The following is a 115343-nucleotide window of genomic DNA, read 5'->3' as shown; positions in this document are numbered from 1 at the left end:
TGCTGGGTGGCGGTGTAGTCCCAGGCGTCTCCCGGCGTGGTCTGGTAGTGCCAGGCGTACTCGCCCGTATCCGCGTTGACCGCGACGATCGAAGACAGGAACAGGTTGTCGCCCTTGGCCTGGCTGCGCCATTTCGGGTCCCACAACGAACCGTTGCCCACGCCGATGTACAGCAGGTTCAAATCCGGATCGAAAGCGAAGGAGTCCCAGGCCGTGCCACCACCGCCTTGGGCAACATAGGCATCGCCGTGCCAGGTCTTGGCGGCGATGGCCATGGCTTTGTCTTCCGGCGGCAATTTGGGATCGCCCGGCACCGTGAAGAAGCGCCAGGCTTGCTTGCCGGTTTCGGCGTCGTACGCGGTGACATAACCGCGTACGCCGAACTCGGCGCCGCCGTTGCCGATCACCACTTTGCCGTTGACCACGCGCGGGGCACCGGTGATGGTGTAGCTGCGCGTGTGATCGGCCCGGGTGTCCACCGACCAGGCGCGCTGGCCGGTCTTGGCGTCGATGGCTTCCAGGCGACCATCGAGCACGCCCACGTAAACCTTGCCCTTCCACACCGCGACGCCCCGGTTGACCGCATCGCAACAGGCCTCGCCGGCGCGGTTGCGGTCGGACTTGGGGTCGTACTTCCAGATCAACTTGCCATCGCGAGCATCCAACGCGTAGACCACCGAGAACGGGCCGGTGGTGTACATCACGCCGTCGACCACGATAGGCGTGGCCTCGACGCCGCGATCCAGGTCCAGCTTGTAGCTCCAGGCGAGCCCCAGCTGGCCGACGTTCTGGTCGCTGATTTTCTTCAATGGGCTGTAGCGCTGCTCGTCGTAGGTGCGGCCGGTGCTCATCCAGTTACCGGGCTCCTGATCGGCGGCGATGATGCGCTTGCCGTCGACATTCGCCGGCATGTCCTGGGCCCAGCCCGGCGCCGCATTGAGAGTAAGCGCCAGCACGACAAATAGCGTCTTGAGAGGAACGCGAAGGGGGGCGCTCCGAGAAGCAGTAGGCACGGCGAGACCAATCTGTGACATAGGGGACTCCTGGTTCTTATTAGTAGCGAAGCCATTGCGCTGCGCACCAAGAGAGGAGCAACCCCCATGCCACCGTCTGAAAAATCGTTGTAGGCCCCGTTGTACGCGGCTTTCACTCCAGCCTATGGGTTGCGCCGACGTGCGACAGTTGTCGCATTCACCGCGACAGCTGTGCCAGTCCTGACGCGCTTCGATTTGACCTGGCTTGGGTCCATAAGCCAGCGACACACGCTCGGATGACCCGCCCGAGCGCTCCCATGGCGCTGATCAAAGAAAGCTGATGGATTTGCTTCTACCCATAGCTAGTCGAACAAGTGCCCATCAAGCTAAAAAGCAGCGGCGGTTTCCCCCGGCTTCGTCATCCGGTGACCACTAGCCACGCTGTTTGCTACCCAATACCAACGCAATGCCGCCTAGCACAGCCACGGATGCTACGACCATCCTTACGCTCAGGCTTTCACCCAGAAAAACGATGCCAGCCAGCGAAGCCAGAATGGGCACGCTCAACTGCACCGTCGCTGCTTGAAACGAGGCAAGCTGACGCACGGCGATATACCAGACCGCGTATCCGACGCCTGAGGCCAGCGCTCCGGAAAGGACGGCATAAATCATCCCCAGCGGATCCCAACGCAGCCCTGATAGAAACGGCAAGCTTGCAATCAGGACCAGGGGAATCGCGCGGATGAAGTTGCTGGCAGTGGTCGCCAGAGGATCCATGACGGTTTTGCCGAGCAGTGAATAGATCCCCCACGCGAGTCCCGACAACAGCATCGTGAGTGCGCTAAAAAGGTCGGGGGCCGCCGCGCCTGGAAGCAGCAGGCTAAGCAGGCCGCCCATCGCCAACACAAATCCAACGATCGCCAGCCTGTGCATCCGCTCGCCTTTGAACAAGCCGTACAGAACCATGCTCAGCTGAACCGCCCCAAACAGCAGTAGCGCTCCCGTCCCGGTCTCCAGATGAAGATACGCGAAGGAAAAAGCGAAGACGTAAATGAACAAGGCTGCGGCGCCCTTCCAGCTTCCCTTGACCAAAGTGGGGGATCGTCTGAATGCACACATCAGCCATAGCACCAAGGCGCCACTGGCCAGCCGGACAACGCTGAAGCTCGCGGCATCGATATCGGTGTGTTTTAACGCAAGGCGGCACAGCAAGGAATTCGCGGCAAATGCGACCATGGCGAAACAGGTCAGAACGATCAATCCCGCCGAGGTTGACGGGGTGGAGGCCTGAGTGGAATGACTGTTCATCGTTGTCTATCGGTCCCAATGCCTTGGTATGGCTCTCAGAATTCTCGACGCTACCGCGCCATTTGGAACACGCTCGGCTACGGATGGCTTATAAACGCTTCTGTACCGATCGGTCAATACAACTACTTGGTTGCAACTATGGGATGCCCATCTCCCCTTTGTATCCTTCGACGCGCACGCATGGGTATGATTGGCGCTCAACCGGTTGGAATTGACTCATGGGAAAAAAGAACGCCGTCGTCGCTGCCGAACCTGCTGAAACAAGCACCAAGGAGCGGATACTGAAGATTGCTGCGCAGTTGTTTTCGACGCGCGGCTTTCACGCGACCGGCATGGCTGAGTTGGAAAAAGCCACTGGCCTGGCTCGAGGCGCGCTGTATTACCACATCGGCAGCAAGGAAGAGCTACTGTTTGAAATCACCAGCCGGTATTTGCGGGTGCTCATCGCAGAGGGCACGCCTCTTTGTGAGAGCGATCTGTCGGCGGAAGCTAAATTTCGCCAGTTCTCCGCCATCGTGATGCGTACGATAGTCACCCACCTGGCCGAAATGACGGTCTGTTTCCGTGAAGTGTATTCCGTCATTGGCGAGCGCCAGGCCGAATTGCTCGACCTGCACCGTCAGTACGAAAAACTCTGGTCGCAGATCCTCAAGGCGGGCGTGAGCGAGGGTACTTTCCGCACATCTGACTCGTTGGCCGTCAAGGCCATCCTTGGCATTCACCACTACAGCTATCTCTGGATCAAGCCCGGAGGCCCGCGTTCCCCGGAATCTATCGCGACGTTCTTCTGCGACACCCTCCTGCCCGGACTGAAGGTTGAGCCAAATCTGGCTTGACTGGCATAAGCGGCGCATCGAATGCGCCACCTCCCCAGCTCCACCCCCTCATTCAAGTTTCCGCCACATGGGTGTTCCTGCGACTAGACCACACGGGTTTTTCGTTCTAGGCTAAAGTACAGACCGACCGATCAGTCTACGACCAAGCCGTCAGGCCTGCCCTGACAAAAAGATCCAGAGGGAACAACAATGACAAAAAAATCCATGGTCCCCGCCCAGCAAGACACCTCTCAAATAGCCCGCAGAGATTTTCTGATTAAAAGCGGGGCAGTTATCGGCACTGCCGCATTGGCCCTGGGTGACAGCAAACTCGTTAACGCCGAGACGACCAACACCGCCTCCCTTGATCCGAACCTGCCCCTTGAAGTCCCGCAATGGACTCATAGCCTTGGCTCACCCACGGCAACCCCTTATGGCAAACCCTCAACATTCGAAACCAAAGCCATCAGGAATTTATATCCCGGCCTGAAGGACACGATGTCCGCCTACAGCACCTCACCACTTCAGGAGCTGGACGGCATCATTACACCGAACGGTCTGTTTTATGAGCGCCACCACGCGGGCGTCCCGCAAATCGATCCGGCGGAACATCGATTGGTGATCCACGGCCTTACCGAAACAGCCTTGATCTTTACGGTGGATGAGATACGCCAATTCCCTGCTGTGTCGCGGGTGCACTTCATGGAGTGTTCGGGCAACCCATCGTTTCTGCCACCCTGGGGTAAAACAGCCGCCGAAGTCAGTGGCCTGGTGAGTTGCGCTGAATGGACGGGCGTCACCCTGAAAACCCTGCTGGATGAAGCAGGGCTGAAGCCGCAAGCCAAGTGGATCGTCGCCGAAGGAGCTGATGGCGCGGCAATGACGCGCAGCATTCCCATCGAAAAATGTCTGGACGATGTGATGGTCGTCTACAGCCAGAACGGCGAGCGTCTAAGACCGGAACAGGGCTACCCGCTGCGCCTTTTTGTCCCCGGCTACGAGGGCAATACCCACATCAAATGGCTGCGCCGACTGCACGTCACCGACGCCCCCGCCTACAGCCGGGAAGAAACCGCCAAATACACCGACCTGATGGCGAACGGCAAAGCTCGGAAGTTTTCCTTTGTCATGGAATGCAAATCGCTGGTGACCTACCCTTCCGGCACTCAGAAACTGACGCGCAAGGGCCTTCACGAGATGCGAGGTATTGCCTGGAGCGGCCACGGCAAAATCACCCGTGTCGATGTTTCCGTCGACGGAGGCAACAACTGGACGCAAGCCAAGTTACAGGAGCCCATTCTGACCAAAGCGCTGACCGCCTTCAGAGCCCCTTTCGAGTGGAACGGCCAAGAGTTGATGATCATGAGTCGTGCCATCGACGAGACCGGATATGTCCAGCCGACGCTGGAACAACTGATCGATGAGCGTGGCAAGGTCTCGTTTTATCACAACAACTCAGTACAACCGTGGCGCGTGTCCAACAATGGGGAGGTGACCAATGGACGGGCTTAAAGGTGGTTCGTTTGTCATAGGCTTGCTTTGCGCCTGTGCGCTGACTCATGCCTCAGCGCAACCCAAGTACGGTTTGGGCACCAAGGCTACCGAAGCGCAGATCGCCAGCTGGAACATCGATGTAGCCCCCGACGGCAAGGCTTTGCCTCCAGGGCGCGCGACGGTGGCCGACGGCGAAAAGGTCTACATGAACAGCTGCGTCAGTTGCCATGGCATGAAGCTCGAAGGCGGCGTCGGTCCGGCGTTGGCAGGGGGAGAAGGAACGCTGACCACTGACAAGCCGCTAAAGACAGTCGGCAGCTATTGGCCCTATGCAACGACTCTTTTCGACTACATCCGCAGAGCCATGCCCTTCCAGGCGCCACAGTCACTGACCAACGAACAAGTCTATGCGGTGACCGGCTACGTCCTGCACATGAACAAGCTGCTTGAAGCCAACGCGACCGTTGATGCATCGGCCTTGGCAGCCGTGAAAATGCCGAATCGAGACGGTTTTTACACCGACGACAGGCCTGATAGTAAGGCTGTTGCCTGCATGTCTGACTGCCTGAAAACTCCCTAACGGATCACACAATGAAAAATCATACCTAGTTGAGTACTCCGGCGTGGTAGCGATCATTGAGCAAATAGACAGATAACTGAAGGTCTACACCGGAAATTCAGCCCTGATCAGCGTACCGCCCTGGGCGCGGTTGCTGGCGGTAATGGTTCCGCCATGGGCCTGGCAGATCGCACGGGCGATGGACAGGCCTAACCCGCTGCCGCCCGAATAGCGAGCCCTGGAGCGCTCCGCACGCCAGAAACGGTCAAATACGCTGTCCAGATGCTGTGCTTCGATGCCCGGTCCTCGGTCACCGATCTCAATGACGACCCGATCTTCGATCCGACGCGCCATGATGTTCAGTTCGCGACCGCTGACCGCGTAGCGTAATAGGTTATCGACAAGGATGTTCAGCACTTGGCCCAGGCGATCACGATCGGCATAAACACCCAATCCATCCGCGATATCGACTTGCGGCTGGACGCCGGCCTCCTCCAGTTGCGGCTGGAACCAGGCAAGCCGTTCGGCCACCAATGCCGCCAAGGAAAAAACGCTGCGCTCCAGCACCAGTTGGCCCGCCCTGGCCATCGACAACAGGTGCAAGTCATCCACCAGTTTTCTGAGTTGGTCGAGCTGACGCTTGACCATGCTCAACTGCACGGCGTCGCTGGGGAATACCTCATCGAGCATGCCCTGCACACGCCCCATGGCCGCATTCAAAGGCGTGCGCAGTTCGTGGGCGATGACCGCGCTGGACTCACGCACATCTCGCTCGTAGCGCTCCAACTGCGTGGTCATGCTGTTGAAGTCGCTGATCAAGTTTCGCAGTTCCTCCGGCGCTTGCTGGTGGGACGGCAGGCGAGTGAGAAAATCCCCTCCAGCAACTCGTCGCGCACCTTGTGCAATCGCCGAGAACTGGCTGGACAAAGGTCGCGAAAACCACAGGCCACAGATGATGATAATTGGAATAGCAGCCATCACCAGGCAGGCCAGAACCAGCCAGTCGCGATTCGCGATTTGCGGCTGGAAATACTCCACCGGGTAATAGTCGGCGATCAATTGCCTCAGGCGCGTCTCGTTGAGTTGCGGCTCGGCGCGCAGTTGCAGCAGTTCCTCCCGGGGCCCTGGCGGCAGATGCTGAAGAAAATACCAGTCCGACAGGTTGAAATTGATCCACATGCATAATGCGATCACCACCACGGCGCCGATCGCCAACAGACTCATGCGCATGCCGAGCCAGCGCCACAGGGGTTTGTCGTTAATGGGCGATTTATCAAGCATGGCGGTTACCTGAACCGATAGCCAATGGAGCGCACCGTCACCAGTACCCCGACAATGCCATGGGTTTCCAGCTTACGCCGCAGGTTGTGCACATGGGCGTCGACGACACGGGCCAGGGCTTCGCTTTCCGGCAGGCAGATTTCCAGCAGCTCCTCACGGGTGAAGGCTTTGGAGGGCGTCTTGAGCAAAGTGACCAGCAGCTTGAATTCAGTCGGAGTCAGGTCCAGCAACTGCGGTTGCGCATCGCGGTGTTCAATGGCCGCCGTAAAGGCGCCGAGGTCCACTCGCAGGTTCTCATGGCGCAGCAACTGTTCCACTGGTTGGCTGCCCGCGGTACGCCGCAACACTGCATGCACGCGCGCCACCACCTCGCGGGGGCTGTAGGGTTTGACCACATAGTCGTCCGCGCCATAGCGCAAGGCGCCGAGTTTTTCCGGTTCGTCGCCCATCGCCGTGACCATGATTACCGGCGTGTCACTGCTGCGGCGCACGGCAGACAGCACCTCGGTACCACTCAAGCGCGGCAGCATCACGTCGAGCAATATCAGATCTGGCTGCCAACTCTTGTGCAGGTCCAGACCGCGTTGGCCGTCTTCGGCCAAGGCCACCTCAAAGCCATCCCGGCACAAATAGGCTTCGAGAATATTGGCGCTGTCGGCGTCGTCTTCGACAATGAGGATACGTTTTCCTGACACAAAGAAGCCCCTTGATGAAACCTTGATAATTCACGAACGGTTTATTGAAAGTCCGCTGCCAGTATTGCCCTACGCCCGACTTTCGCGAACCGATCCTATGCCGACCACCGCACCGCTGTCCAAGCCTATCAAGCTGCCCAAACGCCTCGGCGCGGTTTTGCTGCTGGTCGGCATGCTGGCCGGTTGCTCACTGGCGCCGGCGTACCAGACGCCCGTGCCGCCGGTGCCGCAAACCCTGCAAGGCGAACCTACGACGGGCGCGCCCTCCTCCGCGACCAATGAGGTCGAGGGGCTTTCCGAGGAAGAGCAACAGCTGCTGGCCGGCCTGGATTCATCGGCGCAGTTGCTGCATCGGGTTGAACAAGCCCTGAACTACAATCGCGACCTGCGCCTGGCATTGCTGCGTGTCGAGCAAGCCCGCGCCCAGTACGGCATTTCCCGCGCCGATCGCATGCCCACCGTGGCCCTGGGCCTGCAACGCAACCGCCAACACCTGCACGACAAGACCACCGACGAACGTTATGGACAGGACATCGCGGTGGCGTCCGTGGGGGTATCGGACTTCGAGCTGGATTTTTTCGGCCGGGTCCGCAGCCTGTCCGAGGCGGCGCAACATGATTACCTCGCCACGCGCTACGGCGCCCTGGCCGCACGCAAGGCGCTGATCGTTGAAGTGGCGCGCCTGTATTTGCAGGAGCGCTTGCAGGCGGGCGTGCAGATCGACACCCAATCCATTCTTGACAATCAAAACCAGCTGCTGAGCGTACTCGACGGCCAGCAAAAAGAAGGCCTCGTCGCCCAGGACGCGGTCGACACCCAGCGCATGGAGGTTCGGCGTGCTGCCCTTCAATTGCAGGATGCAAGCGCCGAACACACCCGCGCACAGCAGGCGCTGGCGTGGGTCACCGGCTATCAGGTCGCACCTTCGACCGCCGCCACGAAAGATTCGGTCATCGACCTTGGTACCCCGCCATGGCTGGTCGAACTGCCGTCCCAGCGGCTGTTGCAGCGCTTTGATGTGCGCCAGTGCGAACAAGCCCTGCGCGCAGCGAATGCCAATATCGGCGCCGCGCGTGCGGCGTTCTTCCCTTCGATCACCTTGAGCACCGGTGCCGGCATCGCCAGCCCGCGTTTGAGCAACTTGTTTTCATCCGGCAGCGGCGCGTGGCTGTTCACCCCCCAACTGAACCTGCCGCTGTTCGACGGTGGCCGCAACAGGGCCAACCTGGACTTGGCCACCGCCCGCCAACAGTCAGCCGTCGCCCAGTACGAAAAGACCGTGCAGGACGCCTTTCGCGAAATTTCCGACCTGTTGAGCCAACGCCAGCAAGCGTTGGCCGACGCCACCACGCAAATGGATCTGACGGCGTTGACGGCGCTGAAGTCCAAGCGTCTCGACCAGCAAATTGCCGCCGGTGCGGCTGCGCGTTCGGAGCACCCGGTGGTTTCCATTCGCCTGGCTGAATCCGCCATCGAATTACGTAAGGCGACCTATCAATTGTTGTTCAACCGCCTGGCGCTGTATCGCGCGCTGTCCGGCGCACCGCTGTTTTCCTCCGCAGAAAGGGTTTCACCATGAACTTGACCACTCCCCTCAACCGCGCCGCGCTCTGGGGCGCCGCCGCTTTGATGTCCTGCACGCTCGCGAGCCCGGCGCAGGCGGCCGACGCCAGCCCGACGGCCGACAAAACCACCGCGACCCTGGGCCTTGGCATGGGTGTCACGCCTCGCTACATGGGCGCCGACCGCTACCGCGCGCTCGTGCTGCCGATGTTCAGCATCCAGCGCGGCGTGTTGTTTGCCGACACCACCCGCGGCCTCGGTGTGCAGTTTCAATCCGACAGCGGTTTCGGCGCCAGCGCGGCGATCAACTACGACCTGGGCCGCAAGGAAAAAGACAGCACCACGCGCCCGGGCGGCCGCGAGTTGGACGGCATGGGCGATATCAACGGCGCAACCGTCGCCGACTTCACCCTCAGCCAGCAACTGTTTGACTGGCTGTCGGTCAGCGGCGAAGCCGAACTGCGCGTGGCCGGCGAGCACCGTGGCAACCGTTATCGATTTGGCCTGGAAGGCATCCTGTTCCATTCCGACAGCGACACGCTTGCCCTGGACATCGACGCCCATGCTGGCGATGGCCGCTACAACCAGACCTTCTTCGGGGTCACCCAGGAACAGAGCCAGCGTTCCCTCTACGGGCGATACAGCGCCGATGCCGGGATCTATGCCTATTCCGCGGCCTTGAACTGGCAGCACACGCTGGATGCGCATTGGTCGACGCTGGCCAGCCTGACGCTGTCCCGTTACACCGACCAGGCCAGCAACAGCCCGCTGGTCGCGCGTGAAAACGCAGGCCTGGGCATGTTCGCGATCAACTACACCTTCTGATACCGAGGTCCCAGGCATGCGTCGTTGTCCTCAGCTGTTTCGTCCTTGGGCTCTTCACCTGATGCTCGGTCTTGCCTGCCTCATGATGGCCGCCTGCTCACGCGAGAATCCCGTGCAGGAGCAGGCCGTAAGGTCCATCAAGGTCACCGCCGTGCGCACGGCAGAGGCCTATGCGACGCCCTTGACCGGCGTTGTACGCCAACGCCAACGCGCAGAGCTGGCCTTCGAAGGTGCGGGCCGCTTGGTGGCGTTGAACGTCGACGTCGGCGATGCGGTGAAACAAGGCCAGGTACTGGCGAGCGTTGACACAGCAGTCGTCCGGCTGCGCCTGAAACAGGCGCAGGCCACCTTCTTCGCCAGCACGGCACAGACGGGCGAACGCAAACGCAACAAGGTCCGCCAGCAACAGCTCTATGCCCAAGGCAGCGTCGCGGCCAGCGCCGTGGAGCAAGCCGAAGCGGCGTGGCAGGCGGCCGTCGCGCAGCAGGCAACTGATGAAGCGGCGCTGGAGCTGGTGCGACGTGATCAGCGCCAGGGCCAACTGATTGCGCCATTTAACGGTGTCATCGTGGCCCGACGTGCGCAGTTATACAGCGAACTGTCTCCCGGCCAGGTGGTGATGGAGCTGGAGGCCAGCGGCGCGTTGCAGGTCATCGTGCAAGTCCCGGTGGAGCAGGCCGCCGGCCTCAAACCCGGAGACCGTGCATTGGCGGCCGACCCGGCCGCGCCCGCTTCTGTCATGCCGATGGTGCTCGAAGGCCTGTCGATGCGGGCGCAGAACGGCTTGCTGCAAAGCGCACGCTTTCGCCTGATCGCCAGCGACCTCACGCTACCCAGCGGGGTGAACCTCAACGTCAGGTTGGCGTCCCCTGCCCCGCTTCCTCTGTCCATTCCAACCCAGGCACTGCGAATGGGTGGTGACGCCAGCCAGGTACAGGTATTCGTCTATGACCCGGTCCAGGGCAAAGTCGCACTGCGTGATATTACGATTGGCCTGATCGAGCAAGGTCGCGTAGCCATCGACAAAGGCCTCAAGGACGGCGAACTAGTGGTCGTCACCGGCGTCGCGTTTCTCAATGACGGCCAATCCGTCAATCTGCTTCAGTCCTCCAGCCGTTTGAGCACAACCGAATGATCAACCTGACCCGTCATGCGCTGGGTGCGAGCCGCCTGACGTTATTCACCGCCCTGTTGATACTGGTCGCAGGCGTGGCGACGTTTCTGAGCTTCCCGACCCAGGAAGAGCCCTCGGTGACCATTCGCGATGCCCTGGTGAGTATCCAATTTCCCGGACTTCCCAGCGAACGCGCCGAAGAATTGCTGGCCCGGCCTACGGAAGAAAAGCTGCGTGAACTGTCGCAGATCAAAAATATCGTGACCACGATCCACCCCGGCAGCGTGGTCATCCAAGTGACTGCGCGCGATGAAATCAAGGACCTGGGGGTGCTGTGGCAACAGGTACGCAATAAAGTCGCCGAAGCCGGCGCCAGCTTTCCACCCGGCACCCAAGGGCCGTTTGTCGAAGACAATTTCGGGCGTGTCGCTGTCGCCTCCATCGCTGTCACCGCGCCCGGCTACAGCATGAGCGAGATGCGTGGGCCGTTGAAGCGCCTGCGCGATCAATTGGGCGGATTGCCCGGCATCGGCCAGGTCACTTTGCACGGCGTGCAGGAGCAACAGCTGTCGATCGATTTCAACCCGCAGCGCCTGGCAGGGCTGGGCTTGTCTCCACAGCAACTGTTCCAGCAATTGCAGCAGCAGAATGTGCTGGCGCCCGGTGGCATTGCCGACATTGGCGGGCAGATCACCACCCTCACCGTGACCGGCGAAGTCCTCAGCGTGGAGCAACTGCGCGAGTTGCCCATCCAGCTGCCTGGCTCGACCAGCGCCGCGCAATCGGTACCGCTGGGCGCCATTGCGCACATTTCGGTGATGGCCACCGACCCGCCACAGACCGCCGCGGTGTACCAGGGCCAGGACGCGGTGGTGCTTGCCGTGTCCATGGCTGCGGGGCAGAACATTCATCAGTTCGGCGCAGCACTGCGCGATCGCTTGGCGCAGCTGGAGCAGCAGCTCCCGTTGGGCTTTGCCGCGCATGTGGTGACGTTCCAGGCCGATGTGGTCGATCAGCAGATGGCCAAGATGAAGCATGTGATGATCGAGACAGTGGTCATCGTCATGGCCGTGGTGATGCTGTTCCTGGGGTGGCGTACCGGGCTGGTGGTGGGTGCCATTGTACCGCTGACCATCTTGGGTACGTTGATCGCCATGCGCATGCTCGGGGTCGAGCTGCAAACCGTGTCGATCGCCGCGATCATCCTCGCGCTCGGCTTGCTGGTGGACAATGGCATCGTGATCGCCGAGGACATCGAGCGCAGGCTGCACGCCGGCGAGCCGCGACGCCAGGCCTGCGAAGAGGCTGGACGCACCCTGGCCATTCCGTTGTTGACCTCATCGCTGGTGATTGTGCTGGCGTTCTCGCCGTTCTTTCTCGGCCAGACCAGCACCAATGAATACCTGCGCTCATTGGCCGTCGTACTGGCCCTCACTCTGCTCGGCTCGTGGTTATTGAGCATCACCGTTACGCCGCTGCTGTGCCTGTATTTCGCCAAGGCCGCGCGCGACGAGGCGTCCGGTGAAACGTATGACACCGGTTTTTACCGAGGCTATCGAGCCATCATCCGCCGGGTGCTACGGCACAAAGTCTTGTTTCTGATTGCCATGCTGGTGTTGCTGGCCGCCGCCGTTTTCGAATTGATGCGCGTACCCTATGACTTTTTGCCCCAGTCGGATCGGTTGCAGTTTCAGGTGCCCATCACCCTGGAACCCGGCAGCGGCTCGCGCAAGACCCTGCAAAGTGTGCGCGAGATCAGCCTGTGGCTGAGCAAGGAACCCCAGGTGGTCGACAGCATCGGCTACGTCGCCGATGGCGGGCCACGTATCGTGCTTGGTCTCAACCCGCCTTTGCCGGCTGCGGAAACCGCTTACTTCACCGTCAGCGTCAAGGTCGGTACGGATATCGATGCGGTCATCGCCAATATGCGGCGCTATCTGCTCAAACAGCACCCTGAATTGCGAGCCGAACCCAAACGGTTTTCCCTGGGCACCACAGAGGCCGGTGTCGCCATCTATCGAGTAGTGGGGTCGGACGAGCACGTGTTGCGAACGCTGGCCGGCCAGATCGAGACAGCGCTGCGCACCTTGCCGGGCACACTGGATGTGCGCGATGACTGGAGCACGCGCTTGACCCGTTATACCGTCGAGGTTGACCAGCAAAGTGTCCGACGCGCCGGTGTGGATACCCAAGCCATCGCCCAGGCCCTGCAGCTGCACTTCGGCGGTATTCAAGTCTCGTCATTGCAGGACAACGAAACCCGTGTGCCGCTGGTGGTACGCGAGCTCGCGACGGCGAACAGTGCCTCTCCCGACCTGCGCGGGATCCTGGTCTACCCAGCCGACGGCTCGACACCCTTGCCGCTGTCGGCCCTTGCCCACATCGTCGCGTCCAGCGAACCGTCCACACTGATACGCCGCAATCAGGAGCGAGTCATCACCGTGGTCGGGCACAACCCGTCGCTGACGGCGACATCCATTGTCGAACAGCTGGCGCCCCAGGTGGCTGCACTGGCCTTACCGCCGGGCTACCGCATTGAGCTGGGCGGCGAAATCGAAGACTCGGCAGACGCCAACCAGGCGCTGTTGCAGTACCTGCCACACGCGCTGATCGCCATGCTGTTGCTGTTCGTCTGGCAATTCAATTCGTTGCGCAAGCTGCTGATTGTGGTCTCCGCGATCCCCTTCGTATTGATCGGCGTTGCCGTCGCGCTGCTGATCACCGGTTACCCGTTCGGCTTCATGGCCACGTTCGGCCTGTTGTCGCTGGCGGGAATTATCGTGAACAACGCCGTGCTGCTGCTGGAACGTATCGAGGCGGAAATCCATGAAGGCCTGCCGGTGTACGAGGCAGTGGTGAATGCCGCCGTGAAACGCCTGCGCCCCATCGTCATGACCAAACTGACCTGCATTATCGGGCTGATCCCCCTGATGCTCTTCGCCGGGCCACTGTGGGAAGGCATGGCGATCACGCTAATGGGAGGCCTGGCGCTGGGGACATTGGTGACACTGGGTTTGATCCCTGTGCTCTACGTACTGCTGTTCACGCCGCGCACCTGGGGCATGGTGTCCCGGCAACAAAAACCTTGAACACTGGGCGTTTCACGCAGCGCAGACGGACGGGGCCGTGAAGGTCCATCGATGAACGTTCACGGCCGCGATTCAGAACGGTAGCCTGCCGGTCAGCATGTCCCACCACATTTTCCAGTCTCCCCTGAAACTGCTCAGGGGATGCCGTAAGGTTGCAGGCCGGTTGTGTTCATAGAAAAAATGCCCCACCCAGGCGAAGGCATAGGCTTGTACGAACGCCAGAAGCAACCAGCCCCAAGATTGCGTCGCCAGCGCCGTAGCAGCCAATACCAGCGCCAGGGTAGACCCTGCAAAATGCAGGCGCCGTGATGTCCGCTTTGAGTGTTGGCTCAAATAGAACGGGTAAAACTCTGCAAAGTTCTTATAGTGTGTCGTGCGCATCGTCTTGGCTCACTGTCGGTTGGGATAACGGTCATTGATTGGCCAGGAGAGCAGCGACGGCTTTGAGGGTCAACACGTCGCCAATCAACTCGAACTGATGCGCCGGATTCAGATCGTTTTATTCAACGACATCGCCTGCTCGCTTGGTCTGTCTGGTTGCGATCCTGGCAGCTCCTTTCGCAAGACCCACAACGTGACTGATTTGGGCAGGACCCTTGCCAACCGGATCAGCCATCTCATGGGCCAGGGAAACAGGTAATCCCAGCGCTGGCTGCGCATGGCGTAAAGCATGTGGTTGACGGCGGCCGCTTCTGAGATTTCCAAGGGTGCCGGCATACCATCGTTTGCGGTTTGCGCTGTAGCGACAAAACCCGGGTAGAGCGATAGAAACCGAATCCCCCGGCCGCCGAACTCGATGCGACAAGTGTCGATCAACAAGCGCAGTGCGCCCTTGGCGGCGCTATAAGGGCCTTGCAACGTCACACCCAGAAAGCCCGCGAGAGAATTGGTTTGCACCACCAGTCCATGCCCCTGCCGACTCATCTGTTCCAAGGCCGGGAATAGGTAGTTGACCACCACATCGTAGTTCGAACGCATGTACGCGGTGACATCCGCGGCTTTCATTTCGCGCATATCCAACGCGGGGGCTCCGCCTGCGTTGAGCACGACCACATCAAGGCGACCGTACAGTTCGACGATCTCCTCCACGAGGCCGGCCGCCGCCTGCTCATCCAGCGCATCCGCGGCCAGGGCCACGCACTTTCCACCTTGAAGCGTGATTTCCAGTTGCAGGGCATTCAACAGCTCCTTGCGCCTGGCCGTGGCCACTACCCAGGCGCCTTCCTGCGCCAGACGCACTGCCAGGCCGCGCCCCATGCCTGAAGACGCCCCGACTACCAGGACCACTTTGCGGGCAAAACTGACGCGCTTGCTCGTCGGGCACTGTCGAAGCAAGCCAACCAGGATCAGCGCAATCAGCGAGAACACAGCACTGACCAGCAAGACGTACTCGGCGTTCTCACCCACTACCCACTGCGACGCTATCAAGGGCCCGAAAGCGCACCCCAGCAATTGCATGCCTGGCACCAGCGCAGCGATTCGTCCCGAGGGATCTATCTGAAGCGCGATACGGACTTGGAAAGGCGTCAGCATCAGCCAAACCAATCCAAACGATCCGCACAGCACCAGGAATACGCTGACGCCCATATCGACAGAAAAATACATGCCCAACGCAATGCCGCCCAACAAGAGCGCAGCGCCCGCCAACAACGAAAAGTCCGAGATACGGCGCACCAGGAGGATACCCAGGCACCCACCCAATACCTGCATCAGTAGCGTGCCGGAAATGAGTAATTGTGCGTTTTGTGCGTCAAGCCCCACGTATTTGCTTAACGGCTCGAGATAGGCCCAAAGCCCGCCGATGGCGGAAAGCTGCATAAAGACCAGTCCCAGCAATAACAAGTGTTTGAGACTCCAACCAAAACCGGAATCATTAGCTCGCTGTTCTTGCTGGTTTGCCAGGCGGCTGGGCTGCCACCGGACCAATACCAAGGAAGCCGCCGTCAGTACACCTAAAAAGACAAAGCCATAAGACGCGCTATGCATGGGCAGTATCCAATACGCCAACACCGCCGCTACCAGCGCCTGGCCCAGTGTCTGCACGACCATGAATACGCCCGCCACACGGTCTGGTGCAGGACCCTGAACAATCAGATTCACGGTTCCCCATAACAGCAGGCCCTCAGCCAACCCGGCCAACGCCCGTATCAGCGCCAATGCGCCGTCCCCGGTGGTACTGGCTGTAACCAGATCCATAACCGATGCGCCCAGGATCGCGACAATCGTGATCAGACGCAGACTAAACACCGAACGCAGTAAATCGCCCAGGACAACGCCCAATCCCAGCGAGAGGATTTCTCCCATTGCGACCAAACCGACACCTTCGAGCGAAAGTCGGTTTTGCGCCAGCAACTCTCCCAGCAGCAAGGGTTGCAGGCCTACCATCAATACGGCGATTGAGCCCAACGTCAAGGCTGCACTCAAGTGTTTACGGGAAACAGCGGACAACACATGCATGGCGCTACACCTCTTGAAGGGTTTTCAGTAACCACGGTTTTCCGGCGGAATTTCGCCTCGGGCGAAACATTGCGTCGCGCGCTGTTCATCTTTCATCAATCGGCTGTTGGCAACCCGAACCACCCACCAGGGCAGCAGCGTCATCTTGATGCCAGACGCCTTGGCAAGGGTGAATGCCTTGGCGCACTTTTCAAACAGCTGCGCGTTGAGTGCCATGCGGGTGCCGGTGGTACCCAGGGTCGCCGGCACGCCCTTGATCAACACTGCATTGCCGCCACGCTGCAGTGCGGTGGCGATCTCCTGGTCTGAAGCCGCCGGTGCGCCCATATGACCAATATGCCGAGCTTGCTCATCGAACAGGATCGGCATGACCCCACCAAAATCCCCCAGACTCCTGGTGTAGTCGCCCCCACCCAGAAGAACGGCGCCCACATCGGCCCGTGCGCGGTAGATCGCCTGGTGGGTCTGGCTGTCACCCTGCACATGCACCGGCCAGTCGATGCAAGTGGGGACCGGATCATCCAGCTGTCCCCACCACATGCGTTCCTTGCCTGGGATGCGCAAGGAAAAGCTGCTCCCTGCCTCCACCAGGCTGACCAGCCGTTGCTGAAGTTCCAGCCATTGTTGTCGCAGTACTTCTTGCATCGCGCTCACCTCACACCAATTGAAAAACGGCGTCGAATCGCTCGAGCGCGTCGTCGATGACTTCGTCGGTATCGGCCAGGCTGGTATAGATCCGACTGCCGGCCAGCGTGATCAACCCGTGCGCGGTATAAGCGGCGCCCATCTCTTCCATCATGTGCTTCCGCGACTTGGCTTCATTGCGCGCGCGCAGCAGCTTGAGAGGGTTGCTGGTGTCAAGCAGTAGCACGCCCGAGGTTTGCAGGTGCACGATCGAGCCCATGTTATAGGCCACGTAAGGCAGGCCACGACGGTTGATGATCTCGTCGAGTCCCTTGCGCATGCGGTCGCCGGCGCGTCCCGCCAAGGCAGGCGCATCCAGTTTGCGCGCCTCAAGCAAGGCGTAATAACCGGCCACGCAGGACAGCGGGTTGGCCGACAGCGTGCCACCGACAAAGGCCCGTCGTGCAGAGGTGCCGATGCCGCCCGCAAGCAGCTGCATGACATCCCGGCGCCCGCCGATCGCACCCGCCATGGGGTAGCCACCGGTCAGGCATTTGCCTAGCACGGTGATGTCCGGCATCACGTTGAAATAACCTTGAGCACCGCCCAAGCCGGCACGGAAACCGGTGACCACCTCATCGAAAATCAGCAGCGTATCGAACTCGTCGCACAGCTTGCGCAGCTGACGGTTAAAGTCCGGGTGTACAGGCCGCGTACCGCTTTCCGGACCAAAAGGTTCCACCATGATCGCCGCCGTGCCACCGCGCAGGCGATTGATCTGCAAGCGACGGCGCAACGCATCGAGGTTATTCGGCGGGCTCTCCTGGGTGTGCGCCGTGGCGCCGCGTGGAATACCGACGGCCTCCATACGACCGGTGCCCGGCAATCGCATGCCATACACCAATTGGTCGCTCCAGCCGTGATACGCACCGCCGATCTTGATCACCCATTTCTTGCGGGTATAAGCACGCGCCAGACGCACCGCCGCCATGACTGCTTCAGTGCCAGAGCCCAGCAGACGCACCATATCGACGCCAGGCATTACCTCACAGACCAACTGCGCCAGCTTCACCTCATACTCATGCAGCAGACCGGTGACCGGACCGCATTCATCGAGAATCCGATTGACCTGCTCACGAATGGCCGGATGGTTGGAGCCCAGCAGGGTCGGTCCACCCGCCTGCAGAAAATCGATATAGCGGTTGCCGTCCACGTCGGTTAGGTGCGCACCCTTGGCCTGGGCGATGGCGAGCGCAAATGGATGGTTGAACGCGAGGTTGTGCTGCACCCCCCCCGGTATGAATTTTTTCGCCTCCTCAGCGAGCCGCCTGGAACCCTGGCAGCGTTCGTCGAAGTAGCCCATGACCTTGCTCAGCGCTTCACGCTTCAGGGGGCGAATCGGTTGCTTGACCAACGCATCGAAACGTCGATACAGCGAGTCGACATCCGGCCATTGCGAAACCGCTGAATTTGTCACCGCAGGCAATGTGATGGGATCAAGAGGCTTGTTCATAATGGGGTCTCGGAAGAAGGGTGAGCATCGACAGCGCTGGAACGCATCAGGGCGTCGACCAGGCGTGCCACGGCGGCAGGTGACTGCGCCTGATGACGGGACTGTTCGTTGATATGACGTAGCAGGTAGTCGCGGCAGAAGGTCTCGAGATCCTCGAGGCGCGACAGGGTCGTCTCGATATCCGGACCACAGCACAGCACGCCGTGGTTGCGCATCAGGTAGGCGTTGTAATCCCAGCGAATGGTCCTGCCGAACTTGCCGGCCAACCAACTTGAGCCTGAGGGTGCGTACCCTACCAAGGGTATGTGTTTGCCCAGGGACGCCCACAGCTCCGGGTTCGGTACATCCAGCGGCTCACCGAGCAAGGTGCAGGCACTGGCCACGGGCTGATGGGTGTGGATACTGCACTGCACGTCCGGGCGCGCCCGCAGAATTTTTGCATGCAGCCCGCTTTCGACCGTGGGCGCGCGGTCACCGGAGAGCTGTGCCAGATCCTTGAGACGCAGCACACAGACATCCTCCGCACGCATGGTGAAATAGTCGGTAGCCGACGGCGTGACGGCGATGTGCTGCGCATCGATGCGCAAAGCGAGATTACCGCCAGTCGCCGCAAAAAAGCCGCGGTGACACAGATGCTGCGATAGCTCGACGATTTGTTGTTGGACATGACTCATGAGGCAGTCTCCTGTGTGGGGTTCAGGCGCCGATAAAGCGGCGCGAGACGCTTGCGTACCTCTTGGAACGTGGCGAATTGATCGTCGTACAGCGCACGGGTGGCGCCGGACGGTTCAAACAGGCGATGCGGACGTTTCAGGCTCGGAAGGTCGTGAAACTGCAGCTTGCCCAACGCCACCGCCGCTATGAACGCAGCCCCGCGGGCATTGGTCTGGATCGCGTTCTGCGGCTGCTGGATAACGCGCCCGCAGACGTCGGCCATGATCTGGCACCACACCTCCGATTGGGCGCCGCCACCGGTGGCCACGATCACGTCGCTGGGCTGGCCGAGAAAGCGCGAGAATGGTTCGAACATCCAGCGCGTGTTGAGCGCGACCCCTTCCATGAAGGCGCGAATGATGTCTTCCCGTGAGTGCTCCAGCTTCAGGTTGAACAAGCCGGCTCGCAGGCTGGGATCACTGATCGGCGAGCGTTCGCCGCACAGCCAGGGCGTGTAGATCAACCCCCTGGAACCTGGCGGCACCCGCGCGGCGATGCGATCAAGCAAGGCGTAGACGTCTGGTTGCTGTTCATCACTCAACAGCTCGTCGGGGTGGTAAAGCACCTTGTCGCGCAGGAATGAAAGGTTCGCGCCCGCCGCCGACTGCATGGCCATCGCCAGGTAGCGGCCGTTGACCGCGCTGGGCACCGCGGCGATGTGGTGACGCACGCTGGTTTTCTTGAACGGGACGTGTGCGCCCACCCATGACGAGGTGCCCAGATAAAGGTGCGGGGCAAAGTCGCTGACGGTGGCACCGACAGCCACTGCCGAGGTGTCGACGGCGCCTGCCACAACTTGCGTGGTAGGCGACAATCCGAGGGTCTCGGCAAGCTCCGGGCGTAACGTGCCAATAACATCAGTGGACCTGACAAGATCGGGCAGTTTGTCGACCTCGACCCCCAAGGCCTTGACCAGGCCGCCGTCGTAGCGAATGTGGTGAGGGTCACGGTTGTCGGTGATCCATGCCGTCAACATCGAGTCGCTGGTGGCGCAATAGCGGCCCGAAAGGCGCAGGTTCATGTAGTCGAGCACGTTGAGGAATTTGTAGGTTCGCTCATAGCGCTCCGGCTCGTGATCAAGGATGTAGGCCATGTGCCCGGCGGCGTCCATGCCGGACAACGAGGCCACGCCACCCGTCAGACGCAGTGAACGCCAGAGCTTGAGCGGCCCGTACCCGGCCAGGCTGAACCGCCCTCCTCCCATGCGTTTTTTGACCGCCCCGGCCCCCCGCTTGTCCAGCCACAACATCGCACGCCCAATGGCCACGCCGTCCCGATCCACGCACACCGTGCCTTCGCCCTGCGTGGAGCAACATACGGCGATCACCTGGCGCCGCCTGACGGGATCAGCGCTCAGCAATTCGTTGGCTCCTCGCAAAAAAGCATTCCACCAATCTTGCGGTTCCTGCTCGACGCTCAACCCGTTCACATGCAGCGGCACACTGTGAAACGCCCAGGCCCGGATATCACCCTCAAGTGAAACCAGGGCGCACTTGCAACCGGAGGTGCCGAGGTCCACCGCCAGGATGAGTTGCTCCAGACCGGTGGCCGCCTGAGGCGTCCGGGATAAGAAAAGCGAAGTCATAAAGGTCTACTCAGAAAGTACGCGAAATCGATGCGACCCAGCGGTTGTCATCCGTGGAGCGCACATGGCCGTCGTCTTCAACCATATATAGCTCGCGCGCCCGCGTTTTGGCGGTCACCCAGTCAAGCCCCCAATCGAAGCCCCACAAGTGATGGACCAGGCCAATGTCGTAGTCAGCGACGTTCGCTTCGGAAAAGTTAACGATTTGCTGATAACCCGCATGCAATTTCAGCGTGGTATTCATCCCGAGCGCGTATCTGTAGTCCAGGTCATACAACATGCTGCCGCGGGAGTTGCGATCCCCTTTGGCATAACACTCCAAGCCTTTGGTGGGATCGTCGCGAAATTGCAATTGGGCCCCGCATACACCGCCGGTGTTGGCGCCACGGTAGGTTTTGGACAAGACTCGGGCGACTCGACCTTCAAGGGCGCCGTAGCCAATTTCCAATACCGCGAACTGGCCGTTGAAATTAGTGGTGCGTTCGTCTGCCAGCGTAAAGGTTTCAAAGTCGAATCGGTTCGGTGCCTTGAACTGCGCACCGGGGAACATCTCTGCCGCCAGGCCAACCCCGTAATGCCAGGCTTCTGGATCGCCGAAGCGATAACCGCCAGCGAGCAAGACGCCGAGGCCATCCCCTTCAGGAAATTGCTTCTTGTTGACGGTCGTAAACTCGGCAAGTGCCACTAATCCTGATTCATGGGCGACTTGGATGGTGATTTTGGCACCCGGTCGGTTCAACGAATCAGACACGCCTCGAGTTCTGACATCGGACACGGCCTTGGCCGTGATGTCGACCGCATAACTGGCCATCTCGTCGGCGAATGCCAAGGATGGGCTAACGATAGGCCACAGCAAAACGGCCATTACATAACGGTGTGTCGTTGCACGCATGAGGCTCTCCCACAAGAAGGGTCGGATTTACAATGTGCAAACCGGTGCAGGAGGCAGTGAGGCAATGCGTTCGAATTGCTCTGTCTTACCGAGGACCTCGGTGCCGACAAAAGCCCGGACATTGAGGTAACCCCCTTTGACCCGAACGACGCCTTTGTATTTTTTATGGTCGCGGGGATCAAACACCCAACCATCACGCCACGCTTCCTGGTCATAACGATCCAGTTGCATGATCTGTACGCCGCAATCGCTGGTGATTGAGGCCACGTCCTTGACCCAGACGACCTTTCCACACAACGCGCCGGGTTTGTCGGCGCAATCGTCAACCTTGACCACCGCATCCTTTTCCGAGGTGAGCCACAGACCCTTGGCCTCCTGTGGACCCGCCGCCGCATAACCGCTGGAAGAGCAAACCACTGCCAGTGAAAGGAAAAGCCATTGCCGCGCTTTCATAGTCGCCACCTGTATTTTTTGTTTTAAGAGACCGTCACACTAACGACGCATCAGTTATGATAGTCATCGCTACACGATAGTTATAACTATCATTAACAGCCTCAGCAACATTTTTTTTCATTTTGATAAGCTGACTCCTCAACCTTTTTTTGCTAGGTACCTATGGTCAAGCCCAACACTGCCAGCGTCCGCGCCGCTACCGCCGGAAAAAGCCAGGAACACAAGAAACAGCCTGCACAGCAGCGCAGCACTGAAACCTACGAGCGGATATTGGTCGCGACCGCACAGACGCTGTGCGATGTGGGAATCGAGCGTCTGTCCACCAATCTGGTCTGCGAATGTGCAGGACTCACCCCGCCAGCGCTGTACCGCTACTTCCCGAATAAATACGCGCTACTGACCGTATTGGGCGAACGCTTGCTGGAAAAACAGAACGGCCTGATCGACCACTGGATCACACCCGAATTGTTGTCAGGCCCGCCCGAGGCATTGGAGTCAGCGCTCGCCGAGCTGATCCTGGAGACCTATCGGATCACCGACGCAACCCTGGGCGGCATGTGGATTCTCAAGGGACTGCGGGCGGTACCGGCGCTGGAACACGTGAGGATCGACTCCCACCGACGGGTATCCGGTGCACAGGCGAAGATCCTGGCGGCTGTTTTTCCCCAGGCGGATCCGCAACAGCTCGCTACCGCCGCCAGGTTGGCAGTAGAAATGATCCACGCAACGATCGAGTTGCTGTTCGACGAATCCCTTGATCCCAAAAGCGTCTGCGCCATGGTGGCGTCAATGATTGTCAGCCACCTGGATCGACTGGCCCCTGCTCCAACGATGTGACTGGCAGCGCGTGAAGAGGGGCGAACTTGGCCGTTCCGGCCCCGTTGACCGGCCGGATCGGACCTTCACCGGCCCTCACGCGCCCCTTTACCCTCTTAACAGCGAGACCACGCGTCACCTCATTTACCGCTGAACTCATTGGGTCCCTCATGCACCGCGTAGAAACTCCCCCACCGCTACCTGCTCGCGATTACGCCTATTACCATCAGGTGCTGGCCGGGGTGCAGCTACCGGCCGCGTTCATTGACTTGGATGCACTGATGGTCAATCTCCAGCGCCTCGGCAAACGCGCCGGGAACCTGCCGGTGCGGCTGGTGACCAAATCCATCCGTTCGGTGGAGATGATTCGCACGATCATGGCCGCGGGGTCGTTCATACAAGGCCTGCTGTGCTACTCCGCCGCCGAGGCCGCCTGGCTGGCAGGCCTGGGTTTTGACGATATCGTTGTGGCTTACCCGTCGGTCGATGAGCGCAGCCTGGTAAAAATCGCCTGCCAATTGCGCCGAGGACGCTCGATTACGTTGATGGTCGACAACCGGGCCCAAGTGCAGGCGATCAATGAGATAGCCGTGAGCGAAGGTGTGGTCATTCCATTGGCAATCGATCTGGATATGTCATCGGATTTCCCAGGGCTGTATTTTGGCGTGCACCGCTCGCCGATCAATGACGTGGCGAGTGCACTCGCACTGGCTGCCGCTATCGCGGCTCAGCAGGGCGTCGTGTTACACGGCCTGATGGGTTATGAAGGGCAAATTGCCGGGTTGATGGATTCTGTTCCGGGCCAAGCCGTCAAGAATGGGATCATCCGTTTTCTCAAACGCCGCTCCATTGCCGAAGTCAATGCGCGCCGTGAGCAGGTCGTCCAGGCATTGCGCCAAGCCGGTCACACCCTGCGTTTCGTGAACGGCGGCGGTACGGGCAGTTTTGAAAGCACGCGCCTCGATCCTTCGGTCACCGAGCTGGCGGCTGGCTCCGGCCTGTATGCACCGACCTTGTTCGACCACTACCGGACCTTCGAGCTGGAGCCCGCCGCCGGATTTGCCTTGCCCGTGACGCGCACCCAGGCGCCGAGCGTGATGGTGTGTTCAGGCGGTGGCTACATCGCCTCCGGACCTGCTGGCAAGGATCGACTGCCCCGCCCCTGGCTGCCCGCCGGCTGCCGTTTGATCGACAACGAAGCCGCCGGCGAAGTACAGACTCCACTGCGACATACTCTGGACCGGGCGTTGAGCATCGGTGACCCGGTACTGTTTCGTCACGCCAAGGCCGGTGAATTGTGTGAGCGTTTCGATGAACTGTTGGTGATCAGCAATGGGCGCGTGGTGGACCGCGTGCCGACCTATCGCGGCGAGGGCAAAAACTTCTTTTGACGGCCCGCGCCTTCTCACAGCTCCTCTTCCGGCATCTTGCCCAAGGATTATCGTCATGAATCAGCCCATCAGCTCCGTGCCCTCTTCACTTGAGCCCGTGCCGTTACTCAATGAACTGTTCACCGCCCAAAAAGACGCCATGTATGCCCAGGGCGCCCCGACCTACGAACAGCGCATCGCTGCCCTGGACGCCGTGCTACGCCTGGTCAGAGATCACCATGACCAACTGCTGGATGCCGTATGTGCGGACTTCGGCAACCGCTCGTTTGCTGAAACCCAACTCAGCGAACTGATGCCCATCGTCAATGGCATCAAGCATATCCGCTCGCACCTCAAGGCCTGGATGCGCCCCAGCAAACGTAAAGTGGGCATTGCCTTCAAGCCCGCCTCTGCCAAGGTAATCTATCAACCGCTGGGCGTGGTGGGCATTCTGGCGCCCTGGAACTACCCGTTGACGCTGACCCTAGCACCGTTGGTGGAAGCGCTGGCGGCGGGCAATCGAGTGATGATCAAGCCGTCGGAGCTAACCCCGCGTACGGCGGCGCTGCTGCAACACTTACTGGCCCAGACCTTCCCCGCCGACCAGGTCACCGTGGTCATTGGCGACGCGCAATTGGCCAGTCGCTTCAGCGAACTGCCGTTTGATCACCTGCTATTTACCGGCTCTACTCAGGTCGGGCGTCTGGTGATGGCGGCCGCAGCGCGCAACCTGACGCCGGTCACCCTGGAATTGGGAGGCAAGTCGCCGGTCGTGCTGACTGCGGATTTTCCGCTGAAGAAAGCGGCGCGGATGATCGCCATCGGCAAGCTGTTCAACGCTGGCCAAACCTGTGTTGCTCCCGATTACGTATTGGTGCCGCGCCAACTGGTCGACAGTTTTGCCACCGAATGGCTGGCGGCGGCCAGGCAGCTGTACCCGACCATCGATGGCAACAAAGACTACACCTCGATTATTTCGCGACGTCATTATGAGCGCTTGTTGAACCTGGTGGATCAGGCGATCGTGGCCGGGGCCAAGGTCTGGCAGGACAAAAATTTCGACCAGACCAACGAACGCAAAGTCCCACCGACCCTGCTGACTAACGTGCCATTGAACACCGATATCATGCGCGAGGAAATTTTTGGCCCGCTGTTGCCGGTGGTCGCCTATGACACACTCAACGAGGCGCTCGCATTCATCAATGCTCGGCCTAAACCCTTGGCGCTGTATTGCTTCTCCAATGATCGAACCTGCATTGAACAAGTGGTGCAGCAAACCCGTTCTGGCGGTGTGACCATCAATGGCACCATGTTGCATGCCACTCAAGACGATTTGCCCTTCGGCGGGGTCGGTGAGAGCGGTACAGGGGCCTACCATGGATACGAAGGGTTTGTACGCCTGTCCCACGCCAGGGGCGTATTTAAATTGAGCCGTTTGAATATGTCGGACAAAGTCGCAGCGCCTTATGGACGGCTAACACGCCTGGTAACTCGCCTGATGCTGGGCAAATAACCGCTTCACAAGGAGCCCGCCATGCCCGCGGCCACACGGCACACCGCCGATTTACCGATCAACCTGCTGCGCAGTCTGGCGGACCTGATCGTGCAGTTGGGCATGGACCCGAGCAGGTTGTGTCTAGGGTTGGGCTTCAACCTGGCGGACCTGGCCAACCCGCAAAGCCGGGTATCGATTCGTCAGGCGTGCCTGATGATCAAGCGTGCCCTGGAAATGACCAAAGGCCGCGACAGAGGGCTTGGCCTGGACATGAGCGCGACGGAGTCGATTACCTCGATGGGCTTGGTAGGTTACGCCATGTTGACCAGCGCTACACTCGGCAGCGCCATTGCATTGGGCATCGACATGCAAAAGCAAACCGGCGCGCTGCTAAGCTTCGAGAACCTTGAATCGCCGAAGCACATCACACTTCAGGTCACCTGCCCGTTTCATGAGCCCGATCTCCTGGTCTTTTTAGTGGAGGAAGCCTTCGGCGTTTTTTTGAATGTCGCGCGTACCCTCGCAGGCCCGACGTTCAGCCCCTCATCGATCGAGCTGAGTTACCCTCGGCCCGCCTATGCCGACCACTATGAACACTTGTTCAGATGCCCGGTGCATTTTGGTCGCAAGGACAATCTGTTTGTCTGCGCCAACCATTGGGCCAACACCCCCATCGCCACCCACGACGCATTGAGTAATCGACAGGTCGTGGAGTTGCTGAAAATGAGCGCCAATCAGAGTGGCGAAATTGAGTTCGTCGAGTCCGTGGAGCGCATCCTGCGTCGCGATCTGCGCGTACCGCTCAGTTTGTCAGCGGTTGCGTCGCAGTTATGCATGAGCGAGCGGACTTTGCGCCGCCGCCTGGCGCAGAATCAGACGTCCTATCAAGTCATTCTGGATGACCTGCGCAAGCAGCGTGCCCTGTCGCTGCTGGGCAACGTAAGCCTGACGCTGGATGAGGTCGCTGGCGAGGTAGGCTTCAGCGACGCCCAGAATTTTCGTAAAGCGTTCAAGCGCTGGACGGGGCATGGGCCGCGACAAACACACGCTTGACCCACCGTCACTTACGCGGCTTTTGACTGAAGGCTTCAAGCCTGAGGCCATGCCAGGCGATCGCCAGCAGCCGAAAACGACGTGGCGCATAAAGCGCCTGGATGAAACGCTCGAACAGCTTGAATTTGCGCGGCGTGTAGGGATACCAATTGGCTTCGATCCTGCTCCCGGCCTTGTCGATCAGCACCGCTTTGCTGCGGGTAAAACCCAGCAAACCTTCCGGGCCTCGCAGCTTGCCGAAGCCGCTCTTCTTGGCACCGCCGAATGGCAAGCCGGGGTTGCCTTCGCTCATATTGACGTTGTTGATCGAAACGCCACCCACCTCAAGCGCCCCGGCAACCCTCAGCGCGCGTTCGGCGTCGGCTGTGAACACGCTGGCACACAACCCGTATTGGGTGTCGTTGGCCAACTCAATAGCGTGTGCTTCGGTGCTGAAGGCCATGACCGGCAACACCGGCCCAAAGGTTTCTTCGCTCCACACCCGCATATCCGGCGTGACCCGATCCAGAATGATCGGCTGCACGGTCAGGGCGTTTGCATCGGGCACGGTACCGAATCGCAGGCGTGCACCTCGCTCCAGGGCATCCTGCACATGCTCGATGACCTTGTCGCGTTGAAATCCGACGGTCATCCGCCCGACATCGGCATCGCCGCTATCGCCAGAACGCACAACCAACTTTTCCGCTCCTTTGACCAGAGCATCGACGAAACGCTCATAGCCGCTTTGCTCCACCAGCAACCGTTCCACACCGCTGCACGACTGGCCGGCGTTGGTAAAGCCACCCCACAACGCACCGGCCACAGAACGTGCCATGGGCGCATCGGTAAATACAATCATCGGGTCTTTGCCCCCCAGCTCCAGCTCAACGGGGATTAATGCCTGACTGGCCTGAGCCATGATCTTGCTGCCTGTGGGGCCGCTGCCGGTAAAGAAAATCTTGGCCGGCTGCTGCTCGATCAATGCCGAGCCCATGCTGCCGGTGCCATACACCACCTGTACCAGGGCCTGGAGTACAGGGGAACACGCCAGGACCTGTTCGACCATTCCCTTGCAAGCCGCGTGTTCGGAAGGCTTATAGACCACCGCATTCCCCGTCACGATCGCTGCCGCAATGCCGGTAATTGCGTTATGGAACGGGTAATTCCACGGGCAGATGATCAAGACCACGCCCAGGGGTTCATGCAGTATCAACGACTGCTTGCCCAGCAACGTAATCGGCGTTTTGACCTGTTCAGGCCTCAGCAGCCGCTCGGCATTTTTCTCCAGCCAGTTGAGCCAATCGAGAGTACCGAGGATCTCCGCAATCAATGCATCCGTTCGACATTTGCCAACCTCCTGCATGACGCGCGTGATGATCGTTGAGCGATTGGCCAGGATTGTTTGCTTGAGCTTGGACAGCTCGGCCAGGCGCGCTTGGGTCGACAGCTGTGAATGGACGCCAAATGCCAGGCGGGCTTTCGCGAATGCGATCCGGGAAACCTCAGCCTCAAACGGCGGCGCGTTATCGTGCGTGTGGGATTTGACCTCATTGGTGGTGTTCATTCAACGCTCCTCGGGGTCATCGGCCAGTCTCTAAAGTAACTGGTCGCGGGTCCCTGAGGCAGGGTCGAGACGGACGAAAACCAGTCAAAAACGGCTACCTGCCAGCCCCTGCCGCGTCTTTTAAAGACTGGGTAACGGGCTCGTTGCACGGAAAGGTGAATAAACAAAGGCTGTCCATCGAGGACTACGCACCACCTGCCGTTGCACGTACCTCGCTGGGAGTGCGCCCATAGTGCGCTTTGAAGGCTCTGGCGAAATGCGCCTGGCTGCTGAACCCTTGCTGGTAGGCAATTTCGGCAATATCCAAGCCTCTGCTCTCCTCCCTGCTCAGCACTTGGAACGCGCGCTGCAAACGCTTTTCCAGAATGAAACGATGGGGCTGGGTATCTTCCAGCGCAAAAAGTCTCGCCAGGTGTCGCGTAGAAATACCGGTTTGTGCCGCTACCCGCTCACAACTCAATGTAGGGTCGGCTAATTGCTCAAGGATGCACTGCTTGGCGGCCAATAAGTAAGAAGCATTGAGCGCATTGATACGACGATTGCCCACCTGGCCGGCAATGATGTTGCCCAGCAGCTCAAGAGCATCGTCTTGATAGCTGTCTGCCCCCTGGCTGAGTGGCTGCTCGAAAAAACTGCCGGTGCGCTCACTCAGTGTGCGCAAGAGTAAACGCTGAGTGCCGGTATGTGCGCTGATCTTCAATGCACCATCAAAGTGGCGCAAACAGTGGGACGCAAAAACGTCCTGGGGTATATCGAAGATGAATTTATGCATCGAGCTGGAGAAACCAAACAGGTAGGGCTTGTCGGTGCGGTACACCATCAGCTCACCAGGTTCCAGCAAATGACAGGTGCCGTTTTGAAAGAAAAACGATTCACTGCCTAAGACCAGTGACACGAATATCGACTCTTTTGGCACCGTGCGAATCATTGAGCCGTCCCGCTCAATGACATGCTGGTTGCCGACAATATGGGCGACTCGCAGTCGTTCCAGACTCAGATTGTCCTCCCGTGCATTGAAGCCGGTTTCGCTGAAGGAGGAGCACTTCAACCCCACCAGTGTCGACGCGTTGTATTGCTCCCAGAATGCCACGCGCTGATCGACGGGAAGATCGTCGGTACTGGCGCGCCGGGTGTCGAGCAATGAGGGGGATCGGGTCATTTTATTATTCTCGTTTTATTGACTGCGCAGCCGCCGGAGCAAGGCGAAAACATGGGGCGTGCAGAGCTTCATTAACAGCTACCCCAAGCGCGCTGTCAATCAATGGCTGGAGCAAAGGTACGGCGACCGTAAATGTAAAAGATATCTGTCCGATGCGGACAACAATGACGTCTGTTTCGATCAAACCGCCTCGCCTTTCCCGCCTTAGAGTGGCCTCCGTATTCCAACAATCAGAGGCCCAACATGCCCGAATTAGCCAGCAACGAATTTTGGAAAGACCTGCAGCCCATCGCGAACTGCTTCAAGCCCGACGCCAAGCCTGAGGTTTACCTGCCCAACGCCGCCAGTGATGATTTGCGGCTCTACGTTCCCTTCACCGAGACCGTTTCTTCACGCCCGTTGTGGATCTCTCCCAGCGAAAACCGTTGGTGCGACATTTTGATGTCCAGCCGTGCCGGCCTGGTCAACCGTCATTACCACCCGCACGAAGTGTTCGCTTATACGCTCTCGGGCAAGTGGGGATACCTGGAACACGAGTGGACCGCCACCGCTGGCGACTTCGTCTATGAGACGCCCGGTGAAGGCCACACCTTGGTGGCCTACGAACATGAAGAACCGATGCGCGTTTTCTTCATCGTCAAGGGGCCGCTGATCTGGCTCGACGATCAAGGCGAGTCCACCGGCTATTTCGACGTGCATTCCTACATTGCCCTGTGCCGTGAACATTACGAAAAGGTCGGTCTGGGCGCTGACGCTGTGGATCGCCTGTTCCGTTAAACCCCGCGCTACGGAGAAACCACCATGGCTCACAACAATAATAAAGCCAGTTATGAAAATACCCTGCTCTGCGTGTTGTTCCTGACGTTTGGTTTTGTGTTTTTCGACCGTCTGGCGCTGTCCTTCCTGTTTCCGTTCATGGCTGATGAGCTCCAACTGAGCAATAGCCATCTCGGCATGTTGTCTTCGGTGCTGGCATTGGCCTGGGCGATTTCCGGCACGCTGGTGGGTGCCTGGTCAGACCGTCGGGGCGTACGCAAGCCGCTCTTGATTGTGGCGGTCATCCTGTTTTCCCTGTGCTCAGCGCTCTCGGGGCTGGTTTCAGGTTTCCTCAGTCTGTTGCTGTTTCGCGGCATCATGGGGTTGGCCGAGGGGCCCATCCTGCCGTTGTCCCAATCGATGATGGTCGAAGCGTCATCGCCGCATCGGCGCGGCCTGAACATGGGCTTGCTGCAAGGATCGGCGGCAGGCCTGCTGGGTGCGGTGATTGGCCCTCCGGTCCTGATCGCTTTGGCCGAGGCCTATGGTTGGCGGCATGCCTTCATCGTGTCGCTGCTGCCTGGCCTGTTGATCGCCTGGCTCATCTGGCGTTACGTGCGCCAGGATGAGCCACGCCCAGCTCCAGTGAGTAACGCCCAACCCACCGGGCATCGTCTGGCGTTGCTTAAAAGCCGCAACATCGTGCTGTGCACGTTGATCAGTTGCGTGTTTTTAACCTGGTTCGTCATCCTGATCTCTTTCACTCCGACGTTCCTTGTCAGTGTCCGCGGCTACAGCGCGCCGAGCATGGGCACGATCATGAGCTGCCTGGGTGCCGCCTGGGTCATCTGGGGATTTGTTGTACCCAGCATTTCCGACCGAATCGGCCGACGCCCGACCCTGGTGCTGTTTTCGCTGATCGCCGCGTGTTGTCCGATAGCGCTCCTGTACGCCCCTTCCCCTATGGTGCTCGGCGTTCTGATGGTGCTCACCTTCACCGGGCTTGGCTGCTTCACACTCTTCATGTCGACCATTCCGGCCGAAACAGTCCCGCGTGAAGTGATGGCTACGGCACTGGGCATGATCATGGGCGTTGGAGAGCTGGTGGGAGGCTTCGTGGCGCCGACCGTCGCCGGATTCGCCGCAGATCAGTTCGGACTGTCGATTGTGATGTGGATTTCCTGCGGCGGCGCCTTGCTGGCGGGGGGACTGTCGCTGCTGCTCAAGGAAACGGCGCCCGCCGTACTCGAGCGCCGATCACGCGTGCGCTCAGTGGCCCAGGGACATTCGCTGTAAACACTCAATGACGGAAGTCGCGGTGATCCAAGCTCACTGACACCGCTCGCTCCGTCTGCTCATCACAACAACAATAAAAATGAGTTCCTGACCATGAACCCGATCATTCGTTTGTCCGCGTTTTTGCTCTTGGCGTTTGCGTATCCCCACGTTTGGGCACAGGACCGTGAAGGTCCGTTGGCTGATCTGGGCGAGCATTTGGCCGGCTACGGCATCCAGCCCCATGTGCAGTTCACCAGTCTGGCAATGAAAAACCTCGACACTGGACCTCGCCCCTACAGCTTTGGTAACAGCGGTGATCTTTACATCGGTGCGGACATCAATCTGGCCACACTCGGTGGTCTCGAGGGTGCAGCCGTGCACTTCGAACAAACCGTATTCATCCTCGACAAAGGCACTGGCGTACCTACGTCGGGTAACTGGCAAGGCGCCGCCGGCAGTTATTTTGCCGGCGCTCCCCTGCACAATGACATCGCCAGCAACCAGTTGAGTGTCTTGACGTTCGAGCAGAAAGCATTCGACGACCAACTCGATATGCACATCGGACGTACGAACGGCCGGCGGTACTTCTACGTCTATAACTGCGAAACGACCGTCACCTGTAACGATCCGATCCTGGACGCATCCAGCGGTATGTTGCCGCCGCCCTTCGGCGCGTGGGGCGGGTACCTGAAATATCAAGTGAACCCTCGCCTCTATGTGCATGCGGGTGCGTTCGAGTCCAACCCGGTGGATTACCTGAAAGAGCGCAAGGGCCTGGACTTCAGCACCGATGACGCGAGCGGCACAAGTTTCTTGCTGGGAATTGGCAGCAAACCCGGCGACGACACCACCCAATACGAACTCAATGCCTATTTCAACTCGTCCAAGCAGGTCGATCCGTTGACCGGCGCCAGCGACCACGGCACCGCCGGTGGCTTCTTCAAGTTTCGCCAGACGTTGTGGCGCGGTGGGCAACAAGGCTTGCAAGCCTTCGGTTCACTGTCAGCGGCTGCCGATGAAAAACAACCCTTCAGCCATTTCGCCGAAGCAGGCCTGACCTACCTGGCGCCTTTTGATCGAGCCCAGGACAAGCTCAACTTCAAAACCAGCTACCTGCAGGTCAATTCTCACCAGTTGCAGTTCCAACAACGCCTGCGCATTGCCGCCGGTGGCGATCCCGAACTGGGCGAGCGCAATGTCTATGCCCTGGAAGCCAACGGCCATTTTGCCTTGACCCGCCATTTGGCTATCGAACCCAGCATCCAGTACGTGATCAACCCGGACAACTACTACAACCCGGGCGCGACGCAATTGAGCAACAACGGTTTTGTGGTTGGCCTGCAAGTGATGCTGGATATCGGCTCGGTACTGGGCCTGTGAGCGCATCACATAACCGTACGGCGAAGCTGTGTTACTGACCTTAAGAGGCAAATGATGACTATGTTTACCAGCAATCTGTTTGAAGGCAAGGTCGCGCTCGTCAGCGGCGGGACCTCGGGGATCGGCCAGGCAACCGCCGAATATTTAGCGCGGCACGGCGCCAGAGTCATAGCGATTGGCCTGGGCGCCGACGCTACCGTCGTCGCCGATGGGGTTCAGCTTGATCTACGAGAAGTTAACGTCACCGACGACGAGGCGCTCAAAAGCGTAATCCAAAGCCTCGACCGCCTCGACATTCTGGTACCTGCCGCTGGCGGCACGCTAGGGGAAAAAGAGATGGAATGGGAGGCCTTCAACCAGGTGTTGTCGGTTCAACTCAACGCCGTCTACCGGCTCATCAACCTGGCGTATCCGCTACTGGCGAAGCAAGGCGGATCGATCATCAACATCGCGTCGATGTTCTCCTACTTCGGCGGCGGCAAACTCGTGGCCTATTCGGCGGCGAAGGGGGCAATCGTGCAGATTACCAAATCCCTCGCCGAGGCCTACGCCCCCGATAACATTCGTGTCAATGCCGTGGCGCCGGGATGGATCACCACCCCGCTGCTGGCGAAAATCGACGATCAACCGAGGATAGACCGCCTGCTGTCTCGCACGCCCATGAAACGTTTTGGCAGTGCTGAAGAAGTCGCCAAGGTGATAGCCTTCCTGGCTTCAGATGGTGCTTCATTCGTGAACGGCGTGGTGCTGCCGGTTGATGGTGGTTATCTCACCACTGCCATCTGAACCCAACCGGCAGCAATCTGTTAAAAGCGCTTCTTTCGAGGCGCCTCTATACCCGAGACAGATTAAAAAGCCGGAATGATTTTCTGCCGCTGCTCGCCCAAACCCTCAATCCACAAGTGGATCTCATCGCCAGGACGAAGCCATTGCGGTTGTGGTTTCATTCCCATTCCCACCCCCGGCGGCGTGCCGGTGCAAATCACATCACCGGGTTGCAATGTCATGTACCGGCTGCAATACGCGACGACTTGAGCGACAGAAAAAATCATCGTTCTCGAATGGCCGGTCTGACGTCGCTCGCCGTTGACATCAAGCCACATATTCAGGTTTTGCGGATCCGGGATCTCATCACGGGTCACCAGCCAAGGCCCGATCGGACCGAACGTGTCGCAGCCCTTGCCTTTATCCCATTGAGAACTTTGCATCTGGAAAGCCCGCTCGGATACATCGTTCACCACGCAGTAGCCGGCAACGTAGCTTAGGGCGTCGGCCTCGGACACGTATCTGGCTTCACTGCCTATCACCACGCCCAACTCAAGCTCCCAATCCAACCGAGTGGAGCCAAGAGGCTGGAGAATTTCGTCATCAGGTCCGTTCAGACAACTGATTGCTTTTTGAAAGATGATGGGTTCCACAGGAATCGCCATACCGGACTCTTCGGCGTGATCGCGATAATTGAGCCCGATGGCAATGAATTTACGCACATGGGCGACGGGAACACCATAGCGAACGCCCTCCTCGACCAGCGGCAACCGCGCGATATCCAGCGTCGATAATTGTGCAAGCACCGAAGGCGCCAGAACGTCAGCATCAATGTCGGTCACATGCCCGGAGAGATCGCGAATTCGCCCCTCAGCATCTATCACTCCTGGACGCTCGCTACCTCGCGGACCAAAACGGCACAGCTTCATATTTGCCTCCACTGTTTTTAGAATAAAGGTAAACCTGCGAAATCGCGGGCTATATTCTTGAGCCGTTGCAAGGCCGTTCGGCCAGACCCGCTTGAGTAAATTCATCTTATGACATAAAATATATTTTTTGCAACAAACAATATTTTACTTGGAAGCAGGCCCCACAACATGCTTGAACGTCCCGCTCAAAGCCTTACCCAGGCCACCTATGAGCGTCTGCGCAGAGATGTCTTATCCTGCGCTTTACGCCCTGGAAACAGAGTCAACGTCAAAGAGCTGGCCGAGCGCTATGAAGCAAGCGCCGGAGCGGTGAGAGAGGCGCTCTCTCGTCTGGTTGCCGAGGACCTGATCATTGCCGAACCTCAGAAAGGCTTTCGCATTTCTGCCGTCTCACTGGCAAATCTGAATGACCTCACACTGGCCCGAATGGAAATTGAAGCAAGTTGCCTTCGTCATTCTTTGGAAAACGGCAATCTTGCATGGGAGGCCAGATTGGTTTCGGCTCATCACTGTCTTTCTAGAACCTCGGGACCACAGGCCGATGATCTCTATAAAGCCGATGACTGGGCTGCCGCGCATACCACATTTCATGAGGCGCTGGTCAGCGCCTGCCCTAACACCTGGCTGTTGCGAATACGCTCGATGTTGTTCGAACAGACGGCCCGCTATCGCGCAATGTCAATCGTCTTGAGCGCCAGGGATAGGGATATCGACGCTGAACACCAGGCATTGTTCGATGCAGCCTTGGCCAGGGATGCGACTAAAGCGAGTGAGCTATTGAAAGATCATATCCAGACCACGTCCGCTATGCTGATCGAGGGACTTCAAGCCGCCCAGGAACTGACAGATCAAGCATGATGCGCACCGCCGCCATCCGACATCGTGCAATCCACTCATATTGATTGGATTGCAATGAAAGTCGATCGATAGCAAACGGTCTTATTGCCGGCGGCACTCCAGAATAGCTCCTCCAAACCAAGAGGAGTCGGTATGAAAAAATCATTGATGGCCACAGGCATGCTTGCGCTTTCGTTACTAGCCGCTGGCGCACAAGCCCAAGAGTTCAAGGTGCAGAGCAGTAGTGTCCTGGACGGGCATCTGCAACAGAACCAATTCGCCAATGTATTCGGTTGCAGCGGCAAGAATCTCTCTCCGCAAGTATCCTGGAGCGGTGCGCCGCAGGGGACCAAAAGTTTTGTGGTAACTATGTACGATCCCGATGCGCCTACGGGCTCTGGCTGGTGGCACTGGGTGCTGGCTAACGTGCCCGGAACGGTCAATGAACTGAAGGAAGGCGCTGACAGTGCAGGTGGTAAACTGCCCGCCGGTACGCTTCAAGTTCGGGGCGACACTGGTATGCCCGGCTATCTCGGTGCTTGCCCGCCTGAAGGGCAGACGCATAACTACGTGATCACCGTATACGCCATGAAAGCCGAGAAATTGGAGTTGCCGGCAACGGTCACACCGGCAATGCTTGGCTTCATGGTACCGAGTGGCTCGCTTGCCAAAGCCACGCTCATGGTGAAAGGCGGCCGCTGATGTCAGTAACGAACGCTTATGACGCTCTGCGCATTACCAATCGACCTGGGGTCGGTACGGCAGGCATCGTTCTTCAGCAAGGAAACCTGGAGTTCAAGCGTTTGTATATTGAAAACCCCGTCTTGATCTACGTTGAGCGGGGTTCGAAAACAGTACGGTGGCCGGGTGGCGAGTACTTGATTCGTCCAGGTGAAGCGGTAGCGGTAGCCGGGGGGCAATCCCTCGATATCACCAACCGGCTGGCGCCAGACGGAAGCTACCGAGCCCACTGGCTGGTTTGGGACGAAACGTTGATTGAGTCGACCGCCGAATCCAATGCGCATTTGGCGGTCATTCAATATGCTCACCCCATTACCCGGGACACGGCGAGTTTCGCGGCATCACTCCAGCGTGCTATCGAGGCTGTGGAAGACAATACTGTGCCAACCCTGATCGCTCGGCATCGCTTGCAAGAGCTGCTGGTGTGGATTGGCGTTAACGGCGGACGGCTTGAGCAATCGCGCACGCCGACAATGGCGGTTAAAGTCCGGCGGCTCATCGCAAGCGATCTGGCCAATGACTGGAGCGCCCACGCTGTCGCGTCCGCATTTGCAATCAGCGAGGCTACCCTACGCCGCAGGCTGGCAGAGGAAAGCACCACGTTTAGCGCACTATTGATCGATGCTCGTATGACATTAGCACTGCAACTGCTGCAATCGTCACCTCAGACGGTCATGCAAATAGCACTTTGCGTCGGCTATCAAACGCCCTCGCAGTTCGCGGTGCGCTTTCGTCACAGGTTTGGCTTCCCCCCCACTGCGGTCCGGGGCCACCGACGTGGCGCGCTTTGAGGATTCACAGGGACTTCTAACAAGTGACCACCGCAAATCCCCGCGCAGAAACACTCACTCGAGACATCGTCAGCGTCCTTAAGAAGTGAGGCCTTTCAACACGATCCTCATCCATTGCTCCAGTAAACGCTGCATCATTTCTGGGCCTGGCGGAGCTGAGTCCGCTCGCCAAATTAAGCTGAGGACGCCATTGGCTGCCGCCCACATCGAGGTAGTGGCGAGAGATGGGTCTATGCTCGGATCAATCGATCCGTCACAAATACCATCGGCAATGACGGCTTCCATTTTGCTGTTTTGGTGCCTTACCAACTCGCTTACACGCGCCAGCGCTTGCGGTTCATTGGGAGGATCGGCAAGTAGCCGGAACTCATTGGGGCGCTCAAAAGCGAATTGAAAGTAACCCTCAGCAGCCTTCTGAAGTCGCTCTAAAGGCGTCCCGGCAGCCGCATAAGCAGCATCCATGTAGACCTTGTTTTCCTCGAAGGCTCTTTCAGCCACCGCCATAAGCAATGCGGATCTTCCACCCACTCGGTTGTAGATGGTCTGCACGGCAACGTCTGCTCGTTCAGCAACGGCGTCAAGTGTCAAAGCTGCTCCTCCACCCTCCAGAATCAGGGCTTCGGCATGTTCGATAATGGCCAGCCGAGTGGCTTCGGCCTTTCGTTGGGTGCGTGTGGAAAAGCTGTTTTTTGTCATGGGGCGAGTATACATGAAGGAAATTATTGTAATACATTCCAATTTTGGAATAGCATCAAAAAAAATAAAAAGGTCTCCGCCATGATCCAACGCCTAGATGTCTCGTTTCCGTCCAGTGGCGCAAGCTGCGCCGCTTGGCTGTATTTGCCTGAAGAGCCCTCCCCGCATCCCGTGATCGTGATGGCTCACGGTCTTGGTGGCGTCCGGGAAATGCGTCTGGATGCGTTTGCCGAACGATTTTGCGAGGCCGGATATGCCTGCCTGATATTCGACTACCGATACTTCGGGGCGAGCGAAGGTGAGCCTCGACAGCTCCTGGACATAGCGAGCCAACAGCAGGACTGGCTGTCAGCCGTTTCTTATGCTCGGGCCCGGCACGAGCTGGATCCGGAAAAGGTAATATTGTGGGGATCCTCTTTCAGCGGAGGGCATGTGATTCATACCGCCGTCGCCGACGGAAAAATCGCGGCGGTCATTGCCCAATGTCCTTTCACTGACGGCCTGGCCTCTGTCTTCAAAGTCAATCCGCTGACCTTGCTTAAATTGACCCTGCTAGGCGTGGCGGACGTGGTCTGCTCAATGTTTGGTTCTGCGCCGATACAGGTCAAAATTGCCGGTTCAAAAGGCTCCGCAGCACTGATGACTTCCGCGGACGCCGAATCCGGGTACCTCGGCCTGGTGCCAGCCAATTTCCCTTTCAACAATCACGTCGCAGCTCGTTTTGCTTTGAATATCGCGTTTTATCGGCCGGGAAAGAAAACAACAAAGCTGTCATGTCCGATTTTATTCTGCATCTGCGAGGCAGATACCGTTGCCCCTGCTGGCCCGACATTGCACTACGCCAGACAAGCGACGGACGCGCAGATTCATATTTGCCAAGAAGGTCACTTCGATATTTATACCGGGGAAGCCTTTGAGCGAGTTATCGAGAAGGAGATTGCATTTCTTAGACGCAGGGTACCAGGCGACGCAATATGCTCTAACAGTGTATAGAGCCCCCTGCAAGAAACAAATACCTACTACTAGCCGCCAAAATCAATCTGATCACTGGCGTTTACGCAACGCCACCTGAAGGTATAGTCATGAACAACAAACCCACTGTCTTCATCACGGGCGCAGCCAACGGTATCGGCGCACAAACTGCATTGATGTTTTCCAAGCAGGGGTATCGCGTTGCCGCCACCGACGCAAACGAACAAGACCTGGAAAAATTAAAAAAAACGTTAGGCAGCGAGCATTTTTACCGTCAACTTGACGTTACCAGGCCGGATGACTTCGAGTTAATTCTGAAAGAGTTTGCCGCCGAAAACCGCGGCGTCATTGACATACTTATTAATAATGCAGGCATTGCTTTCATAGATAACTTTGAGAACATTTCACTTGATAAACATCTCACCTTAACCGACGTCAACGTCAAAGGGGTACTCATCGGCGCCTTCCATGCGCTTCAATATTTAGCGAAAAGCTCACAACCCACGATGATCAGCCTATGTTCTCTTAGTTCAGAATATGGAGTGCCCAGTGAGGTCTCGTATTCGGCCAGCAAGTTTTGGGTGAAGGGTTTTACTGAAGCGATGAACATCGAATGGGATCGCCACGGGATTTACGTGTGCGATGTAATGCCCAATTTTGTTGCAACACCCATGATGCGAGACTTAGACGGAAAAATTGTAAAGTCCATTGGGATCAGACTTAACGCAAATGATGTAAGCGCCACCATCTGGAAAGCCGTACAGAACCGCAAACGTATTCACTGGGAGGTCGATACTTGGCGCCCTCGGCTACTTCGCGCACTGAACAAACTGCTGCCCAAAACTCTTCGCAGATCTGCGATGAAGCACCTAAGCGGCTACTGACCACCCTCAGACACTTTCCGCCCAAATCATGATGACGCGGCGAACCGCTGCACCTTGAAACAACCGACGATATCGACTTGCAGATCGCGTTCGTCGAACCCTCGTTCCTGACCTCTGCTGTTAAATGCTTTTGACCATTCCAGAAATATAAACTCAATAAAAGGCTGACCTCGCTCAGCCTGGGAGATAACGATGACCGGTATAAATAAAAATAACATTACCGCGGCCTTGCTCTTTTTTGTGCTTTCCTGCTCGAAAGCCCATGCAGAAATCAACGAACCAATGAATACAGTAAAGCTAGGGATCGCTGACATCCACTTTCATACCCGCACAAGTGATTTAGAAGGACCACCCGGCACGACGCCACCAGGAATTACAGCGAGCATCAACAACACTCAAACCCTGGCATTAGTATACGAACGCCAACTATCCGGACCGTGGTCTATTGTCTTGCAAGGGGGCGTACCTCCAACCTTGAAAGTTGATGCGACTGGAACGGCAAAGGCACTGGGTAGAATTGCTACCGCTAAAGCTTGGTTTCCAGCTGTGATTTTGAAATACAGTTTTCAAGAGGTATATGGATTTCGTCCTTACCTAGGAGCCGGCGTAAACTATACCTTCTTTACCGATAAACACATGACCGATGCCTACACAAACGGCTTCGGCGGCACATCCAGCTCAGTCAAGCTCAGTAATAGCTGGGGTGGCGTGATGAAATTGGGCGCGGAGTATGCGCTCGATGACAACTGGGCAATTGATGTCGGCTATTCTCACTACTGGATAAAAACGAAAGCCACCATCGCTACTGAAACACCGGGCATTGGTCGAATTGAAAGAACTATTCAAGCCGAGAGTAATCCTGATGCATTTGGTTTGCTGATCGGATACAAGTTTTAGCCCTCCTAAAATCAGAAATATATTCCACAAAAGCGCTTCTCGCCCCTCCCTGTCCAGTACAGATCTATCGGTGTTTGCGCCGATTGATCTGTACTGGGTAAAGCCACCAGCGGTGCATCAACGACCGTATCGTCTCTGCACAGTCCGCGATGCAGCCTGTTGGAACAGGGACAAGATTCTGGCACGCAGCCAAGCCATCACCCGCTGCCAACCTTTCGCTTCATGCAACGCTCTCGGTGACGCCCTCAATCAGGCGTCCAGCCAGACTTGCTCGGCGAACATAAAGCCCATGAAACCGCCCAGCGGATTGCTGCCGTAGCCTTTGACGCGCTGATCGATGCCATCGATATTGCTGATGAACACCGGAATGCCAATTCCGCAGTGGCCATGCACCAGTGTCTGCATACATTTTGCCGCGTTTTGCGTCGTCGGTTTCACCGCGGGAAAGCAGCAGTAATTGGTCAAATTGCTCATTCTTCCAGGCGGATTCGTTCCAGGGCGCGCTCGACTGGAAGAACTGCGAAAACATTACGTCGGCACTCGGCCGTGGGTTGATGTTGCCGAAACTCAGCGGGTGTTTCATCCAATGATTGGACCAATAACCATCACTCGGTAGGCGATTGACGTCGAACTTGAGCCCGATCTGTTTCGCCGATTGCTGCAGGAGCACCGCCATGTCCACCGATCCGGTGGCGGCCGGTGATGCAATTAGCGGCATGGTGATGCTCTCCATGCCAGCTTTTTTTAACAAGAACTTGGCTTTGTCCGGATCGTAGGCTGTCTGTGGCAAGTCAACATTGTAGTAGCGCGCACCCGGAGAAATCGGGTGATCGTTACCGACCACGGCAAACCCTCGGAACACCGCGGACTTGATCTGCTCACGATCAAGCAGGTATTTCATTGCCAGGGTAAATTCCCCGCTTTTACCCGGCATTTGATCCTGGCGAATGATCAGGTCGGTGTAGTTGCCCGACGGCGCCGCGACCACCTGATGTTTACTGCTGGCCTTGATACGTACCGTTGAGCGCGGATTGACTTCGTTGGTGATCTGCACATCGCCCGACAGCAACGCGTTGATCCTAGAGGGTTCGTCGGCAATTCCGATGAATTCAATTTCATCCAGGTACGGCAAACCCGGCTTCCAGTAGTTAGTGTTGCGCACAGCAATGGAGCGCACACCTGGCTTGAACTCCCTGACCTTGAACGGCCCAGTACCGATTCCCTGGTTAAAGTCGGTAGTGCCTTCGGGAACGATCAGGAAGTGCGATACAGCAAGAATCGACGGCAACTCGGCATTGGGGCCGCTGAGGCGGATCTGTACTTCGGTGGGGCCCGTCGCCTTGACCTCGGTGAACTGCTCTGCCAGCGGCAGGACCTTGGAGCCGGTGACGGGGTCCTTGTGGCGCAATAGCGAAAACACCACGTCGGCGGCGGTAAGAGGCTTGCCGTTGTGAAACGTCACCTCTTTGCGCAAGGTGATCACCCAGAGCGTGGCATCGGTCGTATCGAAACGCTCGGCCAGCTCCAGTTGCGGCACCATATGGCTGTCAAAACGGGTCAGGCCGTTATAAAACATGAACTGCCGCGTATAGTCGGTAGACCCGGATCCCTTGGCAGGGTCCAGGGTATCGGCGGTGGAACTGTTCATGCCGGCGACGCGGATTCGCCCGCCCGGCTTGCCTTTTGCGGGGGCAGCACCTTCATCAGCGAGGAGCTTGCCGGCAGCGCCGAATAGACTGCCGGTCCCTGCGGCGGCGATACCGGCGACCCCCAGCATCTGCAAGGCGCTACGACGGGAAATACCACGATTGAGGCTTTCGAAGACGCGTAGGCTTTCTTGGCCGCTGATCAGTGAGGAGTCAACCTTGATGTCAGTCATGTCAGGTGTACCTGTCGAATGGAGAAGTATGAAGTGCTCCGGTTAACCGGAACGTCTTGCAAAACGCGAACGACGGTGAAGCCAACATCAAAGCAAACAGCGTAGCGCCGACAATGGGCGCCTATGGACCGCCCCGGTCTAACCTCTCACGACCGTCTACAATCAGAGGCCAACCAGCTCTGCCAACCCACCGATGTCACGGATCTTCCGGGAGTTGTAACAGGCATTGCCCGGCTGCTCGTGACAGCTCACGCGTCAGGGTGCCCATGTGGAAGTTGGTCAACGTGCAGTAGCAGTCGAACGTAATGTATTTGGGTCGAAGAAAGCTCATTGAGTGCCGTCCCGTATCACGGTTAAGGGCATGATGTATCGAACAGATACAGCTTTCCGAGCACGAGTGCACTGCTGTACCAAAAATTATTACAGCACCACTACACCATCCAAAGCTGGTTAAATTAGCGCCCCGCGCGGCACAATCTACCGTCGTCAAGTCCACTCTCAGCAGAGTTTGCGGAGCGCACCGCGCTCGGGTACGCCCTCTTTTCGATGCGCTTTTTCTGAGTGTTTTTATCGCAGCAACGGCGTTGCCTATTGCCCGTGTCGGCGCACCCGCTTAACGCACCAGGTCCTGGAATCGGTAATAAGCGCCCACCAACGGAAGAAACCACGGCGTTCCAAAATGCCCCGGGATGGCAGGCCAAGTGAAATCTCGCCAAGGGTTGAGGTCTGCACGACCATCGAGTACCTCGGCCATGATTGCGCCCATATAAGTCGCCATATGCGTTCCGTGGCCGCTGTAACCCATCGAGTAGAACAGCCCGTTGTGCTCACCGGCATGGGGCAGGCGATTACGGGTCATATCGACCATGCCACCCCAGCAATAATCGATGCGCGTACCGCTCAGTTGCGGGAAGACCTCGATCAGCGATTTCTGCAGGATGACGCCACTCTTCATGTCCGATGTGGGGTTGGAGGCCGCGAAGCGCGCACGCCCGCCGAACAGTAAACGGTTGTCCGGCGTGACTCGAAAGTAGTTGACGAAGTTTTTCGTATCGGTAGTCATGCGTCGACGCGGGACCAGGCGATCAAGCATCTCGACTGACAATGGCTCTGTGACGATGATAAAGGCGCCCACCGGCACGATGCGTCGGCGGAACCATGCCAACGGCCCCACTGCGGATGTGCCGGTGGCCAACAGCACCTGGCGGGCACGCACTTCGCCACGGGGTGTCTTGACCTGGTGCACCGTGCCTGTCTGGCGCGAGAGGCCTAGGACGGGGGCGTTTTCATAGATGCGTACGCCATGCCGGACCGCAGCCTCTGCCAAGCCTTGGCCATAACGGCCGACATGCATCCCGGCACTTTTGCTGAAGACCAGGCCGCCGAAATATCGGTCTGAACCGATCTCGCTGCTCAACTGCTCACGAGTCAGCATGTGGGTGTCAGGATCACATTCCTTCGCCATGAGTGCCTGTGATCGGGCCAGTTTGTCGTAGTGTTCAGGCTTGGCCGCGAGCTTGAGTTTGCCGACACGCTTGAAATCACACTCGATGCCCTCCTCCGCGATCAGCGACTCCACTTTGCTGACGCCTGCGTCGAACGCGTGATAAAGCATGTTGGCCCGTTCCCGACCGATAGCAGTCGACAAAGCATAATAGTCTTGGGCAAAACCGTTGTTGCACATCCCGCCGTTGCGACCGGAGGCTGCATTAGCGACAAGACCGGCCTCGAATACGGCAACGCTCGCGCCCTTTTTAGCCAAGGCTATTGCCGCAGACAAACCGGTAAAGCCGGCACCGACCACCGCCACATCAACCTCGCCACGCGGCGCTTCACGTTCGCCAGATGCAAACTTGGGGGCGGTATCAAGCCAATAAGGCTTCATCTTCATAAAGGATATCCATCATCTCAGGGTGAGTGGCTGCATCAACCGATCGACTGGTTTGAAAGGGCAAATAGACGCGCGTCAGTTCCAGCGCGCGGCTGAAGACCGCGAACCATGGGCCGTGCATGGCCAACGCAGGGCAAACCCAACTCGGTTAGCCATTGCGATAGGCCGCTTTCTTCGGTGACGTCTATGCGCACGAATCGACCTCGATGGTTGTCAGCGAGTGCGGCGATAAGGGACATGGCATCCGTCATAGCATGCGGGCCTTTGGCAATGACCGGGCCGATGACCACGCCATGCCCGAACTCCCGCACGCATGCGTAAGCCGACACACCTGCCCCGCAATCGACAACCATGACGTTTGCGCTCTCCAACAACGCATCCAGCAGCGCGGTCCGATCCCTTGCGGTGGCATCCAGATCCAACTGTCGCAGCGGCTTCTCGTCTGCGGCCTGTAATAGGCGAACGTCTTGGGAACGAGGCGAACGGTGCGGTTCAGGTTCCAGCAGCGCCTGATGTTGATTAATCTGGCTATGGGCAACGAATCCCAGCTGCGTATAGAGCGCAAGCCCCTCTTGGGTGGAATTGAGGAGCACCGTTCGCTCACCCGCCTGCTGCAACAACGCATCCATCAATGCTCGACCGATACCCCTACCCTGCATTTGCGGGTCGACGATAATCATGCCCACCGAAGCGTGGGTCACGCCCTGCGGCCACCACAATCCCGTGGCCACCAGACGACTTTCAGCTTCCACCGCGAATCCGGCCCCCAGGTCGAATGCGAAGCGCCAGTCTTCTTCCCGGTACGGCCAGCCCAATGCACGCGAAAGGCCTACGGCGAGCGGTAAGTGATCGGTACGTAGCCGCGTAAGGCGCAGCGCTCCGGTGGCTGCTTGCGCAGGCAAACCAAGCGGCGACTGGACCACTGGACTGGCGTTTTGATCGGAGAACTTCGACATAAGGACGATGCCTCTTGACTCAGATTAAGGGGGTAGAAACCAGACGATCAGAAATCCGCAACCTTGCCCCAGGCCGAAGCCTGGAAGCGGTCCGGATGATAGGGCCGAGGATCGACTATGGGGTCGGTCCCACTGACAATGTCGGCGATCAAATGACCCGCTCCCGGCGCAATGCCGAAGCCATGCCCACTGAACCCGGCGGCCAGTACCAGGCCAGGAAGGTTGGCCATTTCGCCAATACCCGGGACACCGTCCGGCGTACTGTCCACAAAACCGGCCCAGGCTGCGCTGGCCGATGACGTCTTGAGCATCGGGATCAGCTCCACCGCGCGTTTGTAAGTCAGCTCGACAGCCGAGGCGTCCACCTTCGGATCGAGAATTCGCATCCGCTCCATCGGCGTCGGTTGGTCCAGACGCCAGCGCTTCCAGCCTTCGTGACCTGAGCGAATACCCTCCAGGCCACCAGGTGCCAGGTTGCGCCATCTTCTTTGAAACATCGGCAGGAACTGCGGGGCGAAACCCAGTAGTTGTGGTGTGAGGTCAACACGGCCCCGGCCGCTGATAGCCAAGGTATAGCCACCATCGAAACGGCGGGTCATGGAGACATCCGACGTGTGAAGCGCACTCGGTAATTTCTGCCCCAGAGGTGAAATCGACATCACTGTCTGACGAATAGTGGCCTGGGGAAACCGAATGCCATACTGACGGCAAAACGAGGATGCCCAAGCGCCACCTGCGAGCACGGCGAGCCGGGTGCGGATGGTGCCATTCTCAGTGATGACCGAGGACAATCGGCCACCTTCAGCTTCGATGCCGCGCGCCGCGCAGCCCTGATGCACGGTGCCACCCAGGGCCATGATGGCGCGAGCGACCGCAGGGGCCGCACGAGGCGGGTCAGCAATACCATCAGTGGGTGCAAAACCCCACCCTTCCAATGTTTGCCGGTCACCTTGCCGCGCTCAGTGGCTTGCTGCGCGGTCAGCATGCAGGTCTTTACATCAACGGTGCGTGCAAATTCACCCCAGCGCGCCCAGCCGGCGAGCTCCTTCTCGTTGTTACTGAGATAGAGCAAGCCGCACCGCTTGAATCCCGTTTGCTCACCCGTTTGCGTGGCGAACTGCTGCCACAGCCCAAGGCTTTGTGTCGCCATTGGCAGCTCCCGGGCGTCTCGATTTTGCTGCCGGCACCAACCCCAGTTTCGACTCGATTGTTCGGCGCCGATGCGGCCCTTCTCTACCAAAACGACCTTCATGCCGCGCTTAGCCAGGTAATAGGCGGCAAAAGTGCCGATAATGCCACCGCCAATCACAACCACATCAGCTTCTGTGGGGAAATCTGGAGAAGTCTCTATCGGAAATAAAGGAGCAGGCATTTTCAGTTTATCCGTCAAATTCGATGTATTGGCGTACTTCAAATATTTACCGGCGTAACATAATTTAGCAATTTACGATTTATAAATTAATCATTAAGCTCTGCCTTAATGATTACTTCTGAAGATCTGGACTTTTTCAATGTGCTGGCGAGCTCGAGCTCCCTGGCCGAAGCCGCACGTAAACTGAATGTCACACCGCCCGCCATCACCCAACGCCTGCAAGCACTTGAGGCGCGTGCGGGGGTTCGGCTGCTCGACCGCACGGGCCGGCGCTCCAGCCTGACCGAAGCCGGTACCCTGGTCGCAGCTCATGGACGAACGGTGGCCGACACGCTCGAAGCATTGTCCGAAGCCCTGGCCGACAGGACCGGAAATGTCAGCGGTCACCTGCGGGTCGCGGCCCCACATGGGTTCGGTAGGCTCCACGTAGCGCCAGTGGTGCAGGACTTCATTCGCAGGCACGAGAACGTGACGGTCTCGCTGGAGTTATCCGACCATCCTGGCGCCCGGCAAATCGAAACCTGCGATGTGGTGATTCATATCGGCCCACCCGGGCCACCCGGCCAGGTCATGATCACGCTGGCGTCGAATCGGCGCATCCTTTGCGCGAGCCCTGAATACCTCGCACAGTCAGGCCCTATCGAAACGCCCGCGGATCTCGCCAGGCAGCGCTGCCTGGTGGTGCGTGAGAACGATGAAGATGTAACGCTCTGGCGGTTCCGCGCCCCGGGCCGCAGCCCCGCGACGGTGCGCATTCATCCGGTGATGTGGAGCAATGACGGTGCCGTTGTTCGAGACTGGGCATTGGCCGGCATGGGCATCGCCATTCGCTCGGAATGGAACGTTGCCAGCGACCTGCAGCAGGGCCGACTGTGTACCGTGCTACCAGAATGGCAAGCACCGGCAGCCGATGTGGTTGCAATGCTCGGGTCACGGCACGGTCGCAGCGCACGCACGACCGCGTTTCTGTCGTTGCTCCAGTTGTCGCTCAATCCAGTACCTTGGCGACAACATCGGTAGCCGATACAGGCTTCCATGGCGTTGGCCCCCTTTCGCCCCTTCCCTGCGCAGGCGACGTCGGTTTCAAGGGGTATGCTACCTCGCCTAGAGAACGAAACTTTTCATCGTTTCACGTAAGTCGTTGACTACTTGGTTGAGTTCGTTCGTGGTGGTGAATGCCTTAGCTGCGACCTCCCGGGAACCGACGGAAAAGTCTTTGATATTCAGTAGATTGTGGTCCACCTCGCGAGCCACCACCGCTTGCTGCTGCATCGCGCTGGCAATGGTGTGATTGCGTTCCAGTATCTGCTCTACGGCATGGGCAATTTCATCCAGGGCTCCGCCTGCTGAACGCGCGACATCGAGTGTACCGTCCGCTTTTTGCGTGCAACCCTTCATCAGTTGCACAGAGTCATCAATATCGCCACGGATACCCGTGACCATGTCTTCGATTTCCAAGGTCGATTGCTGGGTGCGATGAGCCAGGCCTCGCACCTCGTCGGCAACCACCGCAAATCCACGACCGGCATCACCCGCGCGAGCCGCTTCGATGGCGGCGTTCAAAGCCAGCAGATTGGTCTGCTCGGCAATTGAGCGGATGACTTCCAGCACCCTTCCGATATCCTGGCTTTTTCGGGCGAGTTCGCCGACCTGTGTCGAGGTCTTCTGAACTTCTTCGATCATTTGCTGAATCGCGCTGACGGTCGCTACCACCATTTCCCGGCCTTGTTTCGAAGAGCTGCTGGCGACGCCTGAAGCCTGCGAGGCCAGGAGTGCATTACGGGCCACTTCTTCCACGGCTGCGGTCATTTGCGTCACCGCGCTCGCAGCCTGCTCGATTTCCTGGTTCTGCCGGTTCAGGCCCACCGAGCTCTGCTCGGAAAGGGTTTTCATATCTTCGGAGGTATGTGACAGATGGTCGGCGGACACATAAATACTGTTGATCGTGTTACGCAGGCTCTGCTGCATACGTTCCAAGGCCTTGAGCAAACGCGCCGGCTCGTCCGTCCCGTCAACTTCCTGTGTCGAGGTCAGGTTACCCACCGCGACCGACTCAGCCATCGCCAGCGCACGGGTCAGCGGTTTCAAGAAGCTGCGAGCCAATACCCAAGCCACACCACTTCCCAAGATAATGAGCGCGATGGTTGCCCCCCACATGACAAGACTGAACTCACTGGCCACCGCGTAAGCTTGACTGGCAGCCTGTTTGCTCATGCCCTCTTCCAGATCGATCAGTTGGTTGATCAGGTACAACCATTCCACGAAAGCCGGACGAGCCTGGGTCAGCAACAGCTCCAGAGCCTGGGGCGCCTGATCATTCAGGCGCAGTTCTATCACGCGCCCGATCAGTGGCAGAGTTTTCGCCTCAATGGCCTTGATCTTGGCCAGTGCACCTCGCTCTTCAGAGGTGATGTCATCCCGGCTCGCAAACATTCGATCCAGCTTTTCCGCCGAGGCGGCATAATCTTCCGAGAGTTTTTTGATTTTCGCCAGCTCTGGCGGGATTTGCGTGTTGTCTGCGATCAGCAATGTATCGCGCAATACAATCGCCCGGTCATGCACGCTACCTCGGAAGTTAATCGCATAACGGGCTTTGACGTTATTAACGTCGTTGATGCCGGAAAGGGTATTTTTGATATAGGTCACTTGAGAGGTTGCCAGCCATGTTAGCGCGGTCGACAGCACTAAAATAAAGGCAAAACCAAAACCTAACCGGGTGCTGACATTCAAATTCATCATTACGATTCCTGGTGCGTGCTCGCGAATAGCTGAACGGGAAGAAACACTGGGGCGAACCGCCGAAAGTCCTGCCTATCCGTGAGAACCGCTTTCGTATGATCAAGAGAGGCCAAATGAGGACACGGTTGCTGCACGAACACCGGACCTGCGTGGACGTGGTCTCTCTTGAGGCCAGCTATCCTGGCTTTATGATTCGCCTGGCCCAATCGGCCCATTTCATTGAAGGGTGAGGGCTTGAGTCTCAAGTTGATGACGCCCGCGCAGGCGGGCCACAAACCGGGCTCAATCACGGTATCCAGTATGAGCGTAGCCCCTCGTGACAACTATGGGAAACGGCTGACTCTCAGGTAGGGCGTCCCCTATGTTGTGGGGGTGGGTAACCGCTGAATATCAGCGGCTGACCGAGCTGCTTTCCATTTCCGGCGCGTACAAATAAAAATTGTTCTTGCCGCAACCTTTGGCGTGATACATCGCCATGTCCGCATTGCGCAGGAGGTTGCTGGTGTCTGAGGCATGATCGGGGCACAGGCTGATGCCAAGGCTTGCGCCGATGTTTATCCGATGATCCTCAATGTCAAAAGGACTGGACAGCGCGCCGACGATGTTCGCCGCGACCTGGGTGGCCTGAGTAGCATTGACCCGACTTTCCAGGATCACCGCAAACTCATCACCGCCAATCCGGCACACCACATCGTTGCTGCGTAACGTATCGCGCAATCGTTCGGCGACGAGGGTCAATAATTTATCCCCAGCCTCGTGGCCGAGTGTGTCGTTAACAATTTTGAAATCGTCCAGGTCGATGAAAAGCACCGCGCAGGACGTGCCATAGCGCAACACCTCGGTCACCGCGGTTTCGAGCTTCTCCTTGAAGTAGTGCCGGTTATGCAGGCCGGTGACAGGATCGTAGTAGGCTAATTTGTTGAGTTGCTGCTCAGCCAACCGGCGCTGTTGCAGTTCGGCGCTGGTTCGCGCGTCGTGCCACTCAAGCTGCGCCATCAAGTCATTGAAGCTACGGGCGAGACGACCAGCCTCGTCGCTGCCGTACATGGTCGCGCGCAGGCTGAAATCCCGCTTGGCGGTTACCTGCTCGGTCAGTTGTACCAGGCTCAACAACGGTTTCACGATGCTGGAGGCCATTCGACGCGAGAGTACGAGGGACAAGCATAGTGTCAGGACGGCCGCGAGCCCTCCGAAGACAGACTGCAATGCGAGGCGACGGTACAGCGAGGCCAGGCTCGCCCGCACTGCGACACAGCCGATGTGCTGGCCGTGGAGCACAATCGGCTGGCGCACGAGTAATGAGGTCCAACCGATATGTTCGCTCGCCGCCTGATTCACACCTGCCTCCAAGGTCCCTCGCTGATAGGTGGCTAGCGCCTGTCCATCAGGCAATAGGAACGCAGCCCAGGTAATGTCCGGGATATGTTTAAGAGAATCGAGCGTTTCTTGCGCTTCCCGTGCGTTGCGAAACATGATCGCCGCGGAACCATTGCTGCCGATCACCATCGCATGGACTCTGACGCCTTCTGCCAATGCGTGGCGTTGCACGACCAGTTGGTAGGCCAGCAGGGTCAACAGCAGGAAAGCCATGGCCGTAGCAGTCAATAAAAATCCGGTGTGGGTGAGCTTGTCACGTAGAGGCCGATCCTTGAAGGGCAAAGTATGCATAAGCTCAGGACCTGTCAGCCACGAAACTGGCGAGTTTGAGGAAGCTGGAACTGAAGTCCAGGTTCACGCGTCGCGCTGCCGCCACGTTCACATCGAAAACGATACGCGAACCCTGCCTGCGCATTTCGATCATGATGCCCCGGTCGGAAAAACCGGTCGCGTCCGTGATAGTCAGGACCGGCGCGGTGGCAAGCTGCTGAAGCAAGGCGTCGAGAGTCCGGCGGTTGTGTTCATCGATATAGAGCACCTGACAGCCCGCGAACGAAGCGTTGGGCATAATCCACCGTATGGCGATCGGTAGACCATTTTGGGCAGGCTTGCCCTTGAGCCGAGAGAGTTCCTCAACCAGAGGTGTATTGCCGAGTATGCAGAGTTGGAAGTCAACATCAGACAACGAAGGCCAATGTGCGAAGAGCGTGAAGTTATAGATATAAGCAACCTTCATCGCGCGCTCATCCACCGCTGTGTCGGCCAATAACGGCTGGATAGGCACATACCAGGCGGCGAGGACCAGCAGGAGTAGACCGATAGCCCTCATTGGAACGCATACTCCAGACCCAACCACAGGGTGCGCTCGCCGCGCTCGACCTGTCCCTCGAAGAGCGACGCGTCCCGGTAGCGGCGGTCGAAGAGATTACGCACCGCGGCGGTGACAGTGATACCTGGCAGCACCGCCTCGCTCGTAAGGGTAAGGTCGGCGATCCCATAGCCAGACGCGCTCTCTTGCGGTGTTGTCAGTCGCTTGCCCACATAGCGGGCGGCGAGGCTCGCCCGCAGATGTTCTCCGGCCAGGGGAACCGATGCCTGCAGCTTGCTCAAGTGACGCGGCGAATTGACCAGAGGGCGGTCGAGATTGTCCTGAGTGCGCTGCAGGGTATGGCTTGCCCGTAGTTGAACACGCCGCCATTGCCATTGCGCTTCGAGCTCCGCTCCAAGGGTGTCGATCCATTCCAGTGTCGGGTCAGAAAAGCGTCGGATGGGGTCTGTAATGCGGTAGCGATAGAGGCTACCCAGCACACGGAAATCTCCGGGGCGATAATCGGCAACGAACTCGGTGGTGGTGACACGTTCCGACTCGACGGAGGGAACGTCCTGAGCGGTCACTTCGTTGCGACTTGCGAATCGGATCGCACTGCCATGGGAAAGAGACAGGGTGGTGTCTGCCAGACCGGTATAAATCAGGGCGATACGGGGGGCGCCATGCACCGCCGTGTCCTTGCTGCTACGCCGGTCGACACGCAGCCCCAGGTTCAAACTCAGATCATCCGCAAGCGCGACCTCATCTTGAGCAAAAAGGCTGAAGGTCTGCGCTGAACCCTGATCCAGGCTGTCTTCATATTCGTCGCTACTGGGAAAATACCGCCGAGTTTCTTGATCCTGCCGATAATCATTGCGGTATTCGCTACCCAGCACCAAACGATGGCCGGTGAAGGCTACGCTGCTGACGGTGCCCTCCAGATTCCACCATTGCCCGTCGACTCGGGTGTCCTCAGTGAAATCACGCTGGCCTTCGACGGCTTCACGAAAGGCGTTTCGGTACAGATAGCTACCATGGGAGAGACGGATGGAGGAGCGATAGCTACCGTGGTCGGTATCGTTGCCCAGCGTCCAGAAAGAGTTCCGATCGGAGAAGTCCGATCTGGAATCGAAGAGGCTCGTCAACTCTCGCTGATTGCGCTCTGCGAACGCACCTTCAAAGCTCCATACACCCTGCGATCCCTTGATGAACAGTCGTTGTCCATTCAATTCATCGCCCAGGACGTCATCGCCGTAATGGATATCAGGCAGATCTGCCTGGGACGCCGAAGCCGAGACCAGCCATTCGCCACCGTTGTCCAGACGCTCGCCCCAACTGGCGCGTACTTTACGATCCTGGTTGGAGCCGGTCGTCATGGCCAACTGGCCGCCGTTCAAATCGCGGCCTCGCTTGGTCACAACGTTGATCACGCCGAGAAATGCATTATTGCCGTACAGCGCGGCTCCGGGCCCAGGTGCGTACTCGACCCGCTCGATCATTTCAGTGTCGAGCACGCCATCCTCACCGAGATATATCTGGTTGAAGATATTGTCGGCGACCGGTAGGCCGTCGATACGGAGCATGACGCGTCCGGCGTATTCGCCAGGCATCCCGTAACCACGCCCACCCGGGAAGTAATAAATCCCGTCGAAGCTTATGTTCAAGCCCCGCATGTTGTTCAGGATTTCGGCGAGCGTCCGGTAACCAAAGCGACGTATATCCTCGGCCGTGACCACCGAAACGGCAGATGGCGCGTCGGTCAGTTGCTGAGAGAGTTGCGACGCCCCGACGACCTCGGTTTCCAGCAATTGTTCGAAAGGGAGATTGGTCAGATCCTCGGCGCAAACCACGCGTGACAGCAGCCAGAACCCGGAAACACAAACGCACAGACGGACGCTTCGCAAAGCGTATCGGGTTGATGGCAGGACAACGGACTGGGATGGCATGATCTGGGTATGACTCTCTCGGCCTTGGCACCGAAGTCGCTGCGTTCGGATCGCTCTCGCTTCAAAGGGGACGACGTTTGCAGTGCCAGGCTTTTTTATTCTGAGTGCTGGAAATCCGTTGCTGCCTGACCTGCCACGAAGAAGTGCTCAGTGGCGCAAGGAGCGATTTCAAAGTGCCACCCTTTCAAGGGCAACACTATCGATATCGCCTGATAATGCGGTAGGGGGACGCCTACACCTTTGGGGCAGGTTGCCGACGCCGACAACGATTGCAGCCCAACGCATCGCTCAAACCCGGAATTGTCCCAGTAACCGATTCAATTGGTCGGCCAACTGCCGCAGGTTCTGGCTGGCTGCGTTGGTTCGCTCACAGGCTTGGGTGTTGTCCTGCGCTAGACCGGCCGCCTGAGTGACGTTTTGGTTGATGTCTTCGACCGCGTGGGATTGCTGCAACGTAGCGCTGGCGATGGAGGCATTCAGGCTTGTCAGGTTGCGCAAGGATTGGCTGATCTGATCCAGGCTGATGCTCGCCAGGTTGGCTTGCTCAAGGGTCAGTTGTGAGCCTTGGCTGCTTTCATCGATCACAGCGACGGCGGCTTCCGAATTGCGCTGCAGGGTTTCGATCATGTCCTGGATTTCCGTGGTGGACTGTTGGGTACGCTGGGCTAACATCCGCACCTCATCCGCCACGACGGCAAAACCGCGTCCCTGATCCCCTGCCCGCGCCGCTTCGATGGCAGCATTGAGGGCAAGCAGGTTGGTCTGTTCTGCGATCGCGCGGATCACTTCAATGACACTGCCGATGCGCGTGCTTTCCTGCGCCAGCGTCCGAATGACCTCCACGGCTTGCTGGATGGTTCCAGACAGGTGTCCCACTTGCCGTGCGCAATTGCCAATGCTGTTTTGTCCCTGCCGGGCGCGCTCATCGGCGTCACGTACTTCGCTGGCAGCCTGTTCGGCATTCGTCGCGACCCCCTGAACGGCGTAGGTGACTTCATTGACGGCCGTCACCACCAAGTCCATTTGCTGTGTCTGCTGCTCGCTGTACCCCTGACCTTCGCTGGCGATACCATTAAGTGCGGCGGATGCCTCATCCAGCGCCTTGGCAGCTTGCAAGGATTGCCCCACCACATGGCGCAACTTCTCGGTGAAGGCGTTGAAGTGCCCCGCCAGTGCCGACAATTCATCATGGCCCCGGGCGTCCAGTTGGCGCGTCAGATCGCCCTCCCCGCTGGCTATATCAGCCATGGCCCGCACCGTTTCATTCAACGGCCCTGTAATGCTTCTACTGATCAGAATGAGCAGGATGCTGAGGATCAAGCTGATCGTCAGGAACACACCGGCCGCTTTCCAAAGCTGTACACGGAATGCAGCTTGCACGTCGTCAAAGTAGGTTCCTGAACCGAGTACCCAACCCCAAGGCTGGAACAGTTCGACGTAAGAGACTTTTTCAACTGGCTCACTGGAACCTGGTTTAAGCCACCGGTAACGCACCAGGCCACCGCCCTGGCTTTTTGCGATCGCCACCATGTCGATGAACGGAGTCCTGCCATCCGGGTCCTTGAAGTCAGAGAGGTCCTGGCCTTCGAGCTTGATGTCCGGATGCATGAGCATCTTCACTTCAAGATTGTTGACCCATAGGTAGTTATCCCCGTCGTACCGCATTGCGCGGACCACGGCGAGGGCTTGTTTCTGCGCATCTTCACGGCTCAGCATGCCGTTCTTTTCCAGGTCATGGAAATGCCTGAGAACGCTCATGGTGGCTTCAACCACCTGCCGGGTCTTCCCTGCCTTTGCGTCGTGCTGCTCTATGTAGATCTGCCGCAACAAGAACAAGCTGATTGCAAGGAGCATGGTCATGGCGAGCAGGAGGACTATCCACAGCCGACGCGTAACAGGCATATTGCGAAAAAATTTCATCTTGGGGAGAGACTCACATGGGTGAAGTAACTTCATGGGCGGTACGTGATGTCAGCCGCAGACACGGCCACGCCATGACTTACCCGCCAGTCACAGTTCGCTGGCCTTAATAACGACAGTTCTTCGAAATCCACCTGTGGCATGGCTTTTCCATACAGCCAACCCTGTGCACTTTGGCAACCATGACTCTGCAGGAATGCTTGCTGAGAGGTCTCTTCGACGCCTTCGGCTACCAGCGACAAGCGCAAATTGTTAGCCATGGAGATGATCGCCTTGACTAGCTCGGCGCTTTCGCGGTTGTGTTCGATGTCGCGAATAAAAGAGCGGTCTATCTTCAGGGTTTCGATGGGAAAGCGATTCAGGTAGCCGAGCGCCGAATAACCGGTACCGAAATCGTCGATGGCAATGGAGAAACCCATGGTGTTCAGTTCTTTAAGGGTTTCGCGCACGACGACGCTATCATCCAGCAGCAAGCCTTCAGTGATTTCCAGTTCCAACCAGGCTGGCTCGCAGCCGGTGTTCTGCGCGATGGCGCGGATTGAGCTAAGCAGGTCATTCATCTGGAACTGTCGCGGCGACAGATTGACGGCTATTTTCAGCGGTGGGCACCGCCCCTCACAATTCAAGGTGACGGCAAAACGACAGGCCGTTTCCAGAACCCATTCGCCAATACCAACAATCAGTCCGGTTTCCTCGGCAATCGGAATGAACTTGTCCGGAGGCACTTGCCCGTGTTGCGGATGGTTCCAGCGTAACAGGGCTTCAGCGCCGATCAGGCGGCCGCTGGCCAAATCTATCTGTGGCTGATAATGCAACGTCAGTTCACCGTTACGCTGCGCATGGCGCAAGCTCGCTGCCAGTGCCTGACGCTCCATGGTCTGTTGGGTCAGGCGCGGCGTATAGAGCTGCACATTGTTTCGCCCGCGGGCTTTGGCGTGATACATGGCCGAATCGGCGTACTGCAGGAGTTCGGCGATGCTGTCAGCGTCTACCGGACTGCGGGCGATACCGAGGCTACCGGATACGAAAACTTCCCGACCCTGGATCCGGTAAATACCCGTAATGGCCTGCAGGATTCGTTTGCCCTGGCTGTCCAAGTCGGCAGTGTCGGTGAGTTTGGTGAGAATCAGCGCGAACTCATCACCGCCCAGGCGTGCCACGGTATCGTTACCGCACACCAGACGCCGCAAGCGGCTGGCGGCTTCGCGCAACAATTCATCCCCAGCGCCGTGCCCCAAGGTATCGTTCACCACCTTGAAGTTATCGAGGTCGAGAACCGACACCACGACTTGGCCGCCACTGCGCTCGGCCTCGACCAACGCTTGTTGCAGGCGCTCTTTAAAAAGTTCGCGATTAGGCAGTTCGGTCAGGCCATCATAAAAGGCCAGCGCGTGCATCCGCTCCCGATAGGCTTTCAGTTCACTGATATCCTGGACCGTACCCAGCGCATGCAGCGGCTTACCGTCGGCGTCGTATTCGATACTCATATCGGAATGCAAATGCAATTGCCGCCCGTCCACCACGATGCAGTACTCCAACGTTAGAGAGGTGCTGCGCTCGAAGGAGGCTTGGCAGAGACGATCAAGGATGCGTCCGCGATCCTTGAGCAGGAGCATGGAGAGGAGTTCACTCTGGGTCGGACACCAATTGCGAGGTTTGCCGGCCATACGACAGAGTTCCGCCGATAGCCGCAAGGCGCCAAGGCGATAATCCAATTGCCAGTGGCCGAGGCGAGCCATGGCTTCGGCCTGCTCAAGACGCTGCTCGGTTGCCTTGAGCGCGGATATGTTGCGGGCGATGGTAAGCACGCTGGTGACCTGCCCGTGCTGGTCGAACTCAGGCACCATTTGGATATGCAAGGCAGTCTGTTCACCGTTGGCGTTGGTCCAGATGGCTTCCTCTGAGTCGGGCTGGCCACCCAGCAGGACATTCAAGATGCACCGGTGATAGCGACTCGTCACGTCGACAGGCAGAGGGGACTTGTAAGTAATGGGGGTGCCGATGACTTCGCTGCGCGCGAGCCCATACACCCGCTCGTAGGCGGGATTGATGTAGATGCGCCGGCCCTCACGGTCATAGCGGACAATGACATCCGGCGAATTCTCCACCAGGGTGCGAAACTCCTGCTCCCTGACCCGCAGTTCCTGCTCGGCGCGCCGTAGCTGGGTGATATCACGGCCCACGGCCAGTACGCTGACGACTTCACCGTCGGCCCCCAGCTCCGGAACGAGGCGTATCTGGCTGGTAATCGGGCCGTTTGCACCTGTCCAGGACAACTCATAGTCGGCGGGTTGGCCACTGTGTACCACCTCCAGCAGAGTCGCCTCATAGGCAAGCATTTCGGGAACGCTGGAAGCGTCGCTGGGTTTTTTGCCGAGCAGGGACACAGGGGAGACTCCGGCTATACGGGCAAAAGCCGGGGTGGCGTAAGTACGCAGAGCCTGGCGATCATAGCGGGCAATAGAATCCGGCGTATTCTCGGCCAGCGTGCGAAAGGCCTGACTGTCAGCGGTGCACTTCAAACACTCAGCGTAGAAGCGAGTCTGCGTTCGCTCGGTGCAAGGCGTCGGGGTGAGCAGGCTCGAAGGAGGTAGATTGTTATTCATACTCGCCACCTGGTTTTGTCGGTGAGAGAGTCGTTGCGGTTGGTCCTTTTGCGCATAGGGCCACCTGATCGGGGCGCCCAGACTCGTTGGTGCATATCGGATAGCACCCGGTTATTCATTGCATGGAAATCCTTGCAGGTATTTCATAGTGCGGCGTCTTTGCCTCAGACAATGAAGTGCTTGACGATGGCATTCAGCTCACCGGCCAGGTCCGCGAATTCGCGAGTGGATGCATGGGTCTGGTTCGCGCCGCCCGATGTTTGCGCAAAAGCCTGCGGTAACAGGATCGGCCGGCGGCTGTAACGGCAGAAGAACGTGCGGATGAAGCTCATGTCGGCGTCCTCTCCTCTGCCATGGGTTGGGTGAGCGAACGCGGCAGGACGAACCCATTCGCCGAGAGTCCTCGCTCGATACCCAACAACGTGAACATGTAATTGTCGACCAAGACCATGCCGAGGATGAAATCGTTGCGGATTTTGCTGTTTTGGATCGCTGTCTGTTCGATTTGCGCTGGGGAAACTCGCAATATGCCGCCGACCGCATCGACCACTACACCGATCATGTGCGTTCGATCAGCGAAGCCCACCTCAAGGACGACTACACAGGTGCTCCAGCTCATCCTTACCGGCCGACCCGCGAGGTGGATGCCAAGGTCGATCACCGGTACCAGCGTGTTGCCCACTCTGATTGCACTGCGCAGCTTCGACGGCATGGCCAGTTTAGTGAAGAGCTGACGCGCCTCGACGACGGTGTGGATGTTCAATGCGCTGATCGCGAACCGTTCGCCGCCGAGCATGAGCGACAGGTTAGGGCTGTCGGGTATCGGCTTGTCAGCAGCCAATTGAGGGTTAATGGCTGTACCTGCCAGTACCTGCTTTTTCTCATCCATCAGCGCGATCAATTCGGCCAACTGATACATCTTGTCGGCGAGCTCGATGAAGTTCTCATGATCGGTGACGCTACGTTTGAGCACCGGCAAACGACTCGAGGCAACAGACTCTTCACGGGATGGGCTATAAGCCGCGCATGCATCGGTGAGCAGCCCGATCGTATGAAGGGCGAACGGGTCCAGATTAACAGGGTAAACCTCAGCAGATGGATCGACAGGCTTGCCTGTCTTGACGTCGACACGCAACAGATGAACCACCAGCCAGACGAGCATGGCAGTGCCAGGCACCATCAGAAACAGCCAGAACCCTAACCCGTGGATATCGATCACTTGGTCCATGACCTCACTCCTGAAAACGCATGAAGTCCGTCGGCGCTCTGTCCAGATCGCCGGCGTATTCGTTTGCGTGATGGCAGGCGAGAGTGTTCTTGTCCGGTCCCCTGGCAACGGCGCGCACCACGCGCTGGAAGCGATTGCAGGTGGAACCTCTTTGCACCGTGCGCAGGGCCAACGTCGACTCGCGAACCTCTTCCACCAGGCGCGCGAGAACCGCCGTGGCCTCCACCACCTCACTGGCCCCAGTGTTTCGGGCGGCGAGATCGGCACCAGCACCCGCAATAAGGAGTTCGTCAATCAGGTTCATCAGTTGATCGAGCCGGGTGGTATCGACGCTAATCAGGTTGTTCTCTGCCTCGCAATCGTCTTCGACTGGCTGCGCTGCCAGCCCCTCTTCAATAGGCGACGGATCCATGATCGACCGGTCAATCACACTCAGGTCGATGGACGGCTGCTCAGTGATCGAATCGTCCAGCTCCGCGGGGGAAGGGATACCGCAGCGCATGAGCAGAATTTCACCCATGCGCAGACTCTCTTGCGGCAATGCCTGAATCATCTTGCGGTATTCATCGGTCTTGCTGTGCGGCGAGAGGATGTGCACCTGACTGTCTTCGCGAAGGGGTTCGAAGACCGCCTCGATAGCGGCCTGGTCGGCATCGCTGTGAAAGCCGATTTCGAAGCCCAGGTAGCAACTTTCGGGGTTCATCCCGGCCCTGGGTGGCAGGCTGTCGCTGAGGGTAACGATGCTGCAGGTATGCCCCAGGGTGGACAAGTAACAAATCAGCGCCAACGGGTCCATGCCGCTGCGCAGCAGGTCAAGGCCCGGACGCCAGGAAATGTGCCAGTGGTGAGTCTGCAATCTGTCAGCGCGGATCTCCCTGTCCAACTCGGCTTCGACGAGCAACGGGCCCCGCTGCGCCGGGGCATAGTCCGAGGCCGGCTCGACATGCAGCAGGATGGGGTCGCCGAAGAAGTCGGCGATATCGCACAACCCGAACACCTCCAGTACCGCATGACTGTGGTGGGTCAGGCGCAATAGCTGGCCGCGGGCAATCATTTCTTTTTTGGCCATCATCAGTAATTGCAGCCCGGCCGTATCCAGCGCCTGAACAGCCCCGAGGTCCAGTTCCAGATCGCCGCCCTGCCCTGACAAGTCATCCAGGCGCCGTTTCCAATCCGCCGCGGTATAGATGCTCAGCTCGCCCTTGATGGCGATGCGCTGATGCGCGTCAGTGTTCATCTGCCTCCAGCCGGTATAGGTGCATGCCAGGTGCTCGTGCCAGGCATCGGCATCGAGCGGTGCCCGAGCGCGGCCAAAAGCAGGAACGCTACGGGCAAGCCTGCTGATGATCGGCTTGGGTGGGCGATCGTTACGCTCAAAACGGGTTCTCCATCCGGCGACCGGAACTGCCTGGTAGATACGAAAAGGGGTAGCCCCTGCGTCAAAAAAAACAGAGGCGAAATGACATCAACCAATGATGCCGGTCATGCGCTACGGCAAACATCGGGTTTTACTGCTTTTTGGGTAGGCATTCAGGCGGGCTTGGTAGGGGCTTGCTTACCCGTGCGCCGAGACGTGCGTTCACGGGGAGTAATGGATGCGAGTCATTGCTTGTGGAAGACTATGCGCGGCACTCTTTCATGGTTCAGTCGTGTCGTGTCGCGCGGGGTTCGTTTGGAGGTCGCAGGCGCTGCCCGGACAGAGTGGGAATATATCGAGCGCCAGGGTTGTTTCAGCGCAACACCAAGAAGGCATTTGCCTGCCCGCCCCCCTCAAGGGCGTGCCACTGTCACGCTATAAGCTGCTCATGCTTTTTTGCCGATCGCGCCCTTCTGCTGCAATGCCAACAGGAACCCGACGGGATCAGATCAGTTGTTGCGTCATCGCATAGCGGACGATATCGGCCGTACTTATGAATCCCATTTTTTCCATCAAGCGCGCCTTATGGGTGCTGACAGTCTTGTGGCTGATGACCAATTCCGTCGCAATCCGCGAGACGCTCATGCCGCGGGCGAGCAGACGCATGACCTGCAGTTCGCGATCGGTGAGCGCATCGTGCTGGGCACATGGCCCCAGGCCCGTCGCCGCCAAGGCCATCTGTTCGGCCAGTGCGGCGTCGATGAAGCGCCCGCCGGCGGCGACTCTGCGAATGGCTGCCAACAACGTCTCGGGATCCCGGTCCTTGGTCAGGTAACCGGTAGCTCCCGCCTTGAGGGCACGCTGTGCAATCTGCACCTCATTGTGCATGCTCAACACCAAAATCGGTAGTTTCGGATAGTGGGCACGTATGCGCGCAACCAGATCGTCGCCACTGATTCCCGGCATGTTCATGTCCAGGAGCAATAGGTCGATGCCTCCGAGGCGTAGCCGCTCAATAAGCTGGACGCCGTTTTCCGCCTCAGCCACGACTTGCAGGTCCCTGGCTAGCACGAACAGTTGCTTCAGACCCTCGCGCATGATGGCGTGGTCGTCTGCGATCATCAATTGGATCATGAGGCCTCTGGGTCTATTTGAAAGGGGATGTTCACCTGCACACTCGTCCCCTGGCCGGGGGCGCTGTGCACGGTCACCGTTCCGCCGAGCATATGCCCGCGTTCGCGCATCCCAAGCATTCCAAGGGTGCGCTTGGAGAGTCGCTTCGGATCAAAGCCCCTGCCGTTGTCCCGCACTTCGATCAGCACGTGTTCGGAGCAACAGTTGAGGTGGATATCCACCCGACTCGCCTGGGCATGACGAGCGACATTGGTGAGGGATTCTTGAATGACCCGGAAAATCGCGGTGGCGCGCTCGTCGTCGAGCTCCAATCGAGCCGCTGGCGCCCTAAGATGACAGGGGACGCCGGTGTTGTGGGAAAATTCGGAAATCAACCACTCAAGCGCCGAAGTCAATCCCATATCGAGTGCCGAGGGACGCAGGCTGGTTGCCACGTTGCGAACCACCTGAATGGTTTCATCGATCCGCCCCATCAGTGCCTGCACACGCTCCACCAGCAACGGTTGGTCTGTGCCAAATTGCAGGCGCAAAAGCGAAATGCCCATGCGCAACGCAGTCAATTGCTGCCCAAGTTCGTCGTGAATCTCCCGGGCAATGCGCTTGCGCTCCTCTTCTCGCGCGGTTTCACGGTGGCTGGCCAGTTGGCGAAGTTGCGCGTGGGATTCCTTTAGTCGCTGCTGCGCTGCACGCATGGCGCTGACGTTACGCCCAACGGCAAGAATACTGACAAGTACCCCATGCTGGTCACGCTCTGGCACCAGGCGAATCTGGTAGTAGGCAATTTTTGCGCCCTGTTTGGACGGAACCTCCAGGGACAGTTCTTCTTCGGTCGCTTTGCGGGTACGAATGATGTGTTCGAGCCGGTGTTGAAAAAATCGCGCCACACTCAAATCATTTGTCACTTCGCAGATTTTTTTGCCCAACAAGAAGTCCAGCGTACAGCCGAGCATATTTTGCGCTGCCGGGTTGGCATACAAGAAGCGGCACTGCAGATCGTAACGGCCAATGATATCGGGGGTGTTTTCCACCAGAGCGCGGAATTCCTGCTCACGGGCATGCAGGACGCGCTCCGCGTGTTTGCGCTGTGTGATGTCCCGGGCGATACCGACGATTCTCTGCACACGCCCGTAAGTGTCACGCAGAGGAATCAGCGTGGTGTGACAGACCAAGTGCCCGCCAGGTAGATCGAACTCCTCTTCCTCATCGAGTGGAACACCGTTCTCCACACAGCGCCGATAGTTGGCGATGGCAGTCGCCGCAACAGAAAGCGGCAGCACCTGCTCGACGATCTCACCGATCAGTTCGGCACGCTCCCTGCCGACACAGTGCTCAAAGGCAGGGTTGACCTCAAGGTAGCGAAAGCGTCCATCCATCACCTCCAGTAGGAACAGGGGGTCCAGGGAATTGTCGAAAATGTCCCGGTAACGTTGTTCGCTTTCCAACAATAATGTCTCGGCGCGCCTGCGCTCGATAGCGATGGCTGCCAGGTGGCTGGCCTGATAAGCCAGCTTGAGGTTGTCCTGCGACGGCAGTCCCGGTTGGCGTAAAAAGATGCAGAAAGTGCCCAGAACTTTGCCAACGGAGTCCTTGATCGGCTCCGACCAGCAGGCTCGCACACCGATCTTGCTGGCCAGTTCGCGGAAATCACCGCAATAGGGATGCGTCGCCAGATCCTCGGCAATGACCCGGGCACCACGCCAGGCGGCAGTACCGCAAGTTCCGCTGCCTTCTGCAATTTCGACGCACGCCATCATCTGCGAATGCTCCGGTAACACCCGAGGCGCCGAGGCGAGACGCAGGTAGCGACCATCGTCATCCGCCAGCATGATGCAGGCCAACAAGTCCGGTTGGTCCAGCTCAACATAATGGCTCACCAACGCTAATATTTCCGGCAGCGGGGCACACCGTGCCAGCCGCTCGAAGATGCGCAGCCTGACTTCTTCCAGGCGTTTGTGACGTTTCAAAGCAGTGATGTTGTGTCCCTTGGCCAGAACGCTGACCACCGAGCCATCCAAGGCGCGCTCGGCGATTAACTGAACGGCGTGTGAAACAATCTTTCCGGTGTCCGGACAGGCCCATTCCAGGACGGTTTCCAACGGATTCCCCGTGGCCATCACCTGCCGCAACTTCTCCAGGTAGGAGCCAACCTGTGTGTCCGCATTCCAACTGTCTTCGAGCGACTGTTCCAGCGCCTGAGCGGCAGAGAGGCCGGTCTCGCGCTCGAACGCCGGGTTGACGTAGATTCGCCGACAATTCAGGTCGTAGCGGATAATCAGATTCAGCGAGTTTTCCGCCAACGCGCGAAATTGCTGCTCGCTAGTCAGCAGCCGGATTTCCATCCGTTTGCGCTCGCTGACATCGCGGCTGATTCCGACGATACGATAGATATGGCCCTGTTCATCACGAACGGGAATGAACGTTGAAAGCGTCGCGATGTTCCCCGCGGGCAACTCAAGTTCATCTTCACACTCGATAGTTTCCCCGCTCGCCAGGCAACGCTCGAGTGGTGCGAGTATTTTGCGCGCGGTTTGCGCCACGCTCGACTCACCGACGTATCCGCCAAGCAGCTGTTCACGATAGAACCCCGACGCACGTTCGAACGCATTGTTGATCTCGAGATACCGAAAGCGCCGATTGTCGGTCACCTCCAACAGATAGAGGCAATCCGATGAGTTATCGAAAATTTCCTGGTAGCGCCTTTCGGTGTCCCTCTGCGCCGCTTGCAGCCGCTTGCGCTCGGTAATGTCTCGGGCCAGCGCAAGGTTGTAGTGCTGGCCGTCGAGTTCAATAAAAGAAATGCTGATCTCGACTGGAAAGACGTCGCCGGCCTTGGTTCGGTTGCGACTCTCGATAAAGTAGGGGGGAGACTCTGAAGCCCCTGAAGTGCAAAAGTAACGATCCATTACCTGCTCGTTGCTCCAGGCAATGTCTATGTCGCCGACGCTCATGCCCAGCAGCTCTTCCCGGCTGTACCCCAGGCTTCGACAGGCTTCGTCGTTGACGTAGCGGAAGCGGGCCTGACAATCGACCAGAAACGCGGCTTCATGCACATGGCTGAGGGCAAAGTCCAGCAGCGAGACACGTCCCTCTGCTTCGAAAAGGCGGCTGAGGTCTTCGATCTGGAGGATGAAATACAAGGGGGTGCCGTCCTGGGCGCGTATCACGCTGGTCGTCAATCGCACTCGAAGATAATGGCCGCCTCGGTGCCGGTAGCGTTTCTCCAGACGCATATGGGGTATTTCCCCCATGAGCAGGCGCTGACAATAAACCTGTTCTGCGGACAGATCGTCCGGGTGAGTCAGGGACTGGCTGCTCGTTTGCAATAACTGGTCTTCAGTGCACCCGAGCATCTGGCAAAGAAACGGATTGACGCGTAGCCAGTGACCATCGAGGGCCAGCAGCGCCATGCCGATAGCTGCTGATTCAAAAGCCAGGCGCAACCGCTCTTCACTCTCTTGCAGTGCCTGTTCGACGCCTTTACGTTCGCTGATGTCATGCAGGAAACCGAACCAGATGATCGAACCGTCCGCTTCCAGCGTTGGCCTGGAACGGCCCTCGAGCCAGATCTCGCCCTTTTGTGGATGACGGACCCGATATTCGCATTGCCAGGGGCTTAGGGAACGTGCCGACTCGGCGATTGTTTCTTGAACCCGGGCAACATCGTCCGGGTGAATACGTTCGAACAGAATACTGACGTCGCGCTTGAGCTCCTGAACCGTCACACCGTAGTAATTTTCGTAGCCAGGCGAGATCCAAGGCATGGAGAGCGTGCCGTCGCGGCCCAGGCGAAAGGTGCCGATGATGCCCGGAGCGGTTTCGGTGATCCGGTGCAGCCAGTGGTCCTGCTCGAGAAATTCATCCAGGCTCTGAGGGGCTTCGATCGGGGTGATCTCGACCAGTAGAAATGCGCCCACGTCCGCCAGCTTGCTGCGGCCATGCAACAGACTGCCATTCTTGTGTCGATAGGACAGTTCAGTGGCGTGGCCAACGAGCCCCCATGGCAAGTCTTGCCCCTGCACGTCCTGCGAGACCAGGTGATCGGCCTGATGAAGCAGCTCGTCAAACGGTGCCCCTGACAGGTCCGCCAGAATGTAGCCAAACAGCTCGGAAAATGCGCCATTGACCTTCACTATCCGACCCTGATCGTCTAGTAAAACCAGGGCACAGGACACCAGATCAAAGGTTGCTGCGAACAGTTGGGATTGCGCCATCCGTGCGTTTAACGCGTCCGTTTCCATAGAGAGCATCATCTGTACTCACTAAACAGTCGCTTATGGGGAGGGGCTTGTCGGTGGCTCCTCGCAGGGTAAAGGTTATTCCTTGGGAGCTCTTGATACGCCATGGAAAACTGACTTCAAGAAAACCTGGGATAACCTTTCATAAATATCGGCGCGATACTCAATTTCTGAAAGGTTTTTCTGTGTTTTCGACGAAAACCACCCGCGCGTGCACAGGATCACGCCAACGCTGCAAGGGGGCCACCCTGTCTCGCTAATCACCGCACTCAGCCGGGTGCAAGTCGCGGTGATGCAGTTTCCGTCGAAGCCCGTGGGACGATCCACGCGTCCTGTGTGTCAGCGGTTGGCGAAGTACATGGTCACTTCGAAGCCGATGCGCAAATCGGTATAGGTCGGTTTAGTCCACATGATTCGTTCCTCTTGTGATTTTAGTGGGTGTCGCTCTTGAACAGTCTATGCCTCGCTACGCTGGCGGATGGTTCATGTCAATTGCTCAATCGTCACCCGGCCAGGGTCTGCGCTGACAACTCAGTAAAAGTAGGCCAGTCGAAACTGCAGCGAGTTATCGATTTTTACCCCTTCACGCACCGATACATCGCGCATCACCTGCCCCATCAGTTGCAACTGCTTGTTGACCATGGTCGCCACCGTGAAGCCCGCCGTGCCGTTGTCATGACTGGTGGCCAGAGTGACGCCGTCAAGGGTCTCTTTCGCGCCCCAGTTATGCCGATAGGTAATCGCGGCGTAAGTCTCGCTTGTGAAGTTGTATCGCAAATGGTTGTGCAACTGGAGCAACGGATCTTTTTTCGAATGGGTGGCGCGCTGATCGCTGTAGAACTCGCTTTCGGCAATCACATCCCAACTGATCTTGTCCGTCAGCCCCTTGATGTAGCCCACCTGGAAATCCACCGCCCAACGATTGTTGCTCAAGCCAAAGCCTTCGTTCTTGTCACTGCCGGTCGGCGCGGTGACGAACACTGACCAGCCCAAGTGTTCGTTGCGCTCAAGATCGCCGATGGTCCATAACGTACCGCCGAAGGTGATATCCCCCAGCCCGGAGGTTTTGCTGTCGCTGAGCCCTACTTCCTGATAGCCGAAAGGGATCACGACTTGCGGGTCCCAGGTGTAACCAGTACCGAAGAAGTCTGTGAAGTGGACCAGCCTCAACACCCCCACATTTAATTTCAAGTCGAGGTCATCGACCACTTTGTGACCGCCAGAATAGTACTCGTCGCCACGAGGATTCAGTTGGTATATCGCCAGCACATCGGTGCCCTTGGGCAAGGCGGTATAGTCGCCGGGATCTGGCTTTACTTCGGCCAGCGCCGCTGACGAAAGCGCTGCAAGAATGCATACGGAAACCACATTGCGTAAGCCTGATGCTGAAGCACCGGTGATTGGAGTCGAATGTTTGACCATGGCTCAGACCTCATTATTTTTATTGTCGGCAGCAGTTGTCCGGGGCGGCTCGCGTGCGAGCCTCCGATGGAACGTCGGGAAATGTTGATTCAGGGCTTGGCGGAGTCTTTAAGCTCGGCCTGCAAATCATGGGTGCGCTTGATCAGGTACTGACGGATCAGTTCCATATCATCGGCCTTGAGGATGTCGGCGAAACTCGGCATCCCACCGCTCATTCGAGCACCGCTGAGAAACGCCGGGAAAGCCGCATGCTTATCCATGGTCAAGTAGCGCAAGTCCGGCACCTCTCCGCCGCCGATTGCATTCAGTCCGTGACAGCCCGCACACAATCCGTTGAACATGGAACGTGCCTGGACCAGTTGTTCGGGGCTGGCCTTGAGCTCCAACTCGGTCTGCGGCAGCACAGGCGGGGTCCTGGCCTGTGGCAACTCACCCGTCGCCCCAAGTTTGAAAGCAATGACCCTTGACTCGGCGAGTACCTTGCCTTTGTTGGTCAAAGGGCCGGTCAATCGTGGAATGATGCCGCCCCAGCCTACCGAGAACGCCACGTATTGCTCGCCTTTGACGGTATAAGTAACCGGCCCGGCCATCACCCCGGAGTTGGCCCGATGCTCCCAAAGTTTCTCGCCTTTGTCGGCGCTGTAGGCCACCACCCGCCCATCAGCGGTACCCTGGAATACCAGATTTCCGGCCGTGCTCAGCGTGCCTCCATTCCCCGCGCTGATATACGCCTGTTTCCATACCGCTTTTTGCTTGACCGGATCCCAAGCGATCAACTCACCGGACCATGCATCGCGGATCGACTTGAGCTGCTTCGGATCTTCAGGCAGGTCGGGAACATCCAAGCCAAAATTGACCACCGACTTGTTTGGGAAGAACTGCGGTTTATCAGCGGCTTTGAGTTCAGCCAGGGTCAGTTGCGCCGGGATATAGACGTACCCGGTTTTCGGGTTGAACGACATCGGGTGCCAGTTATGTCCGCCCAAAAAACTCGGCTGCACGACCTTGGGTCCGCTCGAATAGTCGGCCTTGCCGGTGTAAATCGGCCGACCGGTCTGCAGATCGATGCCACTGGCCCAATTGACCGGAACGAAATTCTTGGCGGATAAAAGCTTGCCACTGGTGCGGTCCAGTACATAAAAGAAACCGTTCTTCGGCGCTTGCATCAGGACCTTGCGCAGCTTCCCGTCGATTTTCAGGTCGGCCAGAATCATATGCTGGGTGGCGGTGAAGTCCCATTGATCCTTGGGCGTGACCTGGTAATGCCAGACATACTCGCCGCTGTCTGGGCGTAGCGCGACGATGGAGGAGACAAAGAGATTGTCACCCTCACCCTCGGTGCGAAACTTGTAGTTCCAGGGTGAGCCGTTGCCGGTGCCGATGTACAGCAAGTCCAGCTCCGGGTCATAAGCCATGGAGTCCCAAACGGTACCGCCACCGCCCCACTTGACCCAGCCGTCGCCTTTCCAGCTCTTGAGCGCCAGCGCCATGGCAGGATTCTCGGGAGGCAGCTTCGGGTCGCCCGGCACCGTAAAGAAACGCCAGTCCTGCTTGCCGGTCTCGGCATCGTAGGCGGTCACATAGCCACGTACGCCAAACTCAGCGCCCCCGTTGCCTATAAGCACCTTGCCTTTGACAATGCGTGGCGCGCCAGTAATTGAATAACTCTTGCTGCGGTCGATGATGGTGTCGACACTCCAGACCGGCTGACCGGTTGCCGCATCCAATGCAATCAGGCGACCGTCAAAGCTGCCGACATAGACTTTTCCATTCCAGACAGCAACACCTCGGTTGACCGGCCCGCAACACCCCTGGCTGAGATTTTCAGGAGGAACTTTCGGGTCGTACTTCCACAAACGTTCGCCGGTTGCGGCGTCGATCGCATAGACAATGCTGAACGCCCCCGTGGTGTACATCACCCCATCAACGACGATGGGGGTGGCCTCGGTGCCCAGATCGATATCCAGCTTCTGCGTCCAGGCCATGCCCAATTGCTTCACGTTACCGTCATTGATTGTGTTCAGCGGGCTGAAGCGCTGCTCGTCATAGGTGCGTCCATGCGCCATCCAGTTGCCGGGCTCATTGTTTGCCTGAACGATACGCACACCATCGACACGCGCCGCCGAAGACTGTGTATCAGCAAATCCCGACAAACTGGACACCAGCAAGGGCAGCCCCAAGAGCAGTGGCAAGGGCAACGTTCTCATGATCAGGATGCTCCAATCTCATACTTATTGTTGTTCTAGTGCTTCACTACACGCGCTATCAAGCGCGCTCAGGAAACCGTTGCCAGCGCTCAGAACTCGAACTGACTGACGTTCATTAGAATTGAGATGAGCCAGGAACGCTTGACTGAGCGTGACAGGGCTGCTTTGCATTCCTTGCCAACCTGATCTGCTGGCGTCTATTGACGGAGCAATGAGACATTCATTCGATAATCTCGTGGGGATAGCTGAAAACGACGCTTGAAGGCGCGGCTGAAATGAGCAGCGTCGAAAAATCCCCACTTGAAAGCGATTTGCGTGATGGATTCCTGGGTGAGCTCATAGGCACAAAGATCGTGTGCAACCCGTTCCAACCGTCGACACTGAATGTAACGACTTATCGTCTCACCCTGTTCTTCGAACAGCCTGTACAGCTGTCTGACGGAGAGGCGTAGTTGACTCGCCAGGTTGGCAGGGGTGAGCGAGTTGTCCTGCAATTGCTCATCGATCAGTTTGATCGCCAGGCCATACAACTCACTCGGTTCAAGCTTTTCTTCCATGACCGGTAGTTGAGCCTGATCACTCAATGCGGGCCTCAGCAGCGCCAGCAACGCTGACTGTATGGCGTTTCCATCTTCCTGTGGATGTCTGACACCGTTGCAGAGTTGCGGATCACTGACGGAGTGAATCAAGGTGCGCATAAGCCGTGTGGAAACGCAATTGCGAGACAGCTTTCCAAACAGCGGCTGCCCCTTCAGCTGTTGTTCGACGATGTCGCGCAGCAAATGAGTCGACACATTTTCGATCAATCCACCCGGCTCGATTTCAAATGCACTGGCCGAATCAACCAGTGCCAGATCCCCCGTGGTCAACTCAATCGTTTGTCCCATCTGCTGGATGCGTTGCCGACCGCTTCGCTGAAAAATCAGAAAGCAATACTGATCGTCGCCGTGATCGGCGTTGGGGCACCGACGGGCAATGTACCCGGCGTTGGTCCTGACATGGGCGATGCCCAACCCGCCAAAGTCCCGCCGATGGATCTCCCCGATGAACAAACCATGACGCTGCGAGGGCGTCGTTGAGAGATTTCCACAGGCGGATTGAAGAGAAGCGCTCCAGTATTCGAACGTCGCTGAATTATCGCGGGAAAAGGAAGGAATCATGGTTGCACCTCAAGGAGGCCGGCATCTGCGTTGTTATTTTAGTTAACATATTATCCATTTATCCAAAGCGCAAGCCCGCGGGCGGATTGAAAGGGGCTTGCAGATCCTTTTCACAACAAATCCGAGTGCTCTCATTGAATATCCGCCAGCACCGCCTGATTGCGCCCTCGCTCCTTGCCCACACCGAGCAGCCGCGTCGCCTGGAGCAACCGAAACAGCGGCGCGGCTACCTGGTTTTCCGGGATGGTAGATCAGCGTGCCCTCCCCGTTCGGCGATGAACAGCGTGCTGTACGCGCCGTGCGCTTCATCAGTTCATCCAGCAGAACGTCGACACAGGCCAGGATGCGGTGCTTGCCGGAGGCAGCCACATCGGGCGTGGCGATGGTCGTCATCCAGGTATTGCTGGAGTAATCCCAATACATGCGGGTATGGGATACGACCCAGGGGGTTTCTCGCGCCATCTATCGATTTCCTCTGCCGCCATCTCCCGATGGCGGTGTTTGACCTGATCAGCGCATTTGCGCATAGGGCGAAAGTGGCTCGACCGGCAAAGGCAGGTTGCCTTGCCAAGGGTCAAAGGTGTATCGCAGGTACAGCAGGGCGCGACTCGGCGCATAGTCTTCGCTGTGTTGCCAGGCCAGTCCGCCGCCCAATACGAGGTGATCCGAAAGACGGCGCTCGACCAGGCCTTGCAGGCGCACGTTGGCACCGCTGGTGGAGCCTGCGGCCTTGACCTGGTTCACATTCTCGGCGGTAAAACCTGCTTGCTGCACGCTGCTCAGCCAGTTCGCTCCGGCCCCCTCCAGGGGATAGAGCTCACTGGCCTGGGTGGTCGCATAAGCCCAGCCAAGCGAACCTTCCAGCCGCACCGACCAGTCGGCGTTGCGCCAGGCATAATCGAGCGGAACACCCAGCGAGTAATATTGCTGGGGGCTGTAGTAGCCACCCTGCCCAAGGGTGAACTCGCTCAGGTCCTTGTCATAGCCCCAATACATCAGTGTCAGGCCGGTCTGCAGACGCTCGTCGGCCCGTTCAATCAGGTTGTAGTAGTAGCCGCCCATCGCCGAACGACGGCTGTTATTGGCGACGTTCTCGCCCCGCAACCAATGCGCGCCAAGACTGGCCCAGACACCGTCCACCGTGCTGGTCGCATGGCTCAGGTCAAGGCGCAGGCCATTGGCGGTGACGCCGCCCCAGCGAACGCCGCTGACGGGATCGACGGCTCCGGCGTGGGACAACAGCGAATCGCTCACCGGTCGGCGCGAGGCCGTGAGTTTCCAGTTCAGGCTGTTCCAGTCACTGGCAAAGCTGACCCCGCCCAACCAGTTCGCGACGGGGAAGCCTTCGGCGGAATGGCCGATATCCACGGCCCAACGCTCATCCCGCCAACCGATTGCCAGTGTGCTGCCACGCGCACGTTGCGTCTCGCCCGGGCAGCCGCCGGGAGACAGCACACCGGTTGCACGATTACGCAAGCGGATCGCGCAAGTACCAAATCTTTCGCGATGCAGGCCGTCGGCATCGGTGTCGAAGGCTCCAGCATCCAGATCGATGTTTTCGGCCTGGACAAAGCCTCGGCCTTGGGCCACCGGCGCGTCGATGCGCAGGATCGAGGTCTGGGCCAGCAAGTCGGAGACACCCGGCGTGGTGTTGTCGGAACGCCAGGCGATGTCATGGTAGAGATGGACCGTCGGATTCTGTTGCTGGTACACGCCCTCGACTTCCTGACGCAAACTGCGTGACAGCCAGTCGTCGCTGTCTTTCTCGCGGCTGGCCAGGGTCAGGGCGCGATCGTCCCGGGGGCTGGCCTGGGCTGGGCTCAGCAGGCCGGCAGCCGCCATGCCACGGGCGTATTGATCGAATGCCACTTGAGGTTGTTGCCTGGCCATCAGCCGGGCGCCGTCGCGGTAGATCAGCGGATCGCTTTGCGGGGTGTTCAGCAATTGCGCGAACAGGGCATCGGCCTTTTCCGGATGGCCAACGGCGGTCCAGGCATTGGCCTGGCGTCGCAGGTGGTCAGGGCTCGCGGCCGGAGCTGAAGCCATTTGCTCCAACCGCTGCTGCGCCGGTTGCATTTGACCGTCGGCGATCAGGGTTTCGATCAAGCCCAACTGCGCCTCGGCATTCTGTGCATCACGCAGCAACGCTTGGCGGTAATAGGTTTGAGCCTGGACCCGGTCACCGCGCTGCAATGCCCAACCGGCGACTGTCGCCAAGTCCTCGCTGTTGGGCTGCTGCAACAACAGGGTCACCGCCTGGACTTCATGACCGGCGTCGCGCAGGGCTTTGGCTCGCGCCAGCAGCAGGCGGCGCTGCAATTGACTGGCCAAATCCTGCATGGGCTGACTCCAGGTCGATCGTGAGATCTGCGTCAGTGCGTCCAGCGCCTCGCTGTCCCGGCCGGTGGCATTCAAATACAGCGCCTGGGCATAACGCGCCTCGGGATTGTGTGATTGACGCTGCATCAGTTGGCGGAAGGTGTCCTCGGCCGCGCCGGTCTGTCTCAGCGCCTGCTGGGCCTTGGCCAAATGAAAGGCCAACCAGGGGTCGTCCCCATCGAGCATTCGGGCCTTGAGCAGCAGACTGTTGACCTGCGCCCAATCGGACCGTCGCGTGGCAACATCGGCCTGGGCCTTCAAACGCGCGAGCGCGAGGCTCTGGCGCAACGCCTGGAATTCGCGCGACTGCGCAGGCGAGAGCCTATCGAGAAAGGTCTCAAGCTGCTGTGGTGAATGGGCCTGGTACAGACGGACCAGTGCCCATGACGCCCTGGCATCGCTCGGCCGCATTTTGCGGGCCTGCTGGTACGCCTTCTCGGCCTTGACCAGCTCTTTGCGCCGCAGGGCCTGATCACCCTGGCGCAACAGTATTGAATAATGATCGATGGCTTTCGGGCCTTGCTGCCGACGTTTGGCCGCGGCCTGCCAGGCTGGATCGGCCAAGCGTTGTTGTTGAAGCTGCACCTGCTCGAAGGCTTTTCCCTTGAGAGGCGAATCGGGATAGTGAGCGATAAAGTCCTGCCAGCCGCGCACGCTGTTCGGGCTGATGGGCAGACGGTTCAGGTAGTTGAGTTCCTGCTGGGCGGCATCCCTGCTCGCCAGTGGATCACTCGCCAACCGATGCAGAATCGCCAAGCCCTCGGCGTCTTTTTTCTGCGCGAACAACAGGTTCGCGAGCACCAATCGCAGGCCTGTATTGCCCGGATACTGACCATCCAGTGCCCGCAGTTGTTCGATGGCCGTTGTCCGCTGCCCGGGCATGCCGCTGCGTGCCTGCCAGTACTCCACGGCGCTGGCAAGATCCGGCGGGGCATCACCGAATAATTGTCGGTACACCCCGACCGCCTCCTGTGCTTTTCCCGTCGCCGCCAGTTCCCGCGCCTGATGCAAGTCCTTTTGCCCCTTCACGCTTTGCAGCGTGAACAGGCTACGGGCCTGGAGCAGCTCCTGGGAATCCGGCGCCTGGCGCTGCAAGGTCTCCAGCAAGCGCGCGGCCAGCGGCTGATCCTGTTGCAGCAGCGCCTGGCGGATCCCGGCGACCAGCACTCGTGGCTGGTCGGGGGCAATCAGGTTCAGGCGCGCCAACGCGTCACGGACCAGGTCTTCGCGATAAAGCGCTTCGCCGGTGCGCATCTGCTCCAGAAACCGTTGTTGCTGATCAATTGGCGTGGCGGCCTGGCTTAGCGCGGGCTCACACAGACATCCCAGCAGCAACGCCCATCCCACTATTTTTTGCATGCGCCCGCCCAATTCGGTAGCAGACGTCCGTTCTTGTCAAATCGATATCGCCGCTCATCCCAGCCTTGGCCGAATAACAGCAAGGAGCGGTTGTAATAAGCATCGGGGGCGGGTGGTTCCTGGCGCAGCCGTTCACGTTGGCCCTTCAATGCCTCAGCGCTGGCGGGCGCACTGGCCAACAGGGGTAGCAGAGCCGCGGAAAAGCCCACGGGGCCCTTGCCGGTGTCGGCACCGGTGCGGGTGTCGAGCATTTCCGGCACCGCCCCCTGACGCGTGACCTGCGCCAACATGGGTTGGAAATGCTCGAGCAACTCACGCCGTCCGGACGCATCCTCGGCCAGCATTCCGAGCCATAGATAGACTCTGATCGCGTCGTAGCTGCCCTTGGTGCCCGTCACGCTATCGGCCGCCCAGCCCTGCCCGGTTCGCCACAGTAACCAGTCGGGGGCCAGGCCCAAGGGCGAGCCCTCCATCAGCATGCGCTGCGAGTTGGCGGCGAGTTCGCCCCAGATCGGCGCCACCTGGGCAAACCGCGCCAGCAGTTGCGGGGGAAGATAGCTGGGATTCAGCCGCCAACTGTCGGCGCTGTCAAAACCCTGCCCTCCCGGGAGCAGCATCAGGCCCAGCCCTGGCACATTGCGCATGCTCTGCGCCGCACTCAGCCAGAGCATATTGAGCCCGAGCTTTTCATAGGCGGGTTGGCGCCAAAGTCGCCCCGCCTCCAACAGGCTGTAGGCGATCCACAAATCGGAGTCACTGGCATTGTTGGCGTCGAGGACCTTCCAATGGCCTTCCTGGTCGCGGCCCCATTGCCAGGCCGGCAACCGGCGAGACAGGTCGCCGCCGGCCAGATTGTCCTGGGTCCAGCTCAACAACCGGGCGAAGCTCGCCCGGTCATTGGCCAACAGCGCGAAGAACAGGCCATAGCTCTGCCCTTCCGACGTGGTGATCCGTTGTTCGGTGGAGAGGTCGACGACCCGGCCGTCAGGGCTCACCAACACCTGCTTGTAGGTTTCCCAGGCCGGCCAGCCGCACTGCGCCGCACTCGCCGGGCCAACGACACACAGGCTCAACAGCAGCACCAGAAAACCTCTCACGGGCATCACTCCTGACCCATCAGCCGCCGCCGGGAAACCCAGCCGAGCGAGCGCCACAATACGAATGCAATGAGCAGCACGATCAGTACCACCGTCAGCGCCAGCAACACCGGGTGCTCGGAGAGTTGGAACCAGAGCAGCAACCACCAGGGCAGATGTCCGACGAAGTACTGCTCGCCAACCTGGCTGCTCTCTACGCCGCTGCTACGCAGCAGCGCTACGGAACCCGCCACGACGTCCATCTTCCCGCCGTCAGCGAGCGTGTCGCGCAGCAGTTGGTAATCGGCGTCAGTGTTGGCCTGCAGCGCGACAATGCTGCGTTGCTCATGGAACGGAGACTTGAGCCCGACGAAGGCGGCAATCGGCGCCTGGGCCGAGACCTCGACCCGATGGGCCGGCTGGCGCCTGACGTCGTTGAGCTGACCGACACGCGCCGACGAACCGTTTAGCGACTGGCTGGACGGTTCCAGCAACCAATCATGGAGGTTATCCAGTACCAGATTCATATCCGGGTTGCTGCCGATATCAGCTCCCAGCCCTCCCAACACCAACAGGTCGGCATCCGTCCGGGCCGCCATGCCCCAGTCGGTGGACAGTTGCAGACCCAACGCCGGCGCACCCGAGCGTGCGCTGATCGCGGCCACGGTTTCCAGCAATGTGCTGATCTGCACCGCACTTCCTTGGGCCGGCACCATGACCAGCGTTTGCGACAGATCGGCCATGCGCGTGAATGGGAACCCGCTGCGGGCAAACGCCTTCAGATCCGGCATGGCGATGAAATGGTGATAGCCGGACAAATCGATCGTCGAGGCTTCGTCAATCACCGCCTGATTGCTTGCCGGCAAAATCGTCTGGCAATGATCACGTTGAGCGCTGCCAAGGGTGCTGGCAAAGTTGAAGTCGAAGCGCAGGGTGTTGCGTTCGCCGACTTTCAGCGCGGGCACCCACACCTTCTCGTCGGGATTGGCAGGGTCAGTGGACAGCACCGCCAGGCGCAGCCTTTGCAGCTTCGAGCTATCACTGCTCGGCAAGGGCAAGCTGCTGATGAACTGATCATTGAGATTGATGTTCAGCCGCGACTCATCGGTGACCACGCTGGGCGTATAGCGATAGTTGATCTGCAACGGGACCCCTTGGCTGCGCCAGACAAACAGATCCGGCGGCAGGTTGAGATCGACGCTGATCGGCGCCGGGCGCAAGCCGCTTGCCTGCAACTGCCCGGGGTAGCTGATCAACTCGGCGAATCGGACCGCACGATCAGTGCGAATCCAGTTAGGCGCGTCGTAGGGTTGCCGGGGCTTGAGTTGCTGCAGCTTGTCCACCGTCACCCGCGAACCGCGCAACAGATCCCCGCCCAGCGCCAGTGCGCGGGCAGCGACAAGCAGATCCTCGTCATCACGACCGAGCACCAGCAGCACCTTGCTGTGAGGCGCCTGCGGGTTGTCGATCATTTGCAGCACCGGTGCCGCGACCTTTGGAAACTGCTCCAGGTCGGCCAGGAACGGCGGGCGACGGTCATTGGTGGCGAATACAATCGCAGGCGTGGCGCCGGTCCCGGCCTCGGGCAGACGGTCGAATAACACCGGAAAACGCATGCCCCGCCAACCGGCCTTGCTGCCGAAATAAGACGCCAGGACGCCCGCCGCGCGTTGCTCGCCCAATGTGGGCGAGGCTGCGAAAACCATGTTCAGACTCGGCTTGTCCTGGCCCCGTGCATCGAAGAACGGCAAAGGGAAATAAGCCAGGTCGTTCTTCAGCGACAATGCCTGCTCGTGCAGTTCGATCTCGCTGCGACGGCCGATATTGACCCATAGCGCATTATTGGCCGGATCTTCACAAACGTCGGTGTAGTGGCCGACGAACTCCAGGCGTACCCGGTTGAAGTCTGTGATCAACAGCGGATCCAGCACCACGTCGCGGAATGTCTTGCGCCCCAGTTGTTCTTTCTCGATGGGTAGCACACTGACGAGCACATCATTGAGATACACCCGCAGATGTGACAACACCGGCAGCAACGCGGGCGACGGTGTGAACTCCAGCCGCAAGCGGGCATCGCTGGCGATGCGGTCGCGACGCAACGAAAATTCGATCTGCTCGCTGTCATGAATCCCCAGCAACAGGTTGTCGGCGGCGTGACCCAACTGACCGAAATTGTAGGTATTGCTCCAGCTCGGGACCGAATCGAGCGGCGGCGTTGCGAGGCCTTGGGCCTGTGCGCCGCCAAGGGTCAGGAGCGCCAGGCCGGCAACCAGGGATTTACTGAAATAGCGACTCATGTTGGGTTCACTGACCGAGAAGAAGATGAAAAAAACGAGGACGGCATCCGCGGCAGGTAACTCAACAACCAGCCCAGCAGGCGCAGTGGCGGTCCGGCCACGCGGCGGACCCACACAGGCAGGTATTGGTAGAGTTGGAAGTAGCCCTTGGCACCGAGTTTGAAAATATCGATCAGGCTGTGCAGGGGCCTGTCCGGGACATAGTTTTCACCCCAATTCAACCAGGCATCGGCACGGGCGAACGTGCACTGCACAAAGTCGATTTTTTGCCGGGTGGACAATTGGCCAAAATCGATGCCAACGAATTGCTCGTGGCTGCGGCTGACCAGACCGGGAAACAGGAACTCTCGCGAGTCACGCTGCATCAGCAACGAAATACGCCCGCCAACCGGCAGCGACAACGGCACATCGATCTGTACGCCGACACCGCCATCGGAATAATCAAGCAGCGTGCCCGGGTACGAATGGCCGCTGTCCAGGCGCACCGCCACCGGTAACCGGGTCTGCACCCGATGCGTCTGCCGTACCTGGCGAACTTCGGCCGCGACCGCGACCGCCGCACCGAGGATCAACAGGTTGTAGATCACCCACAGCGAGCTCACCAGCACCGTGCCGACCTCATTGTCCGGCCCCGTGACCAACCGCCAACAGGCGAAACCCAGCCCGGCGATGTTCAGGCCCGCCAGGACCAGATAAGGCCGGGCGATTTTCCAGTCGAACCGGTCGTACGCCATCAGGCCACCCTTGGAGGTGACGTTGAAGGTGCCTTTGTTCGGGCTGAACAGTGCCACCGTGGTGGGTCGGGCGATGTACCAGGCCAGGACGGTCTCATAGACCTCGCCCCAGAACGTCTGCCGATAGCGACCCTGCATGCGCGAGTTGGTCAGGCTGGCATGGATCATCGGCGGTAACACGTACAACAGGATCATCAACGCCGGGGCATAGATGATGTAGGCGTGCAGCAGCAGGAAAGCCAAGGGCGCGATCAAGAATATCAACCGCGGCAAACCAGCGAGGAAGTGCATCATCGCGTTGGCGTAGCAGATCCGTTGGAACACCGTCAGGCCCTTGCCCAGCAACGGGTTGTCGGTACGGAAAATCTGCGCCATGCCTCGGGCCCAACGGATGCGCTGGCCGATATGGGCGGACAGGCTTTCCGTGGCCAGGCCGGCCGCCTGGGGAATGCGTACATACGCCGAGTTCCACCCGGCGCGATGCAGGCGCAAGGCTGTATGGGCATCCTCGGTCACGGTCTGCACCGCAAATCCGCCGATCTCATCCAGCGCCGAACGCCGCAGCACCGCACAGGAGCCGCAGAAGAAAGCGGCATTCCACATATCGTTGCCATCCTGGATCAGGCCATAGAACAGTTCGCCCTCGTTTGGCCTGTTGCGGAACACCGAGAGGTTGCGTTCGAAAGGATCCGCGGAGAGGAAGTGATGGGGCGTCTGGACCAGCGCCAATTTCGGATCGCGCAGGAACCAGCCCACCGTCAACTGCAGGAACGAGCGAACCGGCATATGGTCGCAATCGAACAGGGCGACCAGTTCGCCGTCCAGGCGACCCAACGCGTGGTTGAGGTTGCCGGCCTTGGCATGGCGATTGTCCGGACGAATGATGTAGCCGACCCCGACTTCGGCGGCGAACTGGCGAAAGGCTTCGCGCTTGCCGTCGTCCAGGATATGGATCCGCAGTTTTTCTTCCGGCCAGTCAATGCCCAGGGCGGCGTAGACGGTGCCGCGCACCACCGAAAGGTCCTCGTTATAGGTCGGAATCAATAAATCGACGGTCGGCCAGTGCCGAGTATCGTCCGGCAACTGCGCCGGCTCACGGTTCAGTGGCCAGCAGGTCTGGATGTAACCAAAGATCAGCACGATCCAGGAGTAAGTCTCCGCCGCCAACAGCGCCAGGCCACAGGCCAGATCCAGGGGCTGATCCCAATTCAGTGTCGAGGTGTAGCGCCACCACAAGTAACGGCAGGAGACAATGGTGGACAACACCACCATCAACAAGGTCGCGAAACGCCCGGGCATGCCGCGCACCAGCATGGCCAGGCCCCAGAGCAAGAGTCCGAAGACCAGTTGCTCCACATAACCAAACGGTTCAGTGATGCACAACACCGTCAGCAGAACCAACTGGGCGACCAGGAAACCGCCAAGCAGCCATTGGCGGTGCCGCTCCAGGCCTTTCCACCAGTGGACGCCCTGGGTGACTCGCGAGTGGTCGCGGATACGTCGGGTCTGCTGTTGGAGCGCATTGCTCAGCTGCAGCCACACCGTCCGATTCAGGGCGACGACCCGCGTCCACCCGCTAAACGAGTTCGACCGCTGCTCTGGCGCGACCGGTCGTATCAACAGCAACCAGATGCTTTGCAGGACGTAACGCAAGGGATCGCCAAGACTCGGCGACTTGGCGGCCAACTGTGGATACCAGCGTTGCCGCTGGTCCAGCAACTGACGCCAGGCGGCCGACTCCAAGCGCAACACCAACCAGGCCAGGACGCTCGCCAACGCCAGCAGCAGCGCAACCAGCGGGCCGCATCCGTGCTTATTGCGCAAATACTGATAAGGGAAGCAGCGGGCGATCATGCACCCTCCCCTTGTCGGGTCTGGCACCATATCGCCAGGCTGAGCGCGTCCTGCGCCACCAGGCTGCCCGGCGCATAGCGGCCCACCGGCTGCTTGCAGGCCAATGCTTCGCGCATCGCTTCATCGCTGTGCACGGTCACCGGCAGCAGCCGCGCATCATAGTGTTGACGCCAGATCAGCATCAAGTCGCGTTGAATCTGACTGGCTGGATCGAACCGATTGAGCAACAGGTAGTCGGCCATCTCCTCCTGCTGTTGCAGCAAGACGTGACAGGCGGCATCGGCCTCGATCACCTGAATCTGCAATTGGCAGGACACGGCGCTGTCATGCCAGGGCGTGCGATGGGGAAAATCGAACAGTATCCAATCGAAGTGCTCGGCCAAGGCACTCATGCGCCTGTCCCAGAGTCCGGGCTGATGGCTCAACTCCTGCTCCAGATGCATCTGCTCGGCCCTGAAGAGTCGACCATAGGGCAGCAGACTGAAATTCGGCGCGAGGTTCCAGAACTGACCTTTCCAATCCTGGCCATCGAGCAGGGCTCGCGCCCAGCCGCTCGTCTGCGTGACGGCCAGGTTGAAGTGCAGGCGCAGCAGATTCTCCGGGCACATATCCACCAGCAGCACGCGCTGCTCCAGGGTGTGCAGGGCGTAACCGAGGGCTGCCAGCAACGAACTGCTGCCAGCGCCACCGCGCAAGCCGTGCAAAGCCAAAGACGTCACGTTGCCACCTCCGACTCGTTCTGGCGCGCCAGCGAAACCCGTGCCCCGGGCGCCCGTTGCACCTGCTCGAACTCGGCGAGCAGCGGCCAGCGCTGTAAGGCACGTCGCAACTCTTTCTGAAGCGAGACGTCGACATATTTCAAGGCGGGTAATTGCAACTCGGCCTTCAATCGAGCGATGTCATCGGCCCGCTCTGTGCGAGTCAGCAACCTGGCGCTCATTTGGACATCGCCCGGTAAGGCAGCCATGCGTCTTTCTCCCCGATCCGTACATAAGGCGTTGCGGCGTAATCCAGCACTACGCTGTTTTCGCTCTCCGACACCCACGAGGTTTGCGCTAACCCCTTCAGCAGAGGTTGCAAGTCCGGCTGTTGGTCCTCGACCCGAGAGGACGAGGCATACAGCCGGTCGATGATTTGCGCCAAGGCCAGGTAGCTGCTCGGCTCGCTGATGTGCAAAGGCGCGGAGCGAGGGTTACGCCCCATGCCGATCAACTTGATGCCGACAGGCACCTGGGTGATCGCCGGGCCGGGTATTTCACGCATGCCGGGGAACTGCATGCGGTCGCCGCGCAGGGCAGCGCCGTGATCCGGCACCATCACCACGACGACGGGGCGACCACTGAGCTCCAGTTGTTCGAGAAAACCGTTCAAGTCGTCCAGCAGCGTCTGGGCGCGTGCCCTGTAGTCAGCGCGGCGGCCAACACCATCGTCTGTCACGAGCCGGTTGTCCTCATGCAAGGTCAGGGTGTTGTAGAACAGCGCCACTCGCTGATCGGGTTGCGCTTGGCGGTGTTGCCACCAGAGGTCCAATACCTCGCCATCGCGCAACACCGGTGAACCGTCTGGTCCCATCAGCTCGGGCGACAAATGGCTGAGATCAATCTCCGGTCCCGGCAACGCGCCCAGGGTTTGCACGGCATTTAGAAAACCATCGAGCTGCCCCGTATGATTGAGCAGGGTTTCACCGACGAAACCCTGCCTGCCCAACTCATCGAACAGCAGACAAGGCTCCTCGGCTGGAACATACAGTTGGCTGCGCGGCGTCTGGCCGCACCCGGCACGTAACAGCCGAAGCGTGGCTGGTATGCGCTCGGAGGCGGCCGAGTTGAAGTGGTCGAACAGCACGTCCATTCGCCGCAGCAACGGGTGGTCGCGCAAACCGCTGAACTCCAGATCATCCCAGGCCATGGAATCAATGTTGATCAGCACCAGATCGAAGGGCTGCGCGGCAGAGGTCGAAGGCGTGAATCTGACTCGTCGCTCGGCCTCGGTGCGGTAGAACTGCTGCAGGTAGTTGTCGACCGCCGCGCTTGCCCCCATGACCGTATCGCCCGGCGCGCTGACTCGCGTAGCGTCCGGCTCGTGGCCCGGGTATAGCACCAGCAGGTTGACACAACCCAACCAGGCCAGACCGGCCAGGCTCAGCGTGGTCATGCGCAGCCAGGGCTGGACAAACAAATACGCCACCACCAACAGCAGCAGCCAACCAAAGAGGTTCCAATCGACCAGACGCTCGGCCAACGCCAAGAGATGGCCGGAGAAAAAATCCGCCACCGAAGGCCATGCCATCCAGTTGCTCAAAGGTGGCAGCCAGGTGTCTTGATAGAACAGCGCCACCGCCGTCGGCACGGCGATCAGCCGACGCCCAATGACGCTAAAACGGCTGTTCAAGGGCATCAGCAAAAAGGCCGCGAGCAACAGATTGGGTAATACCTGAACGTTCAGGTAGCCGCCCCACTGCAAGGCGAACTTGAGCATGAAGTACAGGTTCCAGTGACCCAGACCGGGCCCGCTCCGCACGGCGCCCGTAGGGATCGCTGACTCGAACTTACTCATGTGGCGCACTCGGGGGCAGGCGCGTCGAGGCGCGTCGGGGCATACGGTGAGGCTTCAAGTAGCGCGGCGGCAGAAAGCTCTGGAACCAGTCTCGTCCCTGACGCCAGAAACCGCGCAACAACAGGGCCAGCGCCAACGTCAAAAAGCTGCTCGTGGCAATGACCTGGAGTAACTCGTAATAACTCATTGGCAGTAGTCCGTGATCGCCAAACGGACTCGTTCTGGCATGTAGGCACCCATTTCGGCTCGTGCCCGCGTCGCTGTCTCCGCCCGGTCCGGGGCCAGGCGAAACGTGTCCGACAGACTCGCAGCGTTAAGGAACGCGGCACGCGGCAAATCATCCAACTCGGCAAGGGGTTGGCAATCGGTGAACAAGTTGCGCCACGGCAGGCGACAGATGTTGCCCAGTGCCGACGCCAGGCCATCACTGCGGCAAGCGAACAGAAACAGATATAGAACGCCATCCACCACGGTGGCGATATCGCCGAAACGGCGCAGGGTGATCTGGTGCAGGCATTGTTCGATTGCCAGTGCGCGTCGCGGCTGCAACCGCAGCAGTTGGTGCTCGACTTCGCCAGAAGCGCCGCTATAAATCCGATCCAGCACCGACAAGAACTCCTGAGGAGCCAATAGACCCCGTAGGGTCGGCGCCCGCAAACGTGCGAGCAACGACTCCAGATCGCTGCTCGCGCGCCTGCGGCGCCACACTTGACCCTGCACACTGTCGACCAGGCTGAAGAAGCGAGGCAACGCGTTGCCAAAAGGCACGATGATGTTCGCCCCACAGGACATCAACAGACGCTCGTCGCGATAGCGCAAGCAGGGCTCCATTTCTCGCACAATGATTTTCAGCGCCGTACCGCAATGCTTGCGTAGCTGGTACAGCTCGCGCGCCAATGCTTCCACCTGCTGATCACTTTCGACAGCCACCAGTACGCTCGCGGCGCGGGCTTGGGTCGCCTGTTGCAACAGGTCGATACGCCGCTCGAACACACGCCACTGCTCGGATGGCGCCGCAGCGCCCTCCAGCACCACGCGCTGAGCGACATAGATGCGCTGATCATCGGTGCGTGTGGGGGGTGGAGTGGCTTGCTCGGCCTGGACCAAGCCAAAGCCCGAGTCCAGAAGGTCCAGCTCGAATTCCCGGGCGCCGCAAACGCCCTGGTCGTTGTGCCAGAAGTGCGACTGATAGTGGATACCCCCATCACGCCGGTACAACTGTGCCAAGCCGGATAGGTGCTCATTGAGACGGGTCAGTTCGGCATGCAGTTGCGGAGCCTGTCCATAGCCCAGGACCAGGAGTGTGCAGCGCTGTTCACGCAGCCAGCATCTCAACTCGCTGCACCATCGCTGCAGTCGCACCGCGTCGAAGGCTTGCCAAGAGGAAGCCGGCAACATCAACAGCAGGAGACTGCCCGGCGGCGTTCGAGCGCGACTCAGTTCCGATGGTAGCGACTTGAGGGCCAAACGGATGACCGCTTCAGGCACTTCGAACAAACGCAACTCGCCAGCCCCGGATCGCTCGTTCAGCGCGCCAACCAAGTGCTCGGGATAATGGCCACACCAAACCAGGCTGGCCGGATGCTGTTGCGGCAATGCGATTAAGCCTTGCAGTGCCAGCGCTTCGACATCGCGAGTACGATCGACGGCCACCCAGTACAGTCCTCCTTGACGCATCAACAACTGCTCATCCGGAACCCCCCGGATAGCCAAGGAAATATGACTCAAGCGAACGCCCCTCCCCCCATTTAATGCATTTGCGATGCGGAACACGACACCCAGTCATCCGGACAAATCAGCGTATTAACAACACGATCACTGGTTTTGCACTGGGAAGTGCGCAATATCAAAACAGTGGCGCATAGTGCAGACGATAGAAAGTCTCGACTATCGGCCGATGCTGATTCTTAGCAGGGTAAATGATGACAAGCGTAGGGTTCGCCCTACCCTCGTTCGGCGAAGCCGCCGTCAACCAGCGCCCTTGCGTAGCGCGGGGTAATGGTGTGAGTGCCCGGCATCAATGGCGACACTTTCGAATGAGCCCTTGTTAAGCTACCAACCAATTGGTAGCCTTATTTTAGGTTGCTCGATTAGTTTTTTTTAAGACACTATCTGAGCGACGGAGCGGTCATGAGCCAACGCTTCTATCGAGACTAAAACCGACCGCGGTCAGTGCACACACTCCATTTTGCTTTCCTTCAAAAAGATCAATCCAATGAAAATTCCAGGCTTTATTGTCGCGGCGACCTTGTTATCCATGACGGCCGGTTGTTCGATGATGAAAGAGACGTCTGCAATCAGCACGACGAATGCACCGACTGCTATCGGTCCCTACTCCCAGGCGATCCGCGCTGGCGATATGTTGTTCCTGTCTGGCCAGATCCCGCTAGACCCGGCAACCGGACAAATCAGCGGATCGACGGTAGACGAACAAACGAAGCGCGTTCTGGACAATTTGTCGGCGGTTCTGGCAGCAAACGACATGACAATGGCCAATGTCGTCAGCACCACCGTCTACATGCGTGATTTGAACGATTTCACGGCCATGAACAAAGTCTATGGCACTTACTTCACCAGCAATCCACCGGCGCGCGCCACGATCCAAGTGGCACGCCTGCCAAGGGACGTCATGGTCGAAATTTCTGCCATCGCGAAAAAATAGCGCCAAGTGCCTGGAACTGAAAATGACCTACGACTTTGATCTTTATGTAATTGGCGCAGGTTCCGGCGGTGTCAGGGCTGCGCGATTTTCAGCCAATTTTGGCGCGAAAGTGGCTGTGGCCGAGAGCCGCTATTTGGGCGGGACGTGTGTGAACGTTGGCTGCGTGCCAAAAAAATTGCTGGTCTATGGCGCGCACTTCACTGAAGACTTCGAGCAGTCGAAAGGTTTTGGCTGGACGCCGGGCGAGGCGAAGTTCGACTGGGCGACGTTGATCGCCAATAAGGATCGCGAGATCAGCCGCCTGAACGATATCTATCGCCATCTGCTGCTCAACAGCGGCGTGACACTGCATGAAGGTCACGCGAAAATCGTCGATCCGCACACCGTCGAAATCAATGGCCAGCGCTACACAGCCAGGAACATCCTGATCACTACCGGTGGCTGGCCACTGATCCCTGAGATTCCGGGGCATGAGCACGCGATCAATTCCAACCAGGCGTTTTTCCTTAAAGAGTTGCCCAAGCGCGTTATGGTGGTGGGCGGTGGTTATATCGCTGTCGAGTTTGCCGGGATCTTCCACGGCTTAGGTGCCGAGACCACGCTGCTGTATCGGGGGGACCTGTTCCTGCGTGGCTTCGACGGTGCGGTGCGCAAACATTTGCAGGAAGAATTGACCCGGCGCGGCATGGACCTGCAATTCAATGCCGCCATCGAGCGCATCGACAAACAGGCCGATGGCAGCCTGAAAGCAACCCTCCAGGATGGCCGAGAACTGGAAACGGACTGCGTGTTCTATGCCACCGGTCGACGTCCGATGCTCGACAACCTGGGATTGGAAAACACTGGCGTCAAACTCGACAAGAAAGGTTTTGTCGAGGTCGATGAACTGTATCAAACCGCTGAACCGTCGATCCTGGCTCTGGGCGATGTGATTGGTCGGGTGCAGCTTACGCCGGTCGCGCTGGCAGAAGGCATGGCTGTGGCGCGGCGCTTGTTCAAGCCTGAGCAGTATCGCCCGGTGGATTACAAGATGATCCCGACGGCGGTGTTTAGCCAGCCGAACATCGGCACGGTGGGCCTGACCGAAGAAGAAGCACGAGCGGCGGGGCACGATGTGGTGATATTTGAAACCCGTTTCCGGCCAATGAAGTTGTCGCTGATCGAATGCCCGGAACGCACTTTGATGAAGCTGGTGGTGGAGGCAAAGACCGACAAGGTCTTGGGCTGCCACATGGTCGGCCCGGAGGCCGGAGAAATCGTGCAGGGATTGGCGATTGCGCTGAAGGCGGGCGCGACCAAGCGCGATTTCGACGAAACCATCGCCGTGCATCCGACGTCCGCCGAAGAGTTCGTCACCCTGCGCACGCCGGTAGCCTAGACGATTCCGCCAACGGTGACTCCGGCGCACACGGAGCCTCGGAGTCAGGCTAGTTTTTTGGTTTTCGGGTTGCTCTGAAATCAAAAGCTAGCCGCGACTGACGTCGCAAAAAACAATCTGCCCTGCGGGTAAAGCCCCTGATCAGAAAAAAGCGCTCTTTCGATAGGTGGCTTTATCCAGCCAAGTGGGATCGATATACCCATGGATAGCCTCGGAACGTCTACTGTCCAAAACTCCCCTGTAGTAGGCGTGCAATCGTACCGAAGGCATCGATTAAATAATTTTTTTACAGACAGCATGATTTTTGGAAGTAAATTCTAAATTCGAACCCATTCTTGAAAAATACGGAAAATTTTTCGGTGGGAGATACCCTATATTTTATTGAAGCCCATGTGTCGTAGATAGCTTGTAGCTAAGCACCACAATGAGTTTCTAGCCAAGCCATGGGACGTTGAAACCATTAGCAACTATAAGAGGTGATCATGGAACAAATACCATTGTTTATTGGCGGTGTATGGCGTAACACGCATCCTACTGAATCGATCCCCGTTATAAATCCGGCAACAGAAGAGCAGATCGGACTCATTGCGAAAGCTGGCTTGGCTGACATTGAAGATGCGGCGATCGCTGCGCAAAAAGGTTTTGCCACCTGGAAGCAGGTGTCCGCGCTTGATCGCGCAACGATTATGCACAAAGCGGCAAACCTCATTCGTGAGCGCGCAGAAAATATCGCGCTAACCCTTACCGCGGAACACGGAAAGCCCCTGGCCGAGGCGATGGGTGAAGTCGCAGCAACTGCCGACACCATCGATTGGCATGCAGAAGAAGGCAGACGCGCCTATGGACGTGTCATCCCTTCCCGCGCATCAGGCATTCATCAATTTGCCTTGATGGAGCCTATTGGGCCTGTAGTGGGATTCGCGCCCTGGAATTTTCCGCTCATTCAAGCGGTAAAAAAGGTCGCTGGTGCGCTGGCCGCCGGCTGCTCTATCATTTTGAAGGGCGCAACCGAGGCACCTTCGTGTGCTGTCGAGCTTGTCAAGGCATTCGCTGACGCTGGCGTTTCTCCAGGAGCCGTCAACCTGCTGTTTGGCGACTCAAGCCAGATTTCCGAGTATTTGATTGCTCATCCCTCCATCCGCAAAGTGACCTTCACCGGATCGACGCCAGTCGGCAAAAAGCTTGCGAGCCTCGCAGGGCTGCATATGAAGCGATCCACTATGGAACTGGGTGGTCATGCACCGGTGATCGTTATGGACGACGCGGACATCGCTACAGCAGTGAAGATTTCTGTCGCCGCCAAATATCGAAATGCGGGCCAGGTCTGCGTCTCCCCGACTCGCTTCATCGTTCACTCTAAAGTGTTCGATGAGTTTGTTTCCCGCTTCGTGGAAGGCGCACGAGCCATCAAGGTGGGCGATGGTCTTGATCCACTGGTAACGATGGGCCCGATGGCTCACCTTGGCCGGCTCAAGGCGACAGAGGAGCTCGTCGCGGATGCGGTATCGCACGGAGCGAAGCTGGAGACCGGCGGAAATCGCGTAGGCGACAAGGGTTATTTTTTCGAACCCACCGTTCTCACGAATGTACCGGTGAGCGCGCGCGCCATGGTTGAAGAACCATTTGGCCCCATTGCGTTGATCAATTCTTTTGACGACATCGATGAAGCGATCAGGGAAGCGAACAGGCTGCCATACGGTCTCTCTGCATATGCCTATACCCGATCACTGAGTTCGGCAAATAAGCTGTTCAACGGGATCGAGTCTGGTGCCATTTCGATCAACCATCACAGCGTTGCACTACCCGAGCATCCATTTGGCGGCGTTAAAGACTCAGGATACGGAACCGAAGGTGGGCCTGGCGCACTGGATGCTTTCATGACCACAAAGTTCGTTTCGCTTGCGAGCGTCCTTTAACGTTTGGCGAACCTGTTTTTCAGTTCGCTATAGAGCATTGCTGCATTCAGGAATAACGCGTCGCTAACTATTGGAACTCCTATGCTTACTCCGAATATTATCGAGCGTCTTGTCGGCGCAAACGAAAACTCTCCGCTCGCGATGGCCATTGCCGAGCGGGCAGAAATTATGGCGTTGAGTCAAGCGAGCCATGATGCCGTGATCATTCCGAAGCATCCCGGTGGTCTGTCACATGCAGAACGTGCAGCCCTTGCTGAACGAATCACTCGGTTGAGCAACTCTGAAGAACTGGCCGATCACTACCATGCGTGTCTTGTGGCAGCAGGCGGTGAAGAAGGCCTTTATGTTGCCGCCGATCCTCAGCAGGCCGCCTACGGGGATGAACGGTTCATGGCGATCATCCAATTCACGGACTTGGTCACTCAAAAGCCGCGAGAAGCTACAAAGCAAGATATCGATACGTTAAAGGCTGCTGGAATTTCAGAACCGGACATCGTAAGGCTCACTGAAGTGCTCGCTTTCGTTAACTACCAGCTCCGGGTCGTAGCAGGGTTCAAAATTGCAGGAGAAATGAAATGAGCCAGGTCGTGCATAATTTCACCGTATCGGTGCCTCACTGGTCGCCGTACATCAAGCCTGTCGAGTTAGAAAGTGCGAGCCAAGAGCAGCTTGATGCGATGAAAGTGACTCCATCGAGCAAAAAGATCTCGGAGTATGTGCTGACGCTTGCGCATGATCCTGAATCCCTCGCGGTACGATCTCCTCTGTTCAACGCCATCATGTACGGACGTGCTGGTTTACCCCCGGCTGAGCGTGAGTTGGGTGCGATTGGTTCTTCAATTGTTAATCGTTGCGTCTACTGCGCAGCGGTACACGGCGCCCGGTACAATCAGCTGACCAAAAGTACCGAGCTGGTCGCAAAAATTTTTGCAGATGAAACCGAAGCACAGTTGGATGAGCGCTCCCAGGCGTTGTTTGACTTTGCGGTTGAGTTGGCCAAGTCACCTCCCGCGTTGAATGCCCGGCATGCCTATGCCTTGAAAGAGCTCGGCTTTGACACGCTTGGAGTTGTCGACCTCGTGCTGGCCACGGCCATCTTCGGTTGGGCAAATCGCCTGATGCATGTTTTAGGTGAACCCGTAAAAATCTGATCAGACGCTCCATTGAAGTGATACCAAATAGCGGGCAGCCCCAAGCTGCCCGTTTATCAAAATGACCGATTTCGATAGCAGCATTTCCACATTCCCATCCTTCCGCGTCCTCAGACTTCCAACCCCCTACGCGTATCTCGACGCAAAATCGACGCTGCCGGCCAGGCCTTGGAATATCCCTATCAGACGTGCTACACAGTCTGTCGTAACACTTCGCCGACCTTGAGCCACCGATTTGCAATGCAGCGCCAGGTAAGGGTCTCACCTCTTTCCGAGCAAGCATTGTGTGGCAGCTAACGGACATAGAATGACCCGACCTCTCACCGTCAGTGCCACTTGGCTTGTAGGCGTCATCGAGGAACTGACTCGGCAAGGTATCGAGCCTTCCCGTTTGGGCGCGCCCTGGACTCAACACTGGGAAGAAGTGGCGCCTACGCGGCAGCTGCAACTCGTGCAAGTGAGGAGGCTCTGGCAACGCGCAATGCAACTCTCCCAGGATCCGCTGCTCGGCTTGAAGGTTGGTGTAGCATTGCCACTGCAATCGATGAACGTCGTAGCACTGGTGTTGATGCACAGTAGTTCATTACGCCAGGCGCTCGCCCATACGGTCAGGCTGCAGCAATTGGTTAGCAACTCTGGTCGTTTTTTAATTGAACCTGCGTCCAAAAATGGTGTTCATCTGGTTTACCACGTAACACCCAGCCCGGTTGCCATGCATCCGGCCCAGATAGATTCGCTGTTTGCCGCGTACATGCGCCTGCTCTATAACTGTATGCCGGCTGACCGTAGGCCAAACAGAATTGAGCTACCGGGTACTGACGCGTGTTTAGCCGACCGCTATCAAGTCTATTTTGATTCTCCGGTCATTCTCGGAGTCGAGCACGCTCGTGTCGTATTTGGCGCTGAACAGCTGGACTCACCCTGGCAGGCTGCCGATCCAACACTGCTTCGCATCCTACTCGGGCGCGCTGAGGCGATGATTAAAACCCAGGGTCGCTCGGACACGCTTCTGGATTACGTCAGTGCAGCCATCGCCGCGCAGGGATTTGCCCAGGCGAACTGCGACAGCGTAGCGCGCTCGCTGGATCTCAGCAGACGTACTCTTCAACGTCGATTGGCTGAGCGCGGTTCATCCTTCCGTCAATTACTGGAAGCGGTACGTATGAGCGAGGCACTGGAAGGCCTGGCTGATCCCGATCTACCTCTTGTGATGCTGGCAGAACGACTGGGCTATGCAGAGCCCAGCGCGTTTTCGCATGCTGTGCGAGGTCACTTCGGTAAGGCACCTAGCGCCCTGCGGCATGAGTTGGTAGGCAGTTTATTGGCTGAAGGAAAGGCTCTTGCAATCAACAGCACTGAGAGCGCCGATCATCAAAATACGACTTGTGAAGCGAATTTGACCCGGTGCGAACTTGAGGGCTAAAGCTCTCGAAAAAGGTCACGCTCAAGAACCGCACTCGCCGCGACCAGCCCACTGACCATCGCGCCACTGACTCCGGCAGCGGTCACATCCTGTCCGCCGAAGAACAAACCTTTAACAGGGCCGTGCGCGCGCATCCAGCGCTGTGCAAAACGCAGTGGCGTTTGCTCATACCCCATGAAATTGCCGCGACTACGATTTAGAAAGTGATTGAAGGTTAGAGGTGTAGCCAACTCGGCATGAGCAATGCGTCCGCAGATTTGAGGATAGTGTTTTAGGGCCACGGCCAAAAGGTCTTCGCTCAGTCTTGCCGTCATGTCCTCGTACTCTGCACCTCTGTGCTTCCACTTCGTGCCAGTGAACCGCTCGAACACAGACCAATCAGTTAAGCCGCAAATATCCATCGTGCTCTGCTCAGGGTGGCGCTCGGGCCAACTTGGATCCCGCAGTGATGGATGGGCAATGAAATGCAAGGGCATGGGCTGTCCCTCTGGATCAGCTTTGTACCGTGCAAGGTTCGCCGGCAGATCATTGCTTGGGTGCACCCACAGATTGGCTGGGTGAATGTTCAGATCAGCGTTTGCGATGTCGATGCCCAGGTTCAGCACAGCAAAACATTGAGTTGTACCAATGCTCTTAGTGACCTCGCCCAATGGTTGCGCCAATTCAGGATTTGCATGAGCCAGCAACGGTACGGTCTGAGAGATACCAATCGCGCTGACGACTCTGTCTGCGCGAATCTGGCTTCCGTCGGCGGTTTGCACACCTACTACGCAACCATCACTCAGCTCGATGCTCACAACCTCTGCCGCCACCAGGCAAGCGCCTCCTGCGGCACGTACAGTGTCGGCCATGGCTGTGGCGATGCGTTGCGAACCGCCAACGGGGTAACTGGCACCCTCGATGTAATGGCTGAAAACCATGGCATGGATCGCAAAAGAGGCCTCGGCAGGAGAATTGCAGTAGTCCCCGTAATTCCCGCACCAGACTGCCTTGAGGTCAGCGTTGTCAGTCAACTCGTCCAATACTTCCTGCACTGTGCGCTGTGCAAGTGGCATGAATGCTGTTTGAGCCTTGGTGAAAGCGGCTTCAGAAATTGAATGTGGCAACGCCCGCTCACCGAAGAAGAATTTCGCCGCCCGGCTTGCCTCCCCCACCAGCTCCACGTAACGATCGATCGCGCGCGCCTCCTTCGGAAAGTAGTCCTTGAGTCGATCCTTGTAGGCTTGTGCACCGGCCATATGATCGTAGCTATTGGCACCGACGATAATGCGATTGTAGTTTTCGGGCATGGGTGCCCATTCAAGCTGACCGCCTGAGACTTTGTCGAACAGGCGATAGAGTCCACTCGCCTTGCGGTGTACCTCACCCATATAGTGCAGGCCAACGTCCCACTCGAAGCCTTGGCGTTTGAAAGATTGCAAGCAACCGCCCAACACCGCGTGGCGTTCAAGCACCAAAACGCGCTGTCCGTCGAGCGCCAACAATGCGGCTGTGCTCAGGCCGCCTGCGCCAGAACCTATGACAATCGTATCGAACCTGCCGTCTAGCTCACCACGGGCCAACGCGCGCTTAAAACTCAGATCGTAATCGCTCATCGTTCTTCCCTTCCCTGCCCTTTCCGGGGGTTTTATGGTCATGGGTGCGCAGTCGCTACGCAGCCTGGCTGAGTGTGGCTACGTGGGGGAATCGGCGTGAATGGCACCACACGCCAAATATTTGTTCCGACACGACAATTTAATTAAAACGGGGAACAACCGCCCGAGGTACTGGCATCCCAAATCAATTCTCTGTCGCACTGTAGCAACGACAGCAAAGGACTGGCGTCGGAGAATCGCTCCACGGTCATCCTGTGATTTTTTATAAAAACGAGAGAAGGGGACTGCGATATGGAGAGCTACTTCAGGCATATACAGGTGGAACCCGAGGCTCACGGTTTTGGCGCCAGGGTTACCGGTATCTCTATAGATAAGCCACTCACGGCAGCGGTACTAGGAGAAGTGAAGGACGCGTGGGCCAGGCATTCGGTCATTTATTTCCCGGATCAGCCGCTCTCCCACGCACAACTGGAGGCGTTCACGCTTCAGTTTGGTGAGTTTGGAGTGGATCCATACATCGTCCCAATGGAGGCTCATCCGCACATTCTCGAACTCAGACGCGAGGCTGAAGAAAAGGCAGTCAACTTTGGTGCCCAGTGGCACTCAGACTGGAGCTTTCAGGAACAGCCGCCGGCGGGAACCATCCTGCATGCCAAGATCACTCCGCCCGTGGGTGGCGATACACTATTTGCCGACGGGTATCGTGCCTACGATGACCTTTCTGAGACGATGAAGGGACTCCTGAACCCTCTTGTCGCGATACATTCTGCGAGCATGCCTTATGGTAAAAACGGTCTGTTCGCAAAAGAGACAGAAGTACGCTCAATGAAGATCGTAGTCAGTGAAGACGCCGACAAGACCTGGCCGCACCCGCTGGTACGAGTACATCCGGTAACCGGTCGCAGGGCTCTGTATGTTAGCCCTGTCTACACGCAGAGTATCCAGGGTCTGAATCATGGAGAGTCAACGGCGTTGTTGAGTTTTTTGTATCACCACATGGTGCAGGACATCTATGTCTACCGTCACCGGTGGGCGCCGAACATGCTTACCCTGTGGGACAACCGCTGTACGCTGCACAATGCAGACGGCGGCTACGACGGTCACCTGCGCCTCATGCATCGAACAACCGTCTCAGGCGAACGCCCTGCTGGTGTTCCATCCGTTTAATCAATAAACCAGGGGAATAAATCCAATGATTGCCGTAAGCATTCTGTACCCGAATGAAGCTGGCGCAACCTTCGACTTCGATTACTATCGTGATCAGCATATGACGATGATTCAGCAGAAGATGGCCGGGGCCTGCAGTCACTTCACTATTGAAAAAGGCCTTCAAGGTCCAGTGCCTGGAAGCGCTCCGACCTACATTGCGATTGGTCATCTCTTCTTCGAATCACTCGATGCATTCGCCGCAGCATTCGGGCCGCATGCCAAGGCCATCGGGGCCGACATCGCCAATTACACCAATCTCAAGCCCATCATTCAGATCAGCGAAGTGCTCGTCGGCTGATCTCCAAGATACCGATTGGCGCAAACCGAAAGGCACCTGGTTTTTTATAATCAGGTGCCTGATTATTTAAAGCGTGCATAAGCGTCGTCAGCTTATTAATAAGCGATCATGAGTCAAAATCGACTACTGGCCTCGTACATTTTTACAGAGGTTGACCAGTGACACATCTGAAGTTTCTCCATCGAGAAATGAATTCAAATACTTCTCATAAGGCCTTATATCAATATTGGCCTCTTTAAGCCAGTCAGCATCGTAATACGTAGAGGCATAACGATCTCCCGAATCGCAAATTACCGATACTATCGATCCCGTCTGCTTCTGTGAGTGCATTTGCTCCGCGATACAACAAACACCAAAGAAATTCGTTCCCGTAGAACCACCAACTCGACGCGATAGCCGCTCTGAAAGAACGTGCATGGCAGCAAGTGAAGCGGCGTCTGGAATCTTTATCATGTGATCGATGACATCCGGGATGAACGAAGGCTCTACCCTCGGCCGACCGATACCTTCGATTCGAGAGGGAGTGGCACAAATGCTCGCCTTATCCCCAGTATCGTAGGATTCGTAGAAAGCGGAATGTTCAACGTCAACGACACAAAGTCGAGTATTCAGATGCTTATACTTTATATACCTTCCGATGGTGGCTGATGTTCCTCCCGTGCCGGCACTCATAACCACCCAAGCGGGCTCAGGATCTTGCTCCATTGCCATTTGCGAAAATATACTTTCAGCAATGTTATTATTGCCGCGCCAGTCCGTAGCGCGTTCTGCATTTGTAAACTGGTCTAAATAATGACCACCCGTTTCACAAGCAAGTTGCTCGGCAACCGTATAGATAGCCCCAGGATTGTCAACAAAGTGACATGTCCCCCCCAGACGATTGATAGCATCGATTTTCTGGCAACTGGTGGAACGCTGCATGACTGCAGTAAAGGGCAGATTTAGGAGCTTAGCGAAATACGCCTCACTGACCGCTGTTGAGCCAGAAGATGCCTCGACTAATAAAGTACCTTTTTTTATCCAGCCATTGCAGATGCCATACAGGAAAAGCGATCGTGCCAAGCGGTGCTTCAGACTGCCTGTAGGATGAGTAGACTCATCTTTCAGATAAATCGATATTCCAGGCAACCCATTAAAATCTAAAGGAATCAGATGTGTATCGGCAGAACGATTGGCATCCCCCTGCAACACGCCGATCGCCCAGCGTGTCCACTCTTTATCCTGATTTCCGAGATTAAGATTCATAAATATCCTGTAGTTGACCACTGATTCAACATTCAGTCCAATGCGACAATTGCGTCTACTGCGACAAGGGCACCTTTCGGTAGTGCGGAAACCTCGAACGTGGCGCGAGCGGGGAACGGTGAAGAAAAATAGGTCGCATACACTTCATTCAACCTGGCGAAATCACCTAAGTTCGTAACCATTATTGTTGTTTTGATCGTCTTCGAAATATCGGTACCCGCTGCTCCAGCAATCGCTGAAATATTACTGAGGCACTGTTTCATTTGAAGCAAGGCATCTTCCGCCACCAGTTCTCCCTTGGAAGGGTCAATGCCGAGCTGTCCCGAAACAAAAAGATATTCGCCATGACAGACTGCTTGCGAATAGGGGCCGACGGCAGCTGGTGCTAACAAAGTTGAAATATCTCGCATAAAATAATCCCTATCCACTATTAACGGATATTAAAAATTATAATTGTATTTTAGTAAAAGTATCGCTTAGTGATACCTATCACGGACTAACCAACGATGCTTGACTCAATCAGCGAAACTCTTGCTTGCTTGAGTTGAATTATTGAAGGGAACGACCCCTACCATCTCAAGCTCAGCGTAATCGGTGAACTTATTGTAAATCTCTTCAGCATCCTCAAGGTAGAGTGACTTGGTGATTCCACGTACTGCGCGAGGAACCGAATATCTAAAGCCGCTGATAGCCGAGCCGGAAAGCCCCATACTGACGAGCGCGCTGTAGGTAAAATTGAAAATTTTCGAAATGTAGGGCGCTTCCCCGGGCCGTTTCTCGACAAATTCAAAATTCTCGCCCAGGTAGGGATGACTGGAAATTTGAGCATCTTCCTCCCCATGAGCCGGGCTATATTTGTCTTGCCAGAGTGCTATGTCATTGGCAATGCTTGAAAGCTCCGGGCGTAGAGAAAAATCATTCACAAAACCAACGGCGACTATCAAGTAGTCCACGTTGAGTTTGTCTCCAGACGCCAGGGTGACCTCAACGTGTTCTTTTCCGTCATCCATTACGAGTTTCACCCCTTCCCAGGCCGCATGGGTACGAACGCTCGCACCTGCTAAGCCTGACAAGCGATTGTAGGCGTCCTGCGGAGCTGGAATGTTGTACCTGAACATATGCCGCATGTATTTCCACTTCAGGGAATTATCCATATCAGCGTAATGATTAAGAAATCCTGCTTTTGCCATCCAGATCTGAGGGTTAATGCGCTGGATATCTTTGCGACGAATACAAACAGTCGCTTCTAACGCTCCCGCCTCAAGCGCGGTCGAAGCGTTGTCGAATGCTGATGCGCCTGCACCGAGAACCGCTATCTTTTTCCCTACAAGCTTGGAAAAATCAATATGCTCTCCTGAAGATGCATACCGATCTTTAGGCAATGCCGATGAGATGAACTTGGGTACGTGCCAGGCCCCGCCGCCATCAACGCCCGTCGCAACAACCACTCTGCGAGTATAAACAACGTCGCGAGCCGATATTTCCCCTCGACCGTCGAATCTGTTCAGCTCTAATCGAAATAGTTTGTCTTCTGGAATGACCTTGGAGACGCCAGTAAGATTCTCGACTGGGATCTTCAGCGTATCGCGACACCATGTTAGATACTCTTGCCAGTCCCCCTTCGGAATTTTGATCAGCTCTTCCCAAGCCTCTTCGCCGTATTTGGCTGTGTACCATGCTTGAGGTGCAAGACTGCTTAATGTCGCATCAATACCCGGCAAATGCTTAACGGTACGCAAAGTGCGCATCCGCGCCGTATTGTTCCAGGGGCCTTCCAGACCTTTGGGCTGCTGATCAAAAACAACGATGTTATCAACCCGTTCGCGTAAGAGACCTGCAGCGATTGCCAACCCGCCTTGGCCTCCCCCGATGATAGCAACGTCATAGACATGCTTGCCGCTAGGGTGCGTCTGAGGCAGTACCCAAGGGTCATGAGGAAAACGTAGAACGTGGAGATCGGTCTGCACCCTGGACGCCAGTTCATCTAGAGCACTATATTCTGTTGATTTCACACTCATTTTTCTTCACCTATCTACATAGAACCGAAATATAGGTCATCTCGTCGCAAACAGCCTAGGGGCCGCTCATTTCGCTATTTCGCTAATCGGGCTCGATAAAGTCAGTGTATTCTTCCTTCACCAAAAGCAGTTTCCAATCTTCACCACTAAAGTTAGGAAAAACTGAATAACTTTCTAAAAAACAACGAACTCTTGGAATTATTTTTCCAGGATTCGCTAACACGTGAACAAAGACCTCCAACAGCACTGCAAAGCCCACGATTTTTTTTCGTTTTGGTTACGTAAAAAGTAACGTATTACGATAGAAACGAATTCCAGCGTCATAGGCTTCTAATGCAATCTCACGCATTGGATATTTCGTAGACTTTCTTAGTGGCAACGGAGTGATTACATCATCGCCGAGTGCGATTTTAGCCAGCATTTTTCCGAAATAAGCATTTGGCGCAATGCCTCGTCCGTTACATCCGATGGTTGCAAAGATGCCCGGGCGCGGTTCAACGAGATGCGGCAATCTGTCGACCGTTTGGCCAAGCGTGCCCGACCACCGATAACCCCATTTAAATGTGGGCGCGAATGGGTAGACAAACTTCATGGCGCGATTTACCCAATTATCCCCTTCCGAATGAATGGGAAGGAATCCAATAGACCCAACATGAAGACGCCCTACCGGGTCATATCTGAACCACAGCGGTATCTTATGGGTGTCCCACATGGCTATGTAGTGAGGCAAAATTCGCTCTCTCCACTCAGGAGGTAACGGATCTGCAGTGGCGATACCAAAAGCACCAAGAGGCATTATTTCCTCTTTGAAACCTGGTACCAGATCATTGCTGTATGCGTTGGTTGAGAGAATGACCTTATCGGCTTTTATTGTCGTATTGCCGGTGGTAGCAACCCATCCGGTGCCTGAAGGTTCCAGGGATGTCACTTTAGACCCAGTAGAAATTCTAAGACCTCTGGCGACTGCGGCTCGCGCTAACCCGCGCACGTAGGCAAGCGGTTGAAGCGTAAATCCGCGGTGATCGATCAGTGCAGCTTTATATCGGCTCGATCCGTTCATCTCTTCGAGTTCAGAGCCATAGACCATCTGAACATTCGCGCCCAAGGCTTGCCAATCCGAGGCCTGGGTCTCGAGTTCTCGTGTTTTCTGAGCAGACGTTGAACAGCGGATGATAGGCCTTTCGTCAGCGGCACAGTCAATACCGTAATCGCGTATCAGTTGACGGACGACGTCAGGCGCGCTGCCCAACTCCTTCAAAAAAAGCTGACCGTAATCCGGGCCGAGCGCACGAAGAATTTGTTCCGGCGAGAGAAACTGACCAGGATTTACCTGCCCTGCGTTCCGTCCGCTAGCACCAGAACCAATTTCTTGGGCTTCAACCAATATTGTCCTAGCGCCGCGTTCTGCACAGTGGAGCCCAGCAGTCACGCCATTGAATCCGCCGCCAATGATCAAGACATCGCAAGACTCTTGCCGCGCCAGAATCACGCTTTCTGGCTTTTCCCCACCGGTCGCAGACCACATTGAATGGTTGATTTCAGATTCTTGTCCGCTAATGAAAGGTCTATCGCCATTAAACATAGTCATCCTACTTCGCTACGAGCGCGTAATTTATTAACTGTTTTCAATCGCTACAAAGGGTTGGTTTTTTTGCTTAACTAAATAGCCATGGTGTGCAAAATTTTCCGCTCCAGGGCCGTGACAGCGCGAGTAATAGGAAACGCAATTACAAAATAAATGACTGCAGCAGCGGTCAACAACTCCACTGGATGCCCTGTTCGGTTAGATATGTTTTGACTAACGAACATCAAGTCAGCCATACCCACGGCGGAGACGAGTGCACTCTCCTTAAACAAGCTAGTGCAATTCGATAACAGTGTGGGAGCCGCTCTGAGGAGCGCCTGCGGTAGAAGAACGTACACCGTATGGACACGGTAAGTCAGTCCGAGAGCAACCCCCGCATCATGTTGCTCTTTGCTAACGAAGCTGAACGATGCACGAAACGTCTCACTGGTGATCGCCGCCATATACAACGTCAGCGCGATGATTCCGCAAGTCAGGTTCGAGAGTTCAACGCCTAAGACCAGAGGCAAGCAGAAAAACATCCAAAACAACTGAATCAACACGGGGGTACCGCGAAACAGTGCCACGTAGACAGTGCTGACGCCGTAGAGAATTTTACTTTTGGAGCTTCTTGCAATCGCAACCAAGAAACCTAAAGCACACCCCAACACAACGCATATCGCTGTGAGTTTTAGAGTTAATAAGAGTCCAAAAAATAACGCGGCCTTGTAATCAAAAACTACTGAGAAATCTAGTTCCATGGTCGCGTCCTCATGAATTTTCCGCTTTACGGCGTCGCTCTATATATTCTACGAGCTGAGATACAGGGAACGATATAGCGAAATATATAAGAGCAATGACGGTAAACACTTCGATAGGTCGATAAGTGTCGGTGGCCAAAATTTTTCCCATATACATTAGATCTTGCAAGGCGACGATCGCGACCAGCGCAGTTTGCTGGAATGCACCGATGCCGTTTGCAACCAATACAGGTAGCGCCGAACGGAATGCTTGTGGGAGCACCACATACACAGTTCGTTGAAACGGAGAAAGTCCCAGCGCAACAGTTGCGTCATACTGATTGCTTTGAACGCCCTGGATGGCCGCCCTGTACGCCTCCGCGTTGAACGCTGCCAAGTTGAGCCCAATCGCCAAAATCCCCATAGTCAGTGCGTCTATGTAAACATCGAATATGATGGGTATGCAGTAGAAAAACCATACGATCTGAACAAGCGCAGGGGTACAGCGAAAAAACTCGATAAACAAAGTAAAAGGCCAACGGAGAATTGGATTAGGGCTCATCACCAATAGCGCGATGATGAAACCCAGGGTCAATCCGATGATATTCGCTGCTATCGTGAGCTCCAGGGTTACGACCAATCCCTTGAGCAGCGGCCATAGCCCATTCGCGATAAAGAACAAATCAAATTGATAGTTCACGTCCCACTCCTGCAGTCTCGCCAATATGAAAGACTCGCTGTATGAACTCTCTCGTTCGAGCTTCCTTCGGTCTACCGAGAACCTGCTCAGGTGGCCCATCTTCGACTACCACGCCCCCAGCGCAAAAGATCACGCGTGAGGCGATGTTTTTGGCAAAGTGCATGTCGTGAGTCACTATCACCATTGGCATAGATTGTTCAGCCAAATGCATAATGACTTGCTCGACCTCAGCTACCAGCTCGGGATCGAGAGCAGAAGTCACCTCATCAAACAACATCAGCTTTGGATCGAGCATCAAAGCTCTGGCGATGGCGACTCGTTGCTTCTGCCCGCCAGACAGGTGAGCTGGATAGGCTTTTTCCTTTGCCTCCAACCCAAATCTCGTCAACAAACCACGTGCTCGGAGTTCTGCCGACTGCTTTGATTCACCTCTCACCTTGATGGGTGCAAGTGTCAGGTTTTGAAGAATATTGAGATGCGGGAACAATGTGTAATGCTGGAACACCATTCCAATATTACGACGGATTTCCTTATCAATCACTGTCCTGCCAAACTTGTCAGTCGTAATATAGTTTTTTCCTTGAAAAAGCAATTGGCCTTTATCAATATCTTCTAGCCCCATTAACACTCGCAGCAATGTACTCTTTCCGCCACCACTCGGCCCGATCACGACGACACGGTCACCTGGGCACATGCTAATGTCCAAACCTTGTAGTACAGGTTTTACGCCACCTGCATAGCTTTTATGCAGACCTTTCATTTCCACGAGATAGTTTGCAGTTGCCATTAGCTTCTACTCCAAGTTCAGACAGCCTCTAACACTCACTAATACAAATTACTTAGTCTCGTGTGCGATAGCTTTTTTGATTAGCTCATCCATATGACCGGTCGTGACAGCGTCATTGATATAGAGGTCTAACACTTGAAGATCAGCGTATGAGGTATCACGTCGTAAACCGAACGAAACGCCTTTCTTGTCGATTGCCGGCGCCGGCTTAAGAACGACAGCCCAGTCGGTGTGCGAAGCAGCGAATAAGTCGTTAGCTGCTGACGTATCAAAAATCACATCAGCGCGTTTAGACATTACAGCCAAACGGATCTCGTCCGGGCCAGGCAAACGCATAATTGATGCGTTTTTGATGATGGCCGTTAGTGACTTATCTTGAGCAGTGCCAGACGATACAGCGATGGTCACGCCAGGCTGGTCGATATCTGCAACGCTTTTCGGCTGATTCGTCTTTGGATTTTTGTGGTTGTAGATAAAGGTCGATTCGGTAGCTGATAGGTTTTTTGAAAAGACGATAGAAAGCGCACGTTGTGGGGTAGCCGTGAGTGCCGGTGCTAAATCCCATTTCCTGGATTGCAAGCCGGCAATCATGTTGTCCCAACTGGTGTCTACAAATACCGCCTTGACCTTCAGGATCTCAGCAAATTCTCTGCACGCATCGACGAAGAAACCAGAATACTCACCAGTAGCCGGGTCTTTCATGATGTAGGGCGGAGCCTCGGCCGTGCCACATCGAATAGATCCAGATTTCTGAGCAGTAGCCCACACGCCATCCCCCTCACCCTCGGCGTAAACGCCTGATGATCCGCAAACCACTCCTACTAGAACCAATGCCGGTAACAGACGCATGCCCATACGTTTGAAAATCATATCGGTATCTCCCAGTGATGCGCCGGCCAAGCGCAGATTCGAGGGGATGGCCCTCTGAGCCTCTTGTTATTTTCAGCGCGCCCGCTTTGGGGCTGGAACGCACCTCTTTTTTTCTCCCTGATGAAGCACTCCGCTCGATCCGTCTCGCTGTTGAAAAAAGACTACCATTTGACAATAGGTAAACTATTGCAAAATTTCCACACCTGAACCTCTTGACTTGGAAGCCATTTCCAATGTTTTCTCTATATGTGCAATATTTTTTCGAGGCTGTGTAAATGACCAGTTCTTCAAAGCTGCCGGATCGTTCCTCCCGTCTAGACCGTATCGATCGTCGAATACTGGCGGGGCTACAGCGCGACGCTACTCAGCCCGTAACCGAGCTCGCAGAGCAGGTCGGTCTCTCCATGACACCCTGCTGGCGCAGGATTCAACGCCTGGAGCAGCAAGGGTTCATCAAAAAACGTGTAGCCATCCTCGACAGAACGACACTCAATGCAAAAGTGACAGTGTTCATCATGATCAAAACAAGGGAGCACTCCATTGAATGGATAGATCGTTTCTATCAAGCGACTCGCGACATGACAGAAATTGTTGATATCTATCGGATGAGTGGTGAGGTTGATTACCTGATCCGCGCTTTCTTGCCGGATATCCAAGCCTATGACGTGCTTTATAAAAAAATCATCGGTCAGTTGCCTGTAGCGAACATCACGTCGATGTTTGCAATGGAAGAGATAAAATCAACAAGCGAGGTACCGCTTGATTTTATTCCTGATTAAATCAGCTTCAGAGGCAGCTCTTTGTATCCAAACGAGCTGCCTGGTCTAAACGTTAACTATCGGAATTGGCGATGTTTTTCCTAATTCCGAACCCGGTTGGGCGTACTGCCACAGCAGTGGATAGAATTCTAGGAAATCCGCACTCAGCGGCTCATACAGCCCTGTCAGCTCTTCGTATGCACCCAGCAAACCTTCTGGCTGTGATAGGCGCAGGGCGATGACTTCCAGCCCATGGCCGATCATCGAAAAGTCCCTATACGCGCCAAGCCAATCTTCCGAAATAATCAACGGCGCGACTTGAGCCAAGCGCTCCGGCAACGCGGGCTCGTCCTTCAAAAGTCGGTAGACTTTTTGAGAGAAAACGTCCAAGGGCAGATCGGCGTATAGCTCCCAATCCCGCGCTAAGCAATGGTCGAAGAACATGTCGAGCGCGATTCCCGCATAGCGACGTCTTGCTACAGGGAATCGCCCAAGCGCCCGCCTAACCAATGGATGGGAATCCGTAAACACATCAATTCGGCGATGCAGCCTGATTGCCTCTGCGGTCCGTGCAGAGAAATTTCCTAAAAACGTCCCTTTTACAAAATCCCCATAAAGACTCCCCAGCAGTTGCTGCGGCTCCTGACCGCCTAAGTGGAGATGTGCAAGGTAGTTCATCAGCGACTCCTACTAACTATAGGGCTTTCTGAATGGTCACCCGGAGGATTGATAGAGCTGGGCTCCGCTGTCCGGGATCGGCCCTCGACAGGAGAGCTACCATTCACTAGGTAGTCAATCAATACCCGATTCAAAGCCGCCCAGCAACCCTAGATTTCCAGCTACGTGTCGCCCGCGACCACCTTAAGAATGACAGAATTACGCCGGTTGTCGCTTTTCTCATTGCAAGCCTACCAACTGGATGGTAGCGTATGCGCAGATTCAAAATTAACCCGAACCTACAGGGCGTTAACGCCCACGTGAGAATCCTATGCAAGATTGGAAGCAAACCCGTCAAGACATCAATGCCCGTCTGGTACAGCTGAATAGCATGTCCCCTGAAACCCTGAAGGGCATGGCATCGCTAGGCAATGCTGGTGCGAAAACAAATCACCTTGACGCCAAAACTCGCGAACTGATTTCTCTGGCCGTCGCTGTCACAACCCGCTGTGATGGCTGCATCGCTTTCCACGCTGCGGAAGCCAAAAAGCTCGGCGTAACAACTGAAGAGGTTGCGGAAGCTTTGGGCGTAGCAATCAACATGAACGCAGGGGCTGCGCTGGTCTACAGCACTCATGTGCTGGACGCCTTTGACAAGTCCTGAATCAGACCACGACATTCAACTCTTTAACGACGTCGAGATTAATCATGAATAAGCTGTTCACTCCTTACGATTTGTCAGGCATTGCGCTAAAAAACCGTGTTGTCATGGCGCCGATGACCCGCACCCGTACCCTGAACAACATTCCAAATGAATCCAACGCGCTGTATTACGCGCAACGTGCATCTGCCGGTTTGTTGATCACCGAAGGCCTGCCGATTTCCGACGAGGCTCGCGGCTATCTGTACACCCCTGGCATTTACGAAGATGAGCACTTGCCAGGCTGGCGCAAAGTCACTGAAGCCGTGCATGCCAAGGGCGGTAAGATTTTTGCGCAACTCTGGCACGTTGGCCGCATGTCCCACCTCTCGGTGCATGGCATGGTGCCCGTATCTTCGGGTACGCAGCCGGCAGTTGATACCACTGTGTATGCCTGGATCGAGCCTGGTAAATCCGGCCCGGTACAACCCAGCGCACCACGTGCATTGGAAACTGAGGAAGTGAAACGCGTCATCGCGGACTTCGTGAAATCTGCGCGCATGGCGATGGACGCCGGTTTTGACGGTATCGAAATCATGGCCGCCAACGGGTTCCTGTTCGATCAGTTCCTCAGCAGCGCCCTGAACACTCGTACCGACCAGTACGGTGGCTCCATCGCCAATCGTCAGCGTTTCTTGCTGGAAACCATTGACGCAATTGCTGCCGAAATTGGTGGTTCGAAGATTGGTGTACGGTTCTCGCCGTTTGGCCGTCTCTATGACTTTGGCGTGTATGAAGGCGAGGAAGAAACCTGGATGAGCATGGCGGCTGCGCTTAATGACCGCGAGCTGGCGTTCGTTCACCTTAACTACCAACCGACCATCCTCGCCGCGCAAACACCTCCGGGTTTCGGCGCCGCATTCCGCGAAGTCTACAAAGGCACCTTGATGGCTGCCGGCGGCTTCACCAAAGAGATCGCAGAGGCTGAACTCGCCAAAGGTGAACTCGACCTGATCGCTTTCGGCACCGCCTACATTGCCAACCCTGATCTGGTAGAGCGCATGCAGAACGGCTGGCCATTGGCGGAAGGCGATCGTGCAACCTACTACGGCGTCAGCGATTCGATTGACAAGGGCTACACTGACTATCCGAATTACGTTAACGCAGCTAAACCTGTTCCGGCTAAAGCGTAATTGCTTTAAGGGCACAGCCTATGTGGAGTTTTGCGTGGGCTGGCCTGTCGTAATGCGGAGCCCACCTGTCATGTCCGCTGTAAAAACCGGAAGAACCCGCGTCCCCAAGGTCACGAAGAGATGGGCGTCTTCGACACTGACCCTCAGCCCTTGCATAAATGGAGCACACTATGCCGTTAGTCATTATTAAAGGTATCGAAGGCGTTTTCACGGAAGAACAAAAAGCCGAGGTGATTCATAAAGTTACCGAGGCTATGGTCTCAGTGGAGGGTGAAAACATGCGCGCTCTCACTTGGGTTCTTTTCGAGGAGGTCAAAAGCGGCAGCTGGGGTATTGCCGGAGAGCCCATCACCGCAGAAAAGGTGCTAAAACTACAAGCTGGCGAATAAAACGCTGCCCTGATAATCAAGCCTTTTCTGGATTGGTGCATCTCGTCCCTTGGGACTTGGCATCTTCTCCAGGAAGGGCTTTTTTCATTCAAAATGATTAATTTGCCTCAAAGTGCTTGAATGAGAACCGTCCTTTACGTGGGGTGGGTTCTATTACTCATCGACCTAACGGACCTCCTGGAGGTCATCTTGATTCTTATCATTTACGCTCATCCCTACCCCGAAAAATCACTTGTCAATCAAGCTATGCTCGAACACGTAGCCAGTAATCCGGACGTAGTCGTCCGCTCCCTGTACGACCTTTATCCGGACTTCAATATCGACGTCGAGGCTGAACAGAGAGCGGTCGATCAAGCACAGCTGCTGGTATTGCAACATCCGATGTATTGGTACAGCTCCCCGCCCCTTTTGAAATTATGGATCGATAAAGTACTCACTCACGGCTGGGCATACGGCAAAGGCTCTGTTGCCCTCAAAGATAAGAGTCTGCTGTGGGCCGTCACGACGGGTGGCGAGCACGATCATTTCCAAATAGGCGGCCACCCAAGTTTCTCGGTGTTGGCTCAACCCCTCCACGCAACGGCAATCTATTGCAACATGCGCTGGCTGAACCCGGTCGTGGTGCACGGCGCGTATGCCGCTGTACCCGACGCCCTACACTCACAAATTGAGCACTATTACGCGCGCCTGGCCTCCTGGAAGGAAGATTGATATGGAGACTCACAGTCTGATTGAAATGCTCATTTACTTGGGCTCAGCTGCCTTGATAGTCCCAATCGCCGTTCGGTTAGGACTTGGCCCGGTTCTCGGCTATCTGTTGGCCGGCTGCCTGATCGGCCCGTGGGGCCTGAAGCTGGTAACGGATGTGGAATCCATCCTGCACTTTGCTGAAATCGGCGTAGTTTTGATGTTGTTTATCATTGGGCTCGAACTTGATCCCAAACGCCTTTGGGCCATGCGCCGAATGGTCTTCGGTGGCGGCGCATTGCAGATGCTGGCCTGCGGTGTTGCAATTGCCGTGTTTTGCGCCGCGCTTGGCTTGAACTGGACAGCAGCACTGTTGGTGGGGTTGACGCTGAGTCTATCGTCGACCGCCATCGCCATGCAGGCCATGAACGAGCGAAACATGATCCCGACCGCCGTGGGTCGCAGCAGCTTTGCCGTGCTGTTGTTCCAGGACATCGCGGCGATTCCGCTAGTCGCGATGATTCCATTATTAGCAGCAAATGGTGGTACGCCCTCCGGCGCTGAACTCGCGCTGTCCATCGCAAAAATCGTCGGTGCGATCGTCGCGGTGGTGCTCTTGGGTCAGTACGTTTCCCGGCCCGTTCTGCGCTTTGTCGCGCGCTCGGGCTTGCGCGAAATCTTCAGTGCCGTTGCGTTGTTTCTGGTGTTTGGATTCGGGTTGTTGCTGGAAGAGGCAGGATTGTCGATGGCGATGGGAGCATTTCTCGCCGGAGTCCTGTTAGCCAGCTCAGAATACCGGCACGCGCTGGAAAGTGACATTGAGCCATTCAAGGGGCTGCTACTCGGTTTGTTCTTTATCGGCGTCGGCATGTCGATCGACTTCGGCACGCTGATCAATGCGCCGCTGAAAGTCTTAACGCTAACCTTGGGTTTTATCCTGATCAAGCTGCTGATGATCAAACTCCTGGGTCGCTTCTTGAGTGTCCCTACTGAACAGCGCTCTTGGCAAGCGGTGTTTCTCGGTCAAGGCAGTGAGTTCGCCTTCGTCGTGTTTGGCGCAGCAACGGTTGCCGGCATCCTGGTCGACCCTTGGGGTAAAAGCCTGACCTTGGCAGTAGCACTGTCCATGTGCGTCACACCTCTGCTGATCCTAGTGCTCAATCGCCTGGAGTCCGCAAGTAAACAGGACAATCAGGAAGCGGACACCATCGACCAACGCAATCCTCGGGTAATCATCGCCGGCTTTGGTCGATTCGGCCAAATCTCGGGCCGTCTATTAATGTCCTGTGGCTTTGAAGTAGTGGTGCTGGATCACGATCCCGATCATATCGAGACGTTGCGCAAGTTCGGGGTCAAGGTGTTCTACGGCGACGCGACCCGCCTTGATTTGCTGCATGCCGCCGGAGCGGCTCAAGCAGTTGTGCTGATCAACGCCATCGACAATCAGGACGATAATCTGGCACTGACCCGGCTGGCCCAAGAGCATTTTCCCTCCCTAAAGCTGGTGGTGCGCGCTCGCGATATGGGGCACATCATTACCCTACGGCAGATGGGCGTAGAGGCGGTCGAGCGGGAAACTTTTGAGAGCGCTTTGTCCCTTGGGCGCAAAGCGCTGGAACAACTGGGCGTCGGGCGCTACGAGGCCCGTGAACGCGCAGATCGATTCCGTCGCCTGAATCTGGAAATGCTTGAGGAAATGACCGCGCAGCCCGAGGATGATACCGAGCTCAAGTACGACGCCTACAAACGGGCCAACGCCCTGCTGACGGAAATTTTCAACGAAGATCGAGCTCATCCGATCAATAACTGGCCAGATCAAGGGCGAGCCAAAGCGGAAGAGAAAGATGGCTAAATGAAGGTCGAAAATCTAAAGCCATTCTGAGGTCGGTCTACAGGACGTCCTTTAAGTCAGCCAAGATTGCTTTCTTCAACGCGGCAACCGAACGAGAGCCGGCCAAGACTAAGCGCAACCGCCCCTCGTGAAAAATCGCCAAGGATGGCACTGACCGGATACCGTACATCTGGGAAATCGTCGGCGAAACAGCCACATCAATCCTTCCGAAGGCTGCGCGAGAATGCAGCTTGTCTGCCAGGTCGTGAAAGACCGGTTTGATTTCCTGGCATGGTTTGCACCAAGACGCCGAAAACAGCACGACGCTGCTACCTTTTGCAACGAATCTGGCGAACTGTTCGGCCTTCAAGTCTACGATACGGTTCATTTACACCTCACTCACACGCCACTCCAAATCCAGAGATTGCAGCACCAACAGGTGCCGCAAAGTCTGTAGCATCAATTACATCCATCAAGACCGCAGACTTGACCACTGAACGACTCATCCTCATCCTTTGATTCCAAATACATTTGATTCAGTGCCTGGAGAAAAGCCTCCTGAGGCTGAGCACCCGAAACAGAAAACGAATTATTGAACACAAAAAATGGAACGCCTGAGCCAAACTGGGCCGCCGCGCGCTCGTCTTTCTGCATCTGAAGGCGCAGATCCGGGGATGACCACGCGAGTCGAATCGACTCGTCAGATACCCCTACAGACTTCGCTATCGTCTCTAAACTATTTCTTTCAAAAAGCGACTTACCCTGGGTGGTACTTTGCTCATACAGCGCTTCCACCAGGTTTTTCTTCACCGCTTCATCTTCAACTGCTTTGACCAATACGTGCGCATCTGCAGTATCGCCAAATAGCATGGTTTCAAAACGGTAATCAAGCCCCGAAGACTGGCCATACTGCTTCACCGTAGTCATCATGGTTACAGCAGCGCCAGGGCTACCCAATTTACGTTTGAGGGCGTCTACCATAGGCTCAGCAACGTGGTTCGGGGCAAGACGGTAAGCTCTAACGTTGACTTGAACGCTGTCCTTGTGAGGGAAGCTTTCAAGCGCTTTATCAAAACGACGCTTAGCGACCCAGCACCAAGGACAGACGTAATCAGACCAAATATCTACTACGAATTTCTTCGAAACACTGCTCATAAATCACTCTGTTTGAAAGGAAATAAAAGAAGTCGTCGCTATTGAGGGAAGGCTAAAAGCGACTGTTAACAACTCTGTTGATGCCCACTGGTATGTTTGATCTCACGAGCGGCCATTACGGCTGATCGCTCCACCGATTCGAGCAAGCAGTCGAACCCAGCTAAGGGATCTGCCGATCTGCCCAATGTCCAATCAATGAGACTCGCGCCCTCTAATGCGCTCAACAGCATGAATGCATAGGATTGAGCGGGCCTGGCCAGTAACCAGCCTTTCTGAACAGCCGCCTCACTGATGGTTCTCTGGAGCCAGTCAAGTTGCGTCTCGAAAAATACTCGAGTAAGCACTTGAAGCGATAAAGGCAGTGCTGCCATTTCCGCCGCCAGTGCGCCACACAACGGTAGAAGCCCTTCATTCGCACTGATGACGAAAAGACGGGAAAACGCTCGAAGCCGCATCAAAGGATCCTCATCAGCGTCTTCAATTGACCTAATGGTCGTTTCGAAGCGATTGATAGAGTCCTTTATCAACTCTTGACCGAGACACTCTTTGGTAGGAAAGTGGTGATGAATGCTGGCTTTTCTAATACCAATCGTCGCGGCTAGATCAGCATAACTAAATGCCGAGTAGCCTTTAGACCTCATTTGGTTTTCCGCGACTTTTAACAGCGCTGCTCTTGTCGAAACTGACATTGAAAACTCCTGCGGCTAGTCTTCAGCCGCCCTACACCAAAAGCTGGCAAGCTGCTGCCAGCTGGGCCAGTTCGAATGGCCTTGGATAAACGTTTGAGCCATTACATACACCTCCCAGCACTCTTGGTGATGGAATGGAAGTCGACTCAGGCGACTTCCATCAGACAGCGTTAGCTGAACTCAGGCACGAACGGCCATAATTCCCGCATCCACGTCCCAGATCGCTCCGGTCACCCAGGATGTCTTGTCCGACAGCAGGAACACGATGGTGTTGGCCACATCCTCCGGAACACCAACTCGGCCCAGTGGATGGAAATCGTTCAGCGACTTCATCGCTTCCGGGATCGCCTCTTTGTCCATGAACCCTTCATAGATCGAGGTGTGAACGATCCCTGGCGAGACGGCGTTGACGCGGATACCCGAGTGAGCCAATTCAATTGCCAGGTTGCGTGTCAGCGCGTGCAGACCTGCCTTCGCCATGGAGTAGGCAGAGGCCGGCGAACCAGCCAATGCGGCCTGTGCACCGATGGAGCCGACGTTGACAATTGACCCTTCGCGCTTGGCGGCGAGCATGTTCTTGACTACGGCCTGAGTGATGAAGAACGTCGCACGGTTGAGAGACAGGTACATGTCGTACTCAGCCTCGTCGTGCTCGGTGAAGGCTTTGGGAATGAATATGCCAGCGGAGTTCACCATCAGGCTGATATCGCTATGGTTGGCATTGATTTCGTTGCGAACGAAATTCATGCCCTCTTCAGTCATGAGGTTAGCGACTATCACGGAAACCGGGCCCAGCACGCTCAACTCGCCACGGATGGCGTCTGCCTTGTCTTGCTTGCTGCCTGTCAACACCACGCTGCCACCCGCTTTCAGCACCATGCGGGCCGTTTCCAGACCCATACCACTGGTGCCACCTACAACAAGCAGTTTCTTACCTTTGAAAAAATCGTTCATTTCATACTCCAGTTAACTTAATTTCCAAAAATTGCAGCGCCAGAGATCATTCGTCTGCTGGCGCTCTTAGGGTTCAGAGAGTCAAACCCGATGAAAATCAGTCCTCACGAACCTCGAGGGTCGGCACCATACGAATGGCTTTCGAGAAGTTGGCGTAGTTGACCGACGTCTTGAGTACATTCTTGTGCAGCTCTTCCACACGTTCACGGGGCGCATCGGTGTGCAGGCGAACGACGAAGCTCACTTCGTCGTAGCCTGGGTTCACGCTCTCGTCGAGACCCAAGAAACCACGCAGGTCGAGGGTACCGTCCGTCTCAATTTCCAGACTGTGGATCTTGATACCCATCATGGCGGCGTTGGCCGCATAGCCGACCGACATGCAAGCGTTGAGAGCGGCCATCAGCAGTTCTTGAGGGTTAGGCGCACTGTTCTGGCCCAGCAACTCATTTGGCTCATCGGCGGCGATTTCGAAATCACGGGAATAGGTCTCACCGGCGAGGCTGTAGCGACTGACTTTGGCCACAGAGCGCGTCTGGCCTTTCCACTGAGTCTTGACGTTAAAGCTGGCGTGGCGCTTGCCCGCATCCTCGGCAACACCTTGGGCAAACTGCTGCAGGGCGGCTACGTCAATACCGTTCAGGTTATTTGTCATTTGGTAAGTCCTCTGTGCAACGCATTTTTGCGCGTGGATTGATGTTCGACTAAACAACTCTACCAACTGGTAGGTATGGATGCAATAAAATTTTTAGATTTTGCCTGACGCACCAGAGCCGGCAAGGAGTAACCTACTCACAAGCCTGGTAAACATAGCGCACAGCTAGGCACTGTCTATCCGAATGGACGGACGGCAAAACGCCTATGAGTAGGATGGCTTAAACCAAAGAAAGGCTATTACGCTCTAAACCTTTACTAGGTTTAAAAATTTTTTCGAAAAGGTATCAGGGAGAGCAGTCATGAACCGTAAAATTGCTTCAGGTCTTTTTTTATCAGCAATTGGAATATACATCGCAGGGCCTCAAGCGTCGTTACGTACAGAGGCGCAAGAACTGCCCACCGCAAGCTCTGTATCGATTGTCGATATCCAAGCCAAACCTACCGCCATCGCATCTGATGGTGCTGATCCTGTCGGCACCGACGCATTAGCACGAAGTGGTGCTGAGCATGGCACGGGCCAGGTGGCCGCTGACGGTGCCGATCACGTCGGGGCAAAAGGTGTCGCCGCTGACGGTGCCGATCATGTCGGGGCAAAAGACCTGGCTGCAGACGGTGCCGATCATGTCGGGGCAAAAGGTGTCGCCGCTGACGGTGCCGATCATGTCGGGGCAAAAGGTCTTGCCGCTGACGGTGCCGATCATGTGGGAGCAAAAGGTCTAGCCGCTGACGGTGCCGATCATGTGGGAGCAAAAGGTCTAGCCGCTGATGGCTCGGATCGCGTGGGTAAAAATCAAGTGGCTTCCAAAGAAACAAAGATTCGGATCGGTGGTATTGGCTCCGATGCAGTGGCTTCACTTAGGTAGCTGGTCAATCTAAGGGAGTAGGCAGTGAATCCTATGGATATGTATCTCTAAAGGTCGCAGTGGGAATGGCGGTTAGCTGCCATCTCCCCGCTGATCCGCGCGGAACTACCGCATACGGCTCCTCGCCTCAGTGACGCGAAGTGTTCCTCTGAGTAAGGATGTGTACTTCTAGTTTTGGGGGCTTTCCTGCCTTCATAGACGACATGCCGGAGACCGAAACCGCCAAGACGTATGAGGTTTCCTGTTGCCGCGTGATAATGGGAATATTCCCCTCCAACCTGGTACAACCCAACGGAAAACTCGGTCAGCTGTGCCGTCGAAGCGTTAACGGGATAATCAGTCTTGGCTAGGTGTGGTACTCATTGCGCCAGGAAATGTAGCGTCTGCCATTGCGTTCACTCACTACACTGCCGCCCGCGTAAAGTGCGCCCCACGGAGGAGCGGCACTATAGAATAGAATCCTGAGCGCGAGTTACGAAACGATAATAGTTTGCAAAATCAAATTAAACCCAGACTGATCAACCACCTTGTCGCCAAGGGCCCAGGAAACAAAACTGCTGCCTTCAAGCAAGCTCAAGATCGCTCTTGAAACCTCTTTCGGATTGAGATCTGCCTTAATGACTTTTTGGGATTGACCTATGACTAGATTACTTTCTAACCAAGAAATATGAATCTCAAAAAACTTCTTGGTCAACTCTTTAAGGCTTTCTGGCAGCGCAGATAGCTCAGCTGCAAGTGCACCGCAAAGTGGCAGCATGCCATTATCCGAGCTATCGACAAAAAGCTCGGCAAATGCTTTTAACCGAGCGACTACATCATGACTCTCTTCGTTTATTGATTCTAGATTCTTGGAAAATCTGAATAGATAACTCTCAATAACAGCGATTCCGAGCCCTTCCTTTGTAGGGAAGTGATGATGAATGCTCGCCTTTTTTATGCCAATTTCGTCAGCCAGATCGGCATAGCTAAATGCAGCGTAGCCTTTGGTGCGCAGCAATAACTCGGCGGTGGTTAAAAGGTCGGAACGCGTACTCATAAAGCTTACCTAGAGTTTTTAATGAATGCATATTAACTGCCTTAAGGCAACAGTTCAACTCTAGAGATGAGAGGACGCTGTAAAACGACCTCTCATCTCTATTAAGCTAGGCCCCTACGTGGCTAGGATCGCTTTCAATTGCTTCCGAACCTTTAGCTTTGGAACGGACGGCCTTCGACCAACCCAGCATCAGTGCTCCAGCGACTAACGGTATAGAAAGAACGGTGTAAGTTCCGTTGGGATAATCGAACGCCAAGAGAACCAATACCACAAGCAAGAAAGCAAGAGTTAGCCAAGAGGTGAACGGCGCTCCAGGCATTCTAAATGAGACCATTTCGACCTCACCTCTTTTTACAGCACGACGGTAATTTATTTGCGATAGAACAATGAATGCCCAAGTCGAAAGAATTCCCAGCGATACTAAGTTCAGCAAGAGCTCAAATAATTGCGATGGAATCAAGAAGTTTAGTACAACACCAAATACGTTAATCCCCATGGTGACCAAGATTCCCATATAGGGTACCCCTTGGCTGCTCATTCGTTTAAACATTTTTGGCGCTGACCCGCCCATGGCAAGCGATCTCAATACACGCCCAGTGGCGTATAAACCTGAATTGAGACTTGAGAGCGCCGCTGTCATCACAACGATATTCATAACGGAGCCAATACCAGGTACACCAAGTGCTTCAAAAAAAGTTACAAAAGGACTGATGTTAGCGCTATAGGCAGTCCAGGGGAGTACGGTAACAAGCAAAAATACCGAACCCACGTAGAACAAACCTATTCTCCAGATCACACCATTAATGGCTTTTGGGATAACACTTCTAGCATCCGTCGTCTCGCCAGCGGCAGTCCCCACCAACTCTATACTCGCATAAGCAAAGATGACGCCTTGCACGATGATGATTGCTGGCAAAAGCCCATGTGGAAATATCCCCCCGTTATCCGTGATCAAATGCAAGCCCGGAATATGTCCTGCCACCTCATGGCCAGTAGCAAAAAAGAACGACCCGATCACCAAAAAAATACTGATAGCGGCGACCTTTATCACGGCGAACCAGAACTCCATTTCACCAAACCATTTGACACCGACCATGTTCATCAATGTCACTACACCCAAAGCACTTAGCGCGAATACCCACTGAGGAACATCCGAAAACACACTCCAATACTTCATATAAATAGCAATGGCGGTTATATCAACAACGCCTGTTAACGCCCAAACTACAAAATACATCCATCCTGCAACGAAAGAGGCACGCTCACCCATAAACTCCCTGGTGTAAGATACAAAACTTCCACTGCTTGGACGGTGCATCACTAGCTCACCCAGCGCCCTCAAAATGAAAAAGGCAAATATCCCACAAACCAAATAAATCACCGCAAGTGCAGGCCCCGCAATTTGCAGTCTGGCCCCTGCCCCCAGGAACAGACCTGTACCGATGGCTCCACCTAGCGCCATCATTTGTACA

97 protein-coding genes and 3 pseudogenes (2 of these 100 running past the window's edge) are annotated in these 115343 nt (G+C 57.0%); 37 read left to right on the top strand and 63 right to left on the bottom strand.

Features of this window, described 5'->3' with window-relative positions:
• Together LOY35_RS11695 and LOY35_RS11690 are read right to left on the bottom strand one after the other, a co-directional pair.
• Nucleotides 1-1034, bottom strand: the start of a protein-coding gene (locus LOY35_RS11695; RefSeq protein WP_258632647.1) for a PQQ-dependent dehydrogenase, methanol/ethanol family. It extends 1144 nt beyond the left edge of the window; the window shows 1034 of its 2178 coding nt (coding positions 1-1034); it begins with the start codon at nucleotides 1032-1034; its stop codon lies off the left edge, out of view.
• 372 nt (nucleotides 1035-1406) lie between these two features.
• Nucleotides 1407-2282 (bottom strand): DMT family transporter, encoded by an 876-nt coding sequence (locus tag LOY35_RS11690; protein WP_258632645.1) that lies wholly within the window; start codon nucleotides 2280-2282, stop codon nucleotides 1407-1409.
• 218 nt (nucleotides 2283-2500) lie between these two features.
• Here LOY35_RS11690 and LOY35_RS11685 point away from each other — a divergent pair, with 218 nt between their 5' ends.
• From LOY35_RS11685 to LOY35_RS11675, 3 genes are all read left to right on the top strand, one after another.
• Nucleotides 2501-3118 carry a TetR/AcrR family transcriptional regulator gene (locus LOY35_RS11685; RefSeq protein WP_258632643.1) on the top strand — a complete coding sequence of 206 codons (618 nt, stop codon included), beginning with the start codon at nucleotides 2501-2503 and terminating at the stop codon, nucleotides 3116-3118.
• 189 nt (nucleotides 3119-3307) lie between these two features.
• Nucleotides 3308-4609 carry a sulfite dehydrogenase gene (soxC, locus tag LOY35_RS11680; protein ID WP_258632641.1) on the top strand — a complete coding sequence of 434 codons (1302 nt, stop codon included), beginning with the start codon at nucleotides 3308-3310 and terminating at the stop codon, nucleotides 4607-4609.
• Complete coding sequence (locus tag LOY35_RS11675; RefSeq protein ID WP_258632639.1) at nucleotides 4596-5171, top strand: c-type cytochrome; 576 nt, start codon at nucleotides 4596-4598, stop codon at nucleotides 5169-5171. Before soxC ends, LOY35_RS11675 begins: the two co-directional genes overlap by 14 nt.
• Before the next feature lie 84 nt (nucleotides 5172-5255).
• On the opposite strand, the gene LOY35_RS11670 is transcribed toward LOY35_RS11675, so the two are convergent.
• Together LOY35_RS11670 and LOY35_RS11665 are read right to left on the bottom strand one after the other, a co-directional pair.
• On the bottom strand, nucleotides 5256-6431 hold the full coding sequence (locus LOY35_RS11670; RefSeq protein WP_258632638.1) for a cell wall metabolism sensor histidine kinase WalK: 1176 nt from the start codon (nucleotides 6429-6431) through the stop codon (nucleotides 5256-5258).
• A 5-nt stretch (nucleotides 6432-6436) separates the two neighbouring features.
• Nucleotides 6437-7126 (bottom strand): response regulator, encoded by a 690-nt coding sequence (locus LOY35_RS11665; protein ID WP_258632636.1) that lies wholly within the window; start codon nucleotides 7124-7126, stop codon nucleotides 6437-6439.
• A gap of 97 nt (nucleotides 7127-7223) precedes the next feature.
• On the opposite strand from LOY35_RS11665, the gene LOY35_RS11660 reads away from it, so the two are divergent.
• From LOY35_RS11660 to LOY35_RS11645, 4 genes are read left to right on the top strand one after another with little or no spacing between them, the layout of a single operon-like run.
• Complete coding sequence (locus LOY35_RS11660) at nucleotides 7224-8705, top strand: efflux transporter outer membrane subunit (protein WP_258632635.1); 1482 nt, start codon at nucleotides 7224-7226, stop codon at nucleotides 8703-8705.
• A complete protein-coding gene (locus LOY35_RS11655; RefSeq protein WP_258632632.1) occupies nucleotides 8702-9514 on the top strand; it encodes a MipA/OmpV family protein in 813 nt (270 codons plus the stop codon). The genes LOY35_RS11660 and LOY35_RS11655 overlap by 4 nt, the downstream gene beginning before the upstream one ends.
• A gap of 16 nt (nucleotides 9515-9530) precedes the next feature.
• Nucleotides 9531-10649 carry an efflux RND transporter periplasmic adaptor subunit gene (locus tag LOY35_RS11650; RefSeq protein ID WP_258632630.1) on the top strand — a complete coding sequence of 373 codons (1119 nt, stop codon included), beginning with the start codon at nucleotides 9531-9533 and terminating at the stop codon, nucleotides 10647-10649.
• A complete protein-coding gene (locus LOY35_RS11645) occupies nucleotides 10646-13717 on the top strand; it encodes an efflux RND transporter permease subunit (protein ID WP_258632628.1) in 3072 nt (1023 codons plus the stop codon). Before LOY35_RS11650 ends, LOY35_RS11645 begins: the two co-directional genes overlap by 4 nt.
• 72 nt (nucleotides 13718-13789) lie before the next feature.
• Here LOY35_RS11645 and LOY35_RS11640 read toward each other — a convergent pair whose 3' ends face one another.
• The 8 genes from LOY35_RS11640 to LOY35_RS11605 form a co-directional block, all read right to left on the bottom strand.
• Nucleotides 13790-14098, bottom strand: a complete 309-nt coding sequence (locus LOY35_RS11640) for a DUF962 domain-containing protein (protein WP_258632626.1) — start codon at nucleotides 14096-14098, stop codon at nucleotides 13790-13792.
• A gap of 108 nt (nucleotides 14099-14206) precedes the next feature.
• Entirely contained in the window at nucleotides 14207-16174 is a 1968-nt protein-coding gene (locus LOY35_RS11635) for an SDR family oxidoreductase (RefSeq protein ID WP_258632624.1), read from the bottom strand.
• Between the two features lie 24 nt (nucleotides 16175-16198).
• Nucleotides 16199-16819 carry a hypothetical protein gene (locus tag LOY35_RS11630; RefSeq protein WP_258632622.1) on the bottom strand — a complete coding sequence of 207 codons (621 nt, stop codon included), beginning with the start codon at nucleotides 16817-16819 and terminating at the stop codon, nucleotides 16199-16201.
• A gap of 10 nt (nucleotides 16820-16829) precedes the next feature.
• Complete coding sequence (locus LOY35_RS11625; RefSeq protein ID WP_258632620.1) at nucleotides 16830-18311, bottom strand: aspartate aminotransferase family protein; 1482 nt, start codon at nucleotides 18309-18311, stop codon at nucleotides 16830-16832.
• The gene (locus tag LOY35_RS11620; RefSeq protein ID WP_258632618.1) at nucleotides 18308-18985 is read right to left on the bottom strand and encodes a class II aldolase/adducin family protein; all 678 of its coding nucleotides are present in this window, start codon (nucleotides 18983-18985) and stop codon (nucleotides 18308-18310) included. The genes LOY35_RS11625 and LOY35_RS11620 overlap by 4 nt, the downstream gene beginning before the upstream one ends.
• A complete protein-coding gene (locus LOY35_RS11615) occupies nucleotides 18982-20610 on the bottom strand; it encodes an FGGY-family carbohydrate kinase (RefSeq protein ID WP_258632617.1) in 1629 nt (542 codons plus the stop codon). The genes LOY35_RS11620 and LOY35_RS11615 overlap by 4 nt, the downstream gene beginning before the upstream one ends.
• 10 nt (nucleotides 20611-20620) lie before the next feature.
• Nucleotides 20621-21502: a TorF family putative porin gene (locus tag LOY35_RS11610; protein ID WP_258632616.1), complete on the bottom strand. Its 882-nt coding sequence runs from the start codon at nucleotides 21500-21502 to the stop codon at nucleotides 20621-20623.
• 27 nt (nucleotides 21503-21529) lie between these two features.
• A complete protein-coding gene (locus LOY35_RS11605; protein ID WP_258632614.1) occupies nucleotides 21530-21955 on the bottom strand; it encodes a DUF2147 domain-containing protein in 426 nt (141 codons plus the stop codon).
• 162 nt (nucleotides 21956-22117) lie between these two features.
• On the opposite strand from LOY35_RS11605, the gene LOY35_RS11600 reads away from it, so the two are divergent.
• The 4 genes from LOY35_RS11600 to LOY35_RS11585 all read left to right on the top strand — a co-directional run bounded on the left by LOY35_RS11600 (nucleotide 22118) and on the right by LOY35_RS11585 (nucleotide 26689).
• A complete protein-coding gene (locus LOY35_RS11600) occupies nucleotides 22118-22792 on the top strand; it encodes a TetR/AcrR family transcriptional regulator (protein WP_258632612.1) in 675 nt (224 codons plus the stop codon).
• Nucleotides 22793-22941: 149 nt separating this feature from the next.
• Complete coding sequence (locus LOY35_RS11595; protein WP_258632610.1) at nucleotides 22942-24162, top strand: amino acid deaminase/aldolase; 1221 nt, start codon at nucleotides 22942-22944, stop codon at nucleotides 24160-24162.
• A gap of 55 nt (nucleotides 24163-24217) precedes the next feature.
• The gene (locus LOY35_RS11590) at nucleotides 24218-25654 is read left to right on the top strand and encodes a coniferyl aldehyde dehydrogenase (protein ID WP_258632609.1); all 1437 of its coding nucleotides are present in this window, start codon (nucleotides 24218-24220) and stop codon (nucleotides 25652-25654) included.
• 21 nt (nucleotides 25655-25675) lie between these two features.
• Entirely contained in the window at nucleotides 25676-26689 is a 1014-nt protein-coding gene (locus LOY35_RS11585; protein ID WP_258632607.1) for an AraC family transcriptional regulator, read from the top strand.
• A 7-nt stretch (nucleotides 26690-26696) separates the two neighbouring features.
• Here the strand turns inward: LOY35_RS11585 and LOY35_RS11580 are convergent, their stop codons facing one another.
• Complete coding sequence (locus tag LOY35_RS11580) at nucleotides 26697-28232, bottom strand: aldehyde dehydrogenase family protein (protein WP_258632605.1); 1536 nt, start codon at nucleotides 28230-28232, stop codon at nucleotides 26697-26699.
• Nucleotides 28233-28416: 184 nt separating this feature from the next.
• A complete protein-coding gene (locus LOY35_RS11575; RefSeq protein WP_258632603.1) occupies nucleotides 28417-29391 on the bottom strand; it encodes a helix-turn-helix domain-containing protein in 975 nt (324 codons plus the stop codon).
• Nucleotides 29392-29634: 243 nt separating this feature from the next.
• Here LOY35_RS11575 and LOY35_RS11570 point away from each other — a divergent pair, with 243 nt between their 5' ends.
• From LOY35_RS11570 to LOY35_RS11555, 4 genes are all read left to right on the top strand, one after another.
• Nucleotides 29635-30168: a 2,4'-dihydroxyacetophenone dioxygenase family protein gene (locus tag LOY35_RS11570; protein WP_078732548.1), complete on the top strand. Its 534-nt coding sequence runs from the start codon at nucleotides 29635-29637 to the stop codon at nucleotides 30166-30168.
• Between the two features lie 24 nt (nucleotides 30169-30192).
• Complete coding sequence (locus LOY35_RS11565) at nucleotides 30193-31443, top strand: MFS transporter (protein WP_258632600.1); 1251 nt, start codon at nucleotides 30193-30195, stop codon at nucleotides 31441-31443.
• Nucleotides 31444-31536: 93 nt separating this feature from the next.
• Nucleotides 31537-32805, top strand: a complete 1269-nt coding sequence (locus tag LOY35_RS11560; protein WP_258632598.1) for a carbohydrate porin — start codon at nucleotides 31537-31539, stop codon at nucleotides 32803-32805.
• A 54-nt stretch (nucleotides 32806-32859) separates the two neighbouring features.
• Nucleotides 32860-33591 carry an SDR family NAD(P)-dependent oxidoreductase gene (locus LOY35_RS11555; protein WP_258632596.1) on the top strand — a complete coding sequence of 244 codons (732 nt, stop codon included), beginning with the start codon at nucleotides 32860-32862 and terminating at the stop codon, nucleotides 33589-33591.
• Between the two features lie 62 nt (nucleotides 33592-33653).
• On the opposite strand, the gene LOY35_RS11550 is transcribed toward LOY35_RS11555, so the two are convergent.
• Nucleotides 33654-34499: a fumarylacetoacetate hydrolase family protein gene (locus LOY35_RS11550; protein ID WP_258633572.1), complete on the bottom strand. Its 846-nt coding sequence runs from the start codon at nucleotides 34497-34499 to the stop codon at nucleotides 33654-33656.
• A gap of 168 nt (nucleotides 34500-34667) precedes the next feature.
• Between LOY35_RS11550 and LOY35_RS11545 the strand changes: the two genes are divergently transcribed.
• The 3 genes from LOY35_RS11545 to LOY35_RS11535 all read left to right on the top strand — a co-directional run bounded on the left by LOY35_RS11545 (nucleotide 34668) and on the right by LOY35_RS11535 (nucleotide 36868).
• Complete coding sequence (locus tag LOY35_RS11545; RefSeq protein WP_258632594.1) at nucleotides 34668-35357, top strand: GntR family transcriptional regulator; 690 nt, start codon at nucleotides 34668-34670, stop codon at nucleotides 35355-35357.
• A 132-nt stretch (nucleotides 35358-35489) separates the two neighbouring features.
• On the top strand, nucleotides 35490-36038 hold the full coding sequence (locus LOY35_RS11540; protein WP_258632593.1) for a YbhB/YbcL family Raf kinase inhibitor-like protein: 549 nt from the start codon (nucleotides 35490-35492) through the stop codon (nucleotides 36036-36038).
• The gene (locus LOY35_RS11535; RefSeq protein ID WP_258632591.1) at nucleotides 36038-36868 is read left to right on the top strand and encodes an AraC family transcriptional regulator; all 831 of its coding nucleotides are present in this window, start codon (nucleotides 36038-36040) and stop codon (nucleotides 36866-36868) included. Before LOY35_RS11540 ends, LOY35_RS11535 begins: the two co-directional genes overlap by 1 nt.
• 78 nt (nucleotides 36869-36946) lie before the next feature.
• Here the strand turns inward: LOY35_RS11535 and LOY35_RS11530 are convergent, their stop codons facing one another.
• Nucleotides 36947-37654, bottom strand: a complete 708-nt coding sequence (locus LOY35_RS11530; RefSeq protein WP_258632590.1) for a TetR/AcrR family transcriptional regulator — start codon at nucleotides 37652-37654, stop codon at nucleotides 36947-36949.
• Between LOY35_RS11530 and LOY35_RS11525 the strand changes: the two genes are divergently transcribed.
• The 3 genes from LOY35_RS11525 (at nucleotide 37646) to LOY35_RS11515 (ending at nucleotide 40317) form a co-directional block, all read left to right on the top strand.
• Nucleotides 37646-38557: an alpha/beta hydrolase gene (locus tag LOY35_RS11525; protein WP_258632588.1), complete on the top strand. Its 912-nt coding sequence runs from the start codon at nucleotides 37646-37648 to the stop codon at nucleotides 38555-38557. The two genes, LOY35_RS11530 and LOY35_RS11525, sit on opposite strands and share 9 nt — an antisense overlap.
• 89 nt (nucleotides 38558-38646) lie before the next feature.
• Nucleotides 38647-39420 (top strand): SDR family oxidoreductase, encoded by a 774-nt coding sequence (locus LOY35_RS11520; RefSeq protein ID WP_258632586.1) that lies wholly within the window; start codon nucleotides 38647-38649, stop codon nucleotides 39418-39420.
• 192 nt (nucleotides 39421-39612) lie between these two features.
• A complete protein-coding gene (locus LOY35_RS11515) occupies nucleotides 39613-40317 on the top strand; it encodes an OmpW family protein (protein WP_258632584.1) in 705 nt (234 codons plus the stop codon).
• A 249-nt stretch (nucleotides 40318-40566) separates the two neighbouring features.
• On the opposite strand, the pseudogene LOY35_RS11510 reads toward LOY35_RS11515, so the two are convergent.
• From LOY35_RS11510 to LOY35_RS11490, 5 genes and pseudogenes are all read right to left on the bottom strand, one after another.
• Nucleotides 40567-42196, bottom strand: a pseudogene (locus LOY35_RS11510) (ABC transporter substrate-binding protein).
• Between the two features lie 244 nt (nucleotides 42197-42440).
• Nucleotides 42441-42527 (bottom strand): annotated as a pseudogene (locus LOY35_RS11505) (haloacid dehalogenase type II); the annotation flags it as partial.
• Nucleotides 42528-42809: 282 nt separating this feature from the next.
• Nucleotides 42810-44087, bottom strand: a complete 1278-nt coding sequence (locus LOY35_RS11500) for an FAD-binding oxidoreductase (RefSeq protein ID WP_258632582.1) — start codon at nucleotides 44085-44087, stop codon at nucleotides 42810-42812.
• A 35-nt stretch (nucleotides 44088-44122) separates the two neighbouring features.
• Nucleotides 44123-45043, bottom strand: a complete 921-nt coding sequence (locus LOY35_RS11495) for a GNAT family N-acetyltransferase (protein WP_258632580.1) — start codon at nucleotides 45041-45043, stop codon at nucleotides 44123-44125.
• A 47-nt stretch (nucleotides 45044-45090) separates the two neighbouring features.
• Nucleotides 45091-46415, bottom strand: a pseudogene (locus LOY35_RS11490) (NAD(P)/FAD-dependent oxidoreductase).
• A 108-nt stretch (nucleotides 46416-46523) separates the two neighbouring features.
• On the opposite strand from LOY35_RS11490, the gene LOY35_RS11485 reads away from it, so the two are divergent.
• Complete coding sequence (locus LOY35_RS11485) at nucleotides 46524-47435, top strand: LysR family transcriptional regulator (protein WP_258632578.1); 912 nt, start codon at nucleotides 46524-46526, stop codon at nucleotides 47433-47435.
• A gap of 84 nt (nucleotides 47436-47519) precedes the next feature.
• Here the strand turns inward: LOY35_RS11485 and LOY35_RS11480 are convergent, their stop codons facing one another.
• From LOY35_RS11480 to bcsE, 25 genes are all read right to left on the bottom strand, one after another.
• Nucleotides 47520-49154 (bottom strand): methyl-accepting chemotaxis protein, encoded by a 1635-nt coding sequence (locus tag LOY35_RS11480; protein ID WP_258632576.1) that lies wholly within the window; start codon nucleotides 49152-49154, stop codon nucleotides 47520-47522.
• A gap of 390 nt (nucleotides 49155-49544) precedes the next feature.
• On the bottom strand, nucleotides 49545-50822 hold the full coding sequence (locus LOY35_RS11475; RefSeq protein ID WP_258632575.1) for a sensor domain-containing diguanylate cyclase: 1278 nt from the start codon (nucleotides 50820-50822) through the stop codon (nucleotides 49545-49547).
• 4 nt (nucleotides 50823-50826) lie between these two features.
• A complete protein-coding gene (locus LOY35_RS11470) occupies nucleotides 50827-51360 on the bottom strand; it encodes a YfiR family protein (protein ID WP_258632574.1) in 534 nt (177 codons plus the stop codon).
• Nucleotides 51357-53285 (bottom strand): TonB-dependent siderophore receptor, encoded by a 1929-nt coding sequence (locus LOY35_RS11465; RefSeq protein WP_258632573.1) that lies wholly within the window; start codon nucleotides 53283-53285, stop codon nucleotides 51357-51359. The genes LOY35_RS11470 and LOY35_RS11465 overlap by 4 nt, the downstream gene beginning before the upstream one ends.
• A 288-nt stretch (nucleotides 53286-53573) precedes the next feature.
• A complete protein-coding gene (locus tag LOY35_RS11460; RefSeq protein WP_258633569.1) occupies nucleotides 53574-55205 on the bottom strand; it encodes a methyl-accepting chemotaxis protein in 1632 nt (543 codons plus the stop codon).
• A gap of 32 nt (nucleotides 55206-55237) precedes the next feature.
• Complete coding sequence (locus LOY35_RS11455; protein WP_258632571.1) at nucleotides 55238-57811, bottom strand: bifunctional diguanylate cyclase/phosphodiesterase; 2574 nt, start codon at nucleotides 57809-57811, stop codon at nucleotides 55238-55240.
• Nucleotides 57812-57975: 164 nt separating this feature from the next.
• Nucleotides 57976-58143 carry a hypothetical protein gene (locus LOY35_RS11450; protein ID WP_258632569.1) on the bottom strand — a complete coding sequence of 56 codons (168 nt, stop codon included), beginning with the start codon at nucleotides 58141-58143 and terminating at the stop codon, nucleotides 57976-57978.
• Nucleotides 58140-59039, bottom strand: coding sequence for a chemotaxis protein CheW (locus LOY35_RS11445; protein WP_258632568.1), 900 nt, complete (start codon nucleotides 59037-59039; stop codon nucleotides 58140-58142). The genes LOY35_RS11450 and LOY35_RS11445 overlap by 4 nt, the downstream gene beginning before the upstream one ends.
• Before the next feature lie 4 nt (nucleotides 59040-59043).
• Nucleotides 59044-60276, bottom strand: a complete 1233-nt coding sequence (locus LOY35_RS11440; protein ID WP_258632566.1) for an STAS domain-containing protein — start codon at nucleotides 60274-60276, stop codon at nucleotides 59044-59046.
• Between the two features lie 624 nt (nucleotides 60277-60900).
• Entirely contained in the window at nucleotides 60901-61530 is a 630-nt protein-coding gene (locus LOY35_RS11435) for a response regulator transcription factor (RefSeq protein ID WP_258632565.1), read from the bottom strand.
• Nucleotides 61527-65768, bottom strand: coding sequence for a PAS domain S-box protein (locus LOY35_RS11430; RefSeq protein ID WP_258632564.1), 4242 nt, complete (start codon nucleotides 65766-65768; stop codon nucleotides 61527-61529). The genes LOY35_RS11435 and LOY35_RS11430 overlap by 4 nt, the downstream gene beginning before the upstream one ends.
• A gap of 336 nt (nucleotides 65769-66104) precedes the next feature.
• The gene (gene pqqA / locus LOY35_RS11425) at nucleotides 66105-66176 is read right to left on the bottom strand and encodes a pyrroloquinoline quinone precursor peptide PqqA (protein ID WP_124086857.1); all 72 of its coding nucleotides are present in this window, start codon (nucleotides 66174-66176) and stop codon (nucleotides 66105-66107) included.
• A gap of 120 nt (nucleotides 66177-66296) precedes the next feature.
• Complete coding sequence (locus LOY35_RS11420) at nucleotides 66297-67187, bottom strand: transporter (protein WP_258632562.1); 891 nt, start codon at nucleotides 67185-67187, stop codon at nucleotides 66297-66299.
• Between the two features lie 89 nt (nucleotides 67188-67276).
• On the bottom strand, nucleotides 67277-69394 hold the full coding sequence (locus LOY35_RS11415) for a PQQ-dependent dehydrogenase, methanol/ethanol family (protein ID WP_258632561.1): 2118 nt from the start codon (nucleotides 69392-69394) through the stop codon (nucleotides 67277-67279).
• A 197-nt stretch (nucleotides 69395-69591) separates the two neighbouring features.
• On the bottom strand, nucleotides 69592-70554 hold the full coding sequence (feaR, locus tag LOY35_RS11410) for a transcriptional regulator FeaR (protein ID WP_258632560.1): 963 nt from the start codon (nucleotides 70552-70554) through the stop codon (nucleotides 69592-69594).
• Between the two features lie 42 nt (nucleotides 70555-70596).
• Complete coding sequence (locus LOY35_RS11405) at nucleotides 70597-71016, bottom strand: hypothetical protein (protein ID WP_258632558.1); 420 nt, start codon at nucleotides 71014-71016, stop codon at nucleotides 70597-70599.
• 48 nt (nucleotides 71017-71064) lie between these two features.
• Nucleotides 71065-74292, bottom strand: a complete 3228-nt coding sequence (locus LOY35_RS11400; protein WP_258632557.1) for a cellulose synthase subunit BcsC-related outer membrane protein — start codon at nucleotides 74290-74292, stop codon at nucleotides 71065-71067.
• Entirely contained in the window at nucleotides 74280-75395 is a 1116-nt protein-coding gene (gene bcsZ, locus LOY35_RS11395) for a cellulose synthase complex periplasmic endoglucanase BcsZ (RefSeq protein ID WP_258632556.1), read from the bottom strand. Before bcsZ ends, LOY35_RS11400 begins: the two co-directional genes overlap by 13 nt.
• Nucleotides 75395-77665 (bottom strand): cellulose biosynthesis cyclic di-GMP-binding regulatory protein BcsB, encoded by a 2271-nt coding sequence (bcsB, locus tag LOY35_RS11390; RefSeq protein ID WP_258632554.1) that lies wholly within the window; start codon nucleotides 77663-77665, stop codon nucleotides 75395-75397. The genes bcsZ and bcsB overlap by 1 nt, the downstream gene beginning before the upstream one ends.
• Complete coding sequence (gene bcsA / locus LOY35_RS11385; protein ID WP_258632552.1) at nucleotides 77662-80253, bottom strand: UDP-forming cellulose synthase catalytic subunit; 2592 nt, start codon at nucleotides 80251-80253, stop codon at nucleotides 77662-77664. Before bcsA ends, bcsB begins: the two co-directional genes overlap by 4 nt.
• On the bottom strand, nucleotides 80250-80972 hold the full coding sequence (bcsQ, locus tag LOY35_RS11380) for a cellulose biosynthesis protein BcsQ (protein ID WP_258632550.1): 723 nt from the start codon (nucleotides 80970-80972) through the stop codon (nucleotides 80250-80252). Before bcsQ ends, bcsA begins: the two co-directional genes overlap by 4 nt.
• Complete coding sequence (gene bcsR, locus LOY35_RS11375; RefSeq protein ID WP_258632548.1) at nucleotides 80969-81181, bottom strand: cellulose biosynthesis protein BcsR; 213 nt, start codon at nucleotides 81179-81181, stop codon at nucleotides 80969-80971. The genes bcsQ and bcsR overlap by 4 nt, the downstream gene beginning before the upstream one ends.
• 8 nt (nucleotides 81182-81189) lie before the next feature.
• Nucleotides 81190-82809, bottom strand: a complete 1620-nt coding sequence (gene bcsG / locus LOY35_RS11370; RefSeq protein ID WP_258632547.1) for a cellulose biosynthesis protein BcsG — start codon at nucleotides 82807-82809, stop codon at nucleotides 81190-81192.
• The gene (gene bcsF, locus LOY35_RS28540) at nucleotides 82802-82996 is read right to left on the bottom strand and encodes a cellulose biosynthesis protein BcsF (protein ID WP_367575687.1); all 195 of its coding nucleotides are present in this window, start codon (nucleotides 82994-82996) and stop codon (nucleotides 82802-82804) included. The genes bcsG and bcsF overlap by 8 nt, the downstream gene beginning before the upstream one ends.
• A complete protein-coding gene (bcsE, locus tag LOY35_RS11365) occupies nucleotides 82993-84582 on the bottom strand; it encodes a cellulose biosynthesis protein BcsE (protein ID WP_258632545.1) in 1590 nt (529 codons plus the stop codon). The genes bcsF and bcsE overlap by 4 nt, the downstream gene beginning before the upstream one ends.
• Before the next feature lie 442 nt (nucleotides 84583-85024).
• On the opposite strand from bcsE, the gene LOY35_RS11360 reads away from it, so the two are divergent.
• The 6 genes from LOY35_RS11360 (at nucleotide 85025) to LOY35_RS11335 (ending at nucleotide 91339) form a co-directional block, all read left to right on the top strand.
• Entirely contained in the window at nucleotides 85025-85471 is a 447-nt protein-coding gene (locus LOY35_RS11360; RefSeq protein ID WP_258632544.1) for a RidA family protein, read from the top strand.
• Between the two features lie 22 nt (nucleotides 85472-85493).
• Nucleotides 85494-86849, top strand: a complete 1356-nt coding sequence (gene gorA, locus LOY35_RS11355) for a glutathione-disulfide reductase (protein ID WP_258632542.1) — start codon at nucleotides 85494-85496, stop codon at nucleotides 86847-86849.
• 482 nt (nucleotides 86850-87331) lie between these two features.
• Nucleotides 87332-88765 carry an NAD-dependent succinate-semialdehyde dehydrogenase gene (locus LOY35_RS11350; RefSeq protein ID WP_258632541.1) on the top strand — a complete coding sequence of 478 codons (1434 nt, stop codon included), beginning with the start codon at nucleotides 87332-87334 and terminating at the stop codon, nucleotides 88763-88765.
• Between the two features lie 81 nt (nucleotides 88766-88846).
• On the top strand, nucleotides 88847-89344 hold the full coding sequence (locus LOY35_RS11345) for a CMD domain-containing protein (protein ID WP_258632540.1): 498 nt from the start codon (nucleotides 88847-88849) through the stop codon (nucleotides 89342-89344).
• Nucleotides 89341-89916, top strand: a complete 576-nt coding sequence (locus LOY35_RS11340) for a peroxidase-related enzyme (RefSeq protein ID WP_258632538.1) — start codon at nucleotides 89341-89343, stop codon at nucleotides 89914-89916. Before LOY35_RS11345 ends, LOY35_RS11340 begins: the two co-directional genes overlap by 4 nt.
• A 307-nt stretch (nucleotides 89917-90223) precedes the next feature.
• Complete coding sequence (locus LOY35_RS11335) at nucleotides 90224-91339, top strand: AraC family transcriptional regulator (RefSeq protein ID WP_258632536.1); 1116 nt, start codon at nucleotides 90224-90226, stop codon at nucleotides 91337-91339.
• On the opposite strand, the gene LOY35_RS11330 is transcribed toward LOY35_RS11335, so the two are convergent.
• Nucleotides 91336-92934: an NAD(P)/FAD-dependent oxidoreductase gene (locus tag LOY35_RS11330; protein ID WP_258632534.1), complete on the bottom strand. Its 1599-nt coding sequence runs from the start codon at nucleotides 92932-92934 to the stop codon at nucleotides 91336-91338. The two genes, LOY35_RS11335 and LOY35_RS11330, sit on opposite strands and share 4 nt — an antisense overlap.
• Nucleotides 92935-93225: 291 nt before the next feature.
• Here LOY35_RS11330 and LOY35_RS11325 point away from each other — a divergent pair, with 291 nt between their 5' ends.
• Nucleotides 93226-94101 (top strand): TauD/TfdA family dioxygenase, encoded by an 876-nt coding sequence (locus LOY35_RS11325; RefSeq protein ID WP_258632532.1) that lies wholly within the window; start codon nucleotides 93226-93228, stop codon nucleotides 94099-94101.
• Between the two features lie 25 nt (nucleotides 94102-94126).
• Entirely contained in the window at nucleotides 94127-94441 is a 315-nt protein-coding gene (locus LOY35_RS11320) for an EthD family reductase (protein ID WP_258632530.1), read from the top strand.
• Nucleotides 94442-94564: 123 nt separating this feature from the next.
• On the opposite strand, the gene LOY35_RS11315 is transcribed toward LOY35_RS11320, so the two are convergent.
• From LOY35_RS11315 to LOY35_RS11280, 8 genes are all read right to left on the bottom strand, one after another.
• Nucleotides 94565-95686, bottom strand: a complete 1122-nt coding sequence (locus tag LOY35_RS11315; RefSeq protein WP_258632528.1) for a PLP-dependent cysteine synthase family protein — start codon at nucleotides 95684-95686, stop codon at nucleotides 94565-94567.
• A gap of 32 nt (nucleotides 95687-95718) precedes the next feature.
• On the bottom strand, nucleotides 95719-96096 hold the full coding sequence (locus LOY35_RS11310) for a Rid family detoxifying hydrolase (RefSeq protein WP_258632526.1): 378 nt from the start codon (nucleotides 96094-96096) through the stop codon (nucleotides 95719-95721).
• Nucleotides 96097-96201: 105 nt separating this feature from the next.
• Nucleotides 96202-97704, bottom strand: a complete 1503-nt coding sequence (locus tag LOY35_RS11305) for an FAD-dependent oxidoreductase (protein WP_258632524.1) — start codon at nucleotides 97702-97704, stop codon at nucleotides 96202-96204.
• A 277-nt stretch (nucleotides 97705-97981) separates the two neighbouring features.
• A complete protein-coding gene (locus tag LOY35_RS11300; RefSeq protein ID WP_258632522.1) occupies nucleotides 97982-99292 on the bottom strand; it encodes an FAD-binding oxidoreductase in 1311 nt (436 codons plus the stop codon).
• 71 nt (nucleotides 99293-99363) lie between these two features.
• On the bottom strand, nucleotides 99364-100029 hold the full coding sequence (locus LOY35_RS11295; RefSeq protein ID WP_258632520.1) for an amino acid ABC transporter permease: 666 nt from the start codon (nucleotides 100027-100029) through the stop codon (nucleotides 99364-99366).
• Between the two features lie 10 nt (nucleotides 100030-100039).
• Entirely contained in the window at nucleotides 100040-100708 is a 669-nt protein-coding gene (locus tag LOY35_RS11290; protein WP_258632518.1) for an amino acid ABC transporter permease, read from the bottom strand.
• Nucleotides 100692-101495: an amino acid ABC transporter ATP-binding protein gene (locus LOY35_RS11285; RefSeq protein ID WP_309475697.1), complete on the bottom strand. Its 804-nt coding sequence runs from the start codon at nucleotides 101493-101495 to the stop codon at nucleotides 100692-100694. Before LOY35_RS11285 ends, LOY35_RS11290 begins: the two co-directional genes overlap by 17 nt.
• A 48-nt stretch (nucleotides 101496-101543) precedes the next feature.
• Nucleotides 101544-102365: an ABC transporter substrate-binding protein gene (locus LOY35_RS11280; RefSeq protein ID WP_258632516.1), complete on the bottom strand. Its 822-nt coding sequence runs from the start codon at nucleotides 102363-102365 to the stop codon at nucleotides 101544-101546.
• A 275-nt stretch (nucleotides 102366-102640) separates the two neighbouring features.
• On the opposite strand from LOY35_RS11280, the gene LOY35_RS11275 reads away from it, so the two are divergent.
• Nucleotides 102641-103144, top strand: a complete 504-nt coding sequence (locus LOY35_RS11275; RefSeq protein WP_008015727.1) for an Lrp/AsnC family transcriptional regulator — start codon at nucleotides 102641-102643, stop codon at nucleotides 103142-103144.
• 45 nt (nucleotides 103145-103189) lie between these two features.
• Here LOY35_RS11275 and LOY35_RS11270 read toward each other — a convergent pair whose 3' ends face one another.
• Complete coding sequence (locus tag LOY35_RS11270) at nucleotides 103190-103801, bottom strand: ACP phosphodiesterase (RefSeq protein ID WP_258632514.1); 612 nt, start codon at nucleotides 103799-103801, stop codon at nucleotides 103190-103192.
• A 310-nt stretch (nucleotides 103802-104111) separates the two neighbouring features.
• Between LOY35_RS11270 and LOY35_RS11265 the strand changes: the two genes are divergently transcribed.
• From LOY35_RS11265 to kefC, 5 genes are all read left to right on the top strand, one after another.
• Nucleotides 104112-104444, top strand: a complete 333-nt coding sequence (locus tag LOY35_RS11265; protein WP_258632512.1) for a carboxymuconolactone decarboxylase family protein — start codon at nucleotides 104112-104114, stop codon at nucleotides 104442-104444.
• 44 nt (nucleotides 104445-104488) lie between these two features.
• Nucleotides 104489-105613, top strand: a complete 1125-nt coding sequence (locus LOY35_RS11260; RefSeq protein ID WP_258632510.1) for an alkene reductase — start codon at nucleotides 104489-104491, stop codon at nucleotides 105611-105613.
• 170 nt (nucleotides 105614-105783) lie between these two features.
• A complete protein-coding gene (locus tag LOY35_RS11255; protein WP_258632508.1) occupies nucleotides 105784-106002 on the top strand; it encodes a 4-oxalocrotonate tautomerase family protein in 219 nt (72 codons plus the stop codon).
• 189 nt (nucleotides 106003-106191) lie between these two features.
• Nucleotides 106192-106713 carry a glutathione-regulated potassium-efflux system oxidoreductase KefF gene (gene kefF, locus LOY35_RS11250; RefSeq protein ID WP_258632506.1) on the top strand — a complete coding sequence of 174 codons (522 nt, stop codon included), beginning with the start codon at nucleotides 106192-106194 and terminating at the stop codon, nucleotides 106711-106713.
• 1 nt (nucleotide 106714) lies between these two features.
• Complete coding sequence (gene kefC, locus LOY35_RS11245; protein WP_258632505.1) at nucleotides 106715-108541, top strand: glutathione-regulated potassium-efflux system protein KefC; 1827 nt, start codon at nucleotides 106715-106717, stop codon at nucleotides 108539-108541.
• Between the two features lie 37 nt (nucleotides 108542-108578).
• Here kefC and LOY35_RS11240 read toward each other — a convergent pair whose 3' ends face one another.
• The 5 genes from LOY35_RS11240 to LOY35_RS11220 form a co-directional block, all read right to left on the bottom strand.
• A complete protein-coding gene (locus LOY35_RS11240) occupies nucleotides 108579-108908 on the bottom strand; it encodes a co-chaperone YbbN (protein WP_258632503.1) in 330 nt (109 codons plus the stop codon).
• A 71-nt stretch (nucleotides 108909-108979) separates the two neighbouring features.
• Nucleotides 108980-109675, bottom strand: a complete 696-nt coding sequence (locus tag LOY35_RS11235; protein ID WP_258632501.1) for a DsbA family oxidoreductase — start codon at nucleotides 109673-109675, stop codon at nucleotides 108980-108982.
• Nucleotides 109676-109740: 65 nt separating this feature from the next.
• On the bottom strand, nucleotides 109741-110364 hold the full coding sequence (locus LOY35_RS11230; protein ID WP_258632499.1) for a TetR/AcrR family transcriptional regulator: 624 nt from the start codon (nucleotides 110362-110364) through the stop codon (nucleotides 109741-109743).
• 180 nt (nucleotides 110365-110544) lie between these two features.
• A complete protein-coding gene (locus LOY35_RS11225) occupies nucleotides 110545-111318 on the bottom strand; it encodes an SDR family NAD(P)-dependent oxidoreductase (RefSeq protein ID WP_258632497.1) in 774 nt (257 codons plus the stop codon).
• Nucleotides 111319-111415: 97 nt separating this feature from the next.
• A complete protein-coding gene (locus LOY35_RS11220; protein WP_258632495.1) occupies nucleotides 111416-111970 on the bottom strand; it encodes an OsmC family protein in 555 nt (184 codons plus the stop codon).
• Nucleotides 111971-112364: 394 nt separating this feature from the next.
• On the opposite strand from LOY35_RS11220, the gene LOY35_RS28535 reads away from it, so the two are divergent.
• Entirely contained in the window at nucleotides 112365-112835 is a 471-nt protein-coding gene (locus LOY35_RS28535; protein WP_408981253.1) for a hypothetical protein, read from the top strand.
• Nucleotides 112836-113307: 472 nt separating this feature from the next.
• On the opposite strand, the gene LOY35_RS11210 is transcribed toward LOY35_RS28535, so the two are convergent.
• A complete protein-coding gene (locus LOY35_RS11210) occupies nucleotides 113308-113871 on the bottom strand; it encodes a TetR/AcrR family transcriptional regulator (protein WP_258632491.1) in 564 nt (187 codons plus the stop codon).
• 106 nt (nucleotides 113872-113977) lie between these two features.
• A protein-coding gene (locus LOY35_RS11205; RefSeq protein ID WP_258632489.1) for an amino acid permease crosses the window boundary here: on the bottom strand, nucleotides 113978-115343 show its 3' portion. Its footprint extends 119 nt past the window's final position; 1366 of the gene's 1485 nt are visible here — the last part of the coding sequence; the start codon falls outside the window, past its right edge — the gene reads right to left on this strand; the stop codon is at nucleotides 113978-113980.

This window comes from Pseudomonas sp. B21-028, assembly GCF_024749045.1.
GTDB lineage: Bacteria > Pseudomonadota > Gammaproteobacteria > Pseudomonadales > Pseudomonadaceae > Aquipseudomonas.
The sequence above is the reverse complement of the archived record's forward strand: the minus strand, read 5'-3'. Positions and strand labels throughout refer to the sequence as shown.

Bases quoted from the DNA above. Each gene is read 5' to 3' on its own strand.
- LOY35_RS11545 (WP_258632594.1), top strand. From the start codon at position 34,668: ATGCTTGAACGTCCCGCTCAAAGCCTTACCCAGGCCACCTATGAGCGT.
- LOY35_RS11630 (WP_258632622.1), bottom strand. From the start codon at position 16,819: ATGCAAGAAGTACTGCGACAACAATGGCTGGAACTTCAGCAACGGCTG.
- LOY35_RS11360 (WP_258632544.1), top strand. From the start codon at position 85,025: ATGAAAATTCCAGGCTTTATTGTCGCGGCGACCTTGTTATCCATGACG.
- LOY35_RS11525 (WP_258632588.1), top strand. From the start codon at position 37,646: ATGATCCAACGCCTAGATGTCTCGTTTCCGTCCAGTGGCGCAAGCTGC.
- LOY35_RS11655 (WP_258632632.1), top strand. From the start codon at position 8,702: ATGAACTTGACCACTCCCCTCAACCGCGCCGCGCTCTGGGGCGCCGCC.
- LOY35_RS11500 (WP_258632582.1), bottom strand. From the start codon at position 44,087: ATGAAGATGAAGCCTTATTGGCTTGATACCGCCCCCAAGTTTGCATCT.
- LOY35_RS11470 (WP_258632574.1), bottom strand. From the start codon at position 51,360: ATGAGGGCTATCGGTCTACTCCTGCTGGTCCTCGCCGCCTGGTATGTG.
- LOY35_RS11475 (WP_258632575.1), bottom strand. From the start codon at position 50,822: ATGCATACTTTGCCCTTCAAGGATCGGCCTCTACGTGACAAGCTCACC.
- LOY35_RS11465 (WP_258632573.1), bottom strand. From the start codon at position 53,285: ATGCCATCCCAGTCCGTTGTCCTGCCATCAACCCGATACGCTTTGCGA.
- bcsG (WP_258632547.1), bottom strand. From the start codon at position 82,809: ATGAGTAAGTTCGAGTCAGCGATCCCTACGGGCGCCGTGCGGAGCGGG.
- LOY35_RS11400 (WP_258632557.1), bottom strand. From the start codon at position 74,292: ATGCAAAAAATAGTGGGATGGGCGTTGCTGCTGGGATGTCTGTGTGAG.
- LOY35_RS11645 (WP_258632628.1), top strand. From the start codon at position 10,646: ATGATCAACCTGACCCGTCATGCGCTGGGTGCGAGCCGCCTGACGTTA.
- LOY35_RS11635 (WP_258632624.1), bottom strand. From the start codon at position 16,174: ATGCATGTGTTGTCCGCTGTTTCCCGTAAACACTTGAGTGCAGCCTTG.
- LOY35_RS11455 (WP_258632571.1), bottom strand. From the start codon at position 57,811: ATGAATAACAATCTACCTCCTTCGAGCCTGCTCACCCCGACGCCTTGC.
- LOY35_RS11420 (WP_258632562.1), bottom strand. From the start codon at position 67,187: ATGGTCAAACATTCGACTCCAATCACCGGTGCTTCAGCATCAGGCTTA.
- LOY35_RS11610 (WP_258632616.1), bottom strand. From the start codon at position 21,502: ATGCGTGCAACGACACACCGTTATGTAATGGCCGTTTTGCTGTGGCCT.
- LOY35_RS11565 (WP_258632600.1), top strand. From the start codon at position 30,193: ATGGCTCACAACAATAATAAAGCCAGTTATGAAAATACCCTGCTCTGC.
- LOY35_RS11620 (WP_258632618.1), bottom strand. From the start codon at position 18,985: ATGAGTCATGTCCAACAACAAATCGTCGAGCTATCGCAGCATCTGTGT.
- LOY35_RS11210 (WP_258632491.1), bottom strand. From the start codon at position 113,871: ATGAGTACGCGTTCCGACCTTTTAACCACCGCCGAGTTATTGCTGCGC.
- LOY35_RS11585 (WP_258632607.1), top strand. From the start codon at position 25,676: ATGCCCGCGGCCACACGGCACACCGCCGATTTACCGATCAACCTGCTG.
- LOY35_RS11575 (WP_258632603.1), bottom strand. From the start codon at position 29,391: ATGACCCGATCCCCCTCATTGCTCGACACCCGGCGCGCCAGTACCGAC.
- LOY35_RS11640 (WP_258632626.1), bottom strand. From the start codon at position 14,098: ATGCGCACGACACACTATAAGAACTTTGCAGAGTTTTACCCGTTCTAT.
- bcsF (WP_367575687.1), bottom strand. From the start codon at position 82,996: ATGAGTTATTACGAGTTACTCCAGGTCATTGCCACGAGCAGCTTTTTG.
- kefC (WP_258632505.1), top strand. From the start codon at position 106,715: ATGGAGACTCACAGTCTGATTGAAATGCTCATTTACTTGGGCTCAGCT.
- LOY35_RS11570 (WP_078732548.1), top strand. From the start codon at position 29,635: ATGCCCGAATTAGCCAGCAACGAATTTTGGAAAGACCTGCAGCCCATC.
- LOY35_RS11225 (WP_258632497.1), bottom strand. From the start codon at position 111,318: ATGAACGATTTTTTCAAAGGTAAGAAACTGCTTGTTGTAGGTGGCACC.
- LOY35_RS11600 (WP_258632612.1), top strand. From the start codon at position 22,118: ATGGTCAAGCCCAACACTGCCAGCGTCCGCGCCGCTACCGCCGGAAAA.
- LOY35_RS11495 (WP_258632580.1), bottom strand. From the start codon at position 45,043: ATGTCGAAGTTCTCCGATCAAAACGCCAGTCCAGTGGTCCAGTCGCCG.
- LOY35_RS11280 (WP_258632516.1), bottom strand. From the start codon at position 102,365: ATGATTTTCAAACGTATGGGCATGCGTCTGTTACCGGCATTGGTTCTA.
- LOY35_RS11255 (WP_258632508.1), top strand. From the start codon at position 105,784: ATGCCGTTAGTCATTATTAAAGGTATCGAAGGCGTTTTCACGGAAGAA.
- LOY35_RS11235 (WP_258632501.1), bottom strand. From the start codon at position 109,675: ATGAGCAGTGTTTCGAAGAAATTCGTAGTAGATATTTGGTCTGATTAC.
- LOY35_RS11405 (WP_258632558.1), bottom strand. From the start codon at position 71,016: ATGGCGCGAGAAACCCCCTGGGTCGTATCCCATACCCGCATGTATTGG.
- LOY35_RS11220 (WP_258632495.1), bottom strand. From the start codon at position 111,970: ATGACAAATAACCTGAACGGTATTGACGTAGCCGCCCTGCAGCAGTTT.
- soxC (WP_258632641.1), top strand. From the start codon at position 3,308: ATGACAAAAAAATCCATGGTCCCCGCCCAGCAAGACACCTCTCAAATA.
- LOY35_RS11540 (WP_258632593.1), top strand. From the start codon at position 35,490: ATGAAAAAATCATTGATGGCCACAGGCATGCTTGCGCTTTCGTTACTA.
- LOY35_RS11615 (WP_258632617.1), bottom strand. From the start codon at position 20,610: ATGACTTCGCTTTTCTTATCCCGGACGCCTCAGGCGGCCACCGGTCTG.
- LOY35_RS11240 (WP_258632503.1), bottom strand. From the start codon at position 108,908: ATGAACCGTATCGTAGACTTGAAGGCCGAACAGTTCGCCAGATTCGTT.
- LOY35_RS11435 (WP_258632565.1), bottom strand. From the start codon at position 61,530: ATGATCCAATTGATGATCGCAGACGACCACGCCATCATGCGCGAGGGT.
- LOY35_RS11515 (WP_258632584.1), top strand. From the start codon at position 39,613: ATGACCGGTATAAATAAAAATAACATTACCGCGGCCTTGCTCTTTTTT.
- gorA (WP_258632542.1), top strand. From the start codon at position 85,494: ATGACCTACGACTTTGATCTTTATGTAATTGGCGCAGGTTCCGGCGGT.
- LOY35_RS11270 (WP_258632514.1), bottom strand. From the start codon at position 103,801: ATGAACTACCTTGCACATCTCCACTTAGGCGGTCAGGAGCCGCAGCAA.
- LOY35_RS11325 (WP_258632532.1), top strand. From the start codon at position 93,226: ATGGAGAGCTACTTCAGGCATATACAGGTGGAACCCGAGGCTCACGGT.
- LOY35_RS11275 (WP_008015727.1), top strand. From the start codon at position 102,641: ATGACCAGTTCTTCAAAGCTGCCGGATCGTTCCTCCCGTCTAGACCGT.
- LOY35_RS11260 (WP_258632510.1), top strand. From the start codon at position 104,489: ATGAATAAGCTGTTCACTCCTTACGATTTGTCAGGCATTGCGCTAAAA.
- LOY35_RS11305 (WP_258632524.1), bottom strand. From the start codon at position 97,704: ATGAGTGTGAAATCAACAGAATATAGTGCTCTAGATGAACTGGCGTCC.
- LOY35_RS11335 (WP_258632536.1), top strand. From the start codon at position 90,224: ATGACCCGACCTCTCACCGTCAGTGCCACTTGGCTTGTAGGCGTCATC.
- LOY35_RS11310 (WP_258632526.1), bottom strand. From the start codon at position 96,096: ATGCGAGATATTTCAACTTTGTTAGCACCAGCTGCCGTCGGCCCCTAT.
- LOY35_RS11535 (WP_258632591.1), top strand. From the start codon at position 36,038: ATGTCAGTAACGAACGCTTATGACGCTCTGCGCATTACCAATCGACCT.
- LOY35_RS11450 (WP_258632569.1), bottom strand. From the start codon at position 58,143: ATGAGCTTCATCCGCACGTTCTTCTGCCGTTACAGCCGCCGGCCGATC.
- LOY35_RS11265 (WP_258632512.1), top strand. From the start codon at position 104,112: ATGCAAGATTGGAAGCAAACCCGTCAAGACATCAATGCCCGTCTGGTA.
- LOY35_RS11690 (WP_258632645.1), bottom strand. From the start codon at position 2,282: ATGAACAGTCATTCCACTCAGGCCTCCACCCCGTCAACCTCGGCGGGA.
- LOY35_RS11230 (WP_258632499.1), bottom strand. From the start codon at position 110,364: ATGTCAGTTTCGACAAGAGCAGCGCTGTTAAAAGTCGCGGAAAACCAA.
- LOY35_RS11345 (WP_258632540.1), top strand. From the start codon at position 88,847: ATGCTTACTCCGAATATTATCGAGCGTCTTGTCGGCGCAAACGAAAAC.
- LOY35_RS11460 (WP_258633569.1), bottom strand. From the start codon at position 55,205: ATGAAATTTTTTCGCAATATGCCTGTTACGCGTCGGCTGTGGATAGTC.
- LOY35_RS11625 (WP_258632620.1), bottom strand. From the start codon at position 18,311: ATGAACAAGCCTCTTGATCCCATCACATTGCCTGCGGTGACAAATTCA.
- LOY35_RS11330 (WP_258632534.1), bottom strand. From the start codon at position 92,934: ATGAGCGATTACGATCTGAGTTTTAAGCGCGCGTTGGCCCGTGGTGAG.
- LOY35_RS11485 (WP_258632578.1), top strand. From the start codon at position 46,524: ATGATTACTTCTGAAGATCTGGACTTTTTCAATGTGCTGGCGAGCTCG.
- bcsA (WP_258632552.1), bottom strand. From the start codon at position 80,253: ATGATCGCCCGCTGCTTCCCTTATCAGTATTTGCGCAATAAGCACGGA.
- LOY35_RS11300 (WP_258632522.1), bottom strand. From the start codon at position 99,292: ATGACTATGTTTAATGGCGATAGACCTTTCATTAGCGGACAAGAATCT.
- LOY35_RS11595 (WP_258632610.1), top strand. From the start codon at position 22,942: ATGCACCGCGTAGAAACTCCCCCACCGCTACCTGCTCGCGATTACGCC.
- LOY35_RS11445 (WP_258632568.1), bottom strand. From the start codon at position 59,039: ATGGACCAAGTGATCGATATCCACGGGTTAGGGTTCTGGCTGTTTCTG.
- LOY35_RS11440 (WP_258632566.1), bottom strand. From the start codon at position 60,276: ATGAACACTGACGCGCATCAGCGCATCGCCATCAAGGGCGAGCTGAGC.
- LOY35_RS11415 (WP_258632561.1), bottom strand. From the start codon at position 69,394: ATGAGAACGTTGCCCTTGCCACTGCTCTTGGGGCTGCCCTTGCTGGTG.
- LOY35_RS11350 (WP_258632541.1), top strand. From the start codon at position 87,332: ATGGAACAAATACCATTGTTTATTGGCGGTGTATGGCGTAACACGCAT.
- LOY35_RS11675 (WP_258632639.1), top strand. From the start codon at position 4,596: ATGGACGGGCTTAAAGGTGGTTCGTTTGTCATAGGCTTGCTTTGCGCC.
- LOY35_RS11320 (WP_258632530.1), top strand. From the start codon at position 94,127: ATGATTGCCGTAAGCATTCTGTACCCGAATGAAGCTGGCGCAACCTTC.
- LOY35_RS11670 (WP_258632638.1), bottom strand. From the start codon at position 6,431: ATGCTTGATAAATCGCCCATTAACGACAAACCCCTGTGGCGCTGGCTC.
- LOY35_RS11590 (WP_258632609.1), top strand. From the start codon at position 24,218: ATGAATCAGCCCATCAGCTCCGTGCCCTCTTCACTTGAGCCCGTGCCG.
- LOY35_RS11430 (WP_258632564.1), bottom strand. From the start codon at position 65,768: ATGGAAACGGACGCGTTAAACGCACGGATGGCGCAATCCCAACTGTTC.
- LOY35_RS11555 (WP_258632596.1), top strand. From the start codon at position 32,860: ATGACTATGTTTACCAGCAATCTGTTTGAAGGCAAGGTCGCGCTCGTC.
- LOY35_RS11315 (WP_258632528.1), bottom strand. From the start codon at position 95,686: ATGAATCTTAATCTCGGAAATCAGGATAAAGAGTGGACACGCTGGGCG.
- feaR (WP_258632560.1), bottom strand. From the start codon at position 70,554: ATGATTCCTTCCTTTTCCCGCGATAATTCAGCGACGTTCGAATACTGG.
- LOY35_RS11285 (WP_309475697.1), bottom strand. From the start codon at position 101,495: ATGGCAACTGCAAACTATCTCGTGGAAATGAAAGGTCTGCATAAAAGC.
- LOY35_RS11550 (WP_258633572.1), bottom strand. From the start codon at position 34,499: ATGAAGCTGTGCCGTTTTGGTCCGCGAGGTAGCGAGCGTCCAGGAGTG.
- bcsZ (WP_258632556.1), bottom strand. From the start codon at position 75,395: ATGCCCGTGAGAGGTTTTCTGGTGCTGCTGTTGAGCCTGTGTGTCGTT.
- LOY35_RS11295 (WP_258632520.1), bottom strand. From the start codon at position 100,029: ATGGAACTAGATTTCTCAGTAGTTTTTGATTACAAGGCCGCGTTATTT.
- LOY35_RS11685 (WP_258632643.1), top strand. From the start codon at position 2,501: ATGGGAAAAAAGAACGCCGTCGTCGCTGCCGAACCTGCTGAAACAAGC.
- LOY35_RS11650 (WP_258632630.1), top strand. From the start codon at position 9,531: ATGCGTCGTTGTCCTCAGCTGTTTCGTCCTTGGGCTCTTCACCTGATG.
- LOY35_RS11580 (WP_258632605.1), bottom strand. From the start codon at position 28,232: ATGAACACCACCAATGAGGTCAAATCCCACACGCACGATAACGCGCCG.
- LOY35_RS11560 (WP_258632598.1), top strand. From the start codon at position 31,537: ATGAACCCGATCATTCGTTTGTCCGCGTTTTTGCTCTTGGCGTTTGCG.
- LOY35_RS11605 (WP_258632614.1), bottom strand. From the start codon at position 21,955: ATGAAAGCGCGGCAATGGCTTTTCCTTTCACTGGCAGTGGTTTGCTCT.
- bcsB (WP_258632554.1), bottom strand. From the start codon at position 77,665: ATGAGTCGCTATTTCAGTAAATCCCTGGTTGCCGGCCTGGCGCTCCTG.
- LOY35_RS11660 (WP_258632635.1), top strand. From the start codon at position 7,224: ATGCCGACCACCGCACCGCTGTCCAAGCCTATCAAGCTGCCCAAACGC.
- LOY35_RS11520 (WP_258632586.1), top strand. From the start codon at position 38,647: ATGAACAACAAACCCACTGTCTTCATCACGGGCGCAGCCAACGGTATC.
- LOY35_RS11340 (WP_258632538.1), top strand. From the start codon at position 89,341: ATGAGCCAGGTCGTGCATAATTTCACCGTATCGGTGCCTCACTGGTCG.
- LOY35_RS11480 (WP_258632576.1), bottom strand. From the start codon at position 49,154: ATGATGAATTTGAATGTCAGCACCCGGTTAGGTTTTGGTTTTGCCTTT.